At 73.0% G+C, this 111,631-nt stretch carries 112 protein-coding genes, 2 pseudogenes and 1 riboswitch (2 of these 115 cut by a window edge); of the genes and pseudogenes, 50 read left to right on the top strand and 64 right to left on the bottom strand.

The window, feature by feature from the left end; translation table 11 throughout:
* From IF29_RS0126965 to IF29_RS0126920, 10 genes are all read right to left on the bottom strand, one after another.
* A protein-coding gene (locus tag IF29_RS0126965; protein ID WP_030260062.1) for a glycoside hydrolase family 2 TIM barrel-domain containing protein crosses the window boundary here: on the bottom strand, positions 1–1,252 show its 5' portion. 1,670 nt of this gene lie to the left of the window's left edge; the window shows 1,252 of its 2,922 coding nt (coding positions 1–1,252); its start codon is at positions 1,250–1,252; the stop codon falls past the left edge of the window.
* Positions 1,253–1,353: 101 nt separating this feature from the next.
* On the bottom strand, positions 1,354–1,653 hold the full coding sequence (locus IF29_RS0126960; RefSeq protein ID WP_051726052.1) for a DUF6510 family protein: 300 nt from the start codon (positions 1,651–1,653) through the stop codon (positions 1,354–1,356).
* Positions 1,654–1,657: 4 nt separating this feature from the next.
* Positions 1,658–2,389 carry a ferredoxin reductase gene (locus IF29_RS0126955; RefSeq protein ID WP_198037562.1) on the bottom strand — a complete coding sequence of 244 codons (732 nt, stop codon included), beginning with the start codon at positions 2,387–2,389 and terminating at the stop codon, positions 1,658–1,660.
* A gap of 2 nt (positions 2,390–2,391) precedes the next feature.
* Positions 2,392–2,991: a sulfite oxidase-like oxidoreductase gene (locus IF29_RS0126950; RefSeq protein ID WP_030260057.1), complete on the bottom strand. Its 600-nt coding sequence runs from the start codon at positions 2,989–2,991 to the stop codon at positions 2,392–2,394.
* A gap of 37 nt (positions 2,992–3,028) precedes the next feature.
* A complete protein-coding gene (locus IF29_RS48610; protein ID WP_269665023.1) occupies positions 3,029–3,220 on the bottom strand; it encodes a cold-shock protein in 192 nt (63 codons plus the stop codon).
* A gap of 234 nt (positions 3,221–3,454) precedes the next feature.
* Positions 3,455–4,348, bottom strand: a complete 894-nt coding sequence (locus tag IF29_RS0126940; RefSeq protein WP_084715010.1) for a YhjD/YihY/BrkB family envelope integrity protein — start codon at positions 4,346–4,348, stop codon at positions 3,455–3,457.
* Between the two features lie 147 nt (positions 4,349–4,495).
* Complete coding sequence (locus IF29_RS0126935) at positions 4,496–5,020, bottom strand: LeuD/DmdB family oxidoreductase small subunit (RefSeq protein ID WP_030260049.1); 525 nt, start codon at positions 5,018–5,020, stop codon at positions 4,496–4,498.
* Complete coding sequence (locus IF29_RS0126930; protein WP_232242463.1) at positions 5,020–6,267, bottom strand: 3-isopropylmalate dehydratase large subunit; 1,248 nt, start codon at positions 6,265–6,267, stop codon at positions 5,020–5,022. Before IF29_RS0126930 ends, IF29_RS0126935 begins: the two co-directional genes overlap by 1 nt.
* 5 nt (positions 6,268–6,272) lie before the next feature.
* Entirely contained in the window at positions 6,273–7,142 is an 870-nt protein-coding gene (locus tag IF29_RS0126925; RefSeq protein ID WP_030260045.1) for an isocitrate lyase/PEP mutase family protein, read from the bottom strand.
* Positions 7,143–7,182: 40 nt separating this feature from the next.
* A complete protein-coding gene (locus IF29_RS0126920) occupies positions 7,183–8,661 on the bottom strand; it encodes an MmgE/PrpD family protein (protein ID WP_030260042.1) in 1,479 nt (492 codons plus the stop codon).
* 76 nt (positions 8,662–8,737) lie between these two features.
* On the opposite strand from IF29_RS0126920, the gene IF29_RS0126915 reads away from it, so the two are divergent.
* Positions 8,738–9,427, top strand: coding sequence for a GntR family transcriptional regulator (locus IF29_RS0126915; RefSeq protein WP_051726051.1), 690 nt, complete (start codon positions 8,738–8,740; stop codon positions 9,425–9,427).
* Between the two features lie 41 nt (positions 9,428–9,468).
* Here the strand turns inward: IF29_RS0126915 and IF29_RS0126910 are convergent, their stop codons facing one another.
* A complete protein-coding gene (locus IF29_RS0126910) occupies positions 9,469–10,047 on the bottom strand; it encodes a TetR/AcrR family transcriptional regulator (RefSeq protein WP_051726050.1) in 579 nt (192 codons plus the stop codon).
* A gap of 98 nt (positions 10,048–10,145) precedes the next feature.
* Here IF29_RS0126910 and IF29_RS0126905 point away from each other — a divergent pair, with 98 nt between their 5' ends.
* From IF29_RS0126905 to IF29_RS47930, 4 genes are all read left to right on the top strand, one after another.
* Entirely contained in the window at positions 10,146–11,129 is a 984-nt protein-coding gene (locus IF29_RS0126905; RefSeq protein ID WP_030260036.1) for an aldo/keto reductase, read from the top strand.
* Positions 11,130–11,220: 91 nt separating this feature from the next.
* Positions 11,221–11,601, top strand: a complete 381-nt coding sequence (locus IF29_RS0126900) for a VOC family protein (RefSeq protein WP_030260033.1) — start codon at positions 11,221–11,223, stop codon at positions 11,599–11,601.
* Between the two features lie 114 nt (positions 11,602–11,715).
* A complete protein-coding gene (gene tmpA / locus IF29_RS46985; protein WP_051726049.1) occupies positions 11,716–12,849 on the top strand; it encodes a 2-trimethylaminoethylphosphonate dioxygenase in 1,134 nt (377 codons plus the stop codon).
* The gene (locus IF29_RS47930; RefSeq protein WP_051726048.1) at positions 12,846–13,448 is read left to right on the top strand and encodes a phosphonate degradation HD-domain oxygenase; all 603 of its coding nucleotides are present in this window, start codon (positions 12,846–12,848) and stop codon (positions 13,446–13,448) included. Before tmpA ends, IF29_RS47930 begins: the two co-directional genes overlap by 4 nt.
* On the opposite strand, the gene IF29_RS0126885 is transcribed toward IF29_RS47930, so the two are convergent.
* The gene (locus tag IF29_RS0126885; RefSeq protein ID WP_037596758.1) at positions 13,425–14,798 is read right to left on the bottom strand and encodes a dipeptidase; all 1,374 of its coding nucleotides are present in this window, start codon (positions 14,796–14,798) and stop codon (positions 13,425–13,427) included. The two genes, IF29_RS47930 and IF29_RS0126885, sit on opposite strands and share 24 nt — an antisense overlap.
* Positions 14,799–15,000: 202 nt before the next feature.
* Here IF29_RS0126885 and IF29_RS0126880 point away from each other — a divergent pair, with 202 nt between their 5' ends.
* Positions 15,001–16,443: an MFS transporter gene (locus IF29_RS0126880; protein WP_037596756.1), complete on the top strand. Its 1,443-nt coding sequence runs from the start codon at positions 15,001–15,003 to the stop codon at positions 16,441–16,443.
* 29 nt (positions 16,444–16,472) lie between these two features.
* On the top strand, positions 16,473–16,811 hold the full coding sequence (locus IF29_RS0126875; RefSeq protein WP_232242461.1) for a DUF6343 family protein: 339 nt from the start codon (positions 16,473–16,475) through the stop codon (positions 16,809–16,811).
* A gap of 41 nt (positions 16,812–16,852) precedes the next feature.
* On the opposite strand, the gene IF29_RS0126870 is transcribed toward IF29_RS0126875, so the two are convergent.
* Genes IF29_RS0126870 through IF29_RS0126850 form a run of 5 tightly spaced genes read right to left on the bottom strand, consistent with a single transcriptional unit; the run spans position 16,853 to position 21,541 of the window.
* Entirely contained in the window at positions 16,853–17,626 is a 774-nt protein-coding gene (locus IF29_RS0126870) for an ABC transporter ATP-binding protein (protein ID WP_198037561.1), read from the bottom strand.
* A 4-nt stretch (positions 17,627–17,630) separates the two neighbouring features.
* Positions 17,631–18,365 (bottom strand): ABC transporter ATP-binding protein, encoded by a 735-nt coding sequence (locus IF29_RS0126865; RefSeq protein ID WP_030260016.1) that lies wholly within the window; start codon positions 18,363–18,365, stop codon positions 17,631–17,633.
* Positions 18,362–19,348 carry a branched-chain amino acid ABC transporter permease gene (locus IF29_RS0126860; protein WP_157623945.1) on the bottom strand — a complete coding sequence of 329 codons (987 nt, stop codon included), beginning with the start codon at positions 19,346–19,348 and terminating at the stop codon, positions 18,362–18,364. Before IF29_RS0126860 ends, IF29_RS0126865 begins: the two co-directional genes overlap by 4 nt.
* Positions 19,345–20,223 (bottom strand): branched-chain amino acid ABC transporter permease, encoded by an 879-nt coding sequence (locus IF29_RS0126855; protein WP_030260010.1) that lies wholly within the window; start codon positions 20,221–20,223, stop codon positions 19,345–19,347. The genes IF29_RS0126860 and IF29_RS0126855 overlap by 4 nt, the downstream gene beginning before the upstream one ends.
* A 7-nt stretch (positions 20,224–20,230) precedes the next feature.
* Positions 20,231–21,541, bottom strand: a complete 1,311-nt coding sequence (locus IF29_RS0126850) for an amino acid ABC transporter substrate-binding protein (RefSeq protein WP_051726046.1) — start codon at positions 21,539–21,541, stop codon at positions 20,231–20,233.
* 145 nt (positions 21,542–21,686) lie between these two features.
* On the opposite strand from IF29_RS0126850, the gene IF29_RS0126845 reads away from it, so the two are divergent.
* Entirely contained in the window at positions 21,687–22,703 is a 1,017-nt protein-coding gene (locus IF29_RS0126845; RefSeq protein ID WP_030260004.1) for a LacI family DNA-binding transcriptional regulator, read from the top strand.
* A 4-nt stretch (positions 22,704–22,707) separates the two neighbouring features.
* Here the strand turns inward: IF29_RS0126845 and IF29_RS0126840 are convergent, their stop codons facing one another.
* From IF29_RS0126840 to IF29_RS0126830, 3 genes are all read right to left on the bottom strand, one after another.
* Positions 22,708–23,553, bottom strand: coding sequence for a DedA family protein (locus IF29_RS0126840; RefSeq protein ID WP_157623944.1), 846 nt, complete (start codon positions 23,551–23,553; stop codon positions 22,708–22,710).
* Between the two features lie 5 nt (positions 23,554–23,558).
* Positions 23,559–23,801, bottom strand: coding sequence for a hypothetical protein (locus IF29_RS0126835; RefSeq protein WP_030260000.1), 243 nt, complete (start codon positions 23,799–23,801; stop codon positions 23,559–23,561).
* Positions 23,802–23,971: 170 nt separating this feature from the next.
* On the bottom strand, positions 23,972–25,420 hold the full coding sequence (locus tag IF29_RS0126830) for an arabinofuranosidase catalytic domain-containing protein (protein WP_157623943.1): 1,449 nt from the start codon (positions 25,418–25,420) through the stop codon (positions 23,972–23,974).
* Between the two features lie 422 nt (positions 25,421–25,842).
* Between IF29_RS0126830 and IF29_RS0126825 the strand changes: the two genes are divergently transcribed.
* The gene (locus IF29_RS0126825) at positions 25,843–26,688 is read left to right on the top strand and encodes an SAM-dependent methyltransferase (protein WP_030259996.1); all 846 of its coding nucleotides are present in this window, start codon (positions 25,843–25,845) and stop codon (positions 26,686–26,688) included.
* A gap of 84 nt (positions 26,689–26,772) precedes the next feature.
* Here the strand turns inward: IF29_RS0126825 and IF29_RS0126820 are convergent, their stop codons facing one another.
* The 3 genes from IF29_RS0126820 to IF29_RS0126810 form a co-directional block, all read right to left on the bottom strand.
* A complete protein-coding gene (locus IF29_RS0126820) occupies positions 26,773–27,531 on the bottom strand; it encodes a tyrosine-protein phosphatase (RefSeq protein WP_051726044.1) in 759 nt (252 codons plus the stop codon).
* On the bottom strand, positions 27,528–28,112 hold the full coding sequence (locus tag IF29_RS0126815) for a DoxX family protein (RefSeq protein WP_037596753.1): 585 nt from the start codon (positions 28,110–28,112) through the stop codon (positions 27,528–27,530). The genes IF29_RS0126820 and IF29_RS0126815 overlap by 4 nt, the downstream gene beginning before the upstream one ends.
* A gap of 124 nt (positions 28,113–28,236) precedes the next feature.
* Complete coding sequence (locus IF29_RS0126810; protein WP_030259989.1) at positions 28,237–29,331, bottom strand: enoyl-CoA hydratase/isomerase family protein; 1,095 nt, start codon at positions 29,329–29,331, stop codon at positions 28,237–28,239.
* A gap of 119 nt (positions 29,332–29,450) precedes the next feature.
* Here IF29_RS0126810 and IF29_RS0126805 point away from each other — a divergent pair, with 119 nt between their 5' ends.
* Entirely contained in the window at positions 29,451–29,873 is a 423-nt protein-coding gene (locus IF29_RS0126805; RefSeq protein ID WP_037596750.1) for a DUF3052 family protein, read from the top strand.
* 9 nt (positions 29,874–29,882) lie between these two features.
* Here IF29_RS0126805 and IF29_RS0126800 read toward each other — a convergent pair whose 3' ends face one another.
* The 6 genes from IF29_RS0126800 to IF29_RS0126775 all read right to left on the bottom strand — a co-directional run bounded on the left by IF29_RS0126800 (position 29,883) and on the right by IF29_RS0126775 (position 33,264).
* Complete coding sequence (locus tag IF29_RS0126800; RefSeq protein WP_030259984.1) at positions 29,883–30,197, bottom strand: SHOCT domain-containing protein; 315 nt, start codon at positions 30,195–30,197, stop codon at positions 29,883–29,885.
* Positions 30,194–30,631, bottom strand: a complete 438-nt coding sequence (locus IF29_RS0126795; RefSeq protein ID WP_037596746.1) for a DUF6325 family protein — start codon at positions 30,629–30,631, stop codon at positions 30,194–30,196. Before IF29_RS0126795 ends, IF29_RS0126800 begins: the two co-directional genes overlap by 4 nt.
* A gap of 97 nt (positions 30,632–30,728) precedes the next feature.
* Positions 30,729–31,208, bottom strand: a complete 480-nt coding sequence (locus tag IF29_RS0126790) for a GNAT family N-acetyltransferase (RefSeq protein WP_030259979.1) — start codon at positions 31,206–31,208, stop codon at positions 30,729–30,731.
* Positions 31,205–32,065 carry an SAM-dependent methyltransferase gene (locus tag IF29_RS0126785; RefSeq protein WP_030259976.1) on the bottom strand — a complete coding sequence of 287 codons (861 nt, stop codon included), beginning with the start codon at positions 32,063–32,065 and terminating at the stop codon, positions 31,205–31,207. The genes IF29_RS0126790 and IF29_RS0126785 overlap by 4 nt, the downstream gene beginning before the upstream one ends.
* A gap of 154 nt (positions 32,066–32,219) precedes the next feature.
* Positions 32,220–32,522, bottom strand: a complete 303-nt coding sequence (locus IF29_RS0126780) for an STAS domain-containing protein (RefSeq protein ID WP_030259973.1) — start codon at positions 32,520–32,522, stop codon at positions 32,220–32,222.
* Positions 32,523–32,649: 127 nt separating this feature from the next.
* Positions 32,650–33,264, bottom strand: coding sequence for a DinB family protein (locus tag IF29_RS0126775; protein WP_037596744.1), 615 nt, complete (start codon positions 33,262–33,264; stop codon positions 32,650–32,652).
* Between the two features lie 129 nt (positions 33,265–33,393).
* Between IF29_RS0126775 and IF29_RS0126770 the strand changes: the two genes are divergently transcribed.
* A complete protein-coding gene (locus IF29_RS0126770) occupies positions 33,394–34,113 on the top strand; it encodes a hypothetical protein (RefSeq protein ID WP_157623942.1) in 720 nt (239 codons plus the stop codon).
* Positions 34,114–34,156: 43 nt separating this feature from the next.
* Here IF29_RS0126770 and IF29_RS0126765 read toward each other — a convergent pair whose 3' ends face one another.
* Genes IF29_RS0126765 through IF29_RS0126750 form a run of 4 tightly spaced genes read right to left on the bottom strand, consistent with a single transcriptional unit; the run spans position 34,157 to position 38,115 of the window.
* A complete protein-coding gene (locus tag IF29_RS0126765) occupies positions 34,157–35,173 on the bottom strand; it encodes a LacI family DNA-binding transcriptional regulator (protein ID WP_030259965.1) in 1,017 nt (338 codons plus the stop codon).
* A gap of 55 nt (positions 35,174–35,228) precedes the next feature.
* On the bottom strand, positions 35,229–36,224 hold the full coding sequence (locus tag IF29_RS0126760) for an ABC transporter substrate-binding protein (protein ID WP_030259956.1): 996 nt from the start codon (positions 36,222–36,224) through the stop codon (positions 35,229–35,231).
* A gap of 59 nt (positions 36,225–36,283) precedes the next feature.
* The gene (locus IF29_RS0126755) at positions 36,284–37,282 is read right to left on the bottom strand and encodes an ABC transporter permease (RefSeq protein WP_157623941.1); all 999 of its coding nucleotides are present in this window, start codon (positions 37,280–37,282) and stop codon (positions 36,284–36,286) included.
* A complete protein-coding gene (locus IF29_RS0126750; protein WP_084715004.1) occupies positions 37,279–38,115 on the bottom strand; it encodes an ATP-binding cassette domain-containing protein in 837 nt (278 codons plus the stop codon). Before IF29_RS0126750 ends, IF29_RS0126755 begins: the two co-directional genes overlap by 4 nt.
* A gap of 138 nt (positions 38,116–38,253) precedes the next feature.
* Between IF29_RS0126750 and IF29_RS0126745 the strand changes: the two genes are divergently transcribed.
* A complete protein-coding gene (locus IF29_RS0126745) occupies positions 38,254–39,255 on the top strand; it encodes a LacI family DNA-binding transcriptional regulator (protein ID WP_332262559.1) in 1,002 nt (333 codons plus the stop codon).
* Here IF29_RS0126745 and IF29_RS0126740 read toward each other — a convergent pair.
* Genes IF29_RS0126740 through IF29_RS43880 form a run of 6 tightly spaced genes read right to left on the bottom strand, consistent with a single transcriptional unit; the run spans position 39,249 to position 47,917 of the window.
* Positions 39,249–41,189, bottom strand: a complete 1,941-nt coding sequence (locus IF29_RS0126740) for a CocE/NonD family hydrolase (protein WP_051726043.1) — start codon at positions 41,187–41,189, stop codon at positions 39,249–39,251. The genes IF29_RS0126745 and IF29_RS0126740 overlap by 7 nt on opposite strands.
* 38 nt (positions 41,190–41,227) lie before the next feature.
* Positions 41,228–42,226: a LacI family DNA-binding transcriptional regulator gene (locus tag IF29_RS0126735; RefSeq protein WP_030259946.1), complete on the bottom strand. Its 999-nt coding sequence runs from the start codon at positions 42,224–42,226 to the stop codon at positions 41,228–41,230.
* 39 nt (positions 42,227–42,265) lie between these two features.
* Entirely contained in the window at positions 42,266–43,363 is a 1,098-nt protein-coding gene (locus IF29_RS0126730; protein WP_063757615.1) for an oligopeptide/dipeptide ABC transporter ATP-binding protein, read from the bottom strand.
* Positions 43,360–45,345 (bottom strand): dipeptide/oligopeptide/nickel ABC transporter permease/ATP-binding protein, encoded by a 1,986-nt coding sequence (locus IF29_RS0126725; RefSeq protein ID WP_030259942.1) that lies wholly within the window; start codon positions 45,343–45,345, stop codon positions 43,360–43,362. The genes IF29_RS0126730 and IF29_RS0126725 overlap by 4 nt, the downstream gene beginning before the upstream one ends.
* Positions 45,342–46,292: an ABC transporter permease gene (locus IF29_RS0126720; RefSeq protein ID WP_030259940.1), complete on the bottom strand. Its 951-nt coding sequence runs from the start codon at positions 46,290–46,292 to the stop codon at positions 45,342–45,344. Before IF29_RS0126720 ends, IF29_RS0126725 begins: the two co-directional genes overlap by 4 nt.
* A 53-nt stretch (positions 46,293–46,345) precedes the next feature.
* Positions 46,346–47,917, bottom strand: coding sequence for an ABC transporter substrate-binding protein (locus IF29_RS43880; protein ID WP_198037560.1), 1,572 nt, complete (start codon positions 47,915–47,917; stop codon positions 46,346–46,348).
* Positions 47,918–48,299: 382 nt separating this feature from the next.
* On the opposite strand from IF29_RS43880, the gene IF29_RS0126710 reads away from it, so the two are divergent.
* Complete coding sequence (locus tag IF29_RS0126710; protein WP_030259936.1) at positions 48,300–50,273, top strand: CocE/NonD family hydrolase; 1,974 nt, start codon at positions 48,300–48,302, stop codon at positions 50,271–50,273.
* A 26-nt stretch (positions 50,274–50,299) separates the two neighbouring features.
* Here IF29_RS0126710 and IF29_RS0126705 read toward each other — a convergent pair whose 3' ends face one another.
* The 10 genes from IF29_RS0126705 to IF29_RS0126660 form a co-directional block, all read right to left on the bottom strand.
* Positions 50,300–51,559: an MFS transporter gene (locus IF29_RS0126705; protein WP_030259933.1), complete on the bottom strand. Its 1,260-nt coding sequence runs from the start codon at positions 51,557–51,559 to the stop codon at positions 50,300–50,302.
* 6 nt (positions 51,560–51,565) lie between these two features.
* The gene (locus tag IF29_RS0126700) at positions 51,566–52,945 is read right to left on the bottom strand and encodes a condensation domain-containing protein (RefSeq protein WP_030259930.1); all 1,380 of its coding nucleotides are present in this window, start codon (positions 52,943–52,945) and stop codon (positions 51,566–51,568) included.
* Positions 52,946–52,951: 6 nt separating this feature from the next.
* Positions 52,952–54,310 carry a condensation domain-containing protein gene (locus IF29_RS0126695; protein ID WP_030259927.1) on the bottom strand — a complete coding sequence of 453 codons (1,359 nt, stop codon included), beginning with the start codon at positions 54,308–54,310 and terminating at the stop codon, positions 52,952–52,954.
* Positions 54,307–56,145 (bottom strand): AMP-binding protein, encoded by a 1,839-nt coding sequence (locus IF29_RS0126690; protein WP_051726041.1) that lies wholly within the window; start codon positions 56,143–56,145, stop codon positions 54,307–54,309. The genes IF29_RS0126695 and IF29_RS0126690 overlap by 4 nt, the downstream gene beginning before the upstream one ends.
* A gap of 188 nt (positions 56,146–56,333) precedes the next feature.
* A complete protein-coding gene (locus tag IF29_RS0126685) occupies positions 56,334–57,059 on the bottom strand; it encodes a GNAT family N-acetyltransferase (protein ID WP_030259922.1) in 726 nt (241 codons plus the stop codon).
* A gap of 66 nt (positions 57,060–57,125) precedes the next feature.
* Positions 57,126–57,254, bottom strand: a riboswitch (SAM riboswitch).
* Between the two features lie 109 nt (positions 57,255–57,363).
* Positions 57,364–57,732, bottom strand: a complete 369-nt coding sequence (gene crcB / locus IF29_RS0126680; protein ID WP_030259920.1) for a fluoride efflux transporter CrcB — start codon at positions 57,730–57,732, stop codon at positions 57,364–57,366.
* A complete protein-coding gene (locus IF29_RS0126675; protein ID WP_084715002.1) occupies positions 57,732–58,181 on the bottom strand; it encodes a DUF190 domain-containing protein in 450 nt (149 codons plus the stop codon). The genes crcB and IF29_RS0126675 overlap by 1 nt, the downstream gene beginning before the upstream one ends.
* A complete protein-coding gene (locus IF29_RS42390; protein WP_063757614.1) occupies positions 58,178–58,711 on the bottom strand; it encodes a fluoride efflux transporter FluC in 534 nt (177 codons plus the stop codon). Before IF29_RS42390 ends, IF29_RS0126675 begins: the two co-directional genes overlap by 4 nt.
* 230 nt (positions 58,712–58,941) lie before the next feature.
* The gene (locus IF29_RS0126665) at positions 58,942–59,667 is read right to left on the bottom strand and encodes a class I SAM-dependent methyltransferase (RefSeq protein WP_030259911.1); all 726 of its coding nucleotides are present in this window, start codon (positions 59,665–59,667) and stop codon (positions 58,942–58,944) included.
* Positions 59,668–59,692: 25 nt separating this feature from the next.
* Entirely contained in the window at positions 59,693–60,274 is a 582-nt protein-coding gene (locus IF29_RS0126660) for a cupin domain-containing protein (protein ID WP_030259908.1), read from the bottom strand.
* Positions 60,275–60,393: 119 nt separating this feature from the next.
* Here IF29_RS0126660 and IF29_RS0126655 point away from each other — a divergent pair, with 119 nt between their 5' ends.
* From IF29_RS0126655 to IF29_RS0126595, 13 genes are all read left to right on the top strand, one after another.
* On the top strand, positions 60,394–60,804 hold the full coding sequence (locus tag IF29_RS0126655; RefSeq protein ID WP_030259905.1) for an RrF2 family transcriptional regulator: 411 nt from the start codon (positions 60,394–60,396) through the stop codon (positions 60,802–60,804).
* Positions 60,801–61,700, top strand: coding sequence for a DsbA family oxidoreductase (locus tag IF29_RS0126650; RefSeq protein WP_030259895.1), 900 nt, complete (start codon positions 60,801–60,803; stop codon positions 61,698–61,700). Before IF29_RS0126655 ends, IF29_RS0126650 begins: the two co-directional genes overlap by 4 nt.
* Before the next feature lie 500 nt (positions 61,701–62,200).
* Positions 62,201–63,730, top strand: a complete 1,530-nt coding sequence (locus IF29_RS46290; RefSeq protein ID WP_030259892.1) for an ABC transporter substrate-binding protein — start codon at positions 62,201–62,203, stop codon at positions 63,728–63,730.
* Positions 63,727–64,767, top strand: coding sequence for an ABC transporter permease (locus IF29_RS46285; protein ID WP_051726040.1), 1,041 nt, complete (start codon positions 63,727–63,729; stop codon positions 64,765–64,767). The genes IF29_RS46290 and IF29_RS46285 overlap by 4 nt, the downstream gene beginning before the upstream one ends.
* Complete coding sequence (locus IF29_RS0126635; protein ID WP_030259887.1) at positions 64,764–65,654, top strand: ABC transporter permease; 891 nt, start codon at positions 64,764–64,766, stop codon at positions 65,652–65,654. The genes IF29_RS46285 and IF29_RS0126635 overlap by 4 nt, the downstream gene beginning before the upstream one ends.
* The gene (locus tag IF29_RS0126630; RefSeq protein ID WP_037596737.1) at positions 65,635–66,660 is read left to right on the top strand and encodes an ABC transporter ATP-binding protein; all 1,026 of its coding nucleotides are present in this window, start codon (positions 65,635–65,637) and stop codon (positions 66,658–66,660) included. The genes IF29_RS0126635 and IF29_RS0126630 overlap by 20 nt, the downstream gene beginning before the upstream one ends.
* The gene (locus IF29_RS0126625) at positions 66,657–67,688 is read left to right on the top strand and encodes an ABC transporter ATP-binding protein (RefSeq protein ID WP_051726039.1); all 1,032 of its coding nucleotides are present in this window, start codon (positions 66,657–66,659) and stop codon (positions 67,686–67,688) included. Before IF29_RS0126630 ends, IF29_RS0126625 begins: the two co-directional genes overlap by 4 nt.
* Positions 67,689–67,734: 46 nt before the next feature.
* Complete coding sequence (locus tag IF29_RS0126620; RefSeq protein WP_030259880.1) at positions 67,735–68,829, top strand: LLM class flavin-dependent oxidoreductase; 1,095 nt, start codon at positions 67,735–67,737, stop codon at positions 68,827–68,829.
* Positions 68,826–70,010: an acyl-CoA dehydrogenase family protein gene (locus IF29_RS0126615; RefSeq protein WP_030259878.1), complete on the top strand. Its 1,185-nt coding sequence runs from the start codon at positions 68,826–68,828 to the stop codon at positions 70,008–70,010. Before IF29_RS0126620 ends, IF29_RS0126615 begins: the two co-directional genes overlap by 4 nt.
* Before the next feature lie 4 nt (positions 70,011–70,014).
* Positions 70,015–71,217: an LLM class flavin-dependent oxidoreductase gene (locus tag IF29_RS0126610; protein ID WP_084715000.1), complete on the top strand. Its 1,203-nt coding sequence runs from the start codon at positions 70,015–70,017 to the stop codon at positions 71,215–71,217.
* Positions 71,214–71,969 (top strand): alpha/beta hydrolase, encoded by a 756-nt coding sequence (locus IF29_RS0126605; RefSeq protein ID WP_051726038.1) that lies wholly within the window; start codon positions 71,214–71,216, stop codon positions 71,967–71,969. Before IF29_RS0126610 ends, IF29_RS0126605 begins: the two co-directional genes overlap by 4 nt.
* An 88-nt stretch (positions 71,970–72,057) precedes the next feature.
* Positions 72,058–73,209, top strand: coding sequence for an LLM class flavin-dependent oxidoreductase (locus IF29_RS0126600; protein WP_051726037.1), 1,152 nt, complete (start codon positions 72,058–72,060; stop codon positions 73,207–73,209).
* A 49-nt stretch (positions 73,210–73,258) separates the two neighbouring features.
* Positions 73,259–73,762: a flavin reductase family protein gene (locus IF29_RS0126595; protein WP_030259872.1), complete on the top strand. Its 504-nt coding sequence runs from the start codon at positions 73,259–73,261 to the stop codon at positions 73,760–73,762.
* A 32-nt stretch (positions 73,763–73,794) separates the two neighbouring features.
* Here IF29_RS0126595 and IF29_RS0126590 read toward each other — a convergent pair whose 3' ends face one another.
* On the bottom strand, positions 73,795–74,445 hold the full coding sequence (locus IF29_RS0126590; RefSeq protein WP_030259869.1) for a TetR/AcrR family transcriptional regulator: 651 nt from the start codon (positions 74,443–74,445) through the stop codon (positions 73,795–73,797).
* A 174-nt stretch (positions 74,446–74,619) separates the two neighbouring features.
* On the opposite strand from IF29_RS0126590, the gene IF29_RS0126585 reads away from it, so the two are divergent.
* On the top strand, positions 74,620–76,215 hold the full coding sequence (locus IF29_RS0126585) for an MFS transporter (protein WP_030259867.1): 1,596 nt from the start codon (positions 74,620–74,622) through the stop codon (positions 76,213–76,215).
* Positions 76,216–76,252: 37 nt separating this feature from the next.
* Here IF29_RS0126585 and IF29_RS0126580 read toward each other — a convergent pair whose 3' ends face one another.
* Together IF29_RS0126580 and IF29_RS0126575 are read right to left on the bottom strand one after the other, a co-directional pair.
* Positions 76,253–78,211, bottom strand: coding sequence for an ABC transporter ATP-binding protein (locus tag IF29_RS0126580; RefSeq protein WP_232242459.1), 1,959 nt, complete (start codon positions 78,209–78,211; stop codon positions 76,253–76,255).
* A gap of 143 nt (positions 78,212–78,354) precedes the next feature.
* Positions 78,355–79,608 (bottom strand): HNH endonuclease signature motif containing protein, encoded by a 1,254-nt coding sequence (locus tag IF29_RS0126575; protein ID WP_157623939.1) that lies wholly within the window; start codon positions 79,606–79,608, stop codon positions 78,355–78,357.
* A gap of 1,020 nt (positions 79,609–80,628) precedes the next feature.
* Here IF29_RS0126575 and IF29_RS43870 point away from each other — a divergent pair.
* The 6 genes from IF29_RS43870 (at position 80,629) to IF29_RS0126540 (ending at position 86,102) form a co-directional block, all read left to right on the top strand.
* Positions 80,629–81,702 (top strand): helix-turn-helix domain-containing protein, encoded by a 1,074-nt coding sequence (locus IF29_RS43870; RefSeq protein ID WP_051726034.1) that lies wholly within the window; start codon positions 80,629–80,631, stop codon positions 81,700–81,702.
* The gene (locus tag IF29_RS0126560) at positions 81,699–82,175 is read left to right on the top strand and encodes a hypothetical protein (protein WP_157623937.1); all 477 of its coding nucleotides are present in this window, start codon (positions 81,699–81,701) and stop codon (positions 82,173–82,175) included. The genes IF29_RS43870 and IF29_RS0126560 overlap by 4 nt, the downstream gene beginning before the upstream one ends.
* A gap of 367 nt (positions 82,176–82,542) precedes the next feature.
* Positions 82,543–83,733: an NAD(P) transhydrogenase subunit alpha gene (locus IF29_RS0126555; RefSeq protein ID WP_030259857.1), complete on the top strand. Its 1,191-nt coding sequence runs from the start codon at positions 82,543–82,545 to the stop codon at positions 83,731–83,733.
* Positions 83,730–84,056: an NAD(P) transhydrogenase subunit alpha part 2 gene (locus tag IF29_RS0126550; RefSeq protein WP_030259854.1), complete on the top strand. Its 327-nt coding sequence runs from the start codon at positions 83,730–83,732 to the stop codon at positions 84,054–84,056. Before IF29_RS0126555 ends, IF29_RS0126550 begins: the two co-directional genes overlap by 4 nt.
* On the top strand, positions 84,053–85,468 hold the full coding sequence (locus IF29_RS0126545) for an NAD(P)(+) transhydrogenase (Re/Si-specific) subunit beta (RefSeq protein ID WP_030259850.1): 1,416 nt from the start codon (positions 84,053–84,055) through the stop codon (positions 85,466–85,468). The genes IF29_RS0126550 and IF29_RS0126545 overlap by 4 nt, the downstream gene beginning before the upstream one ends.
* A gap of 61 nt (positions 85,469–85,529) precedes the next feature.
* On the top strand, positions 85,530–86,102 hold the full coding sequence (locus IF29_RS0126540; protein ID WP_030259847.1) for a hypothetical protein: 573 nt from the start codon (positions 85,530–85,532) through the stop codon (positions 86,100–86,102).
* 13 nt (positions 86,103–86,115) lie between these two features.
* On the opposite strand, the gene IF29_RS0126535 is transcribed toward IF29_RS0126540, so the two are convergent.
* The 4 genes from IF29_RS0126535 to IF29_RS0126520 all read right to left on the bottom strand — a co-directional run bounded on the left by IF29_RS0126535 (position 86,116) and on the right by IF29_RS0126520 (position 89,679).
* A complete protein-coding gene (locus tag IF29_RS0126535; protein ID WP_030259845.1) occupies positions 86,116–86,694 on the bottom strand; it encodes a HutD/Ves family protein in 579 nt (192 codons plus the stop codon).
* 71 nt (positions 86,695–86,765) lie between these two features.
* Positions 86,766–87,734: an ATP-dependent DNA ligase gene (locus tag IF29_RS0126530; RefSeq protein ID WP_030259841.1), complete on the bottom strand. Its 969-nt coding sequence runs from the start codon at positions 87,732–87,734 to the stop codon at positions 86,766–86,768.
* Positions 87,731–88,624, bottom strand: coding sequence for a non-homologous end-joining DNA ligase (ligD, locus tag IF29_RS0126525; protein WP_030259838.1), 894 nt, complete (start codon positions 88,622–88,624; stop codon positions 87,731–87,733). Before ligD ends, IF29_RS0126530 begins: the two co-directional genes overlap by 4 nt.
* Positions 88,624–89,679, bottom strand: a complete 1,056-nt coding sequence (locus IF29_RS0126520) for a PHP domain-containing protein (RefSeq protein WP_030259836.1) — start codon at positions 89,677–89,679, stop codon at positions 88,624–88,626. The genes ligD and IF29_RS0126520 overlap by 1 nt, the downstream gene beginning before the upstream one ends.
* 93 nt (positions 89,680–89,772) lie before the next feature.
* Between IF29_RS0126520 and IF29_RS0126515 the strand changes: the two genes are divergently transcribed.
* The 3 genes and pseudogenes from IF29_RS0126515 to IF29_RS47925 form a co-directional block, all read left to right on the top strand.
* On the top strand, positions 89,773–90,642 hold the full coding sequence (locus IF29_RS0126515; RefSeq protein WP_157623936.1) for a hypothetical protein: 870 nt from the start codon (positions 89,773–89,775) through the stop codon (positions 90,640–90,642).
* A gap of 59 nt (positions 90,643–90,701) precedes the next feature.
* Positions 90,702–91,730 (top strand): non-homologous end joining protein Ku, encoded by a 1,029-nt coding sequence (gene ku, locus IF29_RS0126510; RefSeq protein ID WP_030259832.1) that lies wholly within the window; start codon positions 90,702–90,704, stop codon positions 91,728–91,730.
* 64 nt (positions 91,731–91,794) lie between these two features.
* Positions 91,795–92,274, top strand: a pseudogene (locus IF29_RS47925) (ATP-binding protein); the annotation flags it as partial.
* A 64-nt stretch (positions 92,275–92,338) separates the two neighbouring features.
* Here IF29_RS47925 and IF29_RS46980 read toward each other — a convergent pair.
* On the bottom strand, positions 92,339–92,506 hold the full coding sequence (locus IF29_RS46980; RefSeq protein ID WP_198037559.1) for a hypothetical protein: 168 nt from the start codon (positions 92,504–92,506) through the stop codon (positions 92,339–92,341).
* A gap of 15 nt (positions 92,507–92,521) precedes the next feature.
* Positions 92,522–92,878 carry a PRC-barrel domain-containing protein gene (locus IF29_RS0126495; RefSeq protein WP_030259828.1) on the bottom strand — a complete coding sequence of 119 codons (357 nt, stop codon included), beginning with the start codon at positions 92,876–92,878 and terminating at the stop codon, positions 92,522–92,524.
* A 139-nt stretch (positions 92,879–93,017) separates the two neighbouring features.
* Here IF29_RS0126495 and IF29_RS0126490 point away from each other — a divergent pair, with 139 nt between their 5' ends.
* From IF29_RS0126490 to IF29_RS0126475, 4 genes are all read left to right on the top strand, one after another.
* Positions 93,018–93,527, top strand: a complete 510-nt coding sequence (locus IF29_RS0126490) for a mycothiol transferase (RefSeq protein ID WP_198037572.1) — start codon at positions 93,018–93,020, stop codon at positions 93,525–93,527.
* A 159-nt stretch (positions 93,528–93,686) separates the two neighbouring features.
* Positions 93,687–93,884 (top strand): hypothetical protein, encoded by a 198-nt coding sequence (locus IF29_RS0126485; protein WP_030259824.1) that lies wholly within the window; start codon positions 93,687–93,689, stop codon positions 93,882–93,884.
* A 127-nt stretch (positions 93,885–94,011) separates the two neighbouring features.
* A complete protein-coding gene (locus tag IF29_RS0126480; protein WP_030259821.1) occupies positions 94,012–94,965 on the top strand; it encodes a PRC and DUF2382 domain-containing protein in 954 nt (317 codons plus the stop codon).
* A 125-nt stretch (positions 94,966–95,090) separates the two neighbouring features.
* Entirely contained in the window at positions 95,091–95,486 is a 396-nt protein-coding gene (locus IF29_RS0126475) for a hypothetical protein (protein WP_030259818.1), read from the top strand.
* A 44-nt stretch (positions 95,487–95,530) separates the two neighbouring features.
* Here the strand turns inward: IF29_RS0126475 and IF29_RS0126470 are convergent, their stop codons facing one another.
* Positions 95,531–96,001 (bottom strand): winged helix-turn-helix transcriptional regulator, encoded by a 471-nt coding sequence (locus tag IF29_RS0126470; RefSeq protein ID WP_232242450.1) that lies wholly within the window; start codon positions 95,999–96,001, stop codon positions 95,531–95,533.
* 90 nt (positions 96,002–96,091) lie between these two features.
* On the opposite strand from IF29_RS0126470, the gene IF29_RS0126465 reads away from it, so the two are divergent.
* Both IF29_RS0126465 and IF29_RS0126460 read left to right on the top strand, forming a co-directional pair.
* Entirely contained in the window at positions 96,092–97,540 is a 1,449-nt protein-coding gene (locus IF29_RS0126465) for an MFS transporter (protein WP_051726031.1), read from the top strand.
* Positions 97,541–97,598: 58 nt separating this feature from the next.
* The gene (locus tag IF29_RS0126460) at positions 97,599–98,408 is read left to right on the top strand and encodes an SAM-dependent methyltransferase (protein ID WP_030259810.1); all 810 of its coding nucleotides are present in this window, start codon (positions 97,599–97,601) and stop codon (positions 98,406–98,408) included.
* Positions 98,409–98,452: 44 nt separating this feature from the next.
* Here IF29_RS0126460 and IF29_RS0126455 read toward each other — a convergent pair whose 3' ends face one another.
* Positions 98,453–98,893 (bottom strand): ATP-binding protein, encoded by a 441-nt coding sequence (locus IF29_RS0126455; RefSeq protein WP_030259808.1) that lies wholly within the window; start codon positions 98,891–98,893, stop codon positions 98,453–98,455.
* 126 nt (positions 98,894–99,019) lie between these two features.
* Here IF29_RS0126455 and IF29_RS0126450 point away from each other — a divergent pair, with 126 nt between their 5' ends.
* The 4 genes and pseudogenes from IF29_RS0126450 to IF29_RS47920 all read left to right on the top strand — a co-directional run.
* Positions 99,020–99,886, top strand: a complete 867-nt coding sequence (locus IF29_RS0126450; protein ID WP_051726030.1) for an oxygenase MpaB family protein — start codon at positions 99,020–99,022, stop codon at positions 99,884–99,886.
* Positions 99,887–99,940: 54 nt separating this feature from the next.
* A complete protein-coding gene (locus IF29_RS0126445) occupies positions 99,941–100,723 on the top strand; it encodes a DNA-formamidopyrimidine glycosylase family protein (RefSeq protein ID WP_030259803.1) in 783 nt (260 codons plus the stop codon).
* Between the two features lie 132 nt (positions 100,724–100,855).
* Entirely contained in the window at positions 100,856–101,668 is an 813-nt protein-coding gene (locus tag IF29_RS0126440) for a VOC family protein (RefSeq protein ID WP_051726029.1), read from the top strand.
* 112 nt (positions 101,669–101,780) lie between these two features.
* Positions 101,781–102,047 (top strand): annotated as a pseudogene (locus IF29_RS47920) (type B 50S ribosomal protein L31); the annotation flags it as partial.
* A 295-nt stretch (positions 102,048–102,342) separates the two neighbouring features.
* On the opposite strand, the gene IF29_RS0126430 reads toward IF29_RS47920, so the two are convergent.
* The 3 genes from IF29_RS0126430 to IF29_RS0126420 all read right to left on the bottom strand — a co-directional run bounded on the left by IF29_RS0126430 (position 102,343) and on the right by IF29_RS0126420 (position 104,416).
* Entirely contained in the window at positions 102,343–102,588 is a 246-nt protein-coding gene (locus tag IF29_RS0126430) for a DUF2630 family protein (protein ID WP_030259795.1), read from the bottom strand.
* 93 nt (positions 102,589–102,681) lie between these two features.
* A complete protein-coding gene (locus IF29_RS0126425; protein WP_030259792.1) occupies positions 102,682–103,041 on the bottom strand; it encodes a hypothetical protein in 360 nt (119 codons plus the stop codon).
* A gap of 55 nt (positions 103,042–103,096) precedes the next feature.
* Entirely contained in the window at positions 103,097–104,416 is a 1,320-nt protein-coding gene (locus tag IF29_RS0126420; protein WP_063757611.1) for an MFS transporter, read from the bottom strand.
* A 78-nt stretch (positions 104,417–104,494) separates the two neighbouring features.
* Between IF29_RS0126420 and IF29_RS0126415 the strand changes: the two genes are divergently transcribed.
* From IF29_RS0126415 to pip, 3 genes are all read left to right on the top strand, one after another.
* Positions 104,495–105,055 (top strand): TetR/AcrR family transcriptional regulator, encoded by a 561-nt coding sequence (locus IF29_RS0126415; RefSeq protein ID WP_030259787.1) that lies wholly within the window; start codon positions 104,495–104,497, stop codon positions 105,053–105,055.
* 107 nt (positions 105,056–105,162) lie between these two features.
* Entirely contained in the window at positions 105,163–106,200 is a 1,038-nt protein-coding gene (locus IF29_RS0126410) for a L,D-transpeptidase (RefSeq protein WP_380521961.1), read from the top strand.
* An 84-nt stretch (positions 106,201–106,284) separates the two neighbouring features.
* Complete coding sequence (gene pip / locus IF29_RS0126405) at positions 106,285–107,244, top strand: prolyl aminopeptidase (RefSeq protein ID WP_030259781.1); 960 nt, start codon at positions 106,285–106,287, stop codon at positions 107,242–107,244.
* 23 nt (positions 107,245–107,267) lie between these two features.
* On the opposite strand, the gene IF29_RS0126400 is transcribed toward pip, so the two are convergent.
* Positions 107,268–108,593 (bottom strand): cellulose binding domain-containing protein, encoded by a 1,326-nt coding sequence (locus IF29_RS0126400; protein ID WP_030259778.1) that lies wholly within the window; start codon positions 108,591–108,593, stop codon positions 107,268–107,270.
* A 300-nt stretch (positions 108,594–108,893) separates the two neighbouring features.
* On the opposite strand from IF29_RS0126400, the gene IF29_RS0126395 reads away from it, so the two are divergent.
* On the top strand, positions 108,894–111,631 hold the 5' portion of the coding sequence (locus IF29_RS0126395; RefSeq protein WP_030259775.1) for a choice-of-anchor D domain-containing protein. 823 nt of this gene lie beyond the right edge of the window; 2,738 of the gene's 3,561 nt are visible here — the first part of the coding sequence; the start codon lies at positions 108,894–108,896; the stop codon falls past the right edge of the window.

Genomic DNA, 111,631 nt, shown 5'->3' with positions numbered 1-111,631 from the left:
GGTTGGCGCCGTGCCCGGCCTCGTTGCCGAGGGACCAGAGCAGGATCGCGGGGTGGTTCTTGTCGCGCTCGACGGTGCGCTCGATCCGGTCCAGGCAGGCCTCGTGCCACATCGGGTCGTCGGTGGGGTTGCGGCGCCAGCCGACCTCGGTGAAACCGTGGGTCTCCAGGTCGCACTCGTCGATCACCCACAGCCCGTACTCGTCGCACAGGTCCAGGAAGTCCGGGTGCGGCGGGTAGTGGCTGGTGCGGACGGCGTTGATGTTGTGACGCTTCATCAGCAGCACGTCCTGCAGCATGGTGGCCCGGTCCAGGGCGCGGCCCCGCTCGGGGTGCCACTCGTGCCGGTTGACGCCGCGGAACAGGATCCGCCGCCCGTTCACCCGCAGCACGCCGTCCTCGATCGCGATGCTGCGGAAGCCGATGCGCAGGCTGACGGTCTCCTGCGGGGTGCTGAGCACGGCGTCGTACAGCCGGGGCTGCTCGGCGGACCAGGGCTCGACGCCGGGGATCCGGTGCGGTCCGGCCGGATCGACCCGGTCCAGGCCGAGTTCGGGGATGCTCAGGGTGGCCGGCGCTGAGGTCTCCACGGAGAGGACGCCGGTCCCGGTGGCGTGCTCGTAGCCGGCGTGGACGAAGTGGTCGTCCAGCGCCGCCTCGGGCCGGGACAGCAGGGTGACGTCGCGGAAGATCCCGGACAGCCACCACATGTCCTGGTCCTCCAGGTAGCTCCCGGAGGACCACTGGTTCACCCGCACCGCGAGGGTGTTGCGGCCGGGGCGCAGCAGTTGGCCCACCTCGAACTCGTGGGCGAGCCGGCTGCCCTTGGCGTGGCCCAGCGGCTCGCCGTTCAGCCAGACCCGGAAGCAGGAGTCCACACCGTCGAAGCGGAGCAGGGTCCGCGCGCCCTGGTCGGGTCCGGGCCAGTCCGCCGGCAGGTCGAAGCCGCGGCGGTAGTCGCCGGTCGGGTTCTCGTCGGGCACGTGCGGGGGGTCGACCGGGAAGGGGTAGCGCACATTGGTGTAGGCGGGCGAGCCGTGGCCGTTCAGCTGCCAGTGGCCGGGCACCGGGATCTCGTCCCAGCTCCGCTCCCAGTCGGCGTCGAAGCCGGGGTCGGGCTCGGCCGCGGTGGGCCGCAGCTGGAAGCGCCAGGTGCCGTTGAGGCTCAGTGCCGGCGCGTTCGAGCGGGTGGCGGTCCGGGCGGGCTCGAAGCCGAGGCCCGGCCCCGGGTCCTCGTAGTAGGGCAGGTCCACGGAACTCCTCGGGAACGGTCGTGTCGCGGTGGTCGGCTCGGCGGGTTCTCCTGCCCGAATCTAGCCCGTCACCATCGGACCGGGTACCGGCAACCCAGGGGTCAGTCGCCGAGCGGGATCCGCAGGCAGCGGGTGCCGGTCAGGTCCAGCCAGGCCTCCTCGGGGCCGCGGACCAGCCGCAGCACCACCGCCTCGCACCCGGGGCAGCGGGCCACCAGGGGTCCCGGCGCCCGCCCGTAGACCAGCAGCGACGCCAGCGGACCGTCCAGGCCGCAGGCCGTGCAGCGGCCGAGCGCGGCGGTGACGTCCACCCGGAAGATCTCCGCCAGCGGCCCGGCCAGCGCATTGCCGTCCAGCGCGCTGCTGTCCAGTGCGCTGCCGTCCTGGTGACGTTCGGTCATGCGATCAGCCTCCGCCGGCTCCGAAGCGCTCGGTCCTGACCCGGCGCGGGTCGTGGCCGAGCTTGGTGAGGATGTCGGCGGCCGCCTCGACGAAGCCGGTCGGCCCGCAGACGTAGCAGGCCGGCTCGAACTCCGGCGGCCAGCCGTGGCGCTCGACGTCCTCGGCGTTCAGCCGCGCCGGGATCCGGGACGAACCCGGCGGCCCGGACCGGGTGTGCAGCAGCGTCACGTCCGCCCCGGCGTCCCCGGCCGGCGGACGGCGCAGCTCCTCGGCGTAGTAGAGGTCGGCCGGGGTCCGCAGCGAGTACAGCAGCCGGAACGGGGTGCGGCTGCCCTCGGCCCTGCGGGTCCGCACCATGGCCATCAGCGGGACGATGCCGGCGCCGCCGGCGATCAGCAGCACCGGCGCCGGATCGGCGGGCCGCCAGACGAACCAGCCGCCCACCGGGCCGCGCACCTCGATCGGGTCGCCGATGGTCAGTACCTCGGTCAGGTAGGGGGAGACCTCCCCGTCGGGGACCCGCTGCACCGTCAGCTCGATCCGGTCGCCCCTGGCCGGCGCCGACAGCGAGTAGCTGCGCTGGGCCTGGTAGCCGTCCTCGGCGGTGAGCTGCAGGTCCACGTGCTGCCCGGCCAGGTGCCCGGGCCAGCCGGGGACGTCGAGCACCAGGGTCCGCGCCGTCGCCGTCTCGTCGTGCACCCCGGCCAGCCGCGCCACCCGCCATCCCGCCGCCATGCTCAGTCCCCCTGGTAGCGCTGCTCGCGCCACGGGTCGCCGTAGTCGTGGTAGCCGGCGCTCTCCCAGAACCCCGGCTCGTCCCGGGTCAGCAGCCGCAGGCCGCGGACCCACTTCGCCGACTTCCACAGGTACAGGTGCGGCACCAGCAGCCGGGCCGGGCCGCCGTGCTCGGCGGACAGGTCCTTGCCGTCGTAGCCGTAGGCGATCCAGGCCTGACCGTTCCTCAGGTCCTGCAGCGGCAGATTGGTGGTGTACCCGCCGTAGCTGTCGGCCAGGACGAAGTCCGCGGCCGTCTCCACCCCGGCCAGCAGGGTGTCCAGGGACACCCCCTGCCACCGGGTGCGCAGCTTGGACCAGCGCGTCACACAGTGCAGGTCCACCGTCATCCGCTCGCTGGGCAGCGCCATCAGCTCCGGCCAGGACCAGCGGTGCGTCGTCCCGCTCTCGGTGGTGACGGAGAACTCCCACCGGTCCAGCGGCACCCGCGGCGTCGGCCCGGCCGACAGCACCGGGAAGTCCTCCACCAGGTACTGCCCCGGCGGCAGCTCCACCTCCCGGCCCCGCGGCCTGCCATGAAACCCGGGCGAGACGATCCCCACGGCAGCTCCTCTCCCACGCGATGCACTCCCGTCGAGGCTACGGCCCGCCGGGCCGCACCGCGCGGGATACGGCGAGGCGCCCCGCACCGGTTCGGTGCGGGGCGCCTCTGGAGAAGCCCTGGGCGTTGATGTTGGAGTAGTGGGCGAAGACGTCGGCGCCGCCGCCGTCCTGCTCGATGAAGCCGAAGCCCTTTTCGGCGTTGAACCACTTCACGGTACCGCTGGCCATGCTGTTCTCCTTGATGCGCACAGTCGCCCCAGCGTCCGCATGGTGCGGCGCCACGCCCCGGTGCGCCCCGGCAGTGACCCGGTCCCGGACAGCAGAAACGCCCGTGATCGCGATCACGGGCGAGACGGACTCGGGAACCACGACTGCTACTGGGCCTAACGCTACTGCCCCGGAGTCGCACCCGCTACGCGATACGCAAACCAGAACCGTGCCGGGTGACCCCGCACCGGGTCCTCAGGTCGATTCCGCGGTGGTCAGGTAGCGGTTGAGCGGGGGTTCCTGGGCCAGCACCGCGCCGATGGTGATGGCGAAGGTGACCGCGGCGCAGAGCACGATCAGCCAGGACAGCACGGCGAGGACCAGACCGAGGGCGCCGTAGGCGGACAGCGAGCGGTTCAGCGCGCTGGGCATGTAGATCCGTGCGGTCAGGGCCAGGGCGGACATCGCCGCCGAGGCCAGCAGGGCCCCGGGCAGCAGCGGCAGCCAGGCGACCCGGGCGGCGAGCAGCAGGTGCTGGGTCCACCACCACAGCACCAGCCCGGCCAGGAAGCTCACCGGTACCCCCAGCCAGATCCCGACCCCGAAGCCGTCCCGCAGCGGCCCCTGCACCAGGACCAGCAGCAGGATCGACACCACCCAGAGCAGCCAGCGCCAGGCGGCGATCCTGGTTCCGGACTTGGGCAGCAGCCAGGCCCGCTCGCAGACCCGGGCCATCGCCCGGCTGAAGCTGGTCGACGACACCAGGGCCATCAGTACGCCGATGATCCCGGTGGTCTGCCGCAGCTGCTCGTCGCCGGTGCCTCCGCTCAGGGCCGCGTTCAGCTGCTGGTCCGACGCGCCGGTGAGTCCGAACACCGAGCGCAGCGAGTCCAGCAGCTGGTCGCGCACCCCCTGCGGGGCGAACGCGCCGAGCGCGAACAGCAGCGGCACCGAGGTCAGGAAGGCCTGGGCGGCGAGCCGGGTGCCGGCGTCGAGCAGGTTGGCCGACAGCAGACGGTTCGTCAGCTCGGTCAGCACCGGCATCCGCCGCTCGGCCCGGGCGCGCAGCTCCTCCGCCCGGGTGCGCAGGCCTTCGGCGCGGACGTGCACCCGCTCCGAGGCGTGCCTCCAGGCGGTCGTCAGGAACATCCGCCCCTCCCCTCGCCTCGCCGCGCCCCGCGTGGGCGTACCCTCCCAGCCTCGGCGACCGGACCGGTGACGGCCATTCACAGCCCCCCAGCCAGCCGTCGGCTCCACCCGGACGGCCCAAGCACCGGGTCAGCGGCTCCTCAACGGTCAGGAGCGATGCGGTCCGGTGGTGGGCGGGGCGATGTAGCCCTCGCGGGCCAGCTTGGGCAGGATGCCGCCGGCGGCGAGGATCTCCAGCACCATCGGCGGCAGCGCCCCGCCGGGCAGCCGGGTGCCGGTGGCGGTGTTCTCGATCCAGCCCTCGGCGAAGTCCAGCCGCGCGGTGTCGCCGTCGGCGAAGGCCGCGGTGGCACCGGGGACGGTCAGCGCGGGCAGGCCGTGGTTGATGGCGTTGCGCAGGAACAGCGAGTTGAACTCCTCGGCGACCAGCGCGGCCACGCCGAGCTCGCGGAACAGGGCGGCGACCGGACGGGAGGACCCCAGGCCGAAGTTGCGGCCCGCCACGACGATGTCGCCCGGTCCGACCTGCTCGGTCCAGCCCGGCCGCAGCTCGTAGAAGATGTGCCTGGCGGCCTCGGGGACCGGCAGCTTCATCGCGAAGGCGGGGTACATGGCGTCGGTGGTGACACTGTCGCCGACCACCCAGACCCGTCCGGTGAGCAGGGTGTCCATCAGTTCAGCTCCGTTCGCGGGTCGGTGACGTACCCGGTCAGTGCGGAGGCCGCGACGGTCGCCGGCGAGGCCATGTAGATCTCGGCGTCGGGGCTGCCCATCCGGCCGGTGAAGTTGCGGGTGCTGGAGGTCAGGCAGACCTCGCCCGGGGCGAGCAGCCCCATGTGGTAGCCGAAGCAGGCACCGCAGGTGGAGTTGGTGACCACGGCGCCCGCGTCGGCCAGGTCCTGCAGGTACCCGGCGCGCAGCGCGTCCCGGTAGACCTGCTGCGAGGCCGGGGTGACCAGCAGCCGCACCCCGGGAGCGACCGTGCGGCCGCGCACGATGGCGGCGGCGACGGCGAGGTCCTCCAACTGGCCGTTGGCGCAGGAGCCGATGAAGCACTGGTCGACCTTGCGGCGCTCGATCTCGGTGACCGGGAAGGAGTTCCGGCTGACCGTGCCGGGCCGGGCCACCTGCGGCACCAGGGTGTCCAGGTCGACGGTCCGCACCGCCGCGTAGACGGCGTCGGGGTCCGGGTCGGCGGCGGTGAACGGGGCGCCGCCGGGCGAGTGCCGCTCGATGAAGTCACGGCACAGCTCGTCGGCGGGGAAGGTGGAGAAGTCGGCGGAGATCTCGGCGCCCTGGGTGGCGATGGTGCGCCGGTCGCTCATCGGGATCGACGCCAGGCCGGGGCCGCCGTACTCCAGGTTCTGGTTGGTGGCGTCGCCGTAGACCCCGGCGATGTGCAGGAAGACGTCCTTGCCGGAGACCGCGGCGGGCCTGGTGCCGGTGAACTCGTAGCGGACGGTGGGGGCGACCTGGAACCAGGTGGATCCGGTGCACAGGATCGAGTAGATCTCGGCCGGGCCCAGGCCGCGGGCCGCGGTGTTGTAGGCGCCGGCCGCGCAGGTGTGGGAGTCGGTGCAGGCCAGGATCTCCCCGGGACGGGCCAGTCCGTTCTCGGCGATGACCTGGTGGCAGATGCCGTGCCGGCCGACGTCGTAGAACCTCGCGATGCCGAAGTCGCGGGCGAAGGCGCGGGCCCGGGTGCCGCCGGCGGCGTCGTGCACCGAGGGGGCCGGCACCGCGTGGTCCATGACCACGGCGACCTTGTCCGGGTCGTTGATCCGCAGCGGCGGGGTCCACGCCGTGGCGAACTGGAGGTCGATCATCACGGTCATGTCGACCTCGCAGACCACCGTCTGACCGGCGCTCACCTGCGCCAGACCGGCCTTGCGGGCCAGGATCCTCTCAATCATGGTCATGCCCATCAGACGTTCACCTCGCGGTGACGCTCGCCGATCGCGGACCAGTCGCTCAGCCCGACCAGTTCGAACAGGCCCTGCGGACCCGCGCCCACCTCGGGCAGGGTGCCGCCCAGCCGCACCAGGGCGTCCAGGCCGTGCAGGACGTAGGGGGCCAGCAGGGCGCCGGGGTGGATGGCGATGCGGTAGCCCAGCGCGGCCAGCGTGGCCGGGGCGGTGTCGGGGGTCAGCCCGCCCTGCACCATGTTGATCAGCAGCGGGGCGTCGACCTCGCGGGCGATCCGCTCGATCTCCCCGATGCTCCGGGGGGCCTCCACGAAGACCACGTCGGCGCCGGCCCTGGCGTAGCGGTTGGCGCGGTCGATGGCCGCGTCGACGCCGAGCGGGCCGCGGGCGTCGGTACGGGCCACCAGCACCAGGTCCGGGTCGGTCCGCGCGTCCAGGGCGGCCCGGAGCTTGGCCTCGAACCGCTCCGCCGGGACGAGTTCCTTGTCGGGCAGGTGGCCGCAGCGCTTGGGGAAGGCCTGGTCCTCCAACTGGATCGCGGCCACGCCGGCGCGCTCGTAGGCACGCACGGTGCGCACCACGTTCATGGGTTCGCCGTAGCCGGTGTCCGCGTCGGCGATCAGCGGGACGTCGCCCAGGGTGTCGGCGACGATCCCGGCCCGCTCGACCATCTCGGTGGCGGTGAGCAGGCCGATGTCCGGCAGGCCGAAGCCCGCGACCGAGACGCCCGCGCCGGTCAGGTACGCGGCGCCGAAGCCGGTGCGGGCGACCAGCGCGGCGCCCAGGCCGTCGTAGACGCCGGGTGCAGTGACCAGGTCGCCGCCGGACAGCAGGGCGCGCAGCCGCGCGCCGGGGGTGGAGGGGTTCATGACGGCTCCTCAGCAGGGACGGGTGGGGGGCGACGCGCGGTCAGCCCAGCGCGCCGCGGGCGGGGGCGGCGAGCAGGTCGATCAGCGGCCGCAGGTCGGGCTGCTGCTCCAGGCCGAGCACCAGCCGCTCGATCTCGGCGGCGCGTTCCGGGTCGACCGCGTGGGCGGTCAGGGTCCGGTACTTGGCGCGGATCTCGGCGTTGGTCAGCGGGTCGTCCGGGCCGCCGTGCGGCTGGTTCAGGGCCCGGGTCAGGGTCCCGCCACTGCGCAGGGCCAGGGTGACCCGGGTGTTGTAGCCGGGCTGGTCCCAGGAGGGGTCCTGCTGCTCGTCGACCTGCTCGACCCCGGTGCGCCCGATCAGCGACCACACGTCGTCGGCGTCGATCCGGGCGGCGGTGAACTGGGCCGGGCCGACCTGCCCGTCCAGCAGGGCCACCGAGGTGGCGTAGGCGATGTTCATCTGCGCGCCGATGGTGGTCAGCGGGCGCTCGGGCTGCCACCAGCCGTGGTGGTACACCGTGCCGGGGACCTGGATCCGGACCGCGTCGACGTCCCGCGCGGTGATCCCGTGCTCGCGGACCAGGGCGAGCACGGCGTCGATCGCCGGGTGCAGTCCGCCCATCGCCGCATGGATCTTGACGGTGACCGCCTCGGTGTTCCAGACCTTCCCCAGGTCGCCGCTGATCCGGGCGGCATCGGGGTGGTGGCCCTCGCCGAAGGTGGACAGGAAACCGCCGTAGGAGCGCTCGAACACCCGCTTGATGCCGGTGTAGCCGCCCTCGGCCAGCCCGGCGGCGTAGAAGCCGTTGCGGGCGGCGAAGCCGTGGTGCATGCGCTTGGACATCGCCTCGTACTGGGCCGCCATCAGCCCGGCCGACTGGGTGGCCGCCAGGCCCAGCGCGTCCTCGAAGGCCGCCCCGTCCAGGCCGCGGAGCACCCCGCAGGCCGCCGCGGCGGCGTGGGTGCCGAAGACCGGCCCCGAGTGCCAGCCGCGCAGCAGCATCTCCGGGCCGTTGAGGGCCAGGCCGACCCGGGTGCCGGTCTCGATGCCGGCGATCACGGCGTGCAGGAAGTCCGCGCCGGTGACGGCTCCGGTGCCGGTGCCGGTGCCGGTGCCGCGTCGGGAGGCGGTGGACAGCAGCGCCGGCAGCACCAGGGAGGCGCAGTGCAGCGGAGCCCTCGGGTAGTAGTCGTCGAGTTCGAAGCCCTGGATGAAGGTCCCGTTGAGTACCGCCGCCGCCGCGGCGCCGGTGCCGCGGCCCCAGCCGATCAGCGGGGTGTCGCCCTCCCCCTCCAGTGCCAGTACCGCCTCCACCGCGGTGCGGGACCACGGCAGTTGGGCGCCGATCAGCGCGCAGCCCAGACCGTCCAGGACCAGGTGGGCGGCGCGCTCGCGCACCTGGACCGGGATCCGGTCCAGGGTCGACGCCGCCAGCCACTGGGCGAGTCGGCCGGTGGGGCCGTCCGGGTCGGTGGGGCCGTCCGAGTCGGGGGGTCCCGCTGCGTCGGTGGTCAGCATGGTCTCGCCTCACTTCATCGTCGATATTAGAATTTATAACATCTAGTTTTGTGCGGCGCCACGCTAGCATGGGCCCGTGGCACTGAAGCGAACCTCCTTCCCCCGCACCGCCGAGGCCGTGGCCGTGGTCGAGCTGCGCAACGCGATCGTGCGCGGCGACCTGCCGCCCGGTGCGCAGATCCGCCAGAGCGCGGCCGCCGAGGAACTGGGGCTGAGCGTCATCCCGGTCCGCGAGGCGCTGAAGACGCTGGCCGGCGAAGGGATCGTCAGTTACCTGCCGCAGCGCGGCTACACGGTCACCGAGCTGCGCCCGGAGAGCGTGGACGGGATCTTCCGGCTGCGCGAGCTGCTGGAGACCGAGGCCGAGGCGGTGGCCTCCACCCGGCTGCGCCCCGAGGACCTCGCGGCGATGCGCGCCGCCGTGGACGCACAACTGGCGGCCACCCTGGCCGGCGACGGCTACGCGGCCATCGTCAGCAACCGCGCCTTCCACTTCGCGCTGCTGGAGCGCTGCGACAACGAATGGCTGCTGCGCTTCGTGCGGCAGCTGTGGGACGCACTGGAACCCCACCGCGCCCTGGCCTACCGGCGCACCGCCCTGAAGGGCGACGCCGCCCGCGCGCACGCGATCCTGCGCGAGCACGAGGCCGTCCTGGACGCCTTCGAGTCCGGCAGGACGCAGGAGGCGCTACGGCTGCTGGCGGAGCACCGGGCCGAGGGACGCGAGGACTTCCACCGCCTGCTCACGACGACCGCCGAGACCTGACCCGACCTACCGCGACCCGCCTCGGCCGTGCCTCGTGCCGGTCAGGCCCTCGGCTCGGTCATCCGGCGGGCGGCCTCGACGACCGCCGCGCGGTGCAGAGCCAGCCGCTCGGTCGGCCACGCCTTGCCGACCTCCTGGGGGTCGACGCCCTCGGCGGCCCAGAACCAGGCCTGGGCCGCGGCCAGGACCAGGGTCAGCAGATCGTCGGGCTCCATCCCGGGGGCGACGTCGCCCCGCTGCTGCGCGGCGGCCACGGCGGCGGCCTTGCCCCGGAAGGCGTCGTGCTCGAGCCCGGTGGCGGAGGGGCGCTCCAGCAGCTTCCACAGCCGCAGGCGCATCAGGTCCGGCCTGGCGACCAGGTGGTCGAAGATCGCACCCGCGTAGCCGGGCAGGTCGTCGACGTCGAACGGCACCGACTCGGCGCCCTCCGCCAGCGCCCGCCGCAGGACCTCGTCGAACAGCTGCTCCTTGTTGCCGAAGTAGACGTAGATCAGCCGCTTGTTCGCACCCGCGGCCTCGGCGATCCGGTCCACCCGGGCGCCGGCGATGCCGTAGGCGGCGAACTCGTCGAAGGCGGCGTCGAGCAGCCTGGCCTTGGTGGCGCTGGAATCCCGTGGCATACCGACCATCCTACCAATTAACTATCTAGTTATTGACATAACCGATCCGCAGACCTAGGGTATGTATCTATCCAGTTAGTTAGAGAAGGAGAACCGCAATGGAACAGCTCGCACTGGGCAGCCAGGGCCTGACCGTCGGGGCCCAGGGCCTCGGCCTGATGGGCATGAGCGTCTTCTACGGCGCCACCGACGAGACCGAGTCGCTGGCCACCGTCGACCGGGCGCTGGAGCTCGGCGTCACCCTGCTGGACACCGCCGAGAGCTACGGCCCCTTCGTCAACGAGCAGCTGCTCGGCAAGGCGCTGGCCGGACGCCGGGACGCCGCCGTGGTCGCCACCAAGACCGGCGTCGAGATCACCGACGACGGCCGGGTGCTGGACCTCAACGGCCGGCCGGAGTACGTCCGCCATGCCCTGGACCGCTCGCTGCGGCACCTGGGCACCGACCACGTCGACCTGTACTACCTGCACCGCATCGACCCCAAGGTGCCGATCGAGGAGACCGTCGGCGCCCTGGCCGAGCTGGTCGCCGAAGGCAAGATCGGCCACATCGGCCTGTCCGAGGCCTCCGCGCAGACCATCCGCCGGGCCCACGCGGTCCACCCGGTCACCGCCGTCCAGACCGAGTACTCGCTCTTCGAGCGCGGTATCGAACAGGACGGGGTGCGCGACACCCTGCGCGAGCTCGGGATCGGCCTGGTCGCCTACTCCCCGCTGGGCCGCGGCTTCCTGTCCGGCGCGATCACCAGCCCCGACGACTTCGCCGCGGACGACTGGCGCCGGACCGACCCCCGGTTCCAGGGCGAGAACTTCGACCGCAACCTGGACGTGGTCCGCGAGGTCCGCCGCATCGCGTCCGACAAGGACGTCACCCCCTCCCAGCTGGCCCTCGCCTGGGTCCAGCACCAGGGCGCCGTCGCCATCCCCGGCACCAAGCGCCGCCGCTACCTGGAGGAGAACGTCGCCGCCACCGGGGTGACGCTGACCGCCGACGACATCGCCGCGATCGAAGCGGTGGCCCCGCACGGCGTGGTCACCGGCGACCGCTACGCACCCGAGTTCATGGGCACGCTCAACGGCTGACAGCGCCGACGGTGTCGAATCCAGGCGGCCGGTTCCGACTCAGGGGTGAAGACTGACCGACACACCCCGTGACGCGAAGGGAACCACCGCCATGGACTACCGCCTCGAACTCATCCCGCTCCCGGTCGCCGACGTCGACCGCGCCAAGGCGTTCTACGCCGACCTGCTGGGCTTCAAGGTCGACCTGGACTTCAGCCCGAACGAGGCGTTCCGCGTGGTCCAGCTGACACCGCCCGGGTCGTCCTGCTCGGTGGCCATCGGCGTGGGCGTCGTCGGCACTCCCCCGGGCTCGGTCCAAGGACTGCACCTCGTCGTGGACGACATCCACGACGCGCGGGCCGAGCTGGTCGGGCGCGGGGTCGAGGTCGCCGAGGTCGTGGACATGAGCGCGCCGGGCAAGCCGACCGTGTCCTACGCGGCGTTCACCGACCCGGACGGCAACGGCTGGACCCTGCAGCAGCTCCCCCGCTGAGCGGCCACGACTCGCATGGTGCGTTCATCCGGGACCACCCGGCCGTTGGCCACCGCTTCATCCCGAGCGGCGAAGTTGTCTGTACAACTTTCCCCGACCTCGGAAGGCCGACGGATGTCCGACCCCGCTTCGCTGCCGTCCGCGTGGCTGCGCGACAACTGCCGCTGCGCCCGCTGCCGCGATCCGCGCAACGGTCAGAAGCTGTTCCAGATCACGGATCTGCCCCGGGATCTCGCCGTCTCGACGCAGTCGCGCACCACCGTGGACGGCGCGCCGGGCTGGGAGGTGGTCTGGGAACCCGACGGCCATGTCTCCGCCTACACCGAGGCCTGGATCGCCGGCACCCAGGACCCCGGCCTCGCGGCGGCGGACGCCGGCGACGATCGAACCGAGGACGCCAAGACCCTGTGGACCGCCGCGGACCTGGCCGGCGCGGTCCCGGCCGCGGACTGGTCCGACTACCTGCGGGACCCGGACACCCGGCTGCGCACCCTGGAGGCCGTCGCCCGGCTGGGCTTCGCGGTCCTGCGCGGCGTCCCCGTGCGCGAAGGCCAGGTCACCGAGGTCGCCCGGACCTTCGGCTTCGTGCGGGAGACCAACTACGGGCGGATCTTCGAGGTCCGGGTCGAGGAAACCCCGAACAACCTCGCCTTCACCTCCGAGCGGATCGGCCCGCACACCGACAACCCCTACCGCGACCCGGTCCCCACGCTGCAACTGCTGCACTGCCTGGTGAACAGCGCCGAAGGCGGCGACTCCGGTCTGGTGGACGGCTTCACCGCCGCCGCGCTGCTGCGTGCGGAGGACCCGGCCGCCTTCGACGTGCTGACCCGCACCCCGGTGCCGTTCAGCTTCGCCGACGCCACCACCCGGCTCAGCGCCCACCGCCCAACCGTCGGCACCGACGCGCACGGCCGGATCCGCGAGATCCGCTTCAACAACCGCTCCACCGGCACCCTGCGGCTGCCCGCCGCAGGGATCGAGGCCTTCTACGCCGCCTACCGCTCCTTCGCCGAGATCCTGCTGCGGCCGGGACTGCGGCTCGACTTCCGGCTCACCCCGGGCGACTGCCTGATCTTTGACAACACCCGGCTGCTGCACGCCAGGACCGCCTTCGCGAGCAGCGGCGGACGCCACCTCCAGGGCTGCTACGCGGATCTGGACGGCCTGTTCAGCACCATCGCCGTCCTGCACCACGACCGACCCGGCGGTGCCGGGACCGACCCTCGCCGAGGAGCCGCAGCATGACCCCCGCTCAGATCCCCGACGTCCTGTCCGAACTGTCGGAGCTGTTCGAGGGCCAGGGCAGCGCCGAGTACTTCGGCGAGGACGTGACCCAGGCCCAGCACATGCTGCAGACCGGCGCGCTGGCCGAGGCCGCGGGTGCGGAGCCGGCGCTGGTGGCCGCCTCCCTGCTGCACGACCTCGGCCACTTCCACGGGGAGGCCACCGGCCACGACCTGATGGCGGGGACCGACAACCGGCACAGCCACACCGGCGCCGACCGGCTGGCCCGCTGGTTCGGCCCGGACGTCACCGAGCCGGTGCGGCTGCACGTCGCCGCCAAGCGCTACCTGTGCGCGGTGGAACCCGACTACGCCGCCACGCTCTCGCCCGCCTCGGTGCACACCCTCGCGGTGCAGGGCGGTCCGATGACGCCGGCCGAGGCCGCCGCCTTCGCCGCACACCGCTACGGCGCGGACGCGGTGCGGCTGCGCCGCTGGGACGACGCCGCCAAGGACCCGGAGGCCCCCACCCCCGGATTCGACCACTTCCGCCCGCTGCTGGCCCGGTTGCTCACCGCGGCGCCGTCCGAGCAGCCGTCAGGAACCCCCGCGGCGCCCTGAGCGCCAGACCTCGGCGTAGCCGCGCAGGAACTCCGCCTCCACCTGGGCCATCCGCTGGATCTCGGTGGGGTCCACGCTCTCGTCCGGCGCGTGGATCGCGCAGAGCGGCTCCTCCACGCCCATCAGCACGATCTCGGCCTCCGGGTAGGTCCGGGCCAGGACGTTGCAGAGCGGGATGGAGCCGCCCTGCCCGACGTAGGCCAGCGGCTTGCCGTAGACCTCGCGGGCGGCCCGGTCCAGCGCCGCGTACGCCGGGCCGCTGGTGGTGGCGCTGAACGGGGAACCGGTGGACTCGCGCTCCACCTCCACCCGGGCGCCCCAGGGAGCGGCGGTGCGCAGATGCGCCGTCAGCGCCTGCAGCGCCGCCTCCGGGTCGGTGCCGGGCGGCACCCGCAGGCTCACCCGGGCCCGGGCGGTGGCCGGGACCGCCGCGGCCGAGCCGACCACCGGCGGGCAGTCGATGCCGAGGACGGTGACCGCCGGCCGCGCCCACAGCCGGTCGGCGACCGTGCCGCCGCCGATCAGCGAGACGCCGTCCAGCACGCCCGCGTCGGCCCGGAACTGCTCCTCGTCGTAGCCCTCTCCGCTCCAGCTCCCGGTGCAGTCCAGGCCCTTGATGACGGTTCCGCCCTGCGGTCCGCGCAGCGAGTCCAGGATCCGGATCAGCGCCGCCAGGGCGTCCGGGGCGGCGCCGCCGAACATCCCGGAGTGCACGTCGCCGCGCAGCGTGCTGACCGTGACCACCAGGTTGGCGACGCCGCGCAGCGAGGTGGTGGCGGTGGGCACGCCGACGGCGGCGTTGCCGGTGTCGGCGATCAGCAGGACGTCCGCGAGCAGTTCGTCGATGTGGCCGGGGACGTACTGCTCCAGGCCGCCGGTGCCCTGCTCCTCCGAGCCCTCGGCGACCAGCTTGACGCCGACCGGCAGGTCCTCGCCCAGGGCGCGCAGAGCGGTGAGGTGCATGACGATGTTGCCCTTGCAGTCCGCCGCGCCGCGCCCGTACCAGCGGCCGTCGCGTTCAGTCAGCCGGAACGGCGGCGAGGTCCAGGCGTCCTCGTCGAGCGGGGGCTGGACGTCGTAGTGGCAGTACAGCAGCACGGTCGGGGCGCCGGGCGGGGCCGGGCGGTGGCCCAGCACGGCGTGGCTGCCGTCGGGGGTCAGCGCCAGGTGCACATCGTGCAGTCCGGCCTCGGTGAAGGCGTCGGCCACCCACTGGGCGGCGCGGCGGCACTCCTCGGGCGGGTACTGGCGCGGATCGGCCACCGAGGGGATGGCGACCAGTTCGGCGAGGTCCGCCTGGGCGCGCGGCATGAGCGCGGCGATGCGCTCGGCGAGGTCGTCACTCATCATCGATCGTCTTCCCGGTCCTGGGGTCGTCGTTCCGGTGTGCTTCGTGCTGCATGACGCGTCCCAGCCTGGGCGAGAGCGGCCGGGACGGCCACTCGTGGGCCGTCGAAGAGGCTACACACCACCCCGAACCGCCCCGGGGGCCGGTCGGGGACGGGAAAAACGGATGGCGGGCGGTCCTGGCCCGGACATAGCCTGAACGGTCGTGACCGATGATCAGAAGGCGCTCTCCGAGCGGCTGCCATCCCGGGCCGGGGCGACCGCCGAGGGGCTCTTCTCCCGGCCGCACGCGGCCGTCACCGCGAGCCTGGCCGCGGTGATGTTCCTGACCGGCTTCGCCGCGCTGGCGGTGGTGCCGACGCTGCCGGTGGCCGCCCAGGACCTGCACGGGGTGTCGCTCTATCCGCTGGTGGCCGGCTGCTTCGTGGCCGCGAGCCTGTTCGGCGGGGTGCTGGGCGGCGACTGGTCGGACCGGGCCGGGGCGGACCGGCCGCTGGCCGCGGGTGTGGCGCTGGCCGTGGCCACCCTGCTGGTCTCGGCCACCAGCACCTCGATCTGGCAGCTGGCGGCCGGTCGGTTCCTGGACGGGCTGTCGGCCGGAGTGGTCGCGGTGGCCGTCAACACCGCCATCGCCCAGGCCTACCCGGACCGGCTGCGGGCCCGGGCCCTGGCGCTGATGAGCACCTGCTGGATCATCCCCTCGCTGGCCGGTCCGCCGCTGGCCGGGCTGGTGGCCACCTGGTGGTCCTGGCGTGCGGTGTTCTTCGGCCTGGCCGCGCTGAACCTGCTGCCGGCGCTGGCCGTGGTGGTGCTGCTGCGCCGCCGCGCCGGGCGGACCGCCCCGCCCTCCTCCAACGCCATCGGCTCCATCGGCGTACGGCCGCCGCGCCCCGCGCTGGCGGTCGCCGCCGCGGTGAGCGCCGGCGCGGCGCTGGCCCAGTACGCCGTCTCCGGCTGGGACCTGCTCCATCTGCTGTGCGCGGGCGGCGGCCTCGGCCTGCTGGTGGCCTTCGCGCCGCGGCTGCTGCCACCGGGCACCTGGCGGGCCGCCCGCGGACTGCCGGCCTCGGTGCTGCTGCGCGGGCTGGGCTCGGGGGTGTACTTCACCCTGGAGGCCTTCGTCCCGCTGCTGCTGGTCACCCTCCGTCATGTGCCCGCGGCGGTGACCGGTCTGGCCTTCACCGCCGCCGCCCTGGCCTGGGCCGCGTCCTCCTGGGCCCAGGGCCGGCTGCTGGAGCACGTGCCCCGGCACCGGCTGGTGGCGGCCGGGGCGCTGCTGCTGGCCCTGGCCGCGGCGCTGGCGGCGGTCGGGACGCTGCCGGCGGTGCCCGCGCTCACCGCGGCGTCGGCGATGGTGGTCGCGGCGCTGGGGATGGGCCTGCTCGCCCCCTCGCTCACGCTGCTCTCGATCGCCCACAGCCCGCCGGACCGCCGCGGCTACGCCGGAAGTGCGATGCAGACCTCGCAGAACCTGGGCCAGATCGCCGTCCTGGGCGCCGCCTCGGCGCTGTTCAACACGGTGCTGCGGACCCGGCTGCCCGACCCGGCCGGCTACGCCGCCGCCTTCGTGCTGCTGCTCCTGCCGTGCGTGCTGGCCGCGCTGTTCGCCGCCCGGGCCGGCGGTGTCCCGGCCGAGGGGCCTGGGTAGGGGACCGGTGAGAGGCCCGGGAGGTTCCCATGCGACATGTCACCGGCCACTTCCGCGGTCGTTTCGACCGCGGCGTCCATCTGTCCCGGGGGGAATGGCGGCGCTTCGCCAACGACGGTTCCGAGCCGCTGACGGCCCGCAGCGACCTCCCGGCCCGCCGGCTGCTGGCCCGGGTCTTCGGCGCCCTGTTCCTGGCTGGAACGGTCCTCTTCTGCCTGCTGGCCGCCGGCGCCCGGCCGGGCAGCAGCCCGGGGCGGACCTTCTTCGCGGTCTACGCGGCGGTCTGCGCCGCCTTCGTGCTGGTCGCCCTGGTGGACCTGGCGGTGGTCCGCCGCCGGGTCCAGGAGCAGCGCCGCTGGGGCCGCTGAGCCCGCCCGGCGGGCAGACAGCGGCCACGTTCGACGGCTGCTCACCGCTCCCGGCTGTGCGGGTCCGGCTGCTGTGCCTGCGGCTCCCCGCCCGCGCCCAGGTAGAGCCGGGCCACCCGGGGGTCGGCCAGCAGCTCGGCGCCGCTGCCGGTCAGCCGCACCCGGCCGCTCTCCAGGACGGCGCCCCGGTCCGCGGCGGCCAGCCCGGAGCGGGCGTTCTGCTCCACCAGCAGGATGGTGCGGCCGTCCGCCGCCAGCGCGCCGACGGTGTCGAAGACGGCCCTGCGGGCCCGGGGCTCCAGCCCGATGGAGGGTTCGTCCAGCAGCATTAGGGCGGGTTCCAGCAGCAGCGCGCGGGCCAGTTCCACCTGTTTCTGCTCGCCCCCGGACAGCGACCCGGCACTGGCCCGGCGCCGCTCGGCCAGCAGCGGGAAGCGCTCGGCCAGGGCGTCGGCGCGCCGGCGGACCTCGCGGCGGCCGCTGCGGGTGCCGTCCAGCAGGTAGCCGCCCATCAGCAGGTTGTCCCAGACCGTCATCGCCGGGAACAGGCTGCGCTCCTGCGGCACCTGGACGATGCCGCGCAGCAGCCGCTCGCGCGGCGAGAGCCGGTCGAGCGGTTCGCCGCGCAGCAGCACCCGGCCGCGGCCGGTCCGCAGCAGCCCGCTGACGACCCTGAGCACGGTGGACTTGCCCGCCCCGTTGGGGCCGATCAGACAGAGCACCTCGCCCTGATCGAGCGTCAGGTCGACGCCGTGCAGCACCTCCCCGGCACCGTAGCCGGCGGTCACCCCGCGCAGTTCCAGCAGTACCGGCACGGCGTCAGCCCCCCAGGTAGGCGTCGAGGACCCGCGGGTCGGTCTGCACCGAGCCGGGCGGTCCCTGGGCGATGACCCGCCCGCCGTCCATCACCACCACCGGGTCGCAGAGCCGCATCACCAGGCCCATGTCGTGCTCGACCACCAGGAAGGTGGTGCCGGTGGCGTGCCGGGCCCGGATGTGCCGCTCCATGGTGCGGACCATGGTCGGGTTGACCCCGGCGGTGGGTTCGTCGAGCAGCACCAGGGCGGGCGCGCTCATCAGCAGCGCGGCGAACTCCAGCAGCTTGCGCTGGCCGTAGGAGAGCTCCTCGGCCGGGTCCGCGGCCAGTGCCGCCAGGCCGAACTCGGCCAGCAGTGCCTCACCCGCGGCCCGGTCCCCGGCCCGGGCCCGGGGACCGGCCAGCGCGGGCCAGCGGTGGCCGGAGGCGATCAGCAGGTTCTCCAGCACGGTGAGGTCGGGGAAGACCCGGGGCTGCTGGAAGGTGCGGCACAGGCCGCGGCGGTAGAGTCGGGCCGGATCGGGCCGGGCGATCCGGCGTCCGTCCAGCAGGATCTGCCCGGCATCGGCCCGGAGGTAGCCGGTGACCAGGTTGAACAGGGTGGTCTTGCCCGACCCGTTGGGGCCGATCAACCCGGTGACGGTGCCCCGCTGCACGCCGAACGAGCAGCCGTCGACGGCGGCGACCCCGCCGAAGCGCTTGCCCAGCCCGCGGACCTCCAGCAGCGGCGCGGTCACGGCTGCTCCACCGCGACCTCCGGACCGACGTCCGCCCGCAGCCGCCGGCGCCGCCACCGGTCCGCCAGCGTCGGCAGGACGCCGCGCGGCAGCACCAGCATCACCAGGACGAACAGCGCGGCGTAGCCGAGCAGGTAGAGCTGGCTGGCGCCGTACTGGTAGGCGAGGTACTGCTGGGCCGGGGCGATCACGAAGGCCCCCAGCACCGGCCCCCAGAGCGTGCCGCGGCCGCCGAGGAAGACCATCAGCACCATGGCGATGGTCACCAGCGGGTCCACCGCGAACTGCGGGTAGATGAAGGAGAGGTAGTAGGCCCACACTCCCCCGGCCATGCCGGTGATCCCCACCGACAGTGCGAAGGCGCCGAGTTTGGCGGTGCCGACCGGCACGCCCACCCCGCGGGCCTTGTCCTCGTCGGCGCGGACCGCCAGTAGCGCCAGGCCCAGCCGGCTGCGCAGCACCGCCCAGGACAGCAGCAGCGCGAACACCAGCAGCGCCAGCATCGCGTAGTAGAAGGGCCGTTCGAAGGTGGCGGGGGCGAAGTCCGGTACCGGCATGGCCATTCCCTGCGCGCCGTGGGTGATCCCGCGCAGGTTGTAGGCCAGCGTCTGGGCGACGAACAGCAGGGTGATGGTGACGATGGCGAAGACGTCCGAGCGGGTGCGCATGGCGATCCAGGCCACCGGCAGTCCGGCCGCGGCGACCGCCAGGCCCACCAGCGGCAGTACCGCGAAGGGGGCCAGCCCCGAGCCGATGCCGTGGTGCTGGAACCAGATCGCCTCGGCGTAGGCGCCGAGCCCGAAGAAGGCGGCGTGGCCCAGCGACGGGTAGCCGGCGTAGCCGCCGACCAGGTTCCAGGCGCTGGCCAGCACCGCGTACATCAGCGTGAACAGGGCGATGGTCATCAGCCAGGGCGCGGTGACCAGGAACGGGAAGGCGGCGAGCAGGGCGACGAAGCCGGCCACCGGCGCGGCCGTCCTCACAGCGCCCCCCGCAGCCGGGCTCCGAACAGCCCCTGCGGGCGCACCAGCAGCACCGCGAGCAGCACCACGAAGAAGCTGAAGTCCGACCACACCGGTGAGATCAGCGCGCCCACCAGCGCCGAGACCACCCCCATCGCGAGCGCCGCGACGACGGTGCCGCCCAGGCTGCCGAGCCCGCCCAGGACCACGATGGACAGCAGCCGGGAGATCAGGTCGTAGTGGCTGTTGGGGTTGAAGGAGTACACCATCCCGTAGACCGCACCGGCGGCAGCCGCGGTGGCCGCGCCCAGGCCGTAGCCCAGCGCGGCCACCCGGTCGCCCTCCACCCCCAGCAGCCTGGCCGCGGTCGGGTTCTGCACGGTGGCGCGCACCGCGCGGCCGAACCGGGTGCGGCCCAGCAGCAGCGCCAGCGCGCCCAGCACAGCCAGCGACAGCAGGCAGGCGGCCAGCCGCACCTCGCCGATCCGGTACCCGGCCACGGTCCAGGAACGGTTGGCGTAGCTCGGCTGGATGGTGCGGTAGTCGGACTTGTAGACCAGGGTGAGCACGCCCTCGATCCCCAGTGCCACCGCGAAGGTCACCAGCAGCGACAGCTGCGAGGCGTCCGAGCGGTGCAGCGGTCGCAGCAGGCACCACTGCACCGCCGCTCCGAGCAGGAACAGCGCCGGGGCGACGATCGGCACGGTCAGGAACGGGTCGATGCCGAAGGAGACGAAGAGGCTGGAGCTGAGATAGGCCGCCAGGATCACCAGCGCCCCCTGAGCCAGGTTCACCACCTTCAGCACGCCGAAGATCAGCGTCTGGCCGCTCGCCATCAGCGCGTAGACGCCGCCGGTGAGCAGTCCGAGGATGATCGCCTGGATGGTCTCGTGCACGCCGCGATCACCCGCTCCAGGGCAGCTTGCCCAGGACCGGAGCCGACTGCGCCCGGTCGGCCGGGAAGACCGGCAGCAGCTTCCCGCCGATCCACTGGACCAGCACGTAGGAGGCGTTGGCCGCGCCGTCGGAGTTCCAGCTGAGGTCGCCCTCCAGGGTGGGCCAGCTGCCCGAGTGCAGGGTGCTGATCAGCGTGGCGTTGTCCACCTTGCCGGTCTTGGCGGCGACCTCCTGGACCAGTTGGCCGCAGGAGTACGCCTCGGCCGAGGTGCTGTCGATGCTGGTCGCCGCGCCCCCGTAGGCCGCCGTGTAGGCGGCGACGAAGGCGCTGTTCCCGCTGGTGGTGGCGGTGGGGAACCAGTCGCCGGAGGAGAAGATCCCGTTGACGTTGCCGGCGCCGACGTTGCCGGGGAAGTTCAGCGGGTCGTTGGCGCCGTTGGACAGGTAGAGCAGCTTCGGCGCCCACTTGAGCTGCACCATGGCCTTGACCAGGGCGTAGGCGTCGGCGGACTGGGTCCCGGCGACCACCAGGTCCGGCTTCTTCGCGGCCATCGCGGTGACCACCGAGGACAGGTCGGTCGCCTCGGCGGGGTAGATCTGCTGGTAGACGGTGCGGATCCCGGCGGCCTGGAGCCGGGTGCGCACCTCGGCGGCGATCGGCGAGGCGAAGGGGTCGTCCAGCGCCGGGTAGGCGGCGGTGGTCGGACGCTGGGATGCCGGCAGCGACAGGATGTAGTCGGCGAAGACGTCGCCCTGCTGGACCACCGGGGCCGGCTGCACGAAGAACAGGTTGTGCAGGTGCTGGCTGAACACCGCCGGGCCGCCGCCGGCGGGTTCCAGGAACGCGTAGCCGTAGCGCTTGGCAACCTGCGAGGCCGGGACGGTCAGCAGGCTGGAGAAGGGGCCGAAGACCAGGTCCACGTGGTTCTTGGTGATCAGGTTCTGATAGTTCGTCACCACCTGGGTGGGGCTGGAGGTGTCGTCGACGATGTCCAGCACCACCTTGCGTCCCAGCACCCCGCCGGCCGCGTTCACGGTACTGGCCCAGAGCTGGTAGCCGCGCTGCGCCGACTTGCCGGAGTCGGAGAAGTCGCCGGTGAGCGACAGTGAGATGCCGATGGTCAGCGCCGGTCGGGCGCCGGACGAGGCGGAGGGTTTGGCCGCCGAACTGCTGCAGCCCGCCAGCGCCAGCCCGGCCGCCGCCAGCGCCGCAGCGGCGGCCCGGACCCGGGTCCGTCCGGCGCCCCTGGCCGTGCCCCCGGCTGTGCCTCTGCCCGTGCCTCTGCCTGTGTCCCTGCCCCTGCTGCGATTGCTCATGGTCCGCCGTCCTTCCTGAACGCGGCCAGAACACTGCGAACGATTGCAGTGGAGTCTGCTGCCGAGCTGATGGAGTGTCAACAATGTTGGGGCATCAGCAGTGCAAAGGATTGCGGCGGTTCCCGGCCGCCCCTACGGTGACGCCATGGCCGGTCGACGCCCCACCCTCGACGACGTGGCACGCGCCGCCGGCGTGCACAAGGCGACCGCCTCCCGCGCGCTGAACCCGGAGACCCGGAACCAGGTCAAGTCCGAGACCGCGCACCGGATCACCGTCGCCGCCCGCCGCCTCGGCTACGTGCCCAACACCCTGGCCCGCGGACTGCGCACCAGCCGGTCCACCGCCGTCGGGGTGCTGGTCCCGGACCTGACCAACCCGCTGTTCCCGCCGATCGTGCGCGGCATCCAGGACCGCCTGGACGCCCACGGCTACACGGCGCTGCTGGTGAACACGGACAACGACGAGGCGCGCGAGCGGGCCCAGTTCGCCGAGCTGGCCAGCCGCCGGGTGGACGGCTTCATCGTCGCCACCGCCCGCCGGCAGCACCCGCTGCTCGCCGAGGCGGCCGAACGCGGCACCGCCCTGGTGACCGTCAACCGCACCGTGGAGCTCCCGGGCACCCCCGCGGTCGTCGGCGACGACGCCGACGGCGTCGCCCAGGCCGTAGCCCATCTGCGCTTGCTCGGCCACACCCGGATCGCGCATCTGGCCGGACCGCAGTCGGTCTCCACCGGCGCGGTCCGGCTGCGCGCCTTCCTGCAGCAGGCGGGCCCGGCCGGTGGCGCGGTGGTGGAGTGCGCCGGCTACACCGAGCAGGCCGGCCGCGCGGCGACCCGCCGGCTGCTGGACCAGTGCCCGGGGACGACGGCGGTGCTGGCCGGAAACGATCTGATCGCCCTGGGGGCGCTGGCCGAACTCGCCGCGCGGGGCCGCCGCTGCCCCCGCGACCTGTCCGTGGTGGGCTTCAACGACATGCCCTTCGCCGACCGCTTCCAGCCGCCGCTCACCACCGTGCGCGTCCCGCACCACGAGATGGGCGTGCAGGCGGCCCAGTTGCTGGTGGAACTGCTGACCGGTCCGCAGACCATCGCCCGGACCGTGGTGCTGCCGACCCAACTGGTCGTCCGCGACTCCACCGCGGCCCCGCCGCCCCCGCTCTGACCGGTCAGCGGTCCGAGCCCGCCCTGCTCCGCTCCCCCCGCTGCGGGACCGCCGCAAGAACCGCCCTGTTCCGGCGGTGCAGCGGCAGCCGCACTCCGGTCGCCCGGCGCGGATGCGGCCGCCGGGCCTGGGCGCACAGCGACGCCCTGGCGCTCGGGGGACGCGCCGCCGGCCCGGCCGCGACCAGAACCCGGTCCGGCCCGTCCGGCAGCACCGCCGGCTCCTCCGTCAGGTCCTCCGCACCGGCCGCCACCGCGACGCCGCCGGCCGTACTACGACGGCGCACCGCCGGTACGACGACGACCATGGCCAGCAGAACGGCGACGAAGACGGCCGCGCCGACCACGCCGACCGTGCGCACCAGCTGCTCGACCGAGGGGCCCAGGTAGTAGCCGGCCGCGACCGTGCCGACGCCCCAGAGCACGGCGGCCACCGCGCTGTAGGGGAGGAAGCGGCGGTAGGGCAGCCCGGAGCCGCCCGCGGCGAAGGGCACGAAGGAGCGGACGAAGCCGACGAAGCGTCCGGCGAACACGGCCGGGCCGCCGCGGCGCTGCAGGAAGCCGCGGGCCCGCGCGGTCCGCCGCCGGGTGCGCTCGGCGCCGGGGCGCCGTTCGAACCAGCGGCCCAGGGCGTACCCGGTGCTGTCGCCGATGACGGCGGCGACCACCACCACCGCGGCCAGCACCACCGGGTCCAGGTCGCCCCGGGCGGCCAGCGCGCCGGCGACCAGGATCAGCGACTCACCGGGCATGAAGACGCCGAAGAAGGCGCTGGTCTCCGCGGCGGTCAGCAGGAAGACGACGGCGTAGGACCAGAATCCGGCTGCCTCGACGATCTCGTTGGGGTTCACCGCGCTCACCCCCGGGTCGAGGCGCTGGGCCTCCGGGGCCGGGACTGCCGGACGGTGAGCCGCTGCGAGGCGAACCAGGCCAGCAGCGCCAGGGAGACGCTGGCGACGGCGACCGGCAGCCGGTGGTTGGTTATCAGTACGGTCGCCAGCGCGTCGCCCACCAGGGCGACCGCCCCCGCCGCCGCCCGGATCCAGGCGCCCGACGGCAGCGGGCGCGGACGGTGGGTGCCGTGCGTCATCGTGCTCATCGAATCGCCTCCTGGCCGGCCCGGCGCCCCCGCCCGTGCGAGCGCACGGACGGAGGACAGCCTCGTCAGCAGGGTCAACCGGAGGACTTCCTCCACCTATTCCCGAAATCTTGGATCAGGTGGGCGATTTTCGGCCGCAGTACGGCCGCGCTCGGCAGGGCCGTCGGCCGCTAGCTGAGCGTCCACTGCTGGTTGCTGCCGCCGTTGCAGGTCCACAGCTCCGCCAGGGCGCCGTTGGCCGTGCTCGCCCCGGTCACGTCCAGGCACAGGCCGGACTGGACCCCGGTGACGGTGCCGTTGGAGTTGATCGTCCACTGCTGGTTGGTCCCGCCGTTGCAGGTCCAGGTCTCCACCTTGGTGCCGGCCGTGGTCTTGGCGCCGGTCGCGTCCAGGCACAGCGTCGAGCTGCCGCTGTAGACGGTCAGCTGGTTGGCGGAGCTGTGCGTCCAGGTCTGGTTGGTCCCGCCGCTGCAGGCGTAGATCTGCAGTTGGACCCCGGCGGTGGTGCTGGAGTTCGGCACGTCCAGGCACTTGCCCGCACCGACCGCGTGCAGCGCGCCGGTGCTGGACGCCGCGGCGGTGTAGCCGACCGAGACGATGTTGGCCTGGACGGCGTTGTCGGCCGCGTCGGTCGGGTAGCCGGTGGTCATCACGCCCTCGAAGAAGGAGCCGGCCGAGGAGTTGCTGTTGTCGCCGCCGGTGCCCAGGATGATCGCGCCCTCCTGGCTCATCGGGATGTACCCGCCGGTGGTGGGCAGCGAGCCGTTGTACCAGGTGGTGAGGGATCCGGACTGGGCGTTGCCGCCCTTGAGGGCGTAGGTGCTGGTGCCGTTGTTCTTCAGCAGCGCGGTGACGAAGGTGCTGGAGTTGCCCAGGTTGGCGGTGTTGGAGCCGTTGCCGCCGGCGAACAGGCCGTTCTCCAGGTCGGCCTGGACCCAGGGTCCGGAGCCGGTGCAGGGCGAGAACCAGCACTCGGTGCCGAAGTTGATGGCGTCCATGTGGCCGTTGCCGGTGTCGTCCCCGGAGGTCTCGGCGTTGCCGTAGTCGAAGCAGCAGCCGCTGTTGACGTGGGTTCCGCTGGTGACCATGTAGGCGCCCTGGGCGGTGCTGCCGGTGGGCACGCCGGTGGTGCTGTTGTTGCGGTAGCCGACCCCGGGCGTCACATAGACGCCGTAGACCGAGTGGCCGCCGACGGTCAGCGGGAGCGCGTTGGCGATCGCGCCGACGTCCTGGCCGCCGTTGCCGCCCGGGCCCGCGATGGTGAGGTTGTTGTGTTCAGAGGTCTGGTCGTAGATCTCGGTGATGGTGCAGACGGTGCCGGCGCAGAAGGTGTCCTGGGCGGCGGCGTTGGCGTAGCCGCCGGCGGTCAGGGTGCCGATGTCGGTGGTGGTGCTGTCGGAGGCCCTCTTGACCTGGTAGAGCGAGCCGCTGTAGGCGGCGAAGAGCGCTCGCACGCTGCTGTGCGCGGCCACGCAGGGCGTGCCCGCGGCGGCGTAGATGTCACAGGGCAGGGAGGTGGCGGCCTGCGCTGTCCCCGCCGTGCCGGCCAGGACGGCGGCTAGGAGCGCCACGACGGTGCCCGCGGCCAGGAGTGCCTTTCTCAGGTGCCGGAGAATCACTGCGAACCTCTCATCCAGAGCGTGAGGAGCTGATGCCAGTGTGTTAGCGCTAACATGCCGTCATGGACCGTCGGGACATGGGGAAGTGTGCTGACTGATCGGATGACGTGCGCTACCGCCGCACCCCGGTGGAAGGTGCGGGAACTGCGCTATTGCCAGGAAAGTGACGCGTGTTAGCGCTAACAAACGCGACGCCCGGATACTGGCCCCGGCATGAGCATGCCGGGCGGCTGACGGCTACTCACATTTTTTACGCCTTGATCTCCAACAGGTCAACGGGTTGAAAATTATCCGTACATGACGACTCATCACCGGGAAAGCACCCACCAACGCTCAGATTCGACCGTTACCATGCACACCACGACGTGCCACCACCGGAGTTGGTGTCGGTTCTCTCAGCAGGCAGACGGAAGAGGCGAATGATGTCAGGCACCGACCCGATGGCCCAGGAGCCGCAGGACGACCGCTCGCCCGGGGTCGACCTGCGCATGGACATCCCGCATTCGGCTCGGGTCTACGACTACCTGATCGGTGGGAAGACCAACTTCGAGGCGGACCGGGTGGCCGCCGAGGCGTCGGTGCGGGCCTGGCCGGCCCTGCCGATCTCGATGCGCACCACCCGCACCTTCATGCAGCGGGTGGTCCACCACCTCGCCGAGGAGCACGGCGTCCGCCAGTTCCTGGACATCGGCACCGGCATCCCCACCTCGCCCAATGTGCACGAGATCGCCCAGGGCATCGCCCCCGAGGCCCGGGTCGCCTACGTCGACAACGACCCGATCGTGCTGACCCACGCGCGGGCCCTGATGTCCAGCACCGCCGAGGGCAGCACCTGCTACATCGACGCCGACCTGCGCGACGTCGACTCGATCATCGGCTCCCCGCGGCTGCGCGAGGTGCTGGACCTGAAGCAGCCGGTGGCGCTGTCCCTGATCGCCATCGTGCACTTCATCCTGGACGAGGACGACCCGCAGGGCATCGTCCGCCGGATCATGGACGAACTGGCGCCGGGCAGCTTCCTGGCCCTCACCGTCTTCACCGGCGACACCGACCCGGTGGGCGTCGGCGGCGTCGGCCGCGAGTACAACGCGCGCGGGATCCCGCTGCAGATCCGGGACCGCAAGGAGTCCCTCGCCTTCTTCGACGGCTACGACCTGCTCGACCCCGGGGTCACTCTGGTCCACCAGTGGCGCCCGGAGCAGGACGCCCCGCGGATCCGCGACCAGGACATCGCCATGTACGGCGGAGTGGCCGTCAAGCGCGGCTGAGCGGCGGCGGGGCCTGGCGGGCGGGGCAGCGGGCCGGGCTGCCCCGGCCCGGCCCGCTGCTGTCCGACGCCACGACGACGCCCGCTACGGTTCGACCAGCGCCGCCCGCAGGTCCTGCAGTTCCGCCTCGGTCAGCCCCTGGCGGAGCAGCCAGCCCGCGCCGCCCCCCGAGCCGGTCCGCAGGGCCTCCAGGAACCGGTGCATCACCGCCGGGTCCGCGGACATCAGTCCGTGCTCCACAGCCGGCAGCCGCCCGTACGAGGGCAGTCGCGCCAACCGCTCACCGATCCGCGCGGTACGGGACGCGCTCAGCGCGTAGTCCTCGGCGATCGCGTCCGCAGGCACCCCCACCGCGTCCAGCAGCACCGCCGCCAGCAGTCCGGTGCGGTCCTTGCCCACGGCGCAGTGGAACATCACCGCGTGCCGCTCCCGGTCGGCGACGATCCGTGCGGCGGCCAGCACCGACGGACCGCTGCCGGCCAACATGGCCAGGTAGAAGTCGGCCAGCCGGCTGCCGCTGACGTCCGGCACCGCGTCGGCGGCCACCCCCCGCTCCTGCCGGACCGGCAGGTTGACCCGGCTCAGCCCGGTCCGTTCCAGCAGCCCGTGGCCCTCCCGGGCCGACTCGCGCGGACCCCGCAGATCAACGAGTGTGCGCAGGCCGAGCCCGTCCAGCAGCACCTCGACATCGGCGGGCGTCGCCTCCTGCACGGTGCTGGCCCGGAACAGCACGCCCCTGCGGGTGGCGCCGCCGCCGCGCACCGGCAGGCCGCCGAGGTCCCGGACGTTGTCGACCTCGGCCAGCTCCACCCAGCGGGCCGCGTCGGCGGAACGGCCCGTCACTCCCCGTCCGCTTCCACCGGCTTGGCGTCCTCCACCGGCTCGGCGTCCTCCACCGGCTTTGCGTCCTCGACGGCCGGCTCGTCGGGCCGGTAGGACAGCGCCAGCAGTGCGGCGGCCGCCGCACTACCCAGGCCGGCGGCCAGCAGCGCCGGCACCGGTCCCTCGCTGCGACGCCGCAGCAGGCGGTCGACCGAGTAGCGCCCGTGCCCCAGCGCGGCCAGCGCGACCGCGGCCCCGGCGACCACCCCGGTGTACTCCCAACCGCCCTTGAAGACGAAGAAGCCCTTGCCCCGGTGATCGGTCCGGGCCGCCACCGCCATCAGCCCGACCACCGCCGCCGCCGGCAGCGGGTTGGCCAGACCCACCGTGAGCGCGACCCCGGCCGCCATCTCGGTCCCGGCCGCCATCCGCGCGTGCACCGCGGCGGGCTTGAGCCCCAGCGACTCGAACCACCCCGTGGTGCCCTGCAGACCGCCGGGCCCGGAGACCTTGTTCCAGCCGTGCACGAAGAGCATCGGCCCGAGCGTGGCGCGCAGCGCCAGCGCGGCGGTGTCCCTGGGGTGGTGCTGGGGTTCGCTCATGTGTCTTTCCTTTGGCGTCCGGTGACACTACGTCAGTGGAGTGGAACGGTCGGAAGCGGGTGCTGGAAGACAGGTTTGCGCTTCTCGGCCCGGTCCGCCACCGTGCGCGATGGTGATCCGCGCCTCAGCCGATCCGTTCGATCCGGTCGACCAGCCCCCAGTCCAGCGCCCGCTCCGCCCCGATCGGTGCGCCGGACAGCACCAGGTGCAGGGTGCGCCAACGGCCGATGCGGCGCGGGATGCTCACCGTCCCGCCGGCTCCGGGGATCAGGCCCATGCCCAGTTCCGGCAGCAGGAACCAGGCGTCGGGATCGGCGACGACCCGGCCGGCGAAGGCGGGCAGTTCGATGCCGGCACCGACGCAACTGCCGTGCACCAGCACGGTGATCCGCTCACGCAGCCGGTGCAGCGGGGCGGCCGCGCCGCCGCGGGTGCGCACCAGGTGCGCCGTGGCCAGGTCCGGGGCCGTCCCGAACTCCGCCAGGTCGCCGCCGGAACAGAAGCAGGGACCGTTGCCGTCCAGGACCACGGCGGTCACGCTGTCGTCGGCCTCGGCGATCCGCAGCGCCTCGACCAGGGCGTCGCGCAGTTCCCGGCCGTGGGCGTTGCGGCGCTCGGGCCGGTTCAGGGTGAGGTGGAGGGTGTCGCCCTTGCGCCGGACCAGTACCGTCTCGGCTGCCGCCGGGGGCGGGGCGGGGCGGTCACCGCGGGCGGCCAGCCAGTCGGCGAACTCCTGGCCGCCGAGCAGGGTGGAGTAGGCCAGCGACTCGGCGTCCAGGGCCTCACCCACGGTCAGCCGGGGACCGACCCTGAGCAGCCGGCCCAGCACCAGCGCGGCCTGCGGGTGGGCGAGGACGTTGGCGTGCAGGGTGCGCGCCTCGGCTGCGGGATCGTCGACGGCGACCACCCGACGGTCGCCGCCGTCGCCAACTCCAACGCCGGCACCGGCACCGGCACCGGTCCGGGCCAGGGTCAGGTCCAGCGCCTCGACCAGGGTGTCGGGCAGCGACGCCGGCTCTCGCGCGGTGATGCCGACCAGCAGCCGGTCGCACTCCCCCGCCCGCTCGACGGCCCGGCGCAGCACCGCCGTGCCGCCGTCGGGCCCCCCGGCGTCGAGGTCGACGAGCAGCAGCGGGTCCAGCGCCGCGCCGCCCTCCGCCAGCAGCGGGGTGTGGGCCGCACCGGCGGCCAACTCGTCGAGGGAGATCGTCGTGGGCATCGGCATGACCCTGGCTTAGCACCCCGCCCCGGTCGTTGGCGAGACCGCGGTGATCACGGCGGGGTGATCACGGCAACTGCGGGCTTGCACGGAAGGGTCCGCCGGATGATGGTTGGCGGGTGGCCGAAACCGCTCCCTCCCCGCTGCCCCGCAAGCTCGGCATCAAGCCCGAGGCCAGGGTCGCCCTGCTCGCCGCCCCCGCCGGTCTGGCACCGCTGCTCGACCCGCTGCCGGGCGGGGTCAGCGTGTCCACCGCACTGGACGGGACCGAGCCCTTCGACGTCGTCCTCGCCTTCACCACCCTGCGCGCCGAGGTGGCCGACGCCGTCGAGTCGGTGCGTCCGCTGATGGCCCCGGCCGGCGGGCTGTGGATCGCCTGGCCCAAGCGCAGCTCGGGCGTGCCCACGGAGGTCACCGACGACCTGGTACGGGAGATCGCGCTGCCGACCGGCCTGGTCGACAACAAGGTGTGCGCCATCGACTCGACCTGGACCGGCCTCCGCCTGGTCATCCGCCGGGAACTGCGGCCGCGCGCGACCTGACGCCCGCTGTCAGGGGGCCAGGATGCGCTGCTTGGCCGTGCTGAATTCGGCGTCGGAGAGCAACCCCTGCGCGTGCAGGGTGCCGAGCCGCTCCAGGTTGGAGAGGGCCTGCTCGTCGAGGGCGGGGACTGCCGCGGGGGCGGGCTCCGGCGCGGCGACAGGTGCGGGTGCCTGCTGCGCCGCTGCCTGCTGGGCCGCCGACTGCTGCTGGCGGGCCGCCACCCGCCCGCTCACCGCGGAGGCCGTCCCGGCCACGACCGCGGTGCGGGCCGCGACACCGATGAGTCCGGGGCGACCGCCCCGGCCGACGCGTCGACCGATCATGACAGCGCCCCTTCCCGGGCGATCGCCTGCAGATCCAGCTCCACCAGGGCCTCGGGCACCCGCTCGTGGGCCACCACCACCCCGCCCGCCGCCCGGACCGCCGCGGTCATCGGGGCGGCCCAGGTGTTCTCCCACACCAGCAGCGCCGCCGAGGATCCCGCCGGGATCTCCTCGGCCATCACCGCCAGGTCCTCCTCGCTCAGCAGGCCGCCGACCTCGCCGTCGATGTCGGCGAACATCGCCGCCTCCTCCGCGTCCAGCGAGTCCAGCTCCAGGAAGCTGACCACACCGTCGTCGTCACGTTTGACGAAGGTCAGGTCGAGGATGTGGATGACACCTCCGTCGACCAGTCTCTTCAGCTCCGGCAGCAGGTCGCCCCGGAACCGGGATCCCGGGAACGCCACCACCAGGTACTCGACAGGTCCGACAGCCATGGCGGACACCTCTCCGGACAGACGGAATCGACGCTCGGTCACCTCGATCCTCCGCCCGCCGCCATCCCCCGGCCACTCGGCGAGCGCCGACCGGGCGTCAGCCCCGGCCCGGCCGAACCTCCATCAGCGGCAGGACGCGTCCCGGGATCGAGCCCGAGGGCACCTCGCCGACCCGCACCGCGCCCATCGCCAGGTAGAACTGCTCGGCATGCGGGTCGGCGGCGATGGTCAGCAGGTCGAAGCCGAGCTCGCGGCCCCGGTCCAGGACGTGCCGGAAGAGCAGCCCGCCCACGCCCCGGCCGATCGCCGCCGGCTCGACGAAGAGCATGCCCAGCTCACCCTGCGGGGCCTCGCCCTCCAGGGTGGTGAAGCCCAGCAGCGTCCCGTCCTCCTCCGCAACGGTGGCCCTGCGGGCCGCCAACGTGTCCGGTTCCATCCGGAGTTCGTCGGCGCAGGCGTCCAGAAAGGCCTGGTCGTAGCCCCAGTGGCCCTTGGAGCGCAGTGCCAGCCGGCTCAGCGCCTCTGCCTCCTCCTGCCGGGCCGGACGCAGTCGTACCGAGGGCGGTACCGCCGTCACGCCGGTCCCGGCTTGCGTCCGACGGCGCCGTAGGAGGAGATCTCGGCGTCGGTGAGTGCGGCGAACGGGCTGTCGGCCGGCTCCGGCCACCAGCGGGAGATCAGGTCGACCCCGGGGGCAGGCACCTCCAGGCCGTCGAAGAACTTGGCGACCTCGGCGTGGTTGCGGATCTTCGTACGGATCCCGGCCGCCGCGTAGGTGGCCTCGACCTGACCCCATTCGTCGGGGGCGAAGTCATGGGTGACCTGGGACAACGCCAGGAAGCTCCCGGCCGGGAGGGCCTGCAGCAGTTCGTCGACCAGGCCGTAGGGGTTCTGGTCGTCGGGGATGAAGTGCATGATCGCGATCAGCATCAGCGCCACCGGCTGGTCCAGGTCCAGGGTGTCGAGCAGCTGCGGCGAGGACAGTATCGCGGCCGGGTCCCGCAGGTCGGCGTCGATGTAGGCGGTGCGGCCCGCCTTGGCGCTGGTGAGCAGGGCACGGGCGTGGGCGAGCACCATCGGGTCGTTGTCGACGTAGACCACCCGTGCCGCCGGGTCCACCGCCTGGGCGATCTCATGGGTGTTGGGCGAGGTGGGTATGCCGGTGCCGATGTCCAGGAACTGGCGTATCCCGTGCTCGGCCGCCAACTGGTGCACGGCGCGGCGCAGGAAGCGGCGGTTGGCGCGGGCGGCGTGGGTGACGAACGGCGCGTTCTGGATGACCTTGTCGCCGGCCTCACGGTCGGCCGGGAAGTTGTCCTTGCCGCCGATGAAGTAGTCGTACATCCGGGCCGTGTGCGCAACGTCCGTGCGCAGGTCGATCCTGGGCGGGGCCTCGCCCAGGTCCGTCTTCATCCACTCCGTCGAATCCGCCATCTTCGCTCCCGGAGCCTGGTTCTGATGAATGATCAACGACTCTAGCAGGCCCACCTGTGCCCACAGAGATCTCCCCACCCCCGCCCACCGTCAACCCCGGCAGAATGGCGCGATACCCCCTCCCCCATCCCCGTCACCCAATTCCCACGCACCGTCACTCCGGGTCGGCGAGCGAGCGCCACACCTCCGCGCAGTCCAGCAGCCGGTGCAGCGGCGGGCGCACCTGGACCAGGCGCAGGCAGACCCCGAAGTTCGCGGCCCGCTGCCGGACCCGGAAGAGCGCTGCCACGCCGCAGGCGTCGACATACGCCAGCCCGGCGACGTCCACCTCGATCCGCACCACCTGCGGGTCGATGAGCACCCCGGCCACCACCTCCGACAGCGCCCGGTCCGCGGTCGCGTCGAGATCGCCCGAGAGCAGGATCTCCACCGTCGGACAGTCGTCCAGAACGAGCATGCTCAGTGCAGGTCTTTCGGCCATCGAGACCCCCCGTTGTCCCAATTATGAGGGGGCTCAAGCTAGTTGAACGAACGACAAGGCGAACACAGATTCTTCACGATCCGCGGCAACCGTTGCCGTGCCGTTACGCCGGCAGCCCCGGATCGGCCGTCTTCGCCTCCTTCGCCGCTTTCGCCGCCTCCTCCAGCCTGTTCCGGTGCTCCTCCCACCCGGAGGGATCGCCGCCCAAGTTGTCGTTCCCCTCCCGCAGCCCGGCCGAGCCGTCGACGAGCTCACGGACGATGTCGGCGTGCCCGGCATGTCGGTCGGTCTCCGCGATCATGTGGACCAGGATCTGGTGCAGTGTCACCTCGCTGCGCTCGGCCGGCCACCACGGCACCCGGCCGACGGCGTCGAGCGGCAGCTCGGCGAAGACCGTCTCGGCGTGCTTCCAGGAGCGGCGGTACAGGCCGACGATGTCCTCGCGGGACTCGTCGGGGGTGGCCCACATGTCCGCATTGGGTTCGGCGTCGTCCTCGAACCAGGGCAGCGGCTCGCCGGAGGGCCGGCCGAAGGTGTCGCCGAAGTAGCCCAGCTCCACGCTGGCCACGTGCTTGACCAGCCCCAGTAGATTGGTGCCGGTCGGCGTCAGCGGGCGCCGGACGTCGTACTCGGAGAGCCCGTCGAGCTTCCAGACCAGGGCCTCGCGGGCGGTCTGGAGGTAGCGGACCAGGTCGGCCTTGGCCTTGTCTTCGTTCATGGCGCGAGTCTTCCACCCGGTACTGACAATCGGCGCTGACGACGGGCACTCACAACGGGTACCGACGGCCGGCCGCGTTTGGCCGGCCGCGGCATCGGGCATCGCTCGCTCGTACGAGGGGGGCGGGGAATGGCCGACCGTCGCGAGCGACCTGAGCGGGTCGGACAGGTGGGCCCGCTCGAAGTACCCGGCGAGGAGTCCGGGGACGTCCCGTCCGGTCCGCCGGAGGAGGCGTCCGCCGAGGCGTTCCAGGGGCGGCTCGGGGCGTGGTGGCACGGCCTGGGCAGGTCCACCCGCCGTACGCTGCTCGCCGCGGCCGCCGTCGTCCTGGGCGTCCTGGCGGTTCCGGCGCTGCAGGCCGGGCAGTACGGGGTACCCGCGCCCGCGCCGTCCTCGCCGCTGCCGGACCTGGCCCCCTGGCCCTCCGAGATCACCGACGTCACCTACGCCGGCATCATCCCGGAGGACCTGAGCGGACGCCGGTTCGTCATCCTGCTGCAGATCGCCGTCAGCGGGCCGATCCCGGTGACCGTCAGTCAGTTCGGGCAGTTCCACGCGGGCATGCTGCTCACCCCCGGCGACGGGCTGCCGCTCACCATCACCCCGGGCACCTCGCGCATCGTCCATGTGCTCGCGGACGTTCAGGACTGCGGCCGGGCCCCGGGCCAGTACGACCTGCCCTTCATCGACGTCACCCTGACCGACGAGCGGGCGACGCAGACCCAGAGCGAGTTCCTCGGCGGCACCTACGGGGACGACCTGCACCGACAGATCGTCCGGGGCTGCGCCGGCTACCCCACGTCCTTCGCCCCGGCCGCCCCCGCGCCGATCGTCAGTCCGGCGGGCTAGCGGGCCACCGGGCTAGCGGGCCACCGGGCCACCGGCCATCGGGCTAGCGGGGGGCGACCGTCTCGCCGGAGCCGCGCGGGATCAGCCGGGTCGGCAGGCGGACCGTCCTGGGCGGGGTGGTGTCCCCGTCCAGGCGGCGGAAGAGCAGGTCGGCGGCGGTGCGGCCGAGGCCGGCCGGGTCCTGGGCCACCACGGTCAGGCCGGGGACCAGCAGTTCGGCCAGCTCCAGGTCGTCGAAGCCGACCAGGGCCGGGCGGTACGGCAGCGCCGGCAGCCGCCGCAGCACCTCCAGGGTGATCCGGTTGTTGCCGGTGAGCAGCGCGGTGACCGGACGCGGGCCACTGGTCAGTCGCTCCAGCGCGGCGGCGACGGTCGCCTGATCGGTTGGTCCCATCGCCACCTGGTCCGGGTCCACCGGCAGTCCGGCCGCGGCCATCGCCTCCCGGTAGCCGCGCAGCCGCTCGGCGGCGGTGTGGATCTGCGGCTGGTCGCCGACGAAGCCGATCCTGCGGTGGCCGTGCCGGATCAGGTGCGCGGTGCCCTCCCTGGCGCCGCCCACGCTGTCGCTGAGCACGGCGTCGGCCTCGATCTGCTCGGCCGGGCGGTCCACGAAGACGGCCGCGGTCCCGGCGGCCAGTTCCGGCAGCAGGTAGCGGTGGTCGTCCCCGGCCGGCACGATGACCAGCCCGTCCACCCGGCGGGCGCAGAAGGCCATGGCCAGCTCCCGCTCGCGCTGCGGGTGCTCCGCGCTGGAGCCGGTGAACAGCAGCGACCCGTGGAACCGGGCCACCGCCTCCACCGCCCGGCTGAGCACGGAGTAGAAGGGGTCGCCGATGTCCTCCAGCAGCAGTCCCACACTGGCGGTGCGGCCCTTGCGGAGCATCCGCGCGCTGTCGTTGCGGCGGAAGCCCAGCTCGGTGATGGCGCTGCGGACCCGGTCCGCGGTGGCCGGGGTGACGCCGGGCTCGTCGTTGACCACCCTGGAGACGGTCTTCAGCCCGACCCTCGCCCTGGCCGCGACGTCCTTCATGGTGGGACGGGTGCCGTACTGGGTGGTCATGCCACGGAGCATACGACGACCACCCAGCACAGCGGGCGAACTGCGTCGGCACCGGTCAGCAGGCGGCCTTGTAGAAGTACTTGCTGACGGCCGGGTCGTTCATGTTCTGCTGGGTGATCGCCACCATGGTGGTGCCGATCGAGGCGGTCACCGGCTTGCCGTCGAAGGCGGCGACCAGCTGGTCGACGGCCTGGGTGCCGATGGCCGCCGGGTCCTGGGCGACCAGCACCTGGATGGTGTTGGCCTTCAGCGCGGTGACCTCGTCCGGTTCGGCGTCGAAGGCCACCACCTTGACCGCGCCCTGCTTGCCGGCCTGCTTGAGACCGGTGGCGATGCCCTGGGCGGTGTTGGTGTTGCCGGCGAACACCCCGCCGAGGTCGGGGTGGGCCGCCAGGGTGGACTGGATCTGCGAGGCGGCGGTGGCCGGCAGGTCGTTGTCGTAGAGGGTGGGGATGACGGAGATACCCGGGTACTTGGCCATCTCCTGGGTGAAGCCCTTGATCCGGTCGTCGGTGGTGGAGACGCCCGGCTTGACGCTGATCACGATCACCGAGCCCTTCTCCCCCATCTGCTTGGCCAGCGCGTCCGCCGCGACCTGGCCGCCCTTGACGTTGTCCGAGGAGATCCGGGTGATGCCGATGGAGGGGTCGGTCACCGAGGTGTCGACCAGGCCGATCTTCGTCCCGGCGTTCTGGATCTGCTTCAGCGAGGGGGTCAGCGCGGTGGTGTCCACCGGCGACACCAGCAGGCCGGCCGGCTTGGCCGCCGCCACCGAGTCGATCAGCGGGCGCTGCACCGAGACGTCCCACTGCGCGGAGCCGTCGGCGGTGAAGCCGACCCCCTTGGCCTTGGCCTCGGCCTGGGCCGCGCAGGTCATGGTGATGTAGAAGGGGTCGCTCTTCACCCCGGTGATCAGGGTGATGTTCTTGGCGCCGCCCGAGCCGCCCGAGCTGCCCGAGCCCGAGCTGCAGCTCGACAGGGTGAGCGCCAGTGCGGCCGCCGCGCCCAGCGCCAGCAGGGCTCTTGTGTTGTCTCGTGCCGTCGTTCCCATCGCGTCCGGTCTCCTTCTGCTGAGGGGTTTCTGACTGCTGAGGTCCGCTCGGGGGCCGCTCAGGTCCGTTCGCGGGTCTGCTTGCGGATCTGGTCCAGGTAGACCGCGCCGACCAGCACCGCGCCCACCGCCACGTCCTGCCAGTACTGCTGGACGCCGACGACGATCAGGCCGGTGGTGAGCACCGCGGGGATGAACACGCCGATGACCGTGCCCAGCACCGAGCCGCGCCCGCCGAAGAGGCTGGTGCCGCCCAGCACCACGGCCGTGATGACCTTGAGGTTGTCGGTCGAGTGCCCGGCGATGGAGGTGGTGCCGTAGGAGGCCAGCCACATCACCGCGCCCAGCCCGGCCAGCAGCCCCATCAGCGCGTACACCTTCACCAGGTGCCGGCCGACCGGGATGCCGGCCCGCCGGGCGGCGGCCGGGTTGGAGCCGATGGCGAAGGTGTGCACGCCGAACCGGGTGCCGCCGAGCAGCAGCCCGAAGACCACGGTGACCACCGCCGCGAGCACCACCAGCCAGGGGATGCCGAGCACCTTCCCGTAGCCGAGGCTGTTCTGCAGGTGCGTGGCGGCGGCGCCGGAGGGGTCCTGGCCGCCGGTGGCGATCTCGGCCAGGCCGAGGGCGGCGCCGAGGCCGCCCAGGGTGACGATCAGCGCCGGGATCTTGCCGGTCGCGACCAGCGCACCTTGCAGCGCGCCCCAGGCGGCGCCCACCGCGAGGGCGATCACGATGCTGACGGCGACGGTGAACCAGCCGGCCCCGGCCGCGCCGTGGTGGATGGTGTACTCGCCGGCCGCCACCGCGGCCAGCACCAGCACCGAGCCGATGGACAGGTCGATGCCGGCCGTGATGATCACATAGGTCATGCCGACGCCGAGCACCAGGTAGATGGCGGCGTTGACGGCGATCTGGGTGATGTCGTAGACGGTGAAGAACTTCCCCGGGGCGGAGATGGAGAAGTAGGCGACCAGGACCACCAGGATCGCGAAGGTCCAGGCCTCGTTGCGGCGCAGCGCCCTGCGGGCCCACTCCGGGAGTTGACTGCGGGTCACTTTGCCGTACCCCCATCGCCGTTGGCACCGTTGCCGCCGTTGTCGCCGTCGCCGCCATTGCCGTTGCCGTTGCCGGCGTCGGGTTCGTCCAGCGATCCGGTCATCGCGCCGACCAGTTCCTCGATGGAGCTGTCCGCGGCCCGGAACGAGGCCACCCGGCGGCCCAGCCGCAGCACCTCGACCCGGTCCGCGACCGACAGCACCTCCGGCATGTTGTGGCTGATCAGCACCACTCCCACGCCGCGGTCGCGGACCCGCCGGACGGTGTCCAGCACCCGGCCGCGCTGGACCACGCCCAGCGCGGCGGTCGGCTCGTCCATGAAGATGACCTTGCGGGCGAAGGCCACCGCGCGGGCGACCGCCACCGACTGCCGCTGCCCGCCCGAGAGTTCGCCCACCGGCGCGTTCACGTCCAGCAGGGTCACCCCCAGTTCGGCGAAGGCCTGGACGGCCGCCCGGCGCATCGCCGGCCGGTCCAGCGCCTTGAAGGGGCGCAGGAAGCCGCCGCGGAGGATCTCCCGCCCCAGGTAGAGGTTGGCGGCGGCGTCCAGGTGCGGGGCCAGCGAGAGGTCCTGGTAGACGGTCTCCACGCCGTGCCGCTGGGCGTCCATCGGGCCGGTGAAGCTGACCGGCCGGCCCTCCAGGGTGATCTCCCCGGCGTCCGGCTGGACCACCCCGGAGAGGATGTTCACCAACGTCGACTTCCCCGCTCCGTTGTCGCCGATGAGCGCGACCACCTCGCCCGGGTAGGCGGTGAAGTCGGCCCCCTGCAGGGCCTGGACGTGTCCGAACCGCTTCACCACGCCGCGTGCCGCAAGCAGTGGATCGGGCATCGTTGCCACTCCTGTCGACATCGTTGTCAGCTTGGTATCGTTAACAGCGCTCCGATCCTCAACCTGTGTCTGATGCGACGTCAATAGCCTTGCAGGCGTTGTATCGTTACCGTTCGATCTCGCCGGAGGGGAACGGTCGTGCCCGCTCGACCCACGATGAAGGACGTCGCCCGGCAGGCCGGTGTCAGCACCATGACGGTCTCCCGGGTGGTCAACGGTGAGCCCGGGGTGATGCCCGAGACCGCCGCCCGGGTGCACCGCGCCATCCGCTCCCTGGGCTACCAGCGGGACGACGTGGCACGGCAGTTGCGGCGCAAGGGCCAGCTGACCCAGACCGTCGGCATCCTGCTGGACAACGTCGCCGACCCGTTCATGGCCTCGCTGGCCTCCGCGGTCGAGGACGTGGCCCGGCAGCAGGGCAGCGTGGTGCTGATCGGCTCCTCCCGGGACGACCCGGTCCGCGAGCGCGAAGTGGTCTCGGCGTTCACCTCGCGCCGGATCGACGGGCTGATCCTGATCCCGGTGGCCGGGAGCCACCGCTTCCTGCGCAACGCCGTCGCCACCGGCACCCGGGTGGTCTGCGCGGACCGCTCCGCCACCGGACTGAAGACCGACGCCGTGGTGGTGGACAACCGGGGGTCGGCCAACCGGGCCATCGCCCACCTGATCGCCCACGGCCACCGGCGGATCGCCTACCTGGGCGACCGGTTGGACATCTGGACCATCGAGGAGCGCTACGCCGGCTACCTCACCGCGCTGGCGTACGCGGGCATCCCGGCCGACCCCGCGATCGTGCGGCACGGGCTGCGGCTGGCCGACGACGCGACCGCCGCGATGACCGGGATGCTGGCCGAGGCGGACCCGCCGACGGCCGTGCTGGCCAGCAACGGCATCGTCGGACTCGGCGTCAGGGCCGCACTGCCGGCCGGCACCGCGCTGGTAAGCTTCGACGACTTCCTGCTCGCCGCGCAGCTGGACCCGCCGGTCACGGTGATCGCCCAGGACCCGGTGGCCATGGGCAGCACCGCCGCCCACCTGCTGTTCTCCCGGATCCACGGCGACAGCTCGCCCCCGCGCACGGTGGTGCTGCCGACCCGGCTGGTGGCCCGCGGCTCCGGCGAGATCAGCGGACCCTACTGAGCCGCCGTGGGCACCGGATCGGCGGCCGGCTCCCGGCGGCTGCCGTCGTCGGCGGTGTGCCAGCGGCGGGCGACCACCTCGACGCCGTCGATGTGCACCGTCCCGGTGGCCACCGCCGCGCCCTCGGTGAGCTGCAGTTCCACCCGGACGAGCAGGTGCTCGCCGGTGTCCAGCCGGACGGTCGCGGTCGTGCTGCCGTGGACCCGGGCGGCTCCGGGTACGGCGGCCTCGACGGTGGCCGTGAGCTCCGTCTCCACGTCGAGCCGGTGCTCCCGTTGCGGGGTGCGGGCGGACAGACCGCCGCCCATCGTCACCGTGGTGCCCCGGTTGACCAGATCGCGGCTGACGGTCCATCGGGGGGAGTCGCCGATCCAGAGGTCGGTCCCGTCGGCCCGGTCCTGCCCGGGTTCGGGCGGGACCGCCGGCTCCCCCTGGGCGGCGTCGACCGTCGGCAGGGCGAGGTCCAGGCGGGCCAGCCGCAGCACCCGGTCCTCCGGCGCCGACTCGGAGCCGCAGGGCCACAGCCGCGGGAAGGCGCCGTCCGAGACCACGACGCGCAGCCGGTGCCCGGCCGGGAGCTGGTAGGCGGTCGGGTCGAGCACGACCCGGTGGTCGGTGCGGGGATCCGCGAGGACGCCGCCGGTGATCAGGGTGGAGCGCCCGCGCGGGTCGACGTCGGTGAGTTTGACGACCAGCCGTCCGAAGCCGCAGGCCCGCGCCGGTTCCAGGGTGGCCACCGGCCGGCCGATCAGCAGCAGCGGCCGCTCCAGCGGCGGACCGGTCACCCTCAGGCCGCCCATGTCGTCCTGGTGCTGGTCGCCGGGCAGGCCGTAGCCGCTGGTCGGGATCCCCCACAGGCCGCTCAGCGAGCCGACCGAGGGGTCCAGTCTGGCGGTGAGCGGCGCCGATCCGCCCCCGGCGGACACCTGGACCTGCTCCCCCTGCGGCGGCCAGTGGCCGTAGCCGCGCCACTGCGGCCGGTGCCCCATCACCCGGAGGGTGACCTCGGGTTCCCGGTCGACACTGTTGTCGACCCCGGCCAGCCAGCGGTCCCACCAGCGCAGCGCCAGAGCGTGGAAGTCGACCGGGTCGAACGGCGACTCCTGCGGCATGGTGTGCATCCAGGGACCGACCAACAGCTTCCTGGGCCCCCGCAGTTGCTCGTAGGCGCGCAGCGATCCGTCGCAGAACATGTCACGCCAGCCGGCCACGCAGAGGGCCGGCGCGGTGACCGCGGAGGCGTCGACCACCCGCTCGCGCCACACCCGGTGTCCGGGGCGGTGACGGTAGAGGTCGAGCAGATACGGCTCGGCCTGTTCCACCCGGTGCCGCCAGCGCCGCTGCTCGTCCTCGCTCCGGTGGGCGTGCAGCGGTGGCAGCAGCAGGTCGCGGAGCGTGCCGAGACCCCACACCCCGAGCGGGGCGAGGCAGCCGGCCGCGCCCGACGGGTGGATGAAGTCCCGCTCCGGGTCCGGCATGCCGAGCACCGGGATGATCGCCCCGAGGTGCTCCGGCCGGCGCGCGGCGGTACGCAGGGTCAGCACCGCACCGTAGGACAGTCCCCACATGCCGACGGCGCCGGTGCACCAGGGCTGCCCGGCCGCCCATTCGACGGCGGCGACGCCGTCGTCGGCCTCGGCCGGGTCGAACGGCGGGCGGGCCCGGCCGTCGGAGGAGCCGGTGCCGCGGAAGTCCACCAGCAGGCAGGCGTAACCGTGGGCGGCGAACCAGCGCAGCGACCCGGCCGCGCCGATCCCGCCGAGGGCGTCCTTGCGGTAGGGGGTGACCGACACCAGCGCGGGCACCGGGTCGTCGGTGACCGGCAGGTACAGGTCGGCGGACAGGGACTGGCGGGGCCCGGAGGGGCCGTCGGCGGGGATCGGGATGCGCGCGTCGCGCACGATCCTCACGTCGTGGATGCACTCGGCGGACATCGTGGTACCTCGCTCTCGCGGGCTACGGCCTTCAGGTGTCAGGTGGTGTCGCGTACCACCAGTTCGAGTCCGAGGGTGATGCGTTGGACCGAGGTGGACGTCCCGGCGATCAGCCCGGTCAGCAGCCTGGCGCCGATGGTGCCGGACTCCTCCAGCGGCTGGCGCACGGTGGTCAGCCCGGCCGCCTCGGCGATGCTGTTGTCGTCGAAGCCGACGATCGCCAACTCGCCCGGCACCTGGACGCCGCGGCGCCGGCACTCCAGCAGCAGGCCCGCGGCCAGCAGGTCGTGGTGGGCGAACACCGCCGTCGGCCGCGGGGTCCGGGCCAGGATCTGGTTCAGCGCCTCGTGCCCCCCGGCGATGTCGTTGCGCACCAGCACGGTGTGCACCCGGTCCTGGTCGAGGCCGGCCTCGGCCAGGACCCGGAGGAAGCCGGTGTTGCGCCGCTGCCCCTGGGAGACGAACGCGAAGGACTGCTGCGGCTCCTGGACGAAGGCGAACGAGGTGTGGCCGCGCTCCAGCAGGTAGCGGGCGACGATGGCGCCGCCCTCCTCGTCGTCCACGTCGACGGCGCTGAACTCCGGGCGTCTGCTGTCCACCAGCACCGTCGGCAGCCGACGGGTGATCAGGTGCCGGGCCAGCGCGTCGTCCAGCGGGAGCCCCATGATGAGCAGGCCGTCCAGCCGGCCGGTCACCGGAAGGGTCCGCAGCAGCGGCGACATGGTGGCCGCCGCGGAGACGTGGTCGTAGACCACGATGTCACGGGCGGTGCCGTCGGATTCCGACAGCACCCCCATCAGCCGCCGCCGGTAGGAGTCGTAGGAGGTGAACGGCGCGAACACGCCGATGCGTCCGACGCCGCGGCGGGCGTGGCTGACCGCCGACGCCTTGGGGACGAAGCCCAGCTCCTCGATGGCGTCCAGCACCCGTTCCCGGGTTGCGGCATTGACCCGCTCCGGCCGGTTGAGCGTCTGCGAGACCGTGGAGATGCTCACCCCGGCCCTGGTGGCGACGTCGTAGATGGTCACCGCACTCACGCGGCCACGCCTCGCTCGGAGCAGCGCGACCGCCCGGACTCACGGCAGCGGCCTGGCATCGGCATGGGGGATCTCCTCAGGTTGGCGGCTCCCCGGCCCTCGGACGGCGCTGGGCTCCGCGATCTCGGGGTAACGCAAGCAGGCCAGCTGCCCGCCGTCAACGCTCTCCAGCGGTGGGCGTATCCGGCGGCAGGGCTCGGCCGCGTACGGGCACCTCGGGGCGAAGGGACAGCCCACGGCCGGCCCGGCGCTGCCGGCGCCGGCGCCGGCCGTGCCACGCGAAGGCCGGCCGCTCCTTCGAACGGCCTGTTCCTCGGGGTCCGGCACCGGGGCGGCCGCGAGCAGGGCCTGTGCGTAGGGATGGCGGGGACGGTCGCAGACCTGCTCGGTGGGCCCGGCCTCCATGACGTGCCCGCCGTAGAGCACCACCACGCGGTGGGCGATGTGGCGGATGAGGGCCAGGTCGTGGGTGATGAACAGGTAGCTCACCCCCAGGTCGCGCTGCACCCGGTTGAGCAGGTTGATCACCTGGGCCTGGATGGACAGGTCCAGGGCGCTGGTGGGCTCGTCGCAGACGATCAGTCGGGGGCGGACGATCAGGGCCCGGGCGATGGCGATGCGCTGCCGCTGCCCCCCGGAGAAGTGGGCGGGGTAGCGGTCGGCCGCGCCCGCGGGCAGGCCCACCCGCTCCAGCGCCGCGGCGACCTGGTCGCGCGGGGCCCCCGCGTCGGGGCGTCGGTGCGCCAGCAGCGGTTCGACCAGGCTCTGCCCGATGGTCCGCACCGGGTTCAGCGAACCGTACGGGTCCTGGAAGACCGCCTGGATCTGCGCCGTCAGGGCCCGTCTGCGGCGGGGGTCGGCCCGGGTGATGTCCTCGCCGTCGAAGCGGATGCTGCCCGAGTCCACGGGAGTCAGCCCCAGGACGGCGTTGCCCACCGAGGACTTGCCCGAACCGCTCTCGCCGACCAGGGCGACGGTCTCGCCGCGGCCCACGGTCAGGCCGACCCCGTGCACGGCGGTCAGCGCCGGACGGCGCCGGCCACGGTGGTAACGGACCGTCAGCCCCTCGGTCTCCAGCAGCGGAACGGTGTCGGCGCGGCCGGTGGCGTTGCCGGTGTCGATGTCCGTGCCGGTCATCGTGCCGCCTCCAGCCGGTCGACGTGGATGCAGCGCGCCTGGTGCCCGCCGGCCACGGTCACGAGCGGAATCGCACCGGCGCCGCACTCCTCGGTGGCGTAGCCGCAGCGGGGTTGGAAGTGGCAGCCGGCCGGCCACGCCGACGGCGGCGGCACCGTACCTGGGATCGCCGGCAACTCCTGCCCCACCGCTGCCAGATGCGGATTGGCGGCGAGCAGGGCCAGCGTGTAGGGATGGCGCGGGGCGTGGTAGAGATCGCTGACCGGTGCCTGCTCGACCACCTCGCCCGCGTACATCACCACCGCCCGCTCGCACAGGTCGGCCAGCACCCCCCAGTCATGGGTGACCAGGACGACGGCCATCCCGGTCCGCACCCGCAGCGACCGCAGCAGGTTGAGGATCTCGGCCTGCACGGTCACGTCCAGGGCGGTGGTGGGCTCGTCCGCGATCAGCAGGTCGGGCTCGCCGGCCAGGGCCAGCGCGATCGACACCCGCTGCGCCATGCCGCCGGACAGTTCGTGCGGATGGCTCCGCGCCACCGAAGCCGGATCGGGGAGTTCCACCAGGGCAAGCAACTCCAGTGCCCTTGCTCTGGACTGACGTCTGGTCAGGCGGTGGTGCCGGCGGACCACCTCGGCCAGCTGGGACCCCACCCGGAAGGAGGGGTCGAGCCCGCTCATCGGCTCCTGCGAGATCAGCCCGATCCGCGAGCCGCGCAGGCGGGCGACCTCGCGTCCGGCCGGATCCGCGAGGTCGCGCCCGTCGAAGGCCACCGATCCGGCGACCACCCGCCCGCCGCCCGGCAGCAGGCCCACCAGGCTGCGGGCGGTGACGGTCTTACCGCAGCCGGACTCCCCCACGATCCCCACGCACTCGCCCCGGGCGACGTCGAAGCCGACCCCGCGGACGACCGTGACCTCGCCCTCCGGTGAGGGGAAGGCGATGGTCAGTCCGCGGACCGAGAGCAGCGGGGCAGCGGCCCCCTGCTCCGTCGGAGCCCCGTCGGCGACGGCTGCGGCGACGTCTGCGGCGGCGACGGCGACGGCGGTGCGGACCGCCGGGCGCGGGCGTCGGACAGGCCGGACCGCGCTCCCCCGGGCTCGCCCCACGGTCAGGTCGTGGACGGTGTCGCCCAGCAGCCCCAGGGCCAGCACGGTGACCACCAGCATCCCCCCGGTGGGCACCAGCAGCCAGGGGTCCACACTGATGACGCTCGCGGCCTCGCCGACCATGTTGCCCCAACTCGGGCCCTGGGTCTCGGGAGTGGCCAGTCCCAGGAACGACAGCGCGGTCTCCGCCAGCACCGCGCTCGCCGCGAACAGCGAGACCTGGACGATGACCGGACCGGCCAGTCGGGGCAGGATGTGGCGCCGCAGGATCGCCGGGGTGCTCAGGCCGGAGAGCCGGGCCGCCTTCACATACAGCTCGTTGCGGACCGCCATGGTCACCGCGCGCACCACCCGCAGCAGCGAGGGGCTGCTGATCAGCCCGAAGGCGATCATCGCCGCCGCGTTGTTGTCGGGGAACACGGCCAGCACCATGAGCAGGGCGATGATGCCCGGAACCGCGAGCACCAGGTCCCCGAGCCGGGCGATCAGCCGGTCGGTCCGGCCGCCGGCGAAGCCGGCGACCATGCCGAGGGCGACCCCGAGCACCACGAAGACCAGGACCGCCTCCGCGACTCCCAGCAGGGTCGGCCGGCTGCCGACCATCAGCCGGCTGAAGACGTCGCGACCCAGCCGGTCGGTGCCCAGCCAGTGCGCGCCGCTCGGCCCGGAGAGGGTGTGGGCCAGATCGTCGGCCTCGGGGTCACGCGGCGTCAGCAGCGTTCCCGCCGCCGCGACCACGACCAGGAGCAGCAGGTACCCGGCCGACAGCAGCCCCAGCGGCTGCCGCAGCAGGCCGCGCCAGGGCCTTCCGGGGGCGGGCGCCGCCGGTCCGGTCTCCTGGACCGTCTCCGGCGAGGTGATGATCGCCGTCATGAGGCACGCACCTTGGGGTTGAGCAGCCGGTAGGAGACGTCCACGACCAGATTGGTGACCACCACGACCACGGTGAACAGGAACGCCACCCCCTCGATCATCGGCAGGTCATGGCTTGCGCTCGCAGTCATCGCCTGCTGTCCCAGCCCGGGAATGGCGAAGATGTCCTCGACCACCACCGTCCCGCCGAGCAGGCTCACCAGCAGCAGTCCCAGCAGGGTGACCACCGGGATCGCGGCGTTGCGCAGCGCGTGCTTCAGCACCACCGAGCGGGTCGACAGTCCGCGGGCGCGCAGCATGGTGACGAACTCCTGGGAGAGCACGTCCGACATCGCGTCCCTGGTCTGCTTGGCGATGAACGCCACGGCCCCGGCCGACAGCGTCAGCACCGGCAGCACCAGACCCCGCAGCCACTGCACCGGATCGGTGCCGAAGGGGGTGTACCCGGTCGCGGGGAAGGCGGCGAGCCTGACCGCGAACAGTTCCACCAGCACCAGCGCCAGCCAGAAGTTGGGGATCGCCAGCCCTCCCAGCGACACCACGTCCACCAGCCGGCCCAGTACGCCGCCGCGCAGCGCGCTGACGATGCCCAGTGCCACGCCGACCAGCCCGGACACCACCAGGGTGGCCACGATGACGGACAGGCTCGGGCCGATCCGGCTGCCGAGGGCCTGGGTCACCGACTGGCCGTTGAACAGGTCGGTGCCCATGCTCCCGTGCAGCAGGTGGTCCAGCCAGTGCCAGTACTGGACCGGCAGCGACTGGTCCAGGCCCAGCATGCGGCGCATCTCCTGGTACTGCTGCGGTGTGTAGCCGCCGCTGCGGGCGTTCAGGATCGCCTTGGCGGCGTCCCCGGGCGCCATGGCGACCAGCACGAAGGTGAGGACGGTGACCACGAACAGCAGTACCAGCGAGGAGAGCAGCCATCTGATCGCCTCACGGACCATCGGTGCACCTCACATCCTTGAAGGGACACGACATCCTTGAAGGGACACCGGCTTCAGCCGGCCGGCTGCACCTCGTAGAGGTCGAGCAGCGGCTCGGTGGCCGAGGTGCTGATGCCGCTGACGGTGTTGCGCGCGTAGTACGGCAGTCCGGTGGTGACCACCGGCACGAACCAGGCCTGGTGCACCAGGTAGCCCTCGATCTGCTGGTCCAGCGCGGCCTGCGCGGCCCCGGAGGAGACGGCCTCCTGGTTGTACAGCTTGGTCAGGTTGGCGTCGGCGGTGTGCAGCGGGTTGAACGCGGCCGTCGGCATGAACAGCGACGGCCCCTCCATCCAGACCGGGATGGCGCCGAAGGAGGTCATGAAGGCCGGGAAGGCCCCGCCGAACGCGGCGGCCGCGTACTTGTTGGCGTCCGCGTCGTCGGTGATCTGCAGGTCCACGCCGATCTTCTGCCACTGCTGCTTCAGCGCCTGCGCCAGGATGTTGAGCTGCTGGTAGTCGGGGGTGACGATCTTCAGCTGGAACCCGCTCCCGTAGCCGGCCGCGGTGAGCAGCTCCTTGGCCTTGTTCACGTCGTAGGGATAGGTCGAGTTCAGCTGGGCGTCGTAGCCGTACCCGTCCGGGACGGTCATCTGGTTGGTCGGCTCGCCCAGGCCCTTGAACAGCGCGTTGACGATCGAGGTGCGGTCGGTGCCGTAGTTCAGCGCCTGCCGGACCCGGACGTCGCCCAGCGGCTTGGCCAGCTTGCCGTCCCGGTCGGCCAGTACCACGCCGGACCACAGCAGCGGGGAGGAGGCGACGGTCAGGCCCGCCTGCTTGGCCGCGACCTGGGTCTGCGGGTCGCCCTGGGCGACGTCGGCCTGGCCGGTCTGGACGGTGCTGAGCACCGACTGGACGTCGGAGACCACCCGGATCACGACCTTGTGCCAGGAGACCGACTTGGCGTCGTAGTAGTTCGGGTTGGGCACGTAGGTGTAGTGGTCCCCGGTGACGCTCTGGCCCGCGTCGAGCATGTAGGGCCCGGCACCCGCGGTGCTGGTGCCGAGTCCGGTCGGAGCGGCGAGACCGGCCTTGCTGACCATCCCGCCGACCACGTAGTCCTGGGTCAGCAGTTGCGGGAAGTTGGGGTTGGGCGCGCCCGCCGTGATGGTGACGGTGAGCGGATCGGTCGCGGTGAAGGTGTCGCCGGCCAGGAACGGGGCCATCTGCCCCTTGGAGGCCACCACGTACTTGAGGTCGTCGACGACGGTCTGCGCCGTCAGCGCGCTGCCGTCGGAGAACTTCACCCCGGACCGCAGGTGCAGCACGAAGGTGGTGTTCCCGGTGCCGGTGTAGGACCAGGACGCGGCCAGGCCCGGCACCAGGGTCCCGTCCGAGTGACGGACGATCAGCGGCTCGTACGCCAGCTCGGTGAACCAGGCGTCGTTCTGCACCGCCTTGGCCGGGTCCAGGGTCTGCGGGGACACGTCGGTCACCACCGTCAGGGTGCCGCCGACCCGGCCGCCGGCGCTGCCGGAGCCGGTGCCGGACTGCGTCGGCGGCTTGGCGCTGCTGGAGCACGCCGCCAGGCCGAGCACCGCAGCGGTGGCCACGGCGATCAGGGCCTGTCTACGGGTCGTCGTCAAGGAACGCACCATTGCCTCCTCAGTACTGCGCCGGCAGCTGCGGTGGCTGCCGGTCGGCTGCCGGACTCAGCGGCAGGAAGGGCGGGGCGGGGCAGGTGGCGCCGACCGTCGGCCGACGTGGGTGACGAACCGTCAAAGCGCGGTGGGCGGCGCTGACCGGCCGTCGTTGACTGGCCTACGCGAATCAATGAACTGCCGCCACCGCACCTCCGTCAAGAGGTTTTCGCGAAGCACTTCTGAGCGGCACCGCCGGTGCCCGCCGAACGGATTCTGATCCTCCGTCAAAGACCTTCATCCAAAGCACTTCTCAGTCGTAGAATGCTGAGCTGCAGAGGGTGGCTCGTGCTCGCACCCTCGTCCGTGCCCCACGCGGGGAGGACCCATGACCCGTCTCCGGCCCACCGGCGAATCCGAGTACCCGGCCGCACTCGCGGTCGACGTGGTGCGCGACGTGAGGATTCCGACCGGCGTTCCCCAACAGACCCTCGCTGCCGACCTCTACCGCCCGGTGACCGACCGACCGGTTCCGCTGCTGCTGACCGTGCTCCCCTACCGCAAGGACTTCGTCGCCGGGGTCGCCCATGACGGACCGGCCCGCTGGTTCGCCGAACGCGGCTACGCCAGCCTGCTGGTGGACCTCGCCGGGACCGGCTCGTCGGACGGCGAGCGCCGCCCCGAGTTCGACCCGGGCGACGGCGACGACGCGGTCGCGGCGATCGACTGGGCGACCGGGCAGCCCTGGTGCGACGGATCGGTCGGCATGTGGGGCCACTCCTACGGGGCGATCACCACGCTGCGCACCGCCAGCCTCGGGCCGCCCCAGCTGCGGGCGATCATCCCGCTGATGCACGGGCTCGATCCGGAGGTGGACACCGTCCACCCCGACGGCGCGCGGGGCGATCTGCACGCGCTGGCCAACCGCGGCACCTCGATGCTGGTGCAGCAGTTGCTGCCACCGCTGATCAACCACAAGTCCGAGGCCGAGCAGCAGCGCTGGCAGCGCCGGCTGTACCGGACCGAGCCGGTGCTGCTGGACTTCGCCCGGCACGGCCCGGGCGACCCGGTCTGGCGCGAGCGCGCGATCGACGGCGCGGCCATCACGGTCCCGGCGCTGTGCGTGGGGGGCTGGCACGACGCCTTCCCGGACCCCCTGGTGCGCGCCTACGAACGGATCAGCGGACCGAAGAAGCTGCTGATGGGGCCCTGGGGCCATGTCATGCCGCAGCACGCGGCCGTCGCACCGGTCGACTTCCTCACCCTGGCGCTGCGCTGGTGGGACCACTGGCTGCGCGGACGCGACACCGGAGTGATGGACGAGCCCCCGGTGACGCTGTACCAGCAGGGACCCCGGCCGCGGTGGCGGGCCCACCCCTGCTGGCCGCCCGCGGACGGAGCCCTCTCGCTGGCGACCCGTGGCGACACCGTCCTCCGGCCCGCTTCGGCGGAGCAGCCCGACCCGGGCCGGATCATCGCCGAGTACCGGTCCGACCCCACGGTGGGAGCGCTGCGGGGGGTGCCGGGACTCGGCCTCGGCGAGGCCTTTCCGACCCAGGACCAGCACGACGACGACATGCGCTCGGTGGTGCTGGAGAGCCCACCGCTGCCGGACGGTCTGATCGTGGCCGGCCGGCCCGAGGTCGTGGTGACCCTCGCGACCGGAGCGGATCTGCCGGACCGGCCGGACGCTCCGGACGCGCAAATACGACGGCTCGCCGTACGGCTGACCGAGGTCGACCCCGAGGGGCGTTCCGCGCTGATCACCGTCGGCGTGCTCTGCCCCCGGACCCCGGCCGACCGCCACCGCCTCGCGCTGCGCCCCACCGTCCACCAGGTCGCGGCCGGGCAGCGGCTCAGGGTGGCGCTGTGCGACTCCGACTTCCCGCGGCTGACCCCGCCGGCCGAACCGGCCGAACTCCGGGTCGTCCGGGTGGAACTGACGGTTCCCACGCTGGAGGCGGACGCCGGCGTCCAGGTGGAACTGCCCCCCGCCCCCGCCCCGGAGACCCGGACCGCCGGCTCGGGGCCGCCGGCCGAGCTCAGCTGGACGATCACCCGTGACCTCATCCACGACGGCGTCGAGGTCGCCGTCAGCGCCGGCTCCGGCGACAGCACCACCGACCAGGGGCACCAGTTCCGGTCCGGCAACAGCCTGCTGGCGGGCGTCCGCCGGGACGACCCGGACCGCACCGTCACCTTCGGCAGCCACAGCGCCACGGTCACCATGAGCACCGGCGAGACCGTGACCACCACGGCGACCGTGCACTGCTCGCCGACCGCGCTGCGGGCCACCGGCGAGGTCACCGTCGACGGGGTCACCGTCTTCGCGCAGACCTGGGAGGCCCCGCTGGGACGGTGACCGACCCGTCGGCCCCGCTGCTGCGCTCAGCCGCGTTCGGCCGGGCGCAGCAGCACCAGGGCCACCAGTGCCGCCGCGGCCAGTAGCAGCGCGCCACCACCGAACGCGGCGTCATATCCGCTGGCCAGCGCGGCGTTTCCGGCGGCGTGCGACCCCGCCGTACGGCCCGCGGCGAGTCCGGACAGCAGGGCGAGTCCGATGCCGCCGCCGAACTGCCCGGCGGTCTGGTACGCCGCCGAGGCCACCGCCTCATGGCCGGGGACGGCGGTGGCGACGACGCTGACCGGGACCGACTGCACGCCGAATCCGAAGGCCAGCAGCCCGAGCCAGGGCAGCAGTTGGGGAAGTCCTGCCCCGGCCGGCAGCCGCGACAGCGGGGCCAGCCCGGCCACCGCGACGACCAGTCCGCCGACCGCCGAGCCCCGCACCCCGAACCGGCGGACCAGCCCGGGCGCGGCGCCCGCCCCCAGCAGGATCCCGCCGCTGAGCGGGAGGAACGCCAGTCCGGCCTGCACCGGGCCGCAGTGCAGGATGGTCTGGACCCACAGCGTGCTGGTGTAGCCGACCGCGACCAGGGCCGCCGACGTCAGTGCCAGCACGGTGTCCGCCCCGGTCAGCCGCAGCACCGGGAGACGGCCCGGCGGCCGACCGCTCCGCTCCTTCCGGGGATTTCCCGCCGGTCCCCCGTCGGGCAGCAGGCGCCATCCGGCGACGGCCGCGCCCAGGCACAGCGGTACCGGCACCAGGAAGACGGCCCACCAGCCGAGCACCCCGGTGAGCACGCCACCGATCATCGGTCCCAGGGCGATCGCCCCGGCCCCGGCCGCACTCCAGCCGGCCAGCGCCCGGGTGTGCTCGGCCGCCCCCGGGAACGCCAGGGTGACCACCGACAGCGCGGCGGGGCAGCCGAACGCGCCGCCCACCCCCTGGACCGTCCGGCCGGCGACCAGTTCCGCGCTCGACCCGGCCAGCCCGCACACCACCGAGCCGAGCGCGAACAGCACCATCCCGGCGGTGAACACCCGCCGCGGCCCCAGCCGGTCCGCGGCGTACCCGCCGAGCAGCAGGAACCCGCCGAAGGCGAAGGTGTAGCTGTTGACCACCCAGGGCAGTCCGAGCGGCGACAGCCGCAGCGCGGTGCGGATCGTCGGCAGCGCCACGTTCACGATGGTCGCGTCGGCCAGCACCAGGAAGTTGGCCAGGCAGACCACGACCAGGACGGCCCGGTTGCGGGTGTCCGGTCCGCCGGGGCTGCGGGCGACGGCGGGCGCGGTCGTCTGGGCCACCGCGGCTCACCTCGCCGCGTCGCGGTGCCGCACGCCCGCCGGTGCCCCGGCCGGCGCGACCGTCGGGGGCCGCGCCGGAAGCGGCTGGACGGCCTCCTCGCGGGCCACCCGGACCAGCGCGGTGCTGAAGGACTCGGCGAGTTCGGCCGTCCGCGCGGCCGAGTACAGCCCGTCGTGGACGCAGACCTCCCCGCGCAGCGCGCCGTCGCGCTGGTGCCGCAGCACATAGCTCAGCGGCAGTACCTCGGGGTGGTCCTCGGTGTGCCGCGGCGCCAGCCGGGTGGGCTCCAACGCGCGGTCGGTGACCGTCAGTTCGCCGCCCGGTGCGGTGATGACCCCGCTTCTCGCCGAGCCGTAGGGCAGGTAGTTGTACCGGGTGTCGTACAGCCGGCCGCCGCGCGGGCCCAGGTCCTCCGGCACCACCCGGCGGATCAGGCCGAGGGGCAGCTGATGGGCCATCGCCTCGCGGTGGGCGCGGTGCACCCGGTGCAGCAGTTCCCGGAAGGGGGGCCGTCCGGACAGGTCGACCCGTACCGGCACGTGGTCCAGCAGGGGGCCGACCACCCGCTGCAGCTCCGGACGGTCACGGCCGGCGCGGGTCATCCCGATGACCACGTCGTCACCGGTGACCGGTCGGCGCGCGGCCAGCAGCACGGCCAGCAGCACCGCGCCCACTCCGACGCCCTCGGCCTGGGCCAGCCGTCCCAGCGTCACCATCGCCTCCCAGGGCACGTCCGGGATCGCCCGCGACACGAAGTGCCCGCCGACCTGCGGCAACGGGGACAGTGGCGGCAGCGCGGCCAGCCGGTCGTGCCACCAGGCCTCCGCCGCGGGGTCCCGGTGGCCGCGTTCCCACTGCGCGAAGCGGCCCGGCTGGACCCGCAGCGGCGGCAGCCTGACCGGCCTGCCGGTGGCCTCCGCCCGGTAGCAGCGCACCAACTCGTCCCGCAGCACCCCGTGCGACCATCCGTCGAAGACCAGATGGTGGATGAACAGCGCCAGCACGTGCCGGCGCGGGCCCAGCCGGAAGAGCAGTCCGTGCCACAACGGCGGGCTGTCCAGCAGTCGGAGGCGTCCGGACTCCACGACGATCCGGTCGTCGACGGCCGCCTCGGGACGGGGGGCACCGAACAGGTCCACCGTGCGCAGGTCGATCTGCACCGTCGGCCACACCACCTGGTCGACGTCGTCGGCCCGGCTCCGGAACGAGGTCCGCAACGCGTCGTGCCTGCCGGTGAGGGACTCCAGGGCCCGGGTCAGGGCGGCCGGGTCCAGGGCACCGGTGAGGTTCCAGGCGACCGGGGTGCTGAACCAGGAGCGGGCGTCACGGCAGGCCGAGAACCAGTCCCGCTGGTAGTAGGTGGACGGGTGATGGATGGGGTCCACGTCCGCTCACCCCCTGGGAACGACGAGCGAGCCGACGGTGGCCCCGGGATTCCAGGCGACCTTGGCCAGCAGCGCGCTGAAGCGCTGGCCGTGGCGGGCCACCGCGTCGACCGAGTGCAGGGCGGCGTCGCCCTCGATCTCGCCGCCCAGGCCGCGACCGTCGATCCGGGGCCGGTAGGCCAGCACGGCGTCGCCCAGCCACCAGGGGTCCGGCCTGGTCTTCACGATCCCGTAGGGGAACTCCACCTCGCCGGGCACGGCTGCGCCGGCCGAGCCGAGAACCGGCGGGTACGGACCGGCCGGGCGGGTGCCGGGCGGGCTCGGCGGCAGGAAGTTCAGGTTGACCGCGAAGACCGGCGGCCGCTGCCGTCCCAGCAGCGGCAGCAGCGTTCCCAGCGGCAGCCGGTGGTCGTAGGCGTCCAGCAGCGCCTCCCGCACCCGGTCCAGCAGTTGACCGAAGGTCGGGTTCCCGCCGGCGTCCACCACCAGCGGAAGCTGGTCCGTCAGACAGCCCACCGTCGAACGGAACCGGGGCAGTTCCCGGTTGCTCATGGTCAGTCCCAGCACCACCTTGCCGGCGTCCGCGCGTCCGCCGGTGTGTGCGGCGACCACGGCCGCGGCCAGCACCGCGGTCAGCGTGGTCCGGTGCCGGGCTGCCAACCGCTCCAGCGACTCCAGCACCTCCTTCGGGAGCAGCGGCAGCGACGGGCGCAGGGCCAGGTGCTCGGTGCCGGTGGCGACCGGCAGTCCCAACAGGTCGTCGGCCGAGCGCAGCGCGCTCACCCAGTGGTCCCGCTGCGCCGCGCTCGCCCGGACCGCGCGTTCGCGCACGGCGAAGTCGGCCATCTGGGCCCGGACCGGCGCCGGCTGTGCACCGGCCCAGAGCTGCTTGATCTCCTCGACCACGACCCGGCTCGCCGCCAGGTCGGAGACGGCATGGTGCATCCACAGGATCAGCAGATGGTCCTGCGGTCCGAATCCGTGCAGTTCGGCACGGGCCAACGGCCCGCCGTCCAACCGGAACGGGCGCTCGGAGCCGGCCAGCAGCAGGCGCGGGAGGACGTACTCCAGCGTGCCGCGGTGCCGGGCGGCCTCCAGCGGCAGCGAGCCGGTGGGCGCGATGCGCTGCGCCAGCACCCCGTCGGCGTTCCTCCCCAGCACGGTGCGCAGCGCCTCGTGGCGACCGACCAGGACCCCCAGCACCTGGTAGAGGTGCCCGACGTCGAACGTCCCGCGGAACCGCAGCACCGCCGGGACGTTGATGGCCGAGAGCCCCGAGGGCGGCCAGAGCGACTCCTGCGGGAAGGAGACCGGGCAGGTCCTGGCGGTGGCGACCGGCGCGGCCGCGTCGACCCGGGCGGTCACAGCAGTTCCCCGGCGGCCGCCGGAGCGCGGTCGACCCGGGCCGCGAACGCCCGCAGGCTGGTGGTGTCCAGCAGGTCGCGGAGCCGCAGCTCCTTGCCCAACTGCTCGGAGACCTGGGCGATCACCTCCATCGCCGTCAGCGACGAACCGCCGGCCCGCAGGAAGTCGTCGGTGGCCGACACCCGGTCGACGTCCAGGGCGACCGCCCAGATCTCGGCGACGGCCTCCTCGGTCCGGGTGGCCGGCGGCACATGGGTCTGCTCGCCGGAGCCCTCGGTCAGCAGGGTCCGCAGCTGTCGCTTGTCGATCTTGCCGAGCATGTTCCGGGGCAGATCGTCCATCACCACGATCCGGTGCGGCGCCGCCATCCCCTGCCGCTCCCGGACGTAGGCGCTCAGCGCCTCGGTGGACAGTCCGGGCGCGGCCCGCACCACCGCCATCACGCACTCGGTCAGCACCGGGTGCGGCACTCCGACCACGGCCGCCTCGATGACGCCGGGGTAGTCCATGATGCTGGCCTCGACGTCCAGGCTGGACACGTTGAGACCGCCGGTGTTGATCAGGTCCGGGTTGCGGTCGACGAGGTAGAAGTAGCCGTCCGCGTCCAGCGCGCCGATGTCCCCGGTACGGGTCCAGCCGTCCGCGAGGAACACCTGGGAGGCACTGCTCTCGCCGTCGTAGCGGCGCTGCGGCGCCTCACTGCGCAGCTGGACGTCCCCGGCCACCCCGGGCGGAGCGACCCGGCCGTCGGCGCCGACGATCCGCAGCTGTGATCCCGCCGACGGACGCCCCAGCGACTTGGGCCGGGCCGGGTCGTAGTCGGTGCCCATCCGACGCGGCCAGGACTCCGTGGTCGAGTAGACGTTGCGGATCCGCGCGGCGGGGAACAGTTCGGCCAGCTGCGCCAGGGTGGCCGGATGGATCGGCGCGCTGGTGGTGCGGACCTGACGCACCGAACCGAGCTCGTAGGAGCTCCGGGCCGCGGCGTTGACCAGCGCGATCGCCATGGCCGGCACCATCACCACATGGCTGGGCCGGTACTGCTCGACCGCCCGCAGCAGTGCCTGGGGGCTGAACCGGGGCAGGGTCAGCACGCCGTGCGGGCTCGGCCCCAGCGGCTGGACCAGCAGTCCCTGGCCCACCGTGGTCCCTGGCGGGAGGGAGTGCAGGGCGGTGCTGGCCTGCCGCGACAGCGAATGCATCAGCGGGTACAGGATGTTGGCGTGGGTGGCGACGACTCCCTTGGGGACCCCGGTGGTCCCCGAGGTGTAGATGATCTCGGCGTCGGACACGGGGGTGACCGCGACGCCGTCCCGGGTGGTCGGGATCCCGAACGTCGCCGTGGACCGGCCTTCGGCCAGTTCGGCCACGCCGGCGACCCAGCCGCAGCGCAGCCCCGACGGGACCGGCCCCACCGCGCCGACGGCGCCGGACGCCCGGAGTACCGTGGCGGTCTGCTCGGCGCCGGCCGCCTGCGAGACCGGCACCGCGACCGCACCGGTCTTGAGCACGGCGACCCAGGCCACCGCGTAGTCGATCCAGTCCGCGGTGGAGCACGGGAGCAGCACCCGGTCGCCGGGCACCACACCGCGGTCCACCAGCCCCCGGGCCACCGCGTTCGAGGACTCCTCCCAGGCCGCCAGGGTCAGCGCGGCCCCGTCGACGACCTGGTGCGCCACCGCCTCCGGCCGCTCGGCGGCCCGCTGCCGCAGCTGCGCCGGGACGGTCCAGTCGAGTGGGCAGCGGTAGGGCGTTTCGGGGTGCGGCGTCTCGATGTTCGGCGTCGGCCTGTTGCTCGGCGTCCTGTTGCTCGGCGTCCTGTTGCTCGGGGTCATGACTCTCCCTCCGGCAGGGCCGGAGAACCCCCCGATCGGTCCAGGAGTCCGCCCGCCACGCGGCGTAGCGATTCAGTACCACGACGCTATGCCCGTGCCATTGGCATTGTCTTCCGGCATATGACGGAATCTCGGATCCGCCGTAAGACGGACGGACCGCCCGTCACTCGTCCACCCCGTGGATGGGCTCAGGCCAGCGCCTCCGCGGCCTCGGCCGGGATCCGGACCGCCATGAAGCGCACCTCGCGGCGCTGCCGGAACCCGAGCGACTTGTAGAGCCGGATGGCGTTGGTGTTGCTCGCGGCGGCGTGCAGGAACGGGGTCTCCCCGCGGGCCCGGATGCCGTGCGCGACGGCCAGCACCAGTCGGCCGGCCAGACCCTGGCCGCGGTGGCTGTCGGCGGTGCAGACCGCGCTGATCTCGGTCCAGCCCGGCGGGTGCAGCCGCTCGCCGGCCATCGCCACCAGCCGCCCCTCGCGGCGGATGCCGAGGTAGCTGCCCATCTCGACGGTGCGCGGCAGGAACGGACCCGGCTTGGCCTGCTCCACCAGGGCCAGCATCTCCGGGACGTCGTCCGGGCCCAGCCGGACCGCCTCGTCGTCCGGGGCTGCGGCGACACCGTCGTCGACCAGTTGGACACCGGGCAGGTCCATCACCGTCTCCCAGTCGGCCGGCGGCGCGCCCGCCATCCCGGCCACCGGCACCACCGCGCCGGGCCCCATCAGCGCGGCCACATCGCGCCAGGTCTGCTCGTCGGGCTCGTCCGGCAGCGCCACGAAGACCGTGACGTCGGCGGGGTAGCGGAGCACCTCCCCCTTCCGCTCCGCGAAGTGCGCATGCGGTCCGAGCAGCGAGGCCCGGGCCGGATTGTCCAGCGGATGGGCGGCGGCGCTGTCTGGGGATTCTGCGGGCATGGCAGGAAGCCTCTCCGGTCATGGCGGTCGGTGGTCGTACCGCCGGGTTCGACGGGACACCGGCGGGCTTCGCGCTTACAGGACCCCTCGCACCTACCGGACCGGGGCGTCCTGTCGGGTCATCACCTGGAGCACCCCACCGCGGACGAGGGTTGCCGGTCAGCAAGCCAGGGCTTGACGCTGACACTCATGACCACGGATCACGGTAACCGCTCCGCCAACTCCGGGCAATCCCCACTCAGCCAGTGGACATTGCCCGCTCCGGCGCAGGTCGGAGCGGGAGCGGAACCGGATCAGAGCCGGGTCAGAGCCAGGTCAGCAGTGCGTAGCCCAGCGCCGCCGCGGCCAGGCCCAGACCCAGGCTGCCGACGGCGTTCAGCCCGGCCTCGGCCAGCGAGCCGTCCTCCATCAGCCGCACCGTCTCGTAGGAGAAGGTGGAGAAGGTGGTGAACCCGCCGCACACCCCGGTGCCCAGCAGCAGGCCGAGGTCGGGCACCAGGTGGTGGTGCGCGGACGCGGCACCCAGGGCGCCGAGGACGAAGGACCCGGTGACATTGATGACCAGGGTGCCCCAGGGGAAGACGCTGTCATGGCGCCGCTGCACGGCCCGGTCGGTCAGGAAGCGCAGCGGCGCGCCGACCATCCCGCCGAGGAAGACCATCAGGACCGGCATCAGGGCTCCCCCGCCGTCGTGGCCGACGGGTCGGCGGGCGGATCGGCGGGCGGGTCGGCCGGGGCGACGACCTCGACCTCCTCGACGGTGACCAGGCTGTGCGGGCTGATCCGGCGCAGCGTGGGCAGGAAGCCGCGGATCCGCTCCGGGGTGTCGATGATCACCACCAGCAGCGGCAGGCTGTCGGCCAGGTCCAGCAGCCGGGAGGTGTGCACGATCCGGGAGTTGCGGCCGAAGCCCTCCATCCCCCGGAAGACGCCGGCCCCGGCCAGCCCGGCGCGGTGCGCCCGGTGCACGATCTCGGTGTAGACCGGACGGTGCTGGAACTGCTCGCCGTCGGCCAGGTGCACGGTCAGCCGCAGGGCCGTGCCGGTCAGTTCCTCGCGCGGCTCGGCCGACCGGTCCTCGTCCCGGTCGTGGTCCCGGCGGCGGTGCAGCAACGGGCTCATCTGGACACTCCTTCGGCTTCGGCGGAGGGCTCCTCGGCGGGGCGGCTCGCCCGGGGCGGTGCGGTGGCGGTGCGGCCGCTGTCGCTGCGGCGGCTGGGGCCGCGGCGCACCGGGAGCCCGAACAGCCGCCGGACCAGGGCGACCCCGGTCCAGACCGCCGCCAGTCCGGCGATCAGGCTGCTCAGCGCGTAGGCGTCGGCGAGCGAGAGGTGGCCGGTGGCGATCAGGCCGCGGGTCTCGTTCATGTAGGTGGAGAAGGTGGTGAAGCCGCCCAGGATGCCGACCCCGAGGAACGGGCGGCGGTAGCGCGAGGGCGGCCAGACCTCGATGACGCAGACCATCAGCGCGCCCAGCAGCAGGCTGCCGAGCACATTGGTGGTGAACGTCGCCCAGGGGAAGCCGCCGGCCGGGGTGGCCCAGGCCTGCGCCAGGCCGTAGCGGGCGACGCTCCCCAGGCCACCGCCGATGGAGACGACGGCCAGGACATCCCAGAGCCGGGTCCGCCCCGGCTCCGGTTCGGATACGGGCATCAACGCTCCACGACGAGGTGAACGGGGCATGGCTCTCCTACCTGAAATCAGGGTCGCCGAAAGGTAGACCGCCAGGTAGGGACCGTTGGCAGCGGAATGCTGCGGTTCTACGGCGAGCCCCTCCGCCGTGGGTACGAGGATAGCGGGCGCCCAGACCGGAAGCGCGCACCACCCCCGCCGCCGTGCTCCGGCGTGGCGTGCGGCGCTGCCCGGACCGCGTCCGGCGCTGCTCAGGCCGGGCGGCGGGCCAGTACCAGGCGGCAGCGCGGGGCGCCGTCGGGGAGCTCGCCGAGCGCGGTCAGCGGGACGGTGGAGACGGCGAAGCCGGTCCGCTCCAACTCGGCCCGTACCGCCGGGAGCGGGAAGGTGCGGTAGTACATCACGAAGGTCGGGCGCAGCAGCGCGTTGCGGACCCGCATCCCCGCGTCGAATCCCCACAGCGCCCAGTACGGCCACGAGCCGACCCGGGGCGGGGCCGGGACCGGAAAGGCGAACAGGCCGCCGGGCCGCAGCGCCGCGTACGCCTGGGCGAACAGCCCCGGACGCTCCCGGGGCAGGAAGTGGCCGAAGGCGCCGAAGCTCACCGCCAGGTCGAACTCCGAGGCGAACGGCAGCCGGCGGACGTCCGCACGCACCCACTCCGTGTCCGGTTCCGTGTCCGGCACGGCCGCCCGCGCCACCTGCAGCATGCCGGCGCTGAAGTCCACCCCGACCACCCGCTTCCCGCACAGCCCGCGCAGCACCGCGGTGCCCGCGCCGGTGCCGCAGCAGAGGTCGACCCCGGCGCCGAACGGCCCCAGCGGTTCGAGCGCGCCGGCCACCGCGTCGAGCACCCGCTCGGAGGTGCGGAACGGGGTCCGGTCGAAGCTGGGGGCCAGCAGGTCGTAGCCGTGCTCGATGGAGGAGAGCGCCTGGACGGTGAGTTCGCGAAGCGTGGGGCCCTGCGGAGAGAACACCTCGGCAGCCTAGCGCGCGGTGCCGTCAGTGGGCGTGCGGCTGCTCCGGGCGCAGCACGTGCAGTCCGGGCAGGTTGACCACCACGGCCTCCTGGGTGCTGCGGGCGATCACCACCACGGCCTCGTCGTCCGGGTCCGGGTTCTCCTCGCGGTGCGGGACGAACGGCGGCACGAAGATGTAGTCGCCCGGACCGGTCCGCAGCCGGACCTCCTGCTCGGAGCCCCCGCCACCGCCACCGTCGCCGTCGCCGTCGCCGTCGGCCAGGAAGACGAACTCCGGGTGTCCGCTGACCACGTAGATCGCCGTCTCGGAGGCGCCGTGGTGGTGGTCGGCCGAGGCGGTCGCCGGGGCGACATGGGTCTGGCCCATCCACATCCGCTCGGAGCCGACCCGGGCGCCGCTGATCGCGGCGAACCGCCGCATCCCGCCGGTCTGGGCGGTGTCCCCGTCCAGGTCGTCGGCGCGGACGTGGTGCACCCGGAAGCGGGCCGCCGGGTCGGCGCCGGCCACGGGACGGTCCGGCAGGTCGGGGTGGAAGCCGTCGCAGGACGCCGGGCCTGCCGCGGCTGCCGCGGTGCTGCCGGAGGTGGCGGGCTGCGTGGTCATCGGGCCGTCCAGGGGCTGCGGGAGAGGGCGGGGACGTCTGCGACCGTAGGAGCCGGACGGAAAGGATGTCAAGAGGTGTCCATTGCCCGCAGGGGCCGTGGCACGGGATACTGACGACCATGCACATATCCGCGAAGGCGGACTACGCCGTGCGGGCCCTGCTCGAACTCGCCCAGGACACGGCGCGTCCGCTCACCTGCGAGAGCATCGCCTCCTCCCAGGAGATCCCGTTCAGATTCCTCAAGTCCGTCTTCGGCGACCTGCGCCGGGCCGGCCTGGTCCGCAGCCAGCGCGGCTGCGAGGGCGGCTACTGGCTGGGCAGGCCCGCCGACCAGATCAGCCTGCTCGACGTGATCCTGGCCGCCGACGGGGAGTTGATGACGCTGCGCGGGGAACCGCTGGGCGCGCTGGACTACCCCGGCGCGGCCTCCGGGGTGCCCGACGTCTGGCGCGACATCGAGGAGAGCGCCCGGCGGATCCTCGGCGGCACCACCCTGGCCTCGCTGCCGGCCGCTCGGGTCGCGGTGTGACGGCGCCGGCGCTGGAGGTCGTCGAGTACACCGACCCGCTCTGTCCCTGGGCCTGGGGCTCCGAGCCGGTGTTCCGCCGGCTGCGGCTGGAGCTGGCCGGACGGGCCCGCTGGCGCCGGGCCTACGCGATCCTGTTCGACACCGACGACGACCCGGCGCCCGACCCGGAGGCCGAGGCGCTCTGGTACAGCCGCTACGTCGCCGAGGTGGCCGCGCACACCGGGGCCCCGCGCACCGAGCGGCTGGACCGGGTGGCCCGCTCCAGCTGGCCCTCCGCGCTGGCGGCGCGCGCCGCCGAACTGCAGGGGCCGACCGTCGCCGAGCGGGTGCTGCGGCGGCTGCGCGAGTCGGTGTTCGTCCTGGGCCGCCCCGCCGACACCGAGCAGCGGGTGCTGGCCTGCCTGCGCGCGGTCCCCGGGCTGGACCTGGACCGGTTGCGCGCCGACGCCCGGTCCGACTTCGTGCTGGCCTCGGTGCGCTCGGACCGCGCCGAGGCGCGCGCACCGCTGCCCGAGGCGATGGACCCCGAGGACGCCACCGGACCGCACCCCGGCCGCGCCAAGGAGTTGGACGACGGTTTCCGCTACGCGCTGCCGACCCTGCTGCTGCGCGGTCCGCTGGGGTACCGGGTGGTGCCCGGATGGCGCCCGCACAGCGCCTGCGCCGAGGCGGTGCGGGCGGTCGGCGGCACCCTGGACGCGGCCCCGGAACTGCCCTCGGCCGATGCCGCGCTGGAGCTCCACCGAAGCCTGACCGAACCGGAGTTGGCCCTGCTGACCACCCCCGGCACACCCCCTGAGCAGGGCCTTCGGCTGGACACCGCCGGCGGGCCGCTGTGGCTGCACCCGGACGAGGCGGCCGGGCATCCGGCGCTGACCGGATCGGCCGCCGGCTGACGTCCACTCAAAGAGACACCTCTTGGTGTCCATTGACAGCGGGCCTCCCGGCCCGCCACGATAGGCACATGCTTACGACGCACCCCGCCGTGGTGTGCCGCTACGTGGACCTGCGGCGCACCTCCAGCGCCCTCTGTCGCTGACCCGCCGCCCCGGGCCCATCCGGCCGCCGCACACCCGCGGCCGCCGCGCCCCGGCCGTCCCGCGCCCCTCGTACTCGTGCTCCGACATTCCGGGGAGCGACCGGTCCCCGTCGGTTGAAGCCGAGTAGTCCACTGCTCCGTAGAGCATCTCCCGCAGACATCCGCAGGCAGCTGCGTCCCACTCGACCGACACCGCCGTCGGTCGGCGCCGCCCGCACCGCCCCGTCTGCCGCCTGCTGCTGCCCTCCCCCATGCCTGCCCGCGCCGCCGGCCGCCAGTGGCCCGGCGCCCCGCGCTGCCCGTGCTCCCCCGCCAGGGGGCGATTCGGCGCGCCCCGACCGAAGGTGACGCCCCATCATGACTTCTGCTCTCGCCAGACGCTCGTTCCTCGGACTCGGCCTCGGGGCCGGTGCCGCCGTCGCTCTGACCGCCTGCGGCAGCTCCAGCGGTGCGGGCGCCTCCGGCACCGGGACCGGCACGCTGAAGTGGGGCTGGGAGCTGCCGACCTCCTGGGACCCGGTGTTCTCCTCGGCCGGCTGGGACGTCCACGACCTCTCGCTGGTCTACGCGGCGCTGACCAAGCTCGACGCCAACGGCAATCCGGTCCCGGCGCTGGCCTCGCACTGGTCCTACAACGCCACCGGCACCGAGATCACCTTCACCCTGCGCTCCGGACTGACCTTCAGCGACGGCAGCGCGCTGGACGCGACCGCGGTGAAGAAGAGCCTGGACCGGGGCCGCACCGACCCCAAGTCGCTGGTCGCCGCACAGCTCGCGCACGTCTCGCAGGTGACCGCGGGCAGCCCGACCACGGTGGTGCTGAAGCTCACCCAGGCCGACTACCAGATACCCAGCCTGCTGGCCGGGAAGACCGGGATGATCGTCAGCCCCAAGGCCTTCGAGGCGAACGCCGCCGGGCTGGCCACCCAGCCGGTCGGCGCGGGTCCGTTCACCCTCAGCTCCTACACCCAGAACGCCAAGGCCGTGCTGCGGCGCAACCCCGGCTACTGGGACGCGGCCAACATCAAGCTCACCGGCTTCGAGGTGTACCCGCTGCCGGACGCCTCCACCGTGGTCGCCTCGCTGCAGTCCGGCCAGTACAACGTGGCCCAGATACCCGGCAGCCAGGTCGCCGCCGCCAAGGCGGCCGGCCTGGAGGTGCAGGTGATCCCCTCGATGGTGGTCGCCGTGCTGGACGTCAACTCGGGCAAGGCCCCGCTGACCGACCCGGACGTCGCCCTGGCGCTGCAGTACGCCATCGACCGCCAGGCGCTGCTGAAGACCGCGCAGTTCGGCTACGGCACCGTCAGCAACCAGCCCTTCCCGCCCGGCTACGTCGGCCACGACACCGCCTCCGACAGCCTCTACCCCTACGACCCGGCCAAGGCCAAGGCCCTGCTGGCCAAGGCGGGACACGCCGGTGGCCTGGACCTGACGCTGACCACCACCGCCGCCGAGGGCGTCCCGGAACAGATCCAGGCGCAGCTCAAGGCCGTCGGCATCAACGCGAAGATCTCGGTGATCCCGGCCGCGCAGGCCACCCAGGTCGCCTACGTCCAGCACTCCCAGCAGGTCTTCGTGGACCAGTTCGCCGGACGCGACTCCGCGGCCCAGGCCTTCCAGGTGCTGTTCGGCCCGCAGGGGCTGATGAACCCGGGCCGCAGCACCCCGCCGGAGCTGCTGGCCGCGGTGGCGAAGGTCTCGGCGACCCCGCTGGACTCCCCCCACTACGCCGAGGTGCTGCAGGCGGCCACCGCGCTCGCGGTGCGCACCATGCCCAATGTCTTCCTCTACACCGTTCCGCGCATCCTGGCCCGGCACAAGAGCGTCTCGCAGCTCCCGGCCGACGTCGTGGTGCAGCGCTTCGAGGGGGTGACCGTCTCGTGAGCGCCGCCCTGCCGGCCCGCATCGCCCGGGCCCCCAAGCCGCTGGCCCAGGGGCTGCTCACCACCGCGACGGTGTTCCTGCTGGCGTCGGTGCTGACCTTCGGCCTGGGCGCGCTGTCCAGTGCCAACCCGGGTGCGGCGGTGCTCGGCGACACCGCCACCCCGGCCGACATCGCCCGGATGAACCATCAGTTCGGCCTGGACCGCCCACTTCCGGTGCAGTTCCTCAGCTGGCTGGGCCACGCCCTCCACGGCGACCTGGGCCGTTCCTGGTTCACCACCGTGCCGGTGGCCCAGAGCGTCTGGCAGGCGCTGCCGGTGGACCTCTCGGTGGCCGGTCTGGCGCTGCTGATGGCGGTGCTGCTCGGCGGCGCCGGCGGGATCGCCGCCGCGCTGAGCAACGGCGGCAAGGTGGACCGGGCGGTGACCGCGGTCTGCGCGGTGCTGGGCACGCTGCCGGCGTTCGTGATCGCCATCGGTCTGATCGCGGTGGTCTCGGTGCAGTTGGGCGCGCTGCCCTCGGGCGGTTACGTCCCGTTCGGCCAGGACCCGGTCCAGTGGCTGCGGTTCTCGCTGCTGCCGGCCTTCGCGCTCAGCCTGGAGGCCGCCGCCGGGATCGCCCGGCAGCTGCGCACCTCGCTGGTGGGCGCGCTCCGGGAGAACTACGTGACCGGGGCGTCGATGCGCGGACTGTCCTCGCGCCGGGTGCTGTTCGGCCATGTGCTGCGCAACGCGGCCGGACCGGCGCTGACGGTGCTGGGCATGAGCGTGCCGATGCTGATCGGCGGCGCGGTGGTGACCGAGCGGATCTTCAACCTGCCCGGCATCGCCCAACTGGCGCTGCAGGCGGCCCAGGAGCACGACGTCCCGGTGATCCAGGGCACCCTGCTGGTCACCACGAGCGTGGTGCTGATCGCCAACCTGGCCGTCAACGCCGGGCTGGCGGCGCTCAACCCGGCTGCGCGGCGCGGGCGCAGGGGCGCCGCCGCCTCCGGCGACCCGGTCGCGATCAGCATCCCGGAAGGGGCGACGGCATGAGGACGCTGCGGAACACCCTGCGGGTCCCGGTCGCCCGCGGCGCGCTGGCGGTGCTGCTGCTGGTGGCCCTGCTTGCGGTGTTCGGCGGGCAGTTGGCGCCGCAGGACCCGCTGGCCCAGGACACCGCCCACGTCCTCCAGGGACCCAGCGGCGCCCATCTGCTGGGCACCGACTACCTGGGCCGCGACGTGCTCAGCCGGCTGCTCTCCGGCACCGGTCTGTCGGTGGCCGGCGCGCTGGAGGCCGTCGGGGCGGCGCTGGTGCTCGGCATCGTCCCGGGGCTGGCCTCGCTCTGGCTCGGCCGGGTCTTCGAGTGGACCGCGCTGCGGGCCGTCGACGCGCTGATGGCACTGCCGTTCACGCTGTTCGCCATCGCGGCGGTCGGCGTGCTGGGCAACGGACTGCACCAGGCGATGCTGGCCCTGGGCGTACTGCTGGCCCCGCTGTTCTTCCGGGTCACCCGGGCCGCCGCGCTGGGGCTGCGTCAGGTCCCCTACGTGGAGGCGGCCGAGCTGATGGGGGCCTCGCGCAGCTGGGTGCTGCGCCGTCACATCTGGAGCAAGGTGCTGCCGACCGTGGCGGTGACCACCGCCCAGGCGCTGGCGACCAGCCTGCTCACGGTCACCTCGCTGACCTTCCTCGGCCTGGGGGTCCAGCCGCCCGCACCCACCTGGGGCGGGATGCTCGCCTCCGACCTGGGCTTCCTGGCCCAGCAGCCCTGGGCCCCGGTACTGCCCGGGGTGCTGATCATGCTGACCGTCGGTGCGCTGCACCTGCTGGCGGACGCCCTGCGGGACGGCGGCGCCGCGGACGCGGTGCGTCCGGTCCGGGCCGCGGCCACCGCCCCCGTCCGAGAGGAGAAGGCCGATGCCGCTGTCGCCGCCTGAACAGGCCCCGGAGGTACTGGCCGTGGAGGGTCTGCGGATCACCGTCAACGGCGGCCGGACCGAGGCCGTGCGCGACGTCTCCTTCACGGTCAGGGCCGGGGAGTCGGTCGGTCTGGTCGGCGAGTCCGGCAGCGGCAAGACGCTGACCTGCCGCTCCGTCCTCGGGGTGCTGCCTCCCGGCTGCGCCGTCGCCGAGGGGACGGCCCGGCTGGGCGACACCGAGCTCACCGCGCTGGACCGGCGCGGCTGGGAGCGGCTGCGCGGGCAGCGGCTCGGCGCGGTGTTCCAGGACCCGGCCTCCTACCTCAACCCCTCGCTGACGGTGGGTCGGCAGCTGGCCGAACCGCTGCGGGTGCGCCAGGGCCTGTCCCGGTCCGAGGCCCGGGAGCGGGCGGTGCAGCTGCTGGGCGCGGTCGGGCTGCACCAGCCGGAGGAGGTGTTCCACCGCTACCCCTTCGAACTGTCCGGCGGAATGCTGCAGCGGGTGCTGATCGCCACCGCGGTCGCCGGCGACCCCGAGCTGCTGGTGGCGGACGAGGCCACCACGGCGCTGGACACCGTGGTCCAGGCGGAGGTGCTGGACCTGCTGGCGCAGCTGCGCGCCGAGCGCGGCCTGGCGCTGCTGCTGGTCAGCCACGACCTGGCGGTGGTCGCCGAGGTCTGCGACCGGATCCTGGTGTTCTACGCCGGCGAGGTGGTCGAGGACGGCCCCACCGAGCAGGTGCTGGCGGCCCCGGCCCACCCCTACACCGAGGCGCTGCTGCGGGTGGCCTCCATCGGCGACTGGGGGCGGCGCGAACTCGCCGTCATCCCCGGACGGCCGCCGGAGGCGGGCGAGGCCCCCACCGGCTGCCGGTTCGCGGACCGCTGCGAGTACGCGGCGCCGCAGTGCCGCAGCGACCAGCCGGTGCCGCTGCGCCCGGCCGGCGAGGGCCGCAGGACCCGCTGCGTGCGCGCGGACGACTTGGCGCTGGCCGGAACCGGACGCGAGGAGGTGACCGCATGACCGCGGAACAGAGCACGGACGCGCTGCTCCAGGTCGAGGACCTGAGTGTGGCCTTCGGCCGGCGGGCCGGCCGGCCCGGGCAGCAGGTGCTGCACGGGGTGTCGCTGCAGGCCCGGGCCGGCGAGATCCTGGGCGTGATCGGTGAGACCGGCTCGGGCAAGACCACCCTGGCCCGCTCGGTGGTCGGGCTGTCCCCGGTCACCGGCGGACGGATCCTGGTCGACGGCGCCGAGGTCACCGGTCTGCGCGGACGGGCGCTGCGCGAGTTCCGCCGCTCGGGCGCGGTGCAGTACCTGTTCCAGGACCCGCTGCGGTCGCTGGACCCCGATCTGACGGTACGTGAACTGATCGGCGAGCCACTGGCCGTCGCTGCCGGACGGGCCGGCCGCGAGGAGCGGGCCGACCGGGTGCTCGGGGCACTGCAGCAGGTCGGCCTGGACGCCGCCCTGGCGGACAGGCTGCCCGGTCAGCTCTCCGGCGGCCAGCGGCAGCGGGTCGCCATCGCCCGCGCCGTGGTCACCCGGCCCCGGCTGCTGCTGGCCGACGAGCCGGTCAGCGCCCTGGACGCGTCCAACCGCAACCATGTGCTGCGGCTGTTCGACCGGCTGCGGACCGAGCTGGACCTGGCGGTCGTGGTGATCTCGCACGACCTCAGCTCGCTGGCCGGGATCGCCGACCGGATCGCGGTGCTCTACCGCGGACGGCTGGTCGAACAGGGCCCGACCACCGAGGTGCTGTCGCAACCGCTGCACCCCTACACCGCGCTGCTCACCGCCTCCGCGCCGAGCGTGCGCCGCGAGCACGACCTGCACCCGGCCCAGCTGCGGGCGGGGCTGCCGCGCCCGGCCTGGACGCTGGCGCAGCCGGCCGAGGGCTGCGGCTTCGCGGCGCGCTGCCGGTTCGCAGAGGAGGCCTGCCGGGCGCAGCCCTCCCTGCAGCCCCGGGTCGGCAGTCGCGAGGTGGCCTGCCACCACGCGGACGACTGGCGGGCCGGGCTCACGAAGACCGAGCCCATGCTCACCCGCTGACGACTGATCAATTAATCGACAAAGATCCAGAACAGAAGGGACAGCCATGTCCATCGAGTTCATCGGCATAGCCGCCACCGCCCCCTTCAGCGAGTCCGGCGGCGGCAGTTCCTGGAACGCCATCGACCCCGGCTATGTGAAGGAGCTGGCCCGGGCGCACGAGACGGCCGGCTTCGACCGGGTGCTGGTCGCGCACTCCTCCGCCAGCCCCGACGGCTTCACCGTCGCCGACCAGGTGCTGACCCACACCGACAGGCTGGGCGTGCTGCTGGCGCACCGCCCCGGCTTCGTCTCGCCCACCCTGGCCGCCCGCAAGTACGCCACCCTGGACGCCTTCCACCCGGGCCGGATCGCGCTGCACGTGATCACCGGCGGCGACGACGCCGACCAGGCCAGGGACGGCGACCTGAGCGACAAGCCGACCCGCTACCGGCGCACCGACGAGTTCCTGGACGTGGTCAGGAAGACCTGGACGGCCACCGAACCCTTCGACTACGACGGCGAGTTCTACCAGGTCCGCGGTGGGAGGTCGGCGCTGCTGCCGTCCCGTCCGATCCCGGTGTACTTCGGCGGGGCCTCCGAGGACGCGGTGCGGGCCGGGGCCAAGCACGCCGACGTCTACGCCTTCTGGGGCGAGCCGCTGGCCGGCATCGCCGAGCGGATCCAGCAGGTGCGCGAGGCCGCCGCGCCGCACGGCCGCGAGCCCAGGTTCAGCGTCAGCCTGCGCCCGATCCCGGCCGCGACCGAGGCCGAGGCCTGGCAGCGCGCCGAGGAGATCCTGCGGCTCACCAAGGAGCGGGCCGGCGAGCTGCGCAAGGTCATCAACCTGGACCACTCGGCCCAGGAGGGCTCGCAGCGGCTGCTGAACGCCGCCGCCAAGGGCGACGTCCACGACAAGCGGCTGTGGACCGCGGTGGCCAAGGCCACCGGCGCCGCCGGGAACTCGACCGCGCTGGTCGGCTCCTACGAGCAGGTCGCCGAGTCGCTGCTGGACTACACCGCGCTGGGCGTCGGCACCCTGCTGATCCGCGGCTTCGACCCGCTGGCGGACGCCCGCGACTACGGCACCCTGGTGTCCCTGGTCCGCGAGCAGACGGAACGTCAGCAGTTCGTCGGCAACCGGGTGCTGGTCGACGCATGAGCTCCCCGCCGCTGCTGGAGCTGACCCCACCGGCCCTGGACCGGCTCCCGGAGCTCACCGCCGTACTGGCGGCCGACGCCGCCGAGCACGACCGCGACGCCCGCTTCCCCTACCGGGGCGTCGCCGCGGTCCACCAGGCCGGGCTGCTGACCGCCACCGTCGGCCGTGCCCACGGCGGCCCAGGCGCGGGGCTGGCCGACACCGTGCGCATCCTCCAGGCGCTCGGCGCCGGCGATCCCGCGGTCGCCCTGGTGACGGCGATGACCCTGTTCACCCATGCCGCCCAGACCCGCTCCAGCGACTGGCCGCAAGAGTCCTACGAGCTGCTGCTGCACGAGTCCACCACCCGCCCGGTGCTGGTCAACGCGCTGCGGGTGGAGCCGGAGCTGGGCTCGCCGGTGCGCGGCGGGCTGCCGCGGACGGTGGCGGTGCCGCGCGGCGACCACTGGGAGCTGACCGGCCACAAGATCTTCTCCACCGGCGCCGAGGCACTGGGCTGGATGCTGGTCTGGGCACGCACCGACGAGCCGGTGCCCCGGGTCGGGTCGTTCCTGGTCCGCGGCGGCAGCGAGGGCGTCACCGTGCTGCCCACCTGGAACCATCTGGGCCTGCGCGCCTCGCGCAGCGACGACGTGCTGCTGGAGGCGGTGCGGGTGCCGCTGGGCCAGGTCGCCGGTCTTGCCGAGCCCGGCAGCGGCGGCGGCCGGGACGAGACCGGCGGGGCCTGGAACTCGCTCGGGCTGACCGCGCTCTACCTGGGCGTCGCCCGGGCCGCCCAGCAGTGGCTGACCGGCTTCCTGCACGAGCGCGTCCCCAGCGCCCTCGGCGCCCCGCTGGCCACCCTGCCCCGCTTCCAGACCGCGGTCGGCGAGATCGACATCGCCCTCAGCGGTGCCGAACGCCTGGTCCGCGCCCTGGCCGCGGACGTCGACGCGGGCGACCCGGCGGCGGCCCGGCAGGCCGGCGGCGCCAAGGTGCTCGGCACCCGCGCCGCCATCGGCGCCGTCGAACAGGCCGTCGCCCTGGTCGGCAACCACGGACTCACCTATGACAACCCGCTGCAGCGGCACCACCGCGACGTCCTCTGCAGCCGGGTGCACACCCCGCAGGACGACATGTCCCTGCTCGCCGCCGGACGGGCCGCACTCGGCCCGGTCGCCACTTCTGTGAAAGGCAACTGACCCCATGCCAGTCGAGTTCATCGGAATGATCGGAACTCGGGACGTCTCCGAGACCCGTCCGCCCAGCGGCCCGGTCGTCGACCCCGACTACACCCGCCGCTTCGCCCAGGCCCACGAGCAGGCCGGCTTCGACCGGATCCTGATCGGCTACGGCTCCAGCAGCCCGGACGGCACCCAGGTCGCCGCCCATGTCGCGGCCCACACCGAGAGGTTGGGACTGCTGGTCGCGCACCGCCCGGGCTTCGTCGCACCGACCCTGGCCGCCCGCACCTTCGCCACCCTGGACCAGTTCTCCGGCGGCCGGGTCGCCGTGCACATCATCACCGGCGGCCACGACGCCGAGCAGCGCCGCGACGGCGACCACCTGCCCAAGGACGAGCGCTACCAGCGCACCGACGAGTACCTGGACATCCTCACCCGCTCCTGGACCGAGGACGAGCCCTTCGGGCTGGACGGGACCTACTACCGCTTCGCCGACTTCCACTCCGAGGTGAAGCCGGCCCAGCAGCCGCGCATCCCGCTGTACTTCGGCGGCTCCTCGGCCGCCGCCTACCGGGTCGGCGGCAAGCACGCCGACGTCTTCGCGCTGTGGGGCGAGCCGCTGGCGGAGACCGCCGAGCAGATCGCCTCGGTCCGCGCCGCCGCGCTGGCGGCGGGCCGGACCACCCCGCCGCGGATCAGCGTCTCGTTCCGGCCGATCCTGGGCGCCACCGAGGAGGCCGCCTGGGAACGCGCCCACGGCATCCTGGACACCATCAGGTCCCGGGGCGCGGCCGGCTCCTTCGTCGGCAGCCGCCGCGACATCCTGCCCACCGGCCCCGGCGCGCAGCCGCAGAACGCCGGCTCGCAGCGGCTGCTGGCCGCCGCGGCCAAGGGCGAGCTGCACGACCGGGCGCTGTGGACCGCCCCGGCCGCCGCCACCGGCGCCGCCGGCAACTCGACCGCGCTGGTGGGGACCCCGGAGACGGTGGCCCAGGCACTGCTCGACTACGTCGACATCGGGGTGACCACCCTGCTGATCCGCGGCTACGACCCGCTGGAGGACGCGCTGGACTACGGCCGCGAACTGCTGCCGCTGGTGCGCGCGGAGGTCGCCCGCCGCGACCGCGCCGCCGGTGCCGGCTCGACCGGTACCGACTCGACCGGTGCCAGCTCGACCGGTGCCGGCTCCGCCGACGCCCGGGTCGCCGTGGCGGGTGCCCGATGACCGCCCCTGTCGCCACCCGCACCGCCAGCTGGTACCCGTCCGAAGGCCTGCTGCAGCGCGGCACGGTCGTGCTGCTCCCCGGCCGCGGCGAGCACCCCGGGGTGTACGAGCGGCTGGGCCGCAGGCTGTCGGCCGACGCCTATGTGGTGCACGTCCTGGAGCTGGACCGGGCCTCCGACACCGAGCGGACCGCGGCCGACGTCGCCCAGGTCGCCCAGGGGGCGGCCGCACCGCTGGTGCTGGCCGGCTCCGACACCGGGGCGCTGCGGGCCCTCGCCGTCGCCGCCCACCCGTCGGCCACCCCGGACGCGCTGCTGCTGGTGGGCGTCCCCACCGTCAATGACGCCCCTTCAACCGGTGACTGGGACGAGCAGTTGACGGCCCGTACAGCATGCCCGACGCACCGCGGCCGACTGGCCGCCGACCCGCTGTTCGACCGGACCGCGCTGGACGCCCCGGTCGCACCGGACCTCGCGGCCGAGGCCGCGCAGGCCGTCGCAGGGCTGGCCGCGCTGCCGGTGCTGCTGGTGCACGGCGAGGCCGACCCGGTCAGCCCCGTCGCCACCGCGCGGGAGTTGGCGGCGCGGCTGCCGGAGGCCGCGCTGGCCACCGTCGCGGACGGGCGGCACGACTCCCTCAACGACATCTCGCACCGCAGTGTCGCGGCGACGGTCGTGCTGTGGCTGGAGCGGCTGCGGGCCGGTTCGCACCGCACCAACGTGGTCACCCTCCACCAGCCGTCCACCGACTGACGACCCGTCCGCAGCACCATGTCCCCGCACCCTGTCTCCGCACCGTCTCTCCGCAGCATCCGTCCGTTCGCCCGAGGAGGACCGTTCCATGGCCCTGCATCCGCACTGGTACCTGCCCACCTCGGGCGACGGCCGGGACGTGGTCGGCTGGGTGCATTCCCGCATCGCCACCGCCGCGCCCCGCCCCACCGACCGGGCCCCGGACATCGACTACCTCGCCGACGTGGCCAGGGCCGCCGAGCGGCTGGGCTTCGAGTCGCTGCTCACCCCGGCCGGGACCTGGTGCGAGGACCCCTGGATCACCACCGCCGCGCTGCTCAGGGAGACCCGGCGGATCCGCTTCGTCGTCGCCCTGCGCCCGGACGCGCTCAACCCGACTCTGGCCGCCCAGATGGCCGCCACCTTCCAACGGGTCTCCGGCGGCCGGCTGCTGCTCAACGTCGTCACCGGCTCCGACGACGAGGAGCAGCGGCGCTTCGGCGACTGGCTGGACCACGACGCCCGCTACGCCCGCACCGAGGAGTGGCTGACCGTGCTGCGCGGCGCCTGGTCCGGCGAACCGCTGGACCACGACGGCGAGCACTACCGGGTGCGCGGCGCGACCGTCGCCGAGGCGCCCGACCCGATACCCCCGGTCCTGCTCGGCGGCTCCTCCGCGCCGGCCCTGCGGATCGCCGCCGCCCACGCCGACGTCCATCTCAGCTGGGGCGAGCCGCCCGGCGAACTGGCGCCGAGGCTGGCCTCGGTACGGGAGCTGGCGCAGCGTCAGGGCCGCAGCGTCGGCTTCGGCGTCCGGGTGCACGTGATCACCCGGGACACCGCCGCCGAGGCCTGGGCCCAGGCCGACCGGCTGCTGGCCGCGATGGACCCGCAGGCCGTCGCGCTGGCGCAGGCCCGGGCCGCGCGCACCAGCTCCGAGGGGCAGCGCCGGATGACCGCCCTGCACGGCGGCCGACGCGACGCACTGGAGGTGTCGCCCAACCTCTGGGCCGGTTTCGGCCTGCTGCGCCGGCACGCCGGGACCGCCCTGGTCGGCAGCCACCAGCAGGTCGCCGAACGGCTGGCCGAGTACCACGCCCTGGGCGTGGAGCACGTCCTGCTCTCCGGCCAGCCGCATCTGGAGGAGGCGCACTGGTTCGGCGAGGGGGTGCTCCCGCTGCTGCGCCGCGAGGGGGTGCTGGCCGGGGAGCCGTCCCGCACCCGTCACCTCACCCCGGTGCCGACCACGGCAGACCGCTGACCAGGACAGCAGACCGCCCCCGATGACCACCAGAGACAGGGAACCCGCCATGACCTCGACCACGGACCTCTCCGCGCCCGCCGACCTCAGCCCGGCCGACCTGCTCCGCCGCACCCTGCGCCGGCACGCCGCCGGGGTGACCGTGCTGACCGTGCCCGGGCCGGCCGGCTTCACCGCCACCTCGTTCACCTCGGTGTCGCTGGAGCCCGCCCTGGTCTCCTTCTACCTCTCCAGCACGGCCTCGACCGCCGCCGCCGTGCTGGCCGCCGACATCTTCGCGGTCCACGTCCTCGGCGAGGACCACCGCGAGCTGGCCGAACGCTTCGCCCGCAGCGGCACCGACCGCTTCGCCGGCACCGGCTGGTCCCCGGGACCCCGTGGCGTGCCGCTGCTGGACGGCGTCCCGGCCTGGCTGACGGCGCGTCCGGTGCTGCACCAGGAGGTCGGCGACCACCTGCTGGTGGTCGGCGAGGTGCTGGACGCGGGCGGCGACGGCGAGGCCCCGCCGCTGCTGCACCACAGCGGCTCCTTCGGCTCCTTCCGCCCGCACTGAACCGACGGTGCGCAGCGGGGAGGTTCGGCGGGCTACCGCCAGTCGGCGGTGAGCGCGGGGCCGAGCTGGTCGAAGTGCCGGTCCAGCACCTGGACCAGGTCCTCCACGTCCACACCGCGGCCGGCGACGCCGGCGGCCCACTCGTGCTGGGCGGTCCGTCCGACCGCGCTGAACACCGCGGCCAGCACCCTGGGCCGCAGGTCGACGGCCGGGTCGACGCCCTCGCGCTCGGCGAGCACCTCGGCGATCAGCTGCTGCTGCTCGGCGAGCCGGTGCAGGTAGGCGGCGAGCAGCGTCGGGGTGCACTCGATCAGCTGGAATATCTCCAGCGCCGCGGTGGCGGGGGAAGCCCCCGGCTCGGAGATGTCGCGGCTCTCCCAGGTCTCCCGGGTCGCGGCGCGCAGGGCCTGGAGCGGGTTCTCATGGCTCGGCCGGGCCCGCAGGTAGTCGACGAAGTCGTCCGCGCCGTCCTCCATCAGGGCGAGCGCCACCTGCTCCTTGTTGGCGAAGTAGCGGAAGAAGGTGCGCTGCGAGACGTCGACGGCCGCGGTGATCTCGTCCACCGTGGTGCGGGCGTAGCCCTGACGGAGGAAGAGCTTCTGGGCGGCTTCCAGCAGCTGGCAGCGGGTGCGCTGCTTCTTGCGCTGGCGCAGTCCCGCGACGGGCCCGACCACGCGGTCCACGGGGGCCGCAACCTGTTGGACCAAGGGATGCCACCTCCATAAAACCGCCCCCGGGTTTCTGCCGACTATACCTCGCTGACACATGTCATTAACATGCATAAGTCAGTCTTTGCCAAGTGTCAGTAGCTGACATATTGTGACGGGAGACAGCACCGACCAAGGAAGTCAGGCAGCATGACTGAGCGCGTGGTTGAAGCAACCGAGGACCGGCTCGACGCAATACCCGACGGCCGCCGGGGGCTGCGCGGCCACCCGTGGCTGACGCTGCTGACCGTCGCGGTCGGCGTGATGATGGTGGCGCTCGACGGCACCATCGTGGCCATCGCCAACCCCGCCATCCAGACCCATCTGCACGCCTCGCTGGCCAGCATCCAGTGGGTGACCAACGGCTACCTGCTGGCCCTCGCGGTCTTCCTGATCACCGCCGGGAAGATCGGCGACCGGTTCGGGCACCGCACCACCTTCCTGGTCGGCGCGGTCGGCTTCGCCGCGGCCTCGGCGGCGATCGGCTTCTCCGGCAGCATCGAGCTAGTGATCGTCTTCCGGGTGCTCCAGGGGCTGTTCGGGGCGCTGCTGCAGCCCGCCGCACTGGGCCTGCTGCGGGCCACCTTCCCGCCGAACAAGCTGAACATGGCCATCGGCATCTGGGGCGGCGCCATCGGCGTCTCCACCGCGGCCGGACCGATCGTGGGCGGGCTGCTGGTCCAGCACATCAGCTGGCAGTCGGTCTTCTTCGTCAACGTCCCGGTCGGCCTGCTCACCCTCGGCCTCGGCCTGTGGATCCTGCGCGACGCGCGCCCGCAGAAGAGCGGCCAGTCCTTCGACATCCCCGGCATCGTGCTGCTGTCGGTGGCGATGTTCCTGCTGGTCTTCGGCATCATCAAGGCCCCCGCCTGGGGCTGGGGAGACGCCCGCACGCTCGCCTTCCTGGGCGGCGCGGTGCTGCTCGCGGCGGCCTTCACCTACTGGCAGACCCGGTCCTCGCACCCGCTGCTGCCGCTCAGCCTGTTCCGCTCGGTCTCGCTGTCCGCGGGCACCGTGCTGATGATCCTGATGATGTTCGGCTTCTTCGGCGCGCTGTTCTTCGTCACCTTCTACCTGCAGAACGTGCGCGGCATGTCGCCGGTCGCGGCCGGGGTGCACCTGCTGCCGATGACCGCGATGCTGATCGTCGGCTCGCCGGTCGCCGGGCTGGTCATCGGCAGGATCGGCCCGCGCATCCCCATCGTGGCCGGCATGCTGATCACCGCCACGGCCATGTTCGGGATGTCCGCGCTGCACACCGGGACCAGCACCGTGCTGCTGTCGCTGTGGTTCGTGATGCTGGGCCTCGGGCTCAGCCCGGTCATCGTGGGCGCCACCGAGATCATCGTCGGCAACGCCCCGGTGGAGCTGGCCGGGGTGGCCGGCGGACTCCAGCAGTCGGCCATGCAGGTCGGCGGCACCCTGGGCACCGCCGTGCTGGGCGCGGTGATGGCCGCCAGGGTGGACAGCGTGCTGCCCGGCAAGTGGGCGGCCGCCAAGCTGCCCGCCGTCTCGGCGCAGGACTACGCCGGGCTCAAGCAGGCCGTCCAGGTCGGCACGGCCCCGATCGCCAAGGGCACCCCCACCCAGACCGCCCAGGCCATCACCCAGGTCGCCCACGACTCCTTCCTCAGCGGGATGTCGCTGGCCTTCACCGTCGCCGCCGTGGTCGCCCTGCTGGCCAGCGCCGTCGGCCTGCTGACCAAGCGCGGCGCCACCGACTCCGGCCCGGCCGTGCACATCTGACCTACCGTCACCGCGACGACCGGCACCGTGCCGACGGTCAGTCGCCCCGCAGCGCCCCGTCCACCCCCGGCGGGGCGCTGCGGTCCTGCTGCAGCAGCCAGAGGTCCCGCATCAGGCCGGGACGGGTGGTCAACTCCTGGAAGCTGCCCTGCTGGACGACGCGTCCCCGGTCCATCACCACGATCCGGTCCGCGATCACGGTGTTGGACAGGTTGTGGGTGACCAGCACGACGGCGCGGTCCTCGGCCAGCCGGCGCAGGCCGGTGAAGATCCGGTGCTCGGCCCGCGGGTCCAGGTCCGAGGTGGGCTCGTCCATCACCAGCAGGCCCGCGTCCCGGTGGGTGGCCCGGGCGACGGCGATGCGCTGCCACTGGCCGGAGGAGAGCGCCACGCCACCCCACCACTCGCGGGCCAACAGCGTGTCCAGACCGCTGCGCAGCCGGGCGACCACGTCGTCGGCGCCGCTCGCCGCGGCCGCCCGGCGCACCTCCTCGTCACCGCCGGGACGCGGCTGGCCCAGGTGGATGTTCTCCCGCGCCGACATCGGCCAGCGGGCGAACTCCTGCGGCACCACCGCGGTCTGCCGCCACAGCGCGTGCGGGTCCAGGTCCCGGGTGCTGACGCCGTCCCAGGCGACCACGCCCTCGGTCGGCAGGTTGAGCCCGGACAGCAGCTTCATCAGCGTGGTCTTGCCCGAGCCGTTCTCCCCCACCACCGCGACGATCTCACCCTGCCGCACCTCGAAGTCCACCTCGTGCAGGGTGTCCTCGTCCGCCTCGGGGTAGCGGTAGCCGACCCGGTGCAGGGCGACATGGCGGGGCCGCCCCGGCACCAGCGCACCGCGGTCCAGCCGCTGCCCGGCGGCCTCCTCCACGAACGACTCCCAGTCGTCCATGTAGCGGCCGGTGCGCATCAGGTCGCTGCCGTAGCCGACGATGCCCTGCAGCCCCTGGGCCGCCGAGCGCAGCGCGAAGACCACGGTGCCGGCCGAGGCCGCGCCGATCCGCCCGGTCCCCAGCAGGAACATGACGCCGCCCCACATCAGCGCGGCCGCCAGGCCCCCGGCGGCGGAGCCGAGCAGGGTGACCCGGGCGCGCTGCCAGGCCGCGCGGTCGTTGGTCCGGTCCACCTTGGTCCCGCTGGCCCGGTACTTCGCCAGCAGGTACGGCGCCAGGGTGTCGGTGCGGATCTGGTCCGCCTGGTCCTTGTGGGTCAGGTTCCAGCGCAGCATGTTCAGCATCCGCCGGTCGTGGAAGGTGGCCAGGAACGACAGGTAGGTGATCCGCTCCCCCTTCACCGAGGCGAGGGCCTGCGGCACCGCGGTGAGCAGCAGCAGCGGCAGCAGCACCGGTGCGAGCGCGGTGATGACCACCGCGGCGGCGACCAGGGTGGCCAACGAGGAGACCAGGTTCTGGCTCTGCCCGATCATGTCCCGGCTGACCTCGACGCCCCGGTCGGCCTTGTCGTAGCGGTCGTTGAAGCCCGGGTGGTCGTAGGCGGCCATCTCGGCGTTGGTCGCCGCCTCCAGCATCCTGAACTCGGCCTCCCGCGAGATCCGCGGTGCCAGCCGGTTCGACAGGCCCTGGATCGCCACGCCCAGCACCGCCCGCACCCCGGCCGCGGCGGCCAGCACCAGCACCGACGGCACCGCCGAGCCCAGGTGCCCCGGGTTCTGTGCGGCCCCGATCAGCGCCCCCAGCGCCCGCGTCGTCGCGAACAGCCCCAGCGCACCCGACAGCCCGGACACCAGCTGACACACCAGCAGGGCCACCACCGCCCCCCGGTCCACCGCCCAGGCCAGCGCGAACGACCGACCGACCAGCCTCGGCAGCCGACTGCCCAGCCTGCGCCCGGTCAGATCGCCGGCCCACTCCTCGGAGTCCCCGCCGCTGTAGGCGAACCTGAGCTCCTCGCCCGACTCCCCCGACTCCCCCGTCCCGCTCGACTCCCCCGGCTGCTCCGCACCGGTGTCGGCCACAGCGGTCTCGTCCGCCACCCCGCCGTCCCCCTCCCACCCTCGGGCCCAGCCTGCCGACCCGGACAGCACCGCGTCTGCGGCGTGGAACCGGCGCATCGTGGACCCGACGGGCGCACTCCGGGTGCGCGCCGCCCGAACGGGCCACGCCCAGGCGCCAAGGGCTACGCGGCGGGTGTGGGTTGGTCGGTGTAGGTGTGGCCGGTGGGGGCGGTCCAGGTGACGTTGCCCGAGGCGCTGCTGTAGCCGATGTGCCAGCCGGCGCGGTGCTTGGTCAGGTGGTGCCTGCGGCACAGGGGGATCAGGTTGTCGGGCGTGGTGGGTCCTCCGGCCTGCGGGTTCGCGTGGTTGAAGGGGACTACGTGGTCCAGGTCGCAGCGTCGGGAGGGGCGGGTGCAGCCGGGGAAGCGGCAGTGCGGGTCGCGGGCGATCACATGCCGGGTGGTCTCGGCGGTAGGCCGGTAGCTGGTCGGATCGGTCTTCAGGACCTGTCCGGTGGCGGGGTGGGTGAGCAGGCGGCGCCAGACGCTGCCGGGACGGGTGGCAAGGGCGCGGGCCTGAGTGGGCGTAAGGGGACCGTACCCGGTGAGGTCAGCGGGGTCCTCGGTGGTGCCGATCAGGGTGTCGTAGGGGACGGTGACCACGATCGTGGCGGTCGGGGAACTTGTCGCGGTTCCGGAGACAAGTTCCACCAGCGCGTCCGCGCAGCGTTGGGGCAGGGTGCGGCCGTCTGCGTCCAGAGTCCGGGCGTGCGCGGTGACCGCGGCGTCCACCAGCGCCGCATCCCCGGCCGTCAGCAGCGCTCCGAACCAGGCCATGCCCTCGGGGTGCGGCTGCAGCGTGGTGCGCCGGTCCTCCCGGGCGCGGGTGTGGCGCTGCTCGGCTCCGGCCGGGTCGGCTTTGATCACGGCGCGGCTGATGGCCTTGCGGGCCGCGCCCACGGTCTGGGTCGGCAGCTTGAGCAGCACCAATTCCTCCACCCGCGCGGCGACCTCGTCCTCCAGGGCAGCGGTGTGCTCCAGCAGGGCCTTGAGGTGCATGATCTGCACCCGCCCCTCCGCCAGCAGGCCCAGGGAGGCCGGGAACCGGCTCGTCAACTGCTGGGCCTCGACCAGCCGTCCGTAGGCGGTGTCCGGGGAGATCCGCAGAGCGCAGGCCACCTGCTCCTGGGTCTCCAGGAAGTCCCCCAGCGCATCGGGGTGGCCGGGGATGCAGGTCAGCGGCTGCTCCTGCAAGCCGGCGAGCATGGCGATCTGCACCGCCTCCAGCCAGCACCGCGCCCGCGCCACCGCCACCAACGCATCGATCCGCCCGGCCGCCGACATCGGCGCGCCGTCCAACGCGGCGATCCCGGCCACACTCACCGCCCCCGGCACCGCCCGCGCCAACCCCGCCGCCAGCGCATCCCCCTCCTCCAACCAGCCCACCACAACCACCCCCTCCAGGTGCTCCGTACACCCCTGATTCTACCCCGACCCACCGTCAAAACCGTCGCCGATAGGGCCTCTGAGCTGTACGAACGGTTGCGTATCGAACTCCCGCACGCCCTGCGAACCCGCTAGCGGGACTGAAGCCCAAGAGATCTGTGGCTACAACGACATCAACAAAACGCGTGACTGCCGATCTCCCGCGAACCATCGGCACCTATGCGCTACAAGTTCTGCACAAGTCAGACGCCTTAGGAGAGTAAGCCGTCTACCATAGACCACTTTTGACCGTAGTGTAGCCAAACGCGAAAGAATCAGATTTTCTACATCGGCTTGAGGGGAAATCTTCGGCTTACGTTCCACGGCGCCCCGTGGGCATGCACGTGTCGCTGTAGTGTCCCCGGATAGCGGGGAGCCCCGGTCTGGTCGCTCAACCTTTCGCCGGGGCTCCACCGTCCACATTCACTCCAAGATCAAGGACGACCTATGCCTCCCGATCGGAGTGCGGTCCAGCGCCCTAGGGCGTTGCAGGACCGCGCGTTTGACGACCGTAACATGCCGCGTACTGGAGCTCTTCAAACCTACGAGCCGGGTCAATGTGTTGACCTGACAGTCACGTTGCACCTGGGCGCCTTCCTTGCCCTCCTGGTGCTGCCGATCATGCTCATCCGCGGGACCGCCGTTGACAGTGCCGCGGGCGCCCTCCTGTTGGCCGCAATCACCGCAGCCAACCGTTCTCACCTGGGGTACCGGCGCGCCAATCTCCGGTAGAGCACGCACTGGTGCCGTCGGGACAATGCCTCGGCGGCACCAGTTGCACATGATCATTACCGGTTTGCGTTTCGTGCAAGAACCGGTCCGGATCGGGGGCTGAAGCGGAACGAAACCGCGCCCCCGGAACGCCCACCAAGGAAATCATTCATGGCATCGTCACCGGCGACTTGCGCACACTGCGGCCGCAAGTATGTTCGACACAACACTCAGGGCAGACCACCGAAGTACTGCACGCCCATGTGCCGCTCGGCCGCGTGTCGCAAGCGCGCCCGAAGCCGCATCGCATCGACCCCCCTCGTCACCGGCCCCTCGACACCTGAACGCTACGACCGGGCGCTGCAGTTGTTCGCTCACGACTTCGCCATGCAGGTAGAAGAGACACAACGGCTGGTGTCCCGCACCGTGGCAGGCGACCCGGACCTGGACCCACTTGCCCTGTTGGACCAGCTCAACGACGTACAGCACGGCCTGACGGATTTACAGGCCTTCGCGGTCCAGCAGACTCGCTCACGCCACCCCAACCTCACCTGGAAAGCCATCGGCGGCGCCTTGGAGGTGAGCGCCCCCACCGCAAGCACCCGCTGGTCCAGCGATCGAACCTGGCGCATGCTCGTCCGACGCGAGGCCCGCCTCGACGCCAAACGCCGTACCGAATCCGTCTTCGAGCGGCGCCCCACCAGGTCCGACCCCGCCGCGTGCAACCCCTCGGCAGACACCCGCACCGCAGACGCATCCACCGATCACACGGTCGGCACAGCAAGCGACCCGGTCCGGCAGTTGAGCAGTGCCATGTCCCATCTTCAGCGTTCCTCCACCAGCAGCATCCGAGCCCTGGCCGAGGTCGTCGGCGTCTCCCCGTCCTACGTGTCCCGCGTGCTGTCCGGGGAACGTCTGCCCAGTTGGAAGCTCACGAAGACTCTGGCCGAAGCCTGCCAGGGCGACCCCGACCATCTTCGACCGCTGTGGGAGGCGGCACGCGGTCTACGTCCCCGCCTGCTCTCCGACAGCGCCGCCTCCGAACTGCACGCCGCCGTGAGCGGCCTCTACCTTGCCGCAGCCCGTCCCGCTCCGGCCCGACTGTGCTCATCGTCAGCCCACCAACTCACCGCCCAGCAGGTCAGTTCATTCCTCGCCGGCACCATCCCCGACTGGCCCGTGGTCCGGGGCCTGGTCAGCGCGCTCCACGGACGCCCGGAGGAAGTCCGGCCCCTGTGGGAACAGACCCCCGCGGCCCGTCCCTCCCCATCGGCCAGTCTCCAAACCACCTGCGACGCCAGATCCAAGAATCCGATCGCCGAAGGTTCGTCATGAACCGTCGCAGCCCACGCGTCGCCCAGACCGGACCGTCCCTGCCCTTGGACTTCGAAGCCTTCCTTACTCAGTGGCACCAGCCCTTCCTCCGACTGGCACTTCAGAGCCTGACCAGTACCGCCGCCGCGGAACAGGCCGTCCTGCACGCCGCCGCTCTGATCTACTGCCACTGGGACCGTCTTCTCGCCGAGACATCCCCCGCTTTGGCAGCTCTCGACATCCTCGACGACGTCCTGGCCGGTCGTCCCCGTAACCGGACAGTCTCGCCCTTGCAAGCCGCACTCGATGACCTGGAATCGCGTTCTCCGATACAGGCCCGCTGTGTGCGGTTGCGGCACTTGGCCAACCTCTCGTACGAGAACGTCGCCAGCACCCTCAACATCGAGCTAGGAGCTGCGAAGGCCCACACCTGGGCCGGTCTGCGCCACCTCAGCACCCAATTGGAGCTCCACCAGACGGGAACGACCCTATGAACACCATCGAGGGTCTCCTCGACGCCGAAGCCCGGCGATGTGCCCATGCCCTCACCAATCTGGACACTGCCGCCTTCCTCAACCGCCTCGCCGACGCACTGGTCGGCCCAGCGGTCCTCCCACCCGGGACGGCATCCCCCGCAACGAGGCCCGGGACGTCTCCAAAGCGGGTTGATCTCCGCAGGGGTCGATCAACGAAGCTTGCCTGGCAGAGGGCTGGCGCCGGCGATTCGGCGTCGCGCACGGCACGGATCCGCCCGTTCTCGTCCGCTGCCAACCGGCCCCTTCTCTGACGGCCCGTCGCGTTGGAGATTGGAGTCAGGCAGGCACGCACGCACACATGCACGCTCCGGCGAAGGGACAGCGGATGGGAAGCGTCACCGTCGGGGTGCTGCGGGAGCGGGCGCGCGGGGAGTGCCGGGTGGCGCTGGTGCCGGAGTCGGTCGCCCGGCTGGCGCCGGGGGGTGTGCGGGTCCTGGTCGAACCGGGGGCTGGAGCTGCCGCCTGGTTCGCTGACGCCGACTACCTGGCGGCGGGTGCGGAACTGGTCCCGGCCGCCGAACTGCTGCAGCGGGCACAGGTGCTGCTGTGCGTGGGTCCGCCGGACCCGGCCACCACGGCCGGGCTGCGGCCGGGAACGCTGCTGGTCGGTCTGCTGGACGTACTGCGGAACCCGGTCGCGGCGGGAGCCTGGGCCGAGGCCGGGGTCACCGCGCTGAGCCTGGACCTGCTGCCGCGCACACTCAGCCGGGCCCAGCCGATGGACGCGCTGACCTCGCAGGCGAACATCGCCGGGTACAAGGCCGTGCTGGTGGCGGCCGACACCTTCGCACGCTTCTTCCCAATGCTGACGACCGCAGCCGGTACCTCGAGACCGGCGGCGGTCCTGGTCCTGGGCACCGGAGTTGCCGGACTGCAGGCCGTCGCGACGGCGCGGCGGCTGGGAGCCGTGGTGACCGGGTACGACGTGCGGCCGGAGTCCAGGGAGGAGGTGGAGTCACTGGGTGCGCGGTTCCTGGAGATCCCGGCGGTGCCCGCGGTCCGCACCGGCGCCGACGGCTATGCCGGACGGCTGGCCGAGGCCGAGCAACTCGCCCAGCAGCAGGGCCTGGAGGAGGCCGTGGCCCGCGCCGACGTGGTGATCACCACCGCGCAGGTGCCCGGCGGGCGGCCCCCGGTGCTGGTCACCGCCAGGGCCCTGGACCGGATGCGGCCCGGTTCGGTGGTGGTCGACCTGGCGGCGGGCCGGTCCGGCGGGAACGTCGAGCGCTCCGAACCGGACGCCACCGTCGTCACGGCACAGGGCGTCACCGTGATCGGGGCCGGCCACCTGCCCTCCGCCATGGCCGCGGCGGCGTCCACGGCCTATGCCCGCAACGCCGGGGCGATGCTGACGTACCTGCTCCATGACGGCCACGACGACCACGACGGCGGTCCGACCGTCGACCTCAGCGACGAGATCCAGGCCGCGGTCGTGGTGACCCACGCCGGTTCCGTCGTCCATCCGGCCGTCGCCGCACTGCTCGACGGCCGAGCCCGCCTGGGAGGCAGCCGATGAGTCTCGACCTGTCCACCGCGATCACCGTCTTCGTCCTCGCCGTACTGGTCGGCTTCGAGGTGATCAGCAAGGTCCCGGCGACCCTGCACACGCCGCTGATGTCCGGGGCCAACTCGATCCACGGCATCGTGGTGATCGGCGCCATGCTGATCGCCGCGCAGGCCCACGGCCCCCTCGGCTACGTCCTGGTGTTCGTCGCGGCGGCCTTCGGGGCCATGAACGTCGTCGGCGGATATGTCGTCACCGACCGGATGCTGCGGATGTTCCGGACCCGGCCGGAGCACGGCACGGACCACGGCGCGGACCAGGGGCCACGCGAATGAGCCCGGTGGAGTCGGCCGTCAGGTACGTCCTGCTCGCCGCCGCGGCCTGCTTCGTCTTCGGCCTGCACCTGATGAACTCGCCGCGCTCGGCCCGGCGCGGCAACGCGCTCTCGGCCGGGGCCATGGCCGTGGCCGTCGTCGCCACCGCCGTGCTGCTGCTGGACCGGGGCTCGGTCACCGGCACCGGCTGGCTGGTGCTGGTCCTGGGCGGTGCGTTCGGGTCCGGCTGCGGGCTCTACGCGGCGCGGTCGGTCGAGATGACGGCCATGCCGCAGCTGGTGAGCCTGTTCAACGCGGTCGGCGGCGGAGCCGCGGTGCTGATCCCGCTGCAGGACCTGCTCGGCAGCCCGCACCCGGCCGCACTCGGCGCGCGGGTCACCGTCCCCGGAGCCCTGGACGTGGTGATCGGCACCGTGACCTTCGCCGGCTCCCTGGTCGCCGCCGGCAAGCTGCAGGGCACCGTTCCGGGCCGGCCGCTGGTCTTCCCCGGTGCCCGGGCGCTCGCGGTGCTGCTGCCGCCGGCCTTCGTGGCGGGCACGGTGTGGCTGGTCCTGACGCCCGATCAGACCGCGGCCCCGCTGGTGCTGCTGGCGCTCGCGCTGGTCTTCGGCGTGGCGATGGTGCTGCCGATCGGCGGTGCGGACATGCCGGTGGTGATCTCCCTGCTCAACGCCTTCACCGGGACGGCGGTCGCGATGGCGGGCTTCGTCCTCGGCGAACCGGCGCTGATCGTCGCCGGGGCCCTGGTCGGCGCGTCGGGCACCATCCTCACCAAGCTCATGGCGGACGCCATGAACCGCTCGGTCGCCGCCGTCATGGTCGGCGGCTTCGGCACCGACGGCGGCGGGGCCGCGACGGACGCGGGCGGCGGCGCGGCGTCGGTGCGGCCGCTCTCCGCGGACGACGTGGCGATCCAGCTCGCCTACGCCCGCAAGGTGATCGTGGTCCCCGGCTACGGCCTGGCCGCCGCCCGGGCCCAGCACGAACTCGGCGACCTGGTCCAGCTGTTGGAGGCGCACGGGGTGGAGGTCAGCTACGCCGTCCACCCGGTGGCCGGACGGATGCCCGGCCATATGAACGTGCTGCTGGCGGAGGCGGACGTGCCCTACCCGCAGCTGAAGGAGATGGACGAGGTCAACCCCGAGTTCCCGCAGGCGGACGTCGCCCTGGTGGTGGGGGCCAACGACGTGACCAATCCGGCCGCCCGGCGCCCCGGCACCCCGGTCTCCGGCATGCCGATCCTGGACGTGGACCGGGCCAGGAGCGTGGTGGTGATCAAGCGCTCCATGGGACACGGCTACGCGGGGATCGACAACGAGCTCTACACCGACCCGCGGACCGGGATGTTCTTCGCCGACGCCAAGCAGGGGCTGATCGAGCTGCGGGCCGCGGTCCGGGCCTTCGTCGGGTGATCGGGGGCCCGGGGCGCCGGGGGTGCCGGGGCCGCTGGGTCACCCGTGAGATCCTGGTGCGGTGACGCAGGCGTTCGGAGTGCAGGAGTTCCAGCTGGTCCTGCTGCGGCGGATGGCCGACTTCCAGCCGGTGCTGGTCGAGCGGGCGCGCAGCGGGATGGGCGTGTCGGTCGGTGAGATGCGGCAGGTCAACGCCGCCTGGCAGCGCTTCGTCCGGGCGAAGGGCGCGCCGCGCGGGATGTCCCGGCTGGTCGCGGTGCTCGGACCGCAGCTCTCGGTGCGGGAGCAGCGCACCGGCGACCTCACCTGCCGGCTGCACCAGTGGGCGCTGCCGCTCTGGCCGGACCTGCGCTTCGAGGCGGTCGCGGGTCCCGACGGCGGGGTCTGGCAGGAGTGGCTGGTCCGCGCCCCGGAGACGGCCCCGCCGCCGGTGCCCGCCGCCGGCGAGCTCGCCCCCTGGGAGTACGTGGTCAGCGATCTGGAACGGCTCTTCCCCGAGGTCCGGCACCTGCCCGAGGACGCACCCAGCCGCTGGACCAGCCGCTTCGCGGCCCCCGACGGGCAGGGCGGCACGCTCCGGCGCCAGGCCCGCTTCGTCCACGGCCTGCTGCAGGAGGTCACACCGGTCGACTGACGCCGGCCGGCGCCTACCCGTCCGCCCCCGCCGGTGTGAAGACCAGCACCGCCGCCGTGCCGTGGAGGTCGAGCACGTCCCCGGCGCCGCCGACCAGACGGACTGCGTCCAGCGCCCCCAGCTCGACGCCCTCGTGCTCCAGCCCCGCCGTGCCGTCGAGGAGGACGACGAGGGTGTCCGGACCGCTGAGCACCGTCCGCCCGGTGACGATGTCCACCCGGGCCGAGGTGCGGTCCCGACGGGTCATCACATTGAAGTCCAGCAGCGGTCCTTGGAGCAGACGGCAGTCGGTGTCCGCGTCCCCGGGGAACGCGAACGGACGGTAGCGCTGGTCGATCCGGTGCTCGATCCCGTCGACGGTCAGGACCATGCCGGCGCCCCGGACCACGGTGATCACCCGGTCCACCCCGCTGAACGCCGAGAACGGCCCGCCCCGCGCGACATCGGCCAGGCTCACCCGCCAGTGGAACCCGTCCAGCCCCGAGCCCTCGGGGTGCGCCGCCACCTCCCGGGTGACCCCGCCCCCGTTCTTCCACGGCGCGGCCTCCCGCTCCGCCGCCCGCAGCACCGTCACACCCGAAACGCCCGCCATCGACCGCACTCCTCGTCTGTGCCCTGCCCTGCCCTGCCCTGTCCGGCCGACCCCCGCCGGTGATCATCACCCTATTCGCCGGCCAGCCCGCGCAGCCCCTTCCAGGCCGGCTGCCGCAGGCTGCCGCCGTCGGTGACCTCGGCGTACTGCACCTCACCCCGGAGCAGCGGACGGACCCAGCGGACGTCGGCCGGGGGCCGGGCCAGCCGCGGCAGGTCCAGCCCCGCCGTGAAGGGCGACTCCGCCGCAGCGGCCTCGGTCAGCAGCGGCAGCAGCAACTCCCGCTGGACGGCGGAGAGACCGGACCCGACCGAGCCGACGTAGCGCAGGCCGCCCGGCACCTCCCGACCGACCAGCAGCGAACGCGGCTCGCCGCGGTCGTCGGCCAGCCAGCCGCCGATCAGGACGTCGGCCGTGGGACGGAACTTCACCTTGATCCAGTCCGGGGACCGCCGGCCCGGCTGGTAGCCGGAGGCCAGGCGCTTGAGGATGACGCCCTCCATCCCGCGCTCCCGGGTCCAGTCGATGCCGGTCGCCACATCGGCTCCGATCCAGGCGGGCGGCGCGACGACCGAGCCGTCCGCCGGGAGGTCGAGCCGTTCCAGCAGCGCGCGCCGCTCCAGGTAGCCGCGGCGGGTGACCGCCGTTCCGCGGTGCCGCAGCACGTCGAAGGCCATGAATGTCACCGGGGTCCGCAGCCGGGCGGCCGCGATCCGGTCCTGCTGACGCAGCGTCATCCGCTGTTGCAGCCGCTCGAAGGAGGGGACTCCGGTGGCCGGGTCCAGGGCCACCGCCTCGGCGTCCAGGACCAGCGGCGCGACGGCCGCCAGGCGGCCCAGTGACTGCAGTTCGGGGTAGCGGGCGGTGGCGTCGGCGCCGGAGCGGGCGAACGCCCGGACCGTGCCGCGCTCGTCCACGCTGACGACGACCCGCATGCCGTCCCACTTCACCTCCGCCGCCCAGCCGCTGGTGTCGGCCGGCACCGGACCTTGGCCGGCCAGCATCGGCGCGATCCAACCCGCTGCCGCCGCCGCGCTCATCCGGGCAGCCTCCGGGCCACCGAGGGGTCCAGCAGCGGCGCGTGCAGGTCGCCCAGCCGTGCGAGCCGCTCCGGGAGGTCGTCGGCGGTGAACGACAGCTCCGCCGGGTCCCGGCAGTCCGCGATCTCCTGCCAGCCGACCGGCGTCGACACCGTCGGCTCGGCCAGGGCCCGCAGCGAGTAGGCGGCGACGGTGGTCTTGGCGGAGGCGTTCTGGGACCAGTCCAGCAGCACCCGGTCGCGCCGCAGCTCCTTGCCCATCCGACTGACGATCAGCTGCGGGTACGCCGCCTTCAGCCGCTGGGCCAGCCGCTTGGCGTAGGCGTTCACCTGCACCGCGGGCGCCGGGACCAGTGGCACCGTCAGATGCAGCCCCTTGGACCCGGAGGTCTTGGCCCACACCTCGAACCCGTCCTCGGCCAGCACGGTCCGCACCGCCAGGGCGGCGGCGCAGCAGTGCAGCATGTCGGCGCCCTCACCCGGGTCCAGGTCGACGATCAGCCGGTCGTGCAGCTCCGGGGCGTCCCGCCACTGCGGCACGTGGAACTCGATGGTGTCGAGGTTGGCCGCCCAGATCAGCGTGGCCAGGTCGGCGACCACCACCTGGCTGGCGGGGCCGGTGCGGAGTTCCACCTCCAGGTCGGAGATCCAGTCGGGAGCGCCCGGCGGCACCCGTTTGGCCCAGAACCGCTCCCCGTCCACCCCGCCGGGGCAGCGCACGAAACTGGCCGGCCGGCCGTCGAGATGCGGCAGCATCAGCGGCGCCACCTGCCCGTAGTGGTGCAGCACGGCCGCCTTGGTGAACCCGCTCGCCGGGTACATCGGCTTGTCCAGGTGCGAGAGCGACAGCCGCCGGCCCTCCACCTCCACCACGGTGCGTTCGGCCGGCATCACGCCTCCCGGGTCCGGGCCGGCACCCGCCGGGTGCGGGTCCAGGTCAGCAGCTCGCGGGCGGTCCAGGTGGTGACGACCCGTTCGGCCGGCACCCCGGCCTCCTCGGCGCGGGCGCAGCCGTAGCCCTGCCAGTCCAGTTGCCCCGGGGCGTGGGCGTCGCTGTCGATGGCGAACAGCACGCCGGCGTCGAGGGCCTGGCGCAGCAGCCGCCGGGGCGGGTCCAGCCGGTCCGGGCGGCAGTTGATCTCGACCGCCGTGCCCCGTTCGGCGCAGGCGGCGAAGACGGCCTCGGCGTCGAAGACCGACTCCGGCCGCGGCTTGGCGCCCAGCAGCCGGCCGGTGCAGTGGCCCAGGATGTCCACCCGGGGGTCCGACACCGCCCTGAGCAGCCGCCGGGTCATCGCCTCCCGGCCCATCCGCAGCTCGGAGTGGACCGAGGCGACCACCACGTCCAGCCGCTCCAGCAGGTCGTCCTCCTGGTCCAGCGCCCCGCCGGAGAGGATGTCGCACTCGATACCGGTCAGCAGCCGGAACGGGGCCGTCCCGGCGTCGGTGCCGGACTGCTCGTTGTACCGGGCGACGACGTCGAGCTGCTCGCGCAGCCGCTCCGCGCTGAGCCCGCGGGCGATCCGCAGCCGGGGCGAGTGGTCGGTGAGCACCGCCCAGCTGTGGCCGAGGCCGCGGGCCGCTTCGGCCATCGCCTCGATCGGGCTGCCGCCGTCCGACCAGTCGGAGTGCAGGTGGCAGTCGCCGCGCAGCGCGGCCCGCAGCTGCGCACCGCCGTCCGCGAGCGGCTCGGCGGCCCGTTCCTCCAGGTCGGCGAGGTAGTCGGGGGTACGTCCCGCGGCGGCCTCGGCGATCACCCGGGCGGTGGTCCGGCCGATGCCCTCCAGGTCGGTGAGCCGTCCGCCCACCGCCCGCTGCAGCAGTTCCAGCTGCGACAGCCCGGCCACCGTCCGGGCCGCGTGCCGGAACGCCTGCACCCGGTACCTGGGCGCGTCCTCGCGCTCCAGCAGGAACGCGATCCGTTCCAGGGCTTCCCTCGGTTCCATCTCCGGCATATCCCCGGCTCCCGGCCCACTCAACCGATTCCGGCATAACAGGACAGAATGGTCGGACGGCAGCGAGTCGGAGGAGGTGTGGACGTGGACTTCGACGAGGTCGCCGACCGGCTCTACGCCCTGCCCCCGCCGCAGTTCACCGCGGCCCGCGACGACGCCGCCCGGCGCGCCGCCGACGCGGGCGACACCGGGGCGGCTGCACGGATCCGAGGGTTGCGCCGGCCCACCCTGGGCGCCTGGCTGGCGAACCTGCTGGTGCGCGAGCACCGCACCGAGTCGCAGGCACTGCTCACGCTCGGCACCGACCTGCGGGCCGCCCAGGACCGGCTCGCCGGCGAGCGTCTGCGCGAACTCACCGCCGGGCGCCGCGCCGTGGTCGGCGCGCTGGTCCAGCAGGCGAAGGCGGCGGCGGTACGGGCCGGCCTGCCGGTCGGCGAGGGCCCGCTGGAGGACCTGGAGCAGACGCTCACCACCGTGCTGACCGACCGGGAGGCCGCCGAGGCCTTCGCGGCGGGCCGGCTGACCAAGCCGCTGACCGTGCACGCCCCCGCCGCCGAGCCCGCACCAGGACGCGGCCCGGGAGCGTCCGCGCCGACCGCCGGGCCGACCGCCGGGCCGCGCACCGATCCGGACGTCCTGGCCCGGGCCCGTCAGGGCCTGAAGGAGGCCGAGCGGCAGGCCGCCTCCGCTGCCACGGCCGCTGCCACGGCCCGCAAGGCGCTGGACCGCGCCACCACCCGGCACCAGCGCGCCCGCAGCAGCGCGGAGGAGCTCTCGGCCCGGCTGGACCGGGCCCGCGCGGCCGAGCGCACCGCCGCCGAGGAGGAGCGCACCCTGCGGACCCGGGTGGAGACCACCGACCGCGACGCCCGCAGGGCCGCCGGCCGCGCCAGGGACGCCGGCGTCCGCGTGCGGCATCTCGACAACAGGCGTATCAGGGATGAGAAGCAATAGATCGACAGCTCGATTGCTCGACAACCCGATCAGTCGACCGACCGCGGAGGAGCAGAACCATGGCCCGAGCGACCTGGACCGGCGCACTGACCTTCGGCCTGGTCACCGTCCCGGTGTCGATGTTCTCGGCGACGGAGGACCACACCACCCGCTTCCGCCAGATCCAGCGCGGCACCGCCGACCGGGTCAGGATCAGGCGCACCAACGAGCGCACCGGCGACGAGGTCCCCTTCAACGAGATCGTCAAGGGCTACGACCTCGGTGACGACCAGTACGTGGTGATCGAGCCGAGCGAGCTGGACGAGATCGCCCCGGGACGCTCGCGGCTGATCGAGGTCTCCGGCTTCGTCGACCTGGCCGCCGTCGATCCGGTCTACTTCGTCTCCGGCTACTTCCTGGCGCCGCGCGGGGAGGAGTTCACCCAGGTCTACTCGCTGCTGGTGGAGGCCCTGGAGGAGTCGGGACGGGCGGCCGTGGCGACCATGGTGATGCGCGGCAGGCAGTACCTCACCGCCATCCGTCCCACCGGTGACGTGCTCGAACTGCACACCCTGCACTGGGCCGACGAGGTCCGCGACCCGGCCGAGGAGCTGCCGAACCCGCCGGTGCGCACCCGGGTCTCGGCCGAGCAGCTGAGCGCCGCCAAGCAGCTGATCGAGGCCATGAGCGTGGAGTGGACGCCGACGGAGTACCGCGACGACTACGAGGACCGGGTGCGCGAGCTGATCGACGCCAAGCGTGCCGGGCAGGAGATCGTCACCGCCGAGGCCGCCCCCGAGGCCACCAATGTCATCGACCTGATGGAGGCGCTGCGCCGCAGCCTGGACCGGTCCGCCGGCGCACCGACCGCACCGACCGCACGGACCGCACCGGCCGGGCGGTCGAAGGCCACCACGGCCAAGAAGCGTTCGCCGAAGGCGGTCTCCACGGCCGGGAAGAAGGAGGACCTGGGCGCGCTGAGCAAGGCCGAGCTCTACCAGCGGGCCGCCGGTCTCGACCTGCCCGGGCGCTCCAAGATGACCCGGGACCAGCTGGAACGCGCCATCGCCAAGGCCGCCTCGGCCAACCGCCCCAAGGCGGTGGCCTGACCCCTGACTCGGGCCGGCGACCGCGGCCGGCCGCACGGCGGAACCGGCGGAACCGGCGGGACCCGTGGGACGGTTCGGCCATGGCGCGATTGGGACCGTCCGGCAGGGGGAGAAGACCTCCCGGGCCGCGCAGGCACGGCACCCGGGAGGACACACGGTGGAGTTCCAGCTGCTGACCGAGGGCGTGGGCGCCCCGCAGCTCCGCCTCGACCTCGACGGCGGCAGCGGAACGGCGGGCCGCGCCAGGGCGGCCGTCGCCGCCTTCCTGCGCGCCCTCACCCGCAGCTGCCTCCCGACCGACCCGGGTGCGCCCGGGGACGTCCTGCTGGTGGTCTCGGAACTGGTCACCAACGCGGTGCGCCACGCCCCGGGCGCGCTGACCCTGTGCCTGGCCCGTCAGCCCGGCGAGGTACAGATCACGGTCCGCGACGGCAACCCGGTGGCGCCGCTGGCCCGCCCACCGGACCTGGGAGCCGGGACCGGCGGCTTCGGCTGGCCCACCGTGCAGCGCCTGGCCCGGGAGGTCAGGGTGGTCCCGCACCGGGACGGCAAGGAGATCCACGCCTTCGTGCCCTGGGACCCCCGGGACCCGGCCGGGCCGGGCGGCGCTACCGCACCGGACGGCGGTGGTTGCGGGACCAGCGCGCCCCCATCCAGACCAGGTCGGCGGCCAGCAGCAGACAGCCGATGACCAGCAGGTAGAGCAGCCCGTGCACCACGAAGCCGATGATGCCCAGCACGATCGCGATGATGATCACCGTGAGGAAGACCGTCATGGCCGCATCCCCTTCTCAGCCCCGGGCGAGCTGGCGCTCGCCGTCCGTTCCCTGCTGGTACGGGAGCTCGTAGTGGTCGAACACCGCTTTCTCGTTCTCGGCCGCCAGCACGTCGTCGGTGCCCATCGACGGCGCGCTCTTTACCAGGCTCTTGGCGTAGGGGACCTTGACGTAGCCGGGGCCCACCACCGCCTCGGCCAGCGGCACGAACACCAGCCGGCGCCGGGACGGCAGGCCGATCAGCACCGTCGCCATGGCCGGCTGGTCCGTTCGGGTGTCCACATAGACCGCCTCCAGCGAACCGATGCGATGTCCTGATGTATCGACCACGTCATGGGTGCGCCACTCGCGGATGTCCCCGACCTCGATCACTGCGATTCCTCTCCGAACCTTCGGTGCCGCTGCGTCGGACGTAGTGTTTGTCTGCTGTGTTATCTGCCCCCGGTCCGCCCCGCGCACGCCCTGGCGGAGCGACCGGCCGCCCTACCGGGAGGACACCGCCATCATGGCCGTGACAAGCACCGATCTGCTCGCCGACGCCTTCGGCCGGATCAGCGGGACCGTCACCGACGTGCTCCAGGATCTCAGCGGCGACGACCTGGTCGCCCGGGTCGGCCCCCGGGCCAACTCCATCGGCTGGCTGGTCTGGCACCTGACCCGGGTCCAGGACGACCACATCGCCGCGGCCGGCGACCTGGAGCAGGTGTGGCTCGCCGACGGCTGGCAGGAGCGGTTCCGCCTCCCCTACCCGCCGGAGGCCATCGGCTACGGCCAGTCCAGCACGGAGGTGGGCGACTTCCAGGGCGTCTCGGTGCACCTGCTGCAGGAGTACCACCACGCGGTGTACCAGCAGACCCTGCGCTTCCTCAAGGGCCTGGGCGAGGGCGAGTTGGACCGGGTGGTGGACAGTTCCTACCGTCCGCCGGTCACCCTCGCGGTCCGGTTGGTCAGCATCGTCTCCGACGACCTGCAGCACGTCGGCCAGGCCGCCTACGTCCGCGGGCTGCTGCGGCGGCGCTGACGCCGCCCCGGGTGACGTACCGTCGGATGTGTCACGCCGTTCGCGGCGGGCAGGGGCCTTGGCGAGCCCGATCCGTCCGGCAGGGGGTTGTGGACCATGCGCGCAGGGAAACTCTGGCGGTTCCGGTCAAGCACGGCGCGGCGGGAGCCGGAGCCGGCCGTGCGCTACGGCATCCCCCAGGTGACGCCGGCACACCCGGTGGCCGGCCTGGACCACGCCCTGGCGCAGGCGACCGCGCTGCTGTCCCGGGCCCGCTCGGCCCGGGACTGGGCCGAGGTGCAGCGGCTGCTGGGGTGGATCGACGCGCACCTGGACCAGCGGCTGCGGCTGACCAGGCCGCCCACGCCCGCGCCCTGAGTGACGGATGGGGCACCCCGAGTTGCGGGTCCGAGGGGTCGGGCGCACCGTCGAGGCGTGGCGTTTCTCTGTCGCTGTGCGGATGCCGGCGTGGCCGCCGCACCCCCTCACCTCCATGGAGGTAGTTGTGAGTACGACGCTTGACCCGGCCCGGGTGATCGGGCACAAGGTTCTCGACGCCGAAGGTCACAAGATCGGGCAGGCCGACGAGGTGTACCTGGACGACAGCACCGGCACCCCGCAGTGGGTCACCGTGAAGGGCGGTCTGTTCGGCGGCAAGGGCCATTTCGCCCCGCTGGGCGGCGCGGTCCTGGTCGACAACGACGTCCGGCTGGCCTACGCCAAGTCCCAGGTCGACAGCGCACCCGAACTGGAGACCGGACGGCACCTCTCGGTGGAGGAGGAGATGACCCTCTACCGGCACTACGGGCTGGGACAGCCGGAGGCCGCCGGCAAGGGCATGAACGGCACCGCCGGCGCGGCGGGCACGGCGACCGGCACGGCGACGGGCACCGCGGACGGCAGGACCGCCGGCGGGACCGACACCATGGCGAACGGCATGACGACGAGCGGCATGTCCGGCGGCATGGCCGGCGGCATGACCGCCCCGACCGGGATGGACCGGCTCGGCACCACCGACGCCCACCCCGAGGCCGTCCAGGACCAGTTGGCCATGGGCGCCCGGGACGGCCGGGTGATGACCCGCTACGAGGAGCGGCTGCACATCGGCACCGAGCGGGTCGAGGCCGGCCGCGCCCGTCTGCACAAGACCGTGACCAGCGAGAAGGTCGAGCGCACCGTACCGCTGATGCACCAGGAGATCCGGGTCGAGCGCGAGCCGATCCCGGACGGCGAGCACGGCGCCTCCATGGGCGACGCCGACTTCGCCGAGTCCGAGCTGGACGTGACGCTCTACGAGGAGCGCCCCGTGGTCAGCAAGGAGGCGGTCGCCGTGGAGCGGGTCAGGGTGCGGGTGGAGGACGTCACCGAGCAGGTGGTCGTGCACGAGGAGGTCCGCATGGAGCGGATCGACCTGGTCGACGACCCCAGCGCCGACGCGAAGGCCCGCAGGGACATGTGACCCTCCCGGCCGTGCCGACCGGCGCCGCTCCCGCCCGCGTGTGACCCGTCACACCGGCGCGGGAGCGGCGTCTGCGCGGGCAGGGGGCAAGCGACAGGTGACAGGTGACTGGCAGAAGGAGAGACATGGACGACTTCGCCGTACCCACCCCCCAGGACCAGGTCTCGCTCTATCTGGAGGCCCTCGAACTGCATATGGACCCCGACCAGTTCCGGGTCCTCGGTGCCCTGCTGGAGGGCGCCGGCCAGCTCTACGAGTCCGGCCTCGAACAGGTCGACACCGCGGTCGACGAGGCCGACGAGGAGTTCCTCACCGAGGACGTGATGGAGGAGTTCCTGGTCATCGTGGGCATGCTCACCACCGGCCGGATGGACCAGCAGGTCGTCGACATCGGCGGCGGGATCACCACCGTGGTGACCCAGGACGTCGCCACCGACCCGGTGCGGATGCGGGAGCTCCGCAGCTGGGCCGCCGAACAGCGCGAGCTGCGCGACGCGGACGGGCCGACCCCGGACGCCTGACGCCCGGCTCCCCGTTCCCCGCTCCCCGCTCCCGGTACGCCGGGTCAGCCGGTCGGCTCCGGGCTGACCCGCAGCGACGCCCGGTCGACGGGCTCGCCGCAGTGCCGGCAGACGCTGACCGCGTCCAGCGGATGGCCGCAGTCGTGGGCGAACTCGGCGGTGCCGCCGGGGCCCCACTTCTGCCCCCACTGGGCCAGGGCCTGCAGGATCGGGCCGATCTCCTCGCCCGCGGCGGTGAGGTGGTACTCGTGGCGCGGCGGGTGCTCCGAGTACTGGCGGCGTTCGACCACGCCCGCGGCCTCCAGCTTGCGCAGCCGGTCGGCCAGGATGTCGCGCGAGGCGCCGGTGAACCTGGTGATCTGCTCGAAGCGGTGCACCCCGTAGCGCATCTCGCGGACGGCCAGCAGCGTCCAGCGCTCCCCCAGCAGCTCCAGCGAGGCCGCGGCCGGGCAGGGGCGGGGCCTGGGCTCCCGGTCGGCCATGGTCTCCATCCCGACCATCGTGTCGATGTCCATACGACCCATCGTAGTCAGTTGTGGTTTCCAACGCACATGGCTATCGTCGAAGAGTCCGTAGGAAATCACAACTGACTCCATGGAGCCGCCATGTCCGCCACCGACTCGACCGCGCGCGGACTGGCGGAACCACCGCCCCGGGCGCAGGCCGACCCCCATGACGACCCCGCGGTGCGCAGGCACGCCCTGCGCGTGCTGGCGCTGGGCAGCCTGGGCGTCTTCGTGGTCTTCCTCGACACCACGATCGTCAACATCGCCTTCCCGACCATCAGCCGCAGCTTCCACACCGGCCCGGCACACCTGTCCTGGGTGCTCAACGCCTACAGCCTGGTCTTCGCCGCGGTGCTGGTCCCGGCCGGACGGCTGGCCGACCGCTACGGGCGCAAGCGCGTCTTCCTGACCGGGATGCTGGGATTCGCCCTGATGAGCGGGCTCTGCGGACTGGCCACCGGCACCGATGTGCTGATCGCGGCCCGCGCCCTGCAGGCGGTGTTCGCCGCCCTGGTGGTGCCGACCTCGCTGGCGCTGGTGCTGCCCGAGTTCAGCGCCGCCCGGCGCCATGTCGCGGTCGGCACCTGGGGCGCCATGGGGGCCGCGGCCGCTGCGCTCGGGCCGACCATCGGCGCACTGCTCACCGAGTACGCCTCCTGGCGCTGGATCTTCCTGGTCAACGTGCCGATCTGCGTGCTGGTCGCGGTCCTCGGCCGGCGGCTGCTGCCGGAGACCCGCGACCCGGCGGCCACCGGCATTCCCGACCCGCTCGGCGTGCTGCTGGTCGCCGGCGCCCCGGCGATGCTGAGCCTGGCCATCGTCGAGGGCCCGGACTGGGGCTGGTCCGACCCCCGGGTGCTCGGCGCCTTCGTCCTCTCCGCGCTGCTGCTCGCGGCCTTCCTGCGGCGCTCGGCCACCGCCGCCCAGCCGGTGCTGGACCTGTCGCTGTTCCGGGAGCACCAGTTCCGGGTGGTCAACGCGGCGACCCTGCTCTTCTCCACCGCGTTCTACGGGATGCTGCTCGCCAATGTGATCTTCCTTCAGACCGTCTGGCACTACTCGGTGCTGCGCTCCGCACTGGCCAGCGCCCTCGGGCCGATGCTGGTCGCGCTGATCGCCCGGACCTCCAGCCGGATCGCGGCGCGGACCGGGCACCGTCCGGTGCTGCTGGCCGGAGCGGTCGCCTGGGCACTGGCCGCCGCCGGATTCGCCACGGCCGCCGGCGGCTCCCCGCACTGGCTGACCCACTGGCTGCCGTGGACGCTGCTGATGGGCCTGGGGATCGGGCTGACCCTGCCGGTCCAGTCCGGCGCCGCGGTCAAGCACCTGCCGCCGGAGCGCTTCGCCATCGGATCGGCCGTCAACTCCAGCTTCCGGCAGCTCGGTGCGGTGCTGGGGATCAGCATCTTCGTCGCCGTCCTGGGTGCCCCGGCACCGTCCGCCGCCGTCGCCGCCTTCGACCACGTCTGGTGGGTCTTCGCCGGCCTCGGTCTGGCCGCCGGACTGGTCCAACTCCTGCCTGCGCGAGGTCGGATGACCCGGCCCTGATCTGCCGTCATTCCCCTCTACACTGGGGCTCACCCCCTCGGAGAGCCGGAAGGACGCGATGACCGATCAGGCCTGGATCCCGGAGGACGTGGACGCGGAGCGACCCAGCATCGCCCGTATCTACGATTTCCACCTCGGCGGGAACCACAATCTGCCGGTCGACCGCGCTGCCGCCCGGGAGGTGGTCGCGGTGATGCCGGAACTGCCCGGCATCCTGCGGGCCAACCGGGCCTTCCTGACCCGGTGCGTGGGGTACCTCGCCGAACAGGGCGTCAGGAAGTTCCTGGACCTGGGCTCCGGCATCCCGACCGTGGGGAACGTGCATGAGATCGTCCAGGCGGCGGACCCCCGGGCCGCCGTGGTCTACGTCGACAACGACCCGGTCGCGGTGGAGCACAGCCGGCGGATACTGCTGGGCAACGACCGTGCCGAGGCCGTCGACGGGGACCTCAGGGACCCGGTCTCGATCCTGGCCGACCCGGTGGTCGAGCGACTGCTCCTGGCCGACGACGCACCGGTCGCCGTGCTGATGAGCGCCGTACTGCACTTCGTCCCGGACGACGCCGAGGCGGCCGACCTGGTCGCGGCCTACCGCGACGCGGTCCCGGCCGGCAGCTGGCTGGCGGTGTCGCACGGCAGCCACAAGGAGGAGTCCGCCGCCCGGATCGGGCGGGCGGCGGAGCAGTACTCCCGCACCGTCGCACCGATGCGGCTGCGCTCGCTCGAGCAGGTCACCGACCTGCTGAAGGGCTTCGAGATCGTGGCGCCCGGCGTGGTCTACTGCGAGCAGTGGCGCCCGGGCCCCTACGACGACCCGGCGCCGGTCTACCCGCTGCCCCAGCTCTGCGCGCTGGCCCGCAAGCCCTGACGGCGGCCCGCCCGGTTCCGGATGCCCGGTTCCGGATGCCCGGTTCAGAGCTCCAGGTCGACCTGGACCCGCTTGCCGCCGGCCTGGCGCTCGACCTCGAAGCGCCGGCACAGCGCCAGCACGATCTCCAGGCCGTGCCGGCCCACCCGGGCCGGGTCGGCCTCGCTGGGCACCGGCAGCGACGGCTGGGTGTCCCACAGGGTGATCCGCAGGATCCCGGCGTCGAGCTCCAGGTCCAGGTCCAGCAGGCACGGCCCCGGCGCGTACTTGGCGGCGTTGGTCACCAGCTCACTGGTCACCAGCCGGGCGTCCTCCAGCAGCGCGGCGGTGACGGCGACACCGTGCTCGTTCTGCGCCCGGTCCAGGAAGTCGGCGACGAAGACGCGTGCGGCGCCGACGGTCCCGCGCCTGCCGTCGTAGGTCGCCCCCTCGCTCAGCCCCGTCCGCCGCGGCCACACCACTTCCCGCGCCTGCTGGCCTTCCATCGGCTCTTCCTGCCTCTCGCACCACCTGTCGGCCCGCCCATGATCGGTGGCCGACAGCCGCACGTCTACCCTCGTTGCCGGCGTCCAATCCGGTCCGGCCGCACGTTCCGCGGGTAGGAGCCCGGCATGGAGCGCGAGACGAGCAGGACCACGGACGAACCGCCGGAGCAACAACCGGACTTCGGGCTGTTCGGACCGCAGTCGGTGACCTGGCGGGTGCACGCCGACCCGATGATGCTGCCGGCCGGGCTGCGCGCGCTGCTGCTCCAGGCGCTGCACCCGCTGGCGATGGCCGGGGTGGCCGAGCACTCCCGGTACCGGGAGGACCCCTGGGGTCGGCTGTTGCGGACCGCGCAGTACGTCGGCGCGGTCACCTACGGCAGCACCGCGCAGGCCGAGGCGGCGCTGGCCCGGGTGCGCGCGGTGCACCTGCGGGTGCGCGGGACCGACCCGGACACCGGCGCCGGCTACCGCGCAGACGACCCCGAACTGCTGACCTGGGTGCACTGCTGCGAGACGGACAGCTTCCTGCGCGTCACCCGGGCCGGCGGGCTGCGGCTGACCGCCGCCGAGGCGGACCGCTACGTCGCCGAGCAGCGGGAGACGGCCTGGCGGCTCGGCGTCCCCCGGACAGCCCCGCTGCCGGCCACCGTGGACGAGCTGGACGACTACTTCGACCGGATCCGCCCGGAGCTGCGGGCCGGTCCTGCGGCCCGCGAGGCTGCCCGCTTCGCGGTGCTGCCGCCGATGCCGCTCTGGGTCGCGCTGGCCACCCCCGCGCGGCCGGCCTGGACCGGGATAATGGCGCTGGGCGTCGCCTCGCTGCCGCGCTGGGCCAGACGCCTGTACGGGCTCCCGGGCTGGCCGGTGGCGGACCTGGGCGCACGGGTGGCGACCCGCTCGCTGCGCACCTCGCTGCTGGTGCTGCCCGCGGCACTGCGCGAGGGCCCGCACCTCAAGGAGGCGCGGGCCCGACTCGCCGCCCACGGGTAGCGGGGCCCCGGGGAACAGGACGCGGGTGGCAGGACACGAGAGAGGGAGGAAGCCGTGCCCGAGGGCGACTCGGTGTTCCGCACCGCCCGGATGCTGCACTCCGCGCTGGCCGGACAGCGGCTGACCACCGCCGATCTGCGGGTACCGGCGCACGCGACCGCCGATCTGACCGGCCGCCAGGTGCTGGAGGTGCTGCCGCGCGGCAAGCACCTGCTGGCCAGGTTCGAGGGCGGGCTGACGCTGCACACCCACCAGCGGATGGACGGCCGCTGGTCGACCTACGGCAGCAGCGAGCGCTGGGACGGCGGCCCGTCCTGGCAGATCCGGGCGGTGCTGGGGAACGCCGGGCACACCGCCGTCGGCTACCGGCTGCCGGTGGTCGAACTGCTGCGGACCGAGGACGAGCAGCGCGCGGTCGGCCATCTGGGTCCGGACCTGCTGGGACCGGACTGGGACGCCGCCGAGGCGCTGGAGCGTCTGTCGAAGGACCCGGGCCGACCGCTGGTCCTCGCCCTGCTGGACCAGCGCAACCTGGCCGGAATCGGCAATGTCTACGCCAACGAGCTCTGCTTCCTGGCCGGAGCGGCCCCGTGGACCCCGTACGCCGAGGTGGCCCGCCCGGAGCGGACGGTGGCGCTGGCCCGCCGGCTGCTGTGGCTGAACCGGCTCCGGCCGGGACACACCACCACCGGGGACACCCGCTCCGACCGGCGGAACTGGGTCTACGGACGCACCGGGCAGCCCTGCCGCCGCTGCGGCACCCGGATCGCCCGCTCCACCGCCGGCGACCCGCCGCAGGACCGGGTCGCCTTCTGGTGCCCGCGCTGCCAGCCCTAGCCCCCCTTGGCGCAGCTCGGGGCCCCGGGGCCGTCTACGGACACCGGGGCGCTGCTGTCGCGCCGAACGGAGCATTCGCCCGAAACGGTCTAAAGTCGTCGCGGTGGGCAAACCTGAGTCCAGGAGGAAGCGATGACGGCACCGGCCGAGAACCGGACCACCCCTCGGGTCCCCTGCATTCCGGGCGCCCCCAGCTGGGTCAGCCTGCTCGCCCGCGACCCCGCCGCCCAGCAGGCCTACTACGGCGCGCTGCTCGGATGGCACTACGAGGAGGTCGACGAGGAGTGGTGGGGCTCCTACGCCTTCGCCGTGGCCCAGGGCCAGCGGGTGGCCGGGATCGGCTCGCAGCCGCAGGGCTGGGCGACCGCCCCGACCACCTGGACGGTGTTCTTCGGCGTCGAGGACATCGACGGCGCCGCCCAGCGGGTGCGCGAGCGCATCGGCACGGTGGGCGTCGGCCCGGTCGACGTCAGCGCCGGACGGGTGGCCATCGCGGTGGACCCGTCCGGGGCGGTGTTCGGCCTGTGGCAGGGGACGCCCGGGCCCACCCGGATCCTGGAGATGTCCGGCGCGCCCTCCTGGATGGAGCTGCGCACCGACCCGTTCGCGGCCGCGCTGTTCTACGGCGAGGTGCTCGACTGGGCCGGACAGGACCGCGCGCACCTGGACGTGCACTGGGAGAACGAGCGGGTGGTGCTGCGGGCCGGCGGCCACCGGATCGCCGCCCTGCGCGAGGCGGACCCGCTGCTCGCCGGCGGCTCCGTGCAGGCGGAACGCCCGTACTGGCACGTCTCCTTCGCGGTGGACGACGCCGACAGTGCCGCCGAACGGGCGGTCCGGCTGGGCGGCAGCTCGGTGGTGCCGGTGGTCGACTCCCCCTACGGGCGCGTCGCCGAACTCCGCGACCCCGAGGGCGCCCGTTTCGCGCTGATCAGCAACGACTGACCCCGGTCCGCGGGGCGGTCCGGGCCGGACTGCCGGAAGCCGCGCCGATCCGGGCCGCTTGTGGCACTGTCGTGTCCGTGGACCATCCGTCTCCTGATTACCTGGAGTGAGCATGCGACAGGACTCCCACCCCGACTACCACCCCGTCGTGTTCCGGGACCGGTCGGCCGGCTACGCCTTCCTCACCCGGTCCACGGCGACCAGCGAAGAGACCATCGAGTGGGACGACGGCGCTACGTATCCGGTGGTGGACGTCGAGATCTCGGCCGAGAGCCACCCCTTCCACACCGGCCGGGCCAGGACCGTGGACCCGCAGGGTGAGATCGCCAAGTTCCAGCGCCGCTACGGCGGCGGTGGCACCGGCAGCGCCGGCGGGGGCGGTGGCGCCAACGACGGCGGCGGTGACGACGAGGCGGTGCGCACCCCCACTCCGGGCGAGGTCACCCCGGACGCGCTGCTGCACACCGGCAGCGACGGCGAGCTGTCGCCGGAGGACCTGGTGCTGGCCAGCGGACGGGACGTCACCCCGGCGACGCTGGAGTGGGCCCGCCGGCGGCTGGCCGAGGAGGGCCGGGCGGCCCTGGACAAGCAGCTGCCCTGAACCGGACGCGGACAGGGGCCCGGTGACGGTTCGTCACCGGGCCCCTCGGGTTCACCGTCTGCGGCAGGACCGCTCAGGACCGGTAGCCCTCGACCTCGGACGCGGGCCGGATCGCCGCGGCGTCCTCGCCCTGCCCGAACTCGCGCAGGGCCCTGCGCTGGCGCAGCAGGTCCCAGCACTGGTCCAGCTGCACCTCGATCTCGGCGAGCTGCTTGTGCGCCTGGTCCGGGTCCGCCTCCCCCGAGGCGACCTTGGCCCTCAACTCGTGCTCGGCGGTGACCATGCTGGTGATGGCCTCCAGGATGTCGGGGTCGGGCATGCGCTCCTCCTGGTGCTTCCTGGTGGGGACTGCCCCCGATGCCCCATCCTGCCCGCGCCGCCCGCACTGTGCACGGCGATCAGGGCACGGCGATCAGGCCGCGCGGCCCCAGCCGTCCTCCGGTCCGGGCCGGTCGGCCCGGCGGCGCTCCACCCCGAGCCGGGGGATCAGCACGGTGCCGGCCAGGAGCAGCAGCAGCACGACCGCGACCAGGGCGGCCGGCCCGGGACGCCCGGGGACCTCGGCCGCCAGCAGCACGCCGGCCGCGACCACCAGTACCAGCGCGACCGCGCCGCGCGAGCCGCGCAGGAACAGCCACAGGTGCCACAGCCGGTGCAGCCGCATCGTGCTCAGTCTCCGGTCCAGCTCGGTGTCGGCGCGCAGCCGTTCCTCGATGCCGTCCAGGATCCGCTGCTCCCGCAGGGTCAGTGCCGGTCCGTCAGTCATCGCCATGTCCGCAATCCCCGCCCTCCGCCATGGAATGCGGCTTCCCGGACCGGGCGCACTTCTAACCTCCGGACACCACCCGGTTCTCCCGGGCCTGCGTCGCGACCGGCTCGGGCGCCTGCTCAGGCGCCTGTTCGGACGCCTTCTCGGACACCGGCGCGGAGGAGGCCACCAGGACGGAGCGTCCGACCGCGGGACCGCGACTCTGGCGGACCAGGCCGAGCAGCGCGAGCGCGGCCAGGGCCATCACGGCGACGCCGTACTCGCGGGTGGTCGCCAGCAGCCCGCCGCCGTGCACCACCAGCACCCCGCCGATCACCGCGGGCAGGCCCATGGCCAGGTAGGACACCACGTAGAGGGTCGACAGCAGGCCGGACCGCTCGTGCGGGGCGGCCAGCGGGACGGTAGTCCTGATCGCGCCCTGGAAGCCGCCGCCGAAGCCGGCCCCGGCCAGCGCGGTGGCCAGGAAGAACCCGGCGGTGGAGCGGTGGTCGACCGAGAGCAGGGTGCCGCCGACGCCCACGATCAGCGCGGCGATGCCGAGCAGCATCACCAACCGCGGCCGGGCGTCGCGCAGCAGCAGCACGGTCAGCGCGCCGCTGCCGGCCAGTACGAACAGGGCCAGGCCGCCGAGCAGCGAGGAGTCCGAGCCGACGACCACCCGGACCACGGCGGGCGCCACCGAGCCGTAGAAGCCGGCCAGCGCCCACACCGCCACCAGCACCGGCACGGCGGTCAGCACCGGGCCCACGGCGGTCCTGGGGATGCCGAGCCGGGGCCGCAGCGAGGCCAGCGCACCCGGCTTGGGCTCGGAGGTCTCCGCCATCAGCCACACGCCCACGCCCTGCAGCAGGAAGACGCCGAGCAGGGCAAGGTAGACCAGGTGCACCGGCCAGGGCAGGTACTGCACCAGCAGGCCGGAGGCGATGGAGCCGGTGGCGGTGCCGGTCATCGGCGCCACGGCGTTGGTGATGGTGCCCTTGGCCTTGTCGATGTCCAGCATCCCGGCGCCGACCGCGCCGACGGCCAGTCCGGTGGCCAGGCCCTGCACCACCCGGGCCAGCAGCAGTTCGGGCACTCCGCCCGCGGTGGTCAGCACCACCATGGTGACGGCCTGCAGGGTGATGCCGGCCAGCAGCACCGGACGGCGTCCGACATGGTCCGACAGCGAGCCGACGACCAGCAGCGCGGCGAGCACCGCGAGGGCGTAGACGCCGAAGACCACGGTGGTGGTGATCGGGGAGAAACCCCATTCGCCCTGGTAGACGGCGTAGAGCGGGGTCGGGGCACTGGAAGCGGCGAGGAAGGAGACCACGATCGACGCCTGGAGGTAGAAGGCGACGCCGCGCGGCAGGTGCCACCGTCGGGTGTGCGAGGTCACGGGTGCTCCCAAGATTAGTCAGACAGGTCTGTCTAGTAGCCCCTTACACTAGACAGACCTGTCTGTTAAAGTCAAGGCATGGCTACCACCGCACGGGAGCGGCTCCTGAACGCCGCCACGGAACTGTTCTACGAAGAGGGCGTGCACACGGTCGGCATCGACCGGGTGATCGAGCGGGCCGGTGTGGCCAAGGCGACCCTCTACAACACCTACGGCAGCAAGGACGGGCTGATCCGCGCCTACCTGGCCGACCGCCACGAGTCGCGCCGGCGCCGGATCACCGCCAAGGTCGAGCAGCACCAGGACCCCCGGGCGCGGCTGCTCGCGGTCTTCGACGCGCTCGCCGACTCCATCGCCGCCCCCAACTACCACGGCTGCGCCTTCGTCAACGCCAGCGCCGAGGCGAGTCCGGACAGCGGGATCCAGGAGGCCACCGCCGAGTACCGGGGCTGGGTGCGCGGCCTGCTCACCGACCTGTCCAGGGAGGCGGGCGCCGAGGACCCCGAGCGGCTGGCGCGCACCCTGATGCTGCTCTACGACGGCACCTCCATCTCGGCCCGGATGGACCACGACCTCACCGCCGCCGAACTCGCCAGGAGCACGGCCGAGGCGCTGCTGGACGCGGCCACACCCCGCTGAGCCCGAATCTTTACCCAGCCTTTACGTGTCCTCTGCAACCACATGCGTAGAGTTCCGACTCTTTGGACTCGGATATCCAAATGCCATGACGTGAGTGGAGCGAGTACGTGCGGCGGATCATGAACACCATCGGGATAGCCCTGGTGGCCGGTGCGGTGCTGGGGAGCGCGAGCGCCTGCGGCCCGACCTCGACGGCGAAGAGCGCGGGGTCGTCGGACGTGAGCGTGGCCCCCGGGACCAGCGCGAGCGCCGGGGCCGGCACCGGCGCCGGAGCCGGGACCAGCAGCAGCGCCTCCCCCAGCGCCAGCCCGTCGCCGACGCACCCGGCCGGACCGGCCATGCTGCTGGACTCGATCACCCCGGCCGACACCGCCAACGTCGGGGTGGCGATGCCGATCTCGATCGTCTTCACCAAGGCCGTCGCCACCTCCGCCCGCAAGGCCATCGAGCAGCACCTCACCGTCTCCGCCTCGGTCCCGACCACCGGCGCCTGGCACTGGTTCAGCAGCCGGCGGGTGGACTGGCGGCCGCAGAACTACTGGAAGTCGGGAACCAAGGTCTCGGTCACCGCCGACCTCACCGACGTGGGCGACGGCAACGGCGACTACGGCACCCACTCCTACCAGCACACCTTCACCATCGGTAGCGACGTCGAGACCACGGTCTCGGTCACCGGCCACTCGATGACGGTCAGCAACGCCGGCAAGGTCGTCCGCACCATGCCCATCGACGCCGGCAGCGCGGTCTGGCCCTCCTGGGACGGCACCATGGCCGTGATCGACAAGTCGAAGGAGGTGCGGATGACCTCCTGCAGCGTCGGCATCAGCTGTGACAAGTCCAGCCCCGACTACTACGACCTGACCCTGCCCTGGGACGTGCACCTCACCGACTCCGGCACCTACGTGCACTACTCCACCGGCGACCCCCAGCCGGGCCACAGCGTCGGCTCGCACGGCTGCGTGCACCTCTCGCTGACCAACGCCGAGTGGTTCTACAACTACGTCAAGCAGGGCGACCCGATCACCATCACCGGCTCCCCCCGCGGCAAGGCCGCCGCCGACAACGGCTACGCCTCCTTCAACCTCAGCTGGTCCCAGTGGCTGGCCGCCAGCGCCACCGGCGCCCAGCAGACCGGCACGCTGTAGCAACCGCGCGCCTGCGACGTACCTGCCCCTTCCCGGACCCACGGGGAGGGGCAGGCTCGCGTTCGCTCCGTACAATCGGCGCTCATGGCTGACCTCTACGCTCCGACGAGTCCCTACGACAGTGGTTTCCTCGACACCGGGGACGGCAACCGGATCTACTACGAGCAGTTGGGCAATCCCGAGGGGAAGCCGGCGCTGAACGTGCACGGCGGGCCGGGGGCCGGGGCGCCGCGGCGGCCGACCAGGGCCTGGGACCCCGAGCGCTACCGGGTCGTCCGCTTCGACCAGCGCAACTGCGGTCGCAGCACCCCGCACGCCAGCGATCCGGCGGCGGACATGAGCCTGAACACCACGCAGCACCTGGTCGACGACATGGAGCGGCTGCGGGTGCACCTCGGCATCGACAAGTGGCTGCTGAACGGCGGCTCCTGGGGATCGACGCTGATCCTGGCCTATGCGCAGCAGCACCCCGAGCGGGTCAGCGAGATCGTGATCCCGGCGGTGACCACGACCCGCCGGGCCGAGACCGAATGGCTCTACCGGGGCGCCGGGCGGTTCTACCCCGAGGCCTGGGACCGGTTCCGCGACGGCGTCCCCGCCGACGAGCGGGACGGCGACCTGCTCGCGGCGTACGCCCGGCTGATGGAGAACCCCGACCGGAAGGTCCGGGAGCAGGCCGCCGCCGACTGGCTGGCCTGGGAGGACGCGGTCATCTCCGACGAGCCCAACGGCGTGCCGGGCATGTACAGCAACCGCGACGTCGATGCGCAGATCGCGTTCGTACGGATCTGCGCCCACTTCTTCAGCAACGGCGCGTGGCTGGAGGAGGACCAACTGCTGCGCGATGCCCACAAGTTGGCGGGCATCCCGGCGGTGCTGGTGCACGGCCGGCACGACATGGGCTGCCCGGTGCAGACCGCCTGGGAACTGGCGAAGGCGTGGCCGGACGCTCGGCTGCACATCATCGAGGACTCGGGCCACGGCGGGAGCGAGACGATGCAGTGGACCGTCCGGGCGGCCATCGAGGAGTTCAAGGACCGGTGATCCGGCGCTGCGACGGGGCCGGATCAGGTGCAGGTCGGAGTCGGTAGCGGTTGGTCGGCGCCGTTGACGACCATGCCCCAGGTGGTGGAGGCGCCGGGGCTGAGGGTGCCGTTGTAGGCGGCGTTGGTGGCGGTGACCGCGGCGCCGGTCTGGGTGACGGTGGCGTTCCAGGAGTTGGCGACGGTCTGGGAGCCGGCGAAGGAGAAGCCGACCCTCCAAGTGGCGATCGGCGCGGTCCCGCTGTCGGTGACGGTGAACTGGAGCTGGTAGCCGCCGGTCCAGGAGCTGACCAGGCCGGCCGTGACGGTGCAGCCGCCGGCGCCGGCCGAGGCCGACGGGGAGGCTGACGCCGAGGCGGAGGCCGAAACTGACGGCGAGGCGGAGGGGCTGGGTGACGTGCTGGTCGGGGTGCTCGTGGTGTAGGTCGCCGCCGTGTAGGGCTGTCCGCAGGACGAGGCGCAGGTGGCCGGCAGCGAGAAGGAGTAGATCCTGCCGCCGTTGAGGAGGGCGTCGGAGGCGTCCACCACCTGGATCTGGTACTGCGAACCGCCCGCCGTGGTCGGGGCGATGATGTAGTCGTCGCCCATGTCGCTGTTCATCGCGGCGCTCTGCCAGCTCCCGGCCGAGTAGTAGCGGATCCCGTGGATGCCGTTGGGCAGGTGCGAGACCGCGATGGCCGGCCAGTAGACCTGTGCCGACTGCAGGAAGCCGATGTTGATGTCACCGGTGTAGTCCGGGGCGGGGACGAACTGCCAGGACACCTGGCGGTTGTTCCAGTGGTTCGGGTACATGTCCCCGACCGCCTTGCCGTTCAGCACGAACTGGTTGAGCGCGGCCTGCGCCAGGTCCACGTGGTAGGGGTCGTCCCGGCACCAGGCGTTGGAGTCGCCGCAGCTGTCGGCGACCACGAAGGTCAGCGTGGCCCCGTTGTAGGCGTCCGTGGTCCAGCTGCCGTTCCGGCAGAAGGGCTGGTTCTGCGCGCCGTCGTTGGTGCCCGAGCAGTAGTCGCCGACCGTCACCCGGACGTAGCGGCCGCAGTTCAGCCCGTTGTCGAACATCCCGATGGTGCCCGCCGCCGAGGCCGGGATGGGCCGGGTCAGACTGCCGTAGTTCCCAGGGGTGTTGAAGACGTTGAGGGCCAGGAAGTCCTGGCTGTCCAGCTGCGCCTGGGGCAGGCCGCAGCCGCCGTAGGGCGACCCCAGCGAGCTGAACCAGGTGGCGTTGCCGGTCACCGGTGTCGAACCGCCCGTCACATCCAGGGCCCGGGCGGTCAGTTGGAAGGACATCACCAGGGCGAAGGCACACACGGCGGCGGCCAGTGACATCCAGACTCTCTTGTCCGTGTTCATAGGAGGTTCCTAGGAGCACCGGGGGCCGCGGCGCAATCGGCGACCGTCCTCCCCGGACAGGGGCGCAGGTCAGCGGAGTGCGGGCGCGGGCGGAAGGTGAAACTTTCGCCCCGATCGAGCCAGGTCGACTCTTGCGACCAAAAGTTAGAATCCAGCGAAGATGTGTCTAGATATTGCGCCGAGTTGTCGACACCGTTACGGTCCAGCGTGCACCCGTCAACCCTCTCCTGTGTTCCCCTCCACCCCACCTGACTGCGGAGCCGCTTCGGGTCCGGCCCTCCGCGTCGAAGGGAGCAGAAGGTGTTCCATTCCATCCACCGGCTGAGGCGAGCTCTCGCCATGGCGGTCGGCACCGCGGTGCTGGCCGCGATCAGCCTGGTCGCGCTGGCGGTCCAGCCCGCCTGGGCCGCCGCCACCGGCGGCAGCGGCGCGAGCCTGCCCTACGTAGAGGTACAGGCGGAGAACTCCGCCACCAACGGGACGGTCATCGGCCCGAGTTACGCCCAGGGCCAGCTGGCCGACGAGGCGTCGTACCGCAAGGCCGTGACCCTGCAGGGCAGCGGCCAGTACGTCACCTTCACCACACCGGTGGCCACCAACTCCATCGACTTCCGGTACAGCATCCCCGACACCTCGGGCGGGTCGGTCTACAACGCGCCGCTGTCGCTCTACGTCAACGGCACCAAGCAGACCGACTTCACCCTCACCAACGCCTACAGCTGGTACTACGGGAGCTACCCGTTCACCAACTCCCCTGGCAGCAACCCGCACCACTTCTACGACGAGGTGCACCGCCTGTTCAGCACCACCTATCCGGCCGGGACGACCTTCAAGCTGCAGGTCGACTCGGAGGACACCGCCTCCTCGTACACCATCGACTTCGCCGACTTCGAGCAGGTCGGCGCGGCGCTGACGCAGCCGGCCGGTTCGGTCTCGGTGACCAGCGAGGGCGCCGACGCGACCGGCGCGGCCGACGCCACCAGCGCCTTCAACGCCGCGATCAGCGCGGCCGGTCCGGGCGGAACGGTGTGGATCCCGCCGGGGACGTTCAACGTCCCGGGCCACATCAGCGTCAACAACGTCACCGTGGCCGGCGCCGGCATGTGGTACTCCACCGTCACCGGTACCGCGCCCGGCTTCTACGGCAACTCGGCCCCGTCCCCGAGCACCAACGTCCACCTGCAGAACTTCGCGATCTTCGGCAATGTCCAGGAGCGTGACGACAGCGCGCAGGTCAACGGCATCGGCGGCGCGTTGAGCAACTCCTCGGTGTCCAACATCTGGATCGACCACATGAAGGTCGGCGCCTGGATGGACGGCCCGATGGACAAGCTGACCTTCAGCGGGATGCGGATCCGCGACACCACCGCCGACGGCATCAACTTCCACGGCGGCGTCACCAACTCCACCGTCACCAACAGCGACATCCGCAACACCGGTGACGACGGCGTGGCCACCTGGGCGGACTCCTCGCTGGGGGCCGACGCCAACGACACCATCTCCAACAACACGGTCCAGCTGCAGATCCTGGCCAACGGCATCGCGATCTACGGCGGCCACGACAACACCGTCAGCGGAAACCTGGTGCAGGACACCGGGATCTCCCAGGGCGGCGGCATCCACGTGGGGCAGCGCTTCACCTCCACCCCGGTGGGCACCACCACCATCTCCAACAACACCCTGGTCCGGGACGGCGACCTCGACCCCAACTGGCAGTTCGGCGTCGGCGCGCTGTGGTTCGACGGCAGCCAGGGCGCCATCACCGGGTCGATCAACGTCACCAACGCGCTGATCGAGCAGAGCCCCTACGAGGCGGTCCAGTGGGTCGAGGGAACGATCAGCGGGGTCTCGCTGAACAACGTGACCATCGCCGGCACCGGGACCTTCGCCCTGCAGGAGCAGACCGGCGGCGCGGCGAGCTTCACCAACGTCACCGCGACCGGCGTCAACGGCCCCTCCCCCGTGTACAACTGCGAGGGCGGCAACTTCGTGGTGACCGACGGCGGGGGCAACTCCGGCATCAGCGGCACCCCGTACTGCAGCGGCTGGCCGACCCCGGTCTTCCCGCCCTACCCGGCCACCGGGGTGACCGCCACCCCGAGCGCGCTGAACTTCGGTTCGGTGGCCACCGGAGCGACCAGCACCGCGCAGACGGTGACCGTCTCCAACCCCACCGGCTCGGCCGCGGCCGTCTCGTCCATCGCGGCCAGTGGTGACTTCGCCCAGACCAACACCTGCGGTTCGTCGATCGCGGCGAACGGCTCCTGCACGGTCAGCGTCACCTTCAAGCCGACCGCGACGGGCAGCCGCTCCGGCAGCCTGACCGTCAACGCCGGTGGGGTCACCAACACCGTCGCCCTCTCCGGGACCGGCACCGCGCCGGGTCCGGTACTGAACGCCTCACCGGCCAGCCTGAACTTCGCGGGCACGGTGGTCGGCTCCTCGGCCGCCGCGCAGAGCATCACCGTGACCAACTCGGGCACCACCTCGGCGACCGTCTCCGGCGTCTCGGTGACCGGTGACTTCAGCCAGACCAACAACTGCTCCACCATCGCGGTCGGAGCCTCCTGCACGGTCAACGTCGGCTTCCAGCCCACCGCCGGCGGCTCCCGCTCCGGCACGCTGACCGTCACCAGCAACGCCAACAACAGCCCCACCACCGCCTCGCTGACCGGCACCGGCATCGACAGCAGCACCAACATCGCCGCCGCCCGCCCGGCCACCGCGAGCTCCAGCAACGGCGTCTACACCCCCGCCAACCTCACCGACTCGGACGCGTCCACCTACTGGGAGAGCGCCAACGGCTCCTTCCCGCAGTGGGCCCAGGTCGACCTCGGCGCGAGCTACAGCATCGGCAAGATCGTGCTCAAGCTCCCGCCGGCGACGGCCTGGAGCGCCCGCACCGAGACCCTGTCGGTGCAGGGGTCCACGGACGGATCCACCTTCAACACGATCGTGGGCTCGGCCGGGTACACCTTCGACCCCAACGCCAACAACAACACGGTGACCATCCCCTTCAACGCCGCCACGGCGCGCTA

Origin of the sequence: Streptacidiphilus jeojiense (genome assembly GCF_000719095.1) — a bacterium.
GTDB classification, from domain to species: domain Bacteria; phylum Actinomycetota; class Actinomycetes; order Streptomycetales; family Streptomycetaceae; genus Streptacidiphilus; species Streptacidiphilus jeojiensis.
The sequence above is the reverse complement of the archived record's forward strand: the minus strand, read 5'-3'. Positions and strand labels throughout refer to the sequence as shown.

Excerpts from the sequence above, each read along its gene's own strand:
- IF29_RS0126960 (WP_051726052.1), bottom strand. The coding sequence starts at position 1,653 with ATGACCGAACGTCACCAGGACGGCAGCGCACTGGACAGCAGCGCGCTG.
- IF29_RS0126955 (WP_198037562.1), bottom strand. The coding sequence starts at position 2,389 with ATGGCGGCGGGATGGCGGGTGGCGCGGCTGGCCGGGGTGCACGACGAG.
- IF29_RS48610 (WP_269665023.1), bottom strand. The coding sequence starts at position 3,220 with ATGGCCAGCGGTACCGTGAAGTGGTTCAACGCCGAAAAGGGCTTCGGC.
- IF29_RS0126940 (WP_084715010.1), bottom strand. The coding sequence starts at position 4,348 with ATGTTCCTGACGACCGCCTGGAGGCACGCCTCGGAGCGGGTGCACGTC.
- IF29_RS0126935 (WP_030260049.1), bottom strand. The coding sequence starts at position 5,020 with ATGGACACCCTGCTCACCGGACGGGTCTGGGTGGTCGGCGACAGTGTC.
- IF29_RS0126930 (WP_232242463.1), bottom strand. The coding sequence starts at position 6,267 with ATGACCATGATTGAGAGGATCCTGGCCCGCAAGGCCGGTCTGGCGCAG.
- IF29_RS0126925 (WP_030260045.1), bottom strand. The coding sequence starts at position 7,142 with ATGAACCCCTCCACCCCCGGCGCGCGGCTGCGCGCCCTGCTGTCCGGC.
- IF29_RS0126920 (WP_030260042.1), bottom strand. The coding sequence starts at position 8,661 with ATGCTGACCACCGACGCAGCGGGACCCCCCGACTCGGACGGCCCCACC.
- IF29_RS0126910 (WP_051726050.1), bottom strand. The coding sequence starts at position 10,047 with ATGCCACGGGATTCCAGCGCCACCAAGGCCAGGCTGCTCGACGCCGCC.
- IF29_RS0126905 (WP_030260036.1), top strand. The coding sequence starts at position 10,146 with ATGGAACAGCTCGCACTGGGCAGCCAGGGCCTGACCGTCGGGGCCCAG.
- IF29_RS0126900 (WP_030260033.1), top strand. The coding sequence starts at position 11,221 with ATGGACTACCGCCTCGAACTCATCCCGCTCCCGGTCGCCGACGTCGAC.
- tmpA (WP_051726049.1), top strand. The coding sequence starts at position 11,716 with ATGTCCGACCCCGCTTCGCTGCCGTCCGCGTGGCTGCGCGACAACTGC.
- IF29_RS47930 (WP_051726048.1), top strand. The coding sequence starts at position 12,846 with ATGACCCCCGCTCAGATCCCCGACGTCCTGTCCGAACTGTCGGAGCTG.
- IF29_RS0126885 (WP_037596758.1), bottom strand. The coding sequence starts at position 14,798 with ATGATGAGTGACGACCTCGCCGAGCGCATCGCCGCGCTCATGCCGCGC.
- IF29_RS0126875 (WP_232242461.1), top strand. The coding sequence starts at position 16,473 with ATGCGACATGTCACCGGCCACTTCCGCGGTCGTTTCGACCGCGGCGTC.
- IF29_RS0126850 (WP_051726046.1), bottom strand. The coding sequence starts at position 21,541 with ATGAGCAATCGCAGCAGGGGCAGGGACACAGGCAGAGGCACGGGCAGA.
- IF29_RS0126845 (WP_030260004.1), top strand. The coding sequence starts at position 21,687 with ATGGCCGGTCGACGCCCCACCCTCGACGACGTGGCACGCGCCGCCGGC.
- IF29_RS0126835 (WP_030260000.1), bottom strand. The coding sequence starts at position 23,801 with ATGAGCACGATGACGCACGGCACCCACCGTCCGCGCCCGCTGCCGTCG.
- IF29_RS0126825 (WP_030259996.1), top strand. The coding sequence starts at position 25,843 with ATGTCAGGCACCGACCCGATGGCCCAGGAGCCGCAGGACGACCGCTCG.
- IF29_RS0126815 (WP_037596753.1), bottom strand. The coding sequence starts at position 28,112 with ATGAGCGAACCCCAGCACCACCCCAGGGACACCGCCGCGCTGGCGCTG.
- IF29_RS0126810 (WP_030259989.1), bottom strand. The coding sequence starts at position 29,331 with ATGCCCACGACGATCTCCCTCGACGAGTTGGCCGCCGGTGCGGCCCAC.
- IF29_RS0126800 (WP_030259984.1), bottom strand. The coding sequence starts at position 30,197 with ATGATCGGTCGACGCGTCGGCCGGGGCGGTCGCCCCGGACTCATCGGT.
- IF29_RS0126795 (WP_037596746.1), bottom strand. The coding sequence starts at position 30,631 with ATGGCTGTCGGACCTGTCGAGTACCTGGTGGTGGCGTTCCCGGGATCC.
- IF29_RS0126785 (WP_030259976.1), bottom strand. The coding sequence starts at position 32,065 with ATGGCGGATTCGACGGAGTGGATGAAGACGGACCTGGGCGAGGCCCCG.
- IF29_RS0126780 (WP_030259973.1), bottom strand. The coding sequence starts at position 32,522 with ATGCTCGTTCTGGACGACTGTCCGACGGTGGAGATCCTGCTCTCGGGC.
- IF29_RS0126775 (WP_037596744.1), bottom strand. The coding sequence starts at position 33,264 with ATGAACGAAGACAAGGCCAAGGCCGACCTGGTCCGCTACCTCCAGACC.
- IF29_RS0126770 (WP_157623942.1), top strand. The coding sequence starts at position 33,394 with ATGGCCGACCGTCGCGAGCGACCTGAGCGGGTCGGACAGGTGGGCCCG.
- IF29_RS0126765 (WP_030259965.1), bottom strand. The coding sequence starts at position 35,173 with ATGACCACCCAGTACGGCACCCGTCCCACCATGAAGGACGTCGCGGCC.
- IF29_RS0126760 (WP_030259956.1), bottom strand. The coding sequence starts at position 36,224 with ATGGGAACGACGGCACGAGACAACACAAGAGCCCTGCTGGCGCTGGGC.
- IF29_RS0126750 (WP_084715004.1), bottom strand. The coding sequence starts at position 38,115 with ATGCCCGATCCACTGCTTGCGGCACGCGGCGTGGTGAAGCGGTTCGGA.
- IF29_RS0126740 (WP_051726043.1), bottom strand. The coding sequence starts at position 41,189 with ATGTCCGCCGAGTGCATCCACGACGTGAGGATCGTGCGCGACGCGCGC.
- IF29_RS0126730 (WP_063757615.1), bottom strand. The coding sequence starts at position 43,363 with ATGACCGGCACGGACATCGACACCGGCAACGCCACCGGCCGCGCCGAC.
- IF29_RS0126725 (WP_030259942.1), bottom strand. The coding sequence starts at position 45,345 with ATGACGGCGATCATCACCTCGCCGGAGACGGTCCAGGAGACCGGACCG.
- IF29_RS0126720 (WP_030259940.1), bottom strand. The coding sequence starts at position 46,292 with ATGGTCCGTGAGGCGATCAGATGGCTGCTCTCCTCGCTGGTACTGCTG.
- IF29_RS0126710 (WP_030259936.1), top strand. The coding sequence starts at position 48,300 with ATGACCCGTCTCCGGCCCACCGGCGAATCCGAGTACCCGGCCGCACTC.
- IF29_RS0126690 (WP_051726041.1), bottom strand. The coding sequence starts at position 56,145 with ATGACCCCGAGCAACAGGACGCCGAGCAACAGGACGCCGAGCAACAGG.
- IF29_RS0126685 (WP_030259922.1), bottom strand. The coding sequence starts at position 57,059 with ATGCCCGCAGAATCCCCAGACAGCGCCGCCGCCCATCCGCTGGACAAT.
- crcB (WP_030259920.1), bottom strand. The coding sequence starts at position 57,732 with ATGCCGGTCCTGATGGTCTTCCTCGGCGGGATGGTCGGCGCGCCGCTG.
- IF29_RS0126675 (WP_084715002.1), bottom strand. The coding sequence starts at position 58,181 with ATGAGCCCGTTGCTGCACCGCCGCCGGGACCACGACCGGGACGAGGAC.
- IF29_RS42390 (WP_063757614.1), bottom strand. The coding sequence starts at position 58,711 with ATGCCCGTATCCGAACCGGAGCCGGGGCGGACCCGGCTCTGGGATGTC.
- IF29_RS0126660 (WP_030259908.1), bottom strand. The coding sequence starts at position 60,274 with ATGACCACGCAGCCCGCCACCTCCGGCAGCACCGCGGCAGCCGCGGCA.
- IF29_RS0126655 (WP_030259905.1), top strand. The coding sequence starts at position 60,394 with ATGCACATATCCGCGAAGGCGGACTACGCCGTGCGGGCCCTGCTCGAA.
- IF29_RS46290 (WP_030259892.1), top strand. The coding sequence starts at position 62,201 with ATGACTTCTGCTCTCGCCAGACGCTCGTTCCTCGGACTCGGCCTCGGG.
- IF29_RS0126635 (WP_030259887.1), top strand. The coding sequence starts at position 64,764 with ATGAGGACGCTGCGGAACACCCTGCGGGTCCCGGTCGCCCGCGGCGCG.
- IF29_RS0126630 (WP_037596737.1), top strand. The coding sequence starts at position 65,635 with ATGCCGCTGTCGCCGCCTGAACAGGCCCCGGAGGTACTGGCCGTGGAG.
- IF29_RS0126625 (WP_051726039.1), top strand. The coding sequence starts at position 66,657 with ATGACCGCGGAACAGAGCACGGACGCGCTGCTCCAGGTCGAGGACCTG.
- IF29_RS0126620 (WP_030259880.1), top strand. The coding sequence starts at position 67,735 with ATGTCCATCGAGTTCATCGGCATAGCCGCCACCGCCCCCTTCAGCGAG.
- IF29_RS0126615 (WP_030259878.1), top strand. The coding sequence starts at position 68,826 with ATGAGCTCCCCGCCGCTGCTGGAGCTGACCCCACCGGCCCTGGACCGG.
- IF29_RS0126610 (WP_084715000.1), top strand. The coding sequence starts at position 70,015 with ATGCCAGTCGAGTTCATCGGAATGATCGGAACTCGGGACGTCTCCGAG.
- IF29_RS0126605 (WP_051726038.1), top strand. The coding sequence starts at position 71,214 with ATGACCGCCCCTGTCGCCACCCGCACCGCCAGCTGGTACCCGTCCGAA.
- IF29_RS0126600 (WP_051726037.1), top strand. The coding sequence starts at position 72,058 with ATGGCCCTGCATCCGCACTGGTACCTGCCCACCTCGGGCGACGGCCGG.
- IF29_RS0126595 (WP_030259872.1), top strand. The coding sequence starts at position 73,259 with ATGACCTCGACCACGGACCTCTCCGCGCCCGCCGACCTCAGCCCGGCC.
- IF29_RS0126585 (WP_030259867.1), top strand. The coding sequence starts at position 74,620 with ATGACTGAGCGCGTGGTTGAAGCAACCGAGGACCGGCTCGACGCAATA.
- IF29_RS43870 (WP_051726034.1), top strand. The coding sequence starts at position 80,629 with ATGTGCCGCTCGGCCGCGTGTCGCAAGCGCGCCCGAAGCCGCATCGCA.
- IF29_RS0126560 (WP_157623937.1), top strand. The coding sequence starts at position 81,699 with ATGAACCGTCGCAGCCCACGCGTCGCCCAGACCGGACCGTCCCTGCCC.
- IF29_RS0126555 (WP_030259857.1), top strand. The coding sequence starts at position 82,543 with ATGGGAAGCGTCACCGTCGGGGTGCTGCGGGAGCGGGCGCGCGGGGAG.
- IF29_RS0126550 (WP_030259854.1), top strand. The coding sequence starts at position 83,730 with ATGAGTCTCGACCTGTCCACCGCGATCACCGTCTTCGTCCTCGCCGTA.
- IF29_RS0126545 (WP_030259850.1), top strand. The coding sequence starts at position 84,053 with ATGAGCCCGGTGGAGTCGGCCGTCAGGTACGTCCTGCTCGCCGCCGCG.
- IF29_RS0126535 (WP_030259845.1), bottom strand. The coding sequence starts at position 86,694 with ATGGCGGGCGTTTCGGGTGTGACGGTGCTGCGGGCGGCGGAGCGGGAG.
- IF29_RS0126530 (WP_030259841.1), bottom strand. The coding sequence starts at position 87,734 with ATGAGCGCGGCGGCGGCAGCGGGTTGGATCGCGCCGATGCTGGCCGGC.
- ligD (WP_030259838.1), bottom strand. The coding sequence starts at position 88,624 with ATGCCGGCCGAACGCACCGTGGTGGAGGTGGAGGGCCGGCGGCTGTCG.
- IF29_RS0126520 (WP_030259836.1), bottom strand. The coding sequence starts at position 89,679 with ATGGAACCGAGGGAAGCCCTGGAACGGATCGCGTTCCTGCTGGAGCGC.
- ku (WP_030259832.1), top strand. The coding sequence starts at position 90,702 with ATGGCCCGAGCGACCTGGACCGGCGCACTGACCTTCGGCCTGGTCACC.
- IF29_RS46980 (WP_198037559.1), bottom strand. The coding sequence starts at position 92,506 with ATGACGGTCTTCCTCACGGTGATCATCATCGCGATCGTGCTGGGCATC.
- IF29_RS0126475 (WP_030259818.1), top strand. The coding sequence starts at position 95,091 with ATGGACGACTTCGCCGTACCCACCCCCCAGGACCAGGTCTCGCTCTAT.
- IF29_RS0126470 (WP_232242450.1), bottom strand. The coding sequence starts at position 96,001 with ATGGACATCGACACGATGGTCGGGATGGAGACCATGGCCGACCGGGAG.
- IF29_RS0126465 (WP_051726031.1), top strand. The coding sequence starts at position 96,092 with ATGTCCGCCACCGACTCGACCGCGCGCGGACTGGCGGAACCACCGCCC.
- IF29_RS0126460 (WP_030259810.1), top strand. The coding sequence starts at position 97,599 with ATGACCGATCAGGCCTGGATCCCGGAGGACGTGGACGCGGAGCGACCC.
- IF29_RS0126455 (WP_030259808.1), bottom strand. The coding sequence starts at position 98,893 with ATGGAAGGCCAGCAGGCGCGGGAAGTGGTGTGGCCGCGGCGGACGGGG.
- IF29_RS0126450 (WP_051726030.1), top strand. The coding sequence starts at position 99,020 with ATGGAGCGCGAGACGAGCAGGACCACGGACGAACCGCCGGAGCAACAA.
- IF29_RS0126440 (WP_051726029.1), top strand. The coding sequence starts at position 100,856 with ATGACGGCACCGGCCGAGAACCGGACCACCCCTCGGGTCCCCTGCATT.
- IF29_RS0126430 (WP_030259795.1), bottom strand. The coding sequence starts at position 102,588 with ATGCCCGACCCCGACATCCTGGAGGCCATCACCAGCATGGTCACCGCC.
- IF29_RS0126425 (WP_030259792.1), bottom strand. The coding sequence starts at position 103,041 with ATGGCGATGACTGACGGACCGGCACTGACCCTGCGGGAGCAGCGGATC.
- IF29_RS0126415 (WP_030259787.1), top strand. The coding sequence starts at position 104,495 with ATGGCTACCACCGCACGGGAGCGGCTCCTGAACGCCGCCACGGAACTG.
- pip (WP_030259781.1), top strand. The coding sequence starts at position 106,285 with ATGGCTGACCTCTACGCTCCGACGAGTCCCTACGACAGTGGTTTCCTC.
- IF29_RS0126400 (WP_030259778.1), bottom strand. The coding sequence starts at position 108,593 with ATGAACACGGACAAGAGAGTCTGGATGTCACTGGCCGCCGCCGTGTGT.